This is a genomic window from Glutamicibacter protophormiae (assembly GCF_016894325.1).
GTDB classification, from domain to species: domain Bacteria; phylum Actinomycetota; class Actinomycetes; order Actinomycetales; family Micrococcaceae; genus Glutamicibacter; species Glutamicibacter protophormiae.
On sequence record NZ_CP069806.1, the window covers coordinates 2,343,230 to 2,458,572 of the forward strand.

The 115,343-nt window shown below is 65.7% G+C and carries 98 protein-coding genes and 3 tRNA genes (2 of these 101 running past the window's edge); 37 read left to right on the forward strand and 64 right to left on the reverse strand.

All coding sequences use genetic code 11. The features are described from left to right. Positions 1 to 417, forward strand: the 3' portion of a protein-coding gene (locus JQN66_RS10900) for a lytic transglycosylase domain-containing protein (RefSeq protein WP_204674930.1). Its footprint begins 1,320 nt before the window's first position; the window shows 417 of its 1,737 coding nt (coding positions 1,321-1,737); its start codon lies beyond the left edge, outside the window; the stop codon is at positions 415 to 417. A 99-nt stretch (positions 418 to 516) separates the two neighbouring features. Here the strand turns inward: JQN66_RS10900 and JQN66_RS10905 are convergent, their stop codons facing one another. The 5 genes from JQN66_RS10905 to JQN66_RS10925 form a co-directional block, all read right to left on the reverse strand. Next, entirely contained in the window at positions 517 to 2,007 is a 1,491-nt protein-coding gene (locus JQN66_RS10905) for a sensor histidine kinase (protein WP_204674932.1), read from the reverse strand. 9 nt (positions 2,008 to 2,016) lie between these two features. Then, positions 2,017 to 6,831, reverse strand: a complete 4,815-nt coding sequence (locus tag JQN66_RS10910) for an NAD-glutamate dehydrogenase (protein ID WP_239463988.1) — start codon at positions 6,829 to 6,831, stop codon at positions 2,017 to 2,019. 108 nt (positions 6,832 to 6,939) lie between these two features. Beyond that, positions 6,940 to 8,187 (reverse strand): P-loop NTPase family protein, encoded by a 1,248-nt coding sequence (locus tag JQN66_RS10915; protein WP_204674934.1) that lies wholly within the window; start codon positions 8,185 to 8,187, stop codon positions 6,940 to 6,942. Further along, positions 8,184 to 8,849, reverse strand: coding sequence for a hypothetical protein (locus JQN66_RS10920; protein ID WP_188946661.1), 666 nt, complete (start codon positions 8,847 to 8,849; stop codon positions 8,184 to 8,186). Before JQN66_RS10920 ends, JQN66_RS10915 begins: the two co-directional genes overlap by 4 nt. An 87-nt stretch (positions 8,850 to 8,936) precedes the next feature. Beyond that, on the reverse strand, positions 8,937 to 9,497 hold the full coding sequence (locus JQN66_RS10925; protein WP_204674936.1) for a hypothetical protein: 561 nt from the start codon (positions 9,495 to 9,497) through the stop codon (positions 8,937 to 8,939). A 121-nt stretch (positions 9,498 to 9,618) separates the two neighbouring features. On the opposite strand from JQN66_RS10925, the gene JQN66_RS10930 reads away from it, so the two are divergent. Together JQN66_RS10930 and JQN66_RS10935 are read left to right on the forward strand one after the other, a co-directional pair. Continuing rightward, a complete protein-coding gene (locus JQN66_RS10930; RefSeq protein WP_188946659.1) occupies positions 9,619 to 10,353 on the forward strand; it encodes a LysM peptidoglycan-binding domain-containing protein in 735 nt (244 codons plus the stop codon). Positions 10,354 to 10,401: 48 nt separating this feature from the next. Then, complete coding sequence (locus tag JQN66_RS10935; RefSeq protein WP_204674938.1) at positions 10,402 to 10,935, forward strand: Rv3235 family protein; 534 nt, start codon at positions 10,402 to 10,404, stop codon at positions 10,933 to 10,935. Here JQN66_RS10935 and secA read toward each other — a convergent pair. The 13 genes from secA to JQN66_RS11000 form a co-directional block, all read right to left on the reverse strand. Then, positions 10,932 to 13,601, reverse strand: coding sequence for a preprotein translocase subunit SecA (secA, locus tag JQN66_RS10940; RefSeq protein ID WP_204674940.1), 2,670 nt, complete (start codon positions 13,599 to 13,601; stop codon positions 10,932 to 10,934). The genes JQN66_RS10935 and secA overlap by 4 nt on opposite strands. A 138-nt stretch (positions 13,602 to 13,739) precedes the next feature. Further along, positions 13,740 to 14,843, reverse strand: coding sequence for a winged helix-turn-helix domain-containing protein (locus tag JQN66_RS10945; RefSeq protein WP_204674942.1), 1,104 nt, complete (start codon positions 14,841 to 14,843; stop codon positions 13,740 to 13,742). Between the two features lie 83 nt (positions 14,844 to 14,926). Continuing rightward, positions 14,927 to 15,625, reverse strand: a complete 699-nt coding sequence (hpf, locus tag JQN66_RS10950) for a ribosome hibernation-promoting factor, HPF/YfiA family (protein WP_204674944.1) — start codon at positions 15,623 to 15,625, stop codon at positions 14,927 to 14,929. Between the two features lie 160 nt (positions 15,626 to 15,785). Next, positions 15,786 to 16,586 carry a ComF family protein gene (locus JQN66_RS10955; protein ID WP_204674946.1) on the reverse strand — a complete coding sequence of 267 codons (801 nt, stop codon included), beginning with the start codon at positions 16,584 to 16,586 and terminating at the stop codon, positions 15,786 to 15,788. Between the two features lie 61 nt (positions 16,587 to 16,647). Then, positions 16,648 to 18,351: an LpqB family beta-propeller domain-containing protein gene (locus tag JQN66_RS10960; protein ID WP_204674948.1), complete on the reverse strand. Its 1,704-nt coding sequence runs from the start codon at positions 18,349 to 18,351 to the stop codon at positions 16,648 to 16,650. After that, positions 18,351 to 20,159: an MtrAB system histidine kinase MtrB gene (gene mtrB / locus JQN66_RS10965; RefSeq protein ID WP_204674950.1), complete on the reverse strand. Its 1,809-nt coding sequence runs from the start codon at positions 20,157 to 20,159 to the stop codon at positions 18,351 to 18,353. Before mtrB ends, JQN66_RS10960 begins: the two co-directional genes overlap by 1 nt. Continuing rightward, complete coding sequence (gene mtrA / locus JQN66_RS10970) at positions 20,156 to 20,836, reverse strand: MtrAB system response regulator MtrA (protein ID WP_204674952.1); 681 nt, start codon at positions 20,834 to 20,836, stop codon at positions 20,156 to 20,158. Before mtrA ends, mtrB begins: the two co-directional genes overlap by 4 nt. A 189-nt stretch (positions 20,837 to 21,025) precedes the next feature. Then, the gene (locus JQN66_RS10975; protein ID WP_204674954.1) at positions 21,026 to 22,099 is read right to left on the reverse strand and encodes a uroporphyrinogen decarboxylase/cobalamine-independent methonine synthase family protein; all 1,074 of its coding nucleotides are present in this window, start codon (positions 22,097 to 22,099) and stop codon (positions 21,026 to 21,028) included. After that, positions 22,092 to 22,475 (reverse strand): chorismate mutase, encoded by a 384-nt coding sequence (locus JQN66_RS10980; RefSeq protein ID WP_188946649.1) that lies wholly within the window; start codon positions 22,473 to 22,475, stop codon positions 22,092 to 22,094. The genes JQN66_RS10975 and JQN66_RS10980 overlap by 8 nt, the downstream gene beginning before the upstream one ends. A 144-nt stretch (positions 22,476 to 22,619) precedes the next feature. Beyond that, positions 22,620 to 24,308: a dipeptide ABC transporter ATP-binding protein gene (locus JQN66_RS10985; protein WP_188946648.1), complete on the reverse strand. Its 1,689-nt coding sequence runs from the start codon at positions 24,306 to 24,308 to the stop codon at positions 22,620 to 22,622. Further along, entirely contained in the window at positions 24,305 to 25,282 is a 978-nt protein-coding gene (locus JQN66_RS10990; RefSeq protein WP_204674956.1) for an ABC transporter permease, read from the reverse strand. The genes JQN66_RS10985 and JQN66_RS10990 overlap by 4 nt, the downstream gene beginning before the upstream one ends. Positions 25,283 to 25,284: 2 nt before the next feature. Beyond that, entirely contained in the window at positions 25,285 to 26,382 is a 1,098-nt protein-coding gene (locus tag JQN66_RS10995; protein WP_420870928.1) for an ABC transporter permease, read from the reverse strand. 136 nt (positions 26,383 to 26,518) lie between these two features. Continuing rightward, entirely contained in the window at positions 26,519 to 28,159 is a 1,641-nt protein-coding gene (locus JQN66_RS11000) for an ABC transporter substrate-binding protein (protein ID WP_188946645.1), read from the reverse strand. A 226-nt stretch (positions 28,160 to 28,385) separates the two neighbouring features. Here JQN66_RS11000 and JQN66_RS11005 point away from each other — a divergent pair, with 226 nt between their 5' ends. Further along, complete coding sequence (locus tag JQN66_RS11005; RefSeq protein WP_204674959.1) at positions 28,386 to 28,745, forward strand: hypothetical protein; 360 nt, start codon at positions 28,386 to 28,388, stop codon at positions 28,743 to 28,745. 140 nt (positions 28,746 to 28,885) lie between these two features. On the opposite strand, the gene JQN66_RS11010 is transcribed toward JQN66_RS11005, so the two are convergent. Together JQN66_RS11010 and JQN66_RS11015 are read right to left on the reverse strand one after the other, a co-directional pair. Further along, positions 28,886 to 29,533, reverse strand: coding sequence for a hypothetical protein (locus JQN66_RS11010; protein WP_204674961.1), 648 nt, complete (start codon positions 29,531 to 29,533; stop codon positions 28,886 to 28,888). A gap of 284 nt (positions 29,534 to 29,817) precedes the next feature. Further along, entirely contained in the window at positions 29,818 to 30,828 is a 1,011-nt protein-coding gene (locus JQN66_RS11015) for an LLM class flavin-dependent oxidoreductase (protein ID WP_204674963.1), read from the reverse strand. A 197-nt stretch (positions 30,829 to 31,025) separates the two neighbouring features. On the opposite strand from JQN66_RS11015, the gene JQN66_RS11020 reads away from it, so the two are divergent. Further along, the gene (locus JQN66_RS11020) at positions 31,026 to 31,535 is read left to right on the forward strand and encodes an SRPBCC domain-containing protein (protein ID WP_204674965.1); all 510 of its coding nucleotides are present in this window, start codon (positions 31,026 to 31,028) and stop codon (positions 31,533 to 31,535) included. Here the strand turns inward: JQN66_RS11020 and JQN66_RS11025 are convergent. Genes JQN66_RS11025 through JQN66_RS11035 form a run of 3 tightly spaced genes read right to left on the reverse strand, consistent with a single transcriptional unit; the run spans position 31,532 to position 36,029 of the window. After that, complete coding sequence (locus tag JQN66_RS11025) at positions 31,532 to 34,237, reverse strand: multicopper oxidase domain-containing protein (RefSeq protein ID WP_204674967.1); 2,706 nt, start codon at positions 34,235 to 34,237, stop codon at positions 31,532 to 31,534. The genes JQN66_RS11020 and JQN66_RS11025 overlap by 4 nt on opposite strands. Beyond that, entirely contained in the window at positions 34,234 to 35,367 is a 1,134-nt protein-coding gene (locus JQN66_RS11030) for a hypothetical protein (protein WP_204674969.1), read from the reverse strand. The genes JQN66_RS11025 and JQN66_RS11030 overlap by 4 nt, the downstream gene beginning before the upstream one ends. Beyond that, positions 35,364 to 36,029: a helix-turn-helix transcriptional regulator gene (locus JQN66_RS11035; RefSeq protein WP_204674971.1), complete on the reverse strand. Its 666-nt coding sequence runs from the start codon at positions 36,027 to 36,029 to the stop codon at positions 35,364 to 35,366. Before JQN66_RS11035 ends, JQN66_RS11030 begins: the two co-directional genes overlap by 4 nt. A 142-nt stretch (positions 36,030 to 36,171) precedes the next feature. Between JQN66_RS11035 and JQN66_RS11040 the strand changes: the two genes are divergently transcribed. Then, positions 36,172 to 36,486: a DUF2249 domain-containing protein gene (locus JQN66_RS11040; RefSeq protein ID WP_204674972.1), complete on the forward strand. Its 315-nt coding sequence runs from the start codon at positions 36,172 to 36,174 to the stop codon at positions 36,484 to 36,486. 96 nt (positions 36,487 to 36,582) lie between these two features. Here the strand turns inward: JQN66_RS11040 and mnmA are convergent, their stop codons facing one another. Genes mnmA through JQN66_RS11055 form a run of 3 tightly spaced genes read right to left on the reverse strand, consistent with a single transcriptional unit; the run spans position 36,583 to position 39,787 of the window. Then, complete coding sequence (gene mnmA, locus JQN66_RS11045) at positions 36,583 to 37,719, reverse strand: tRNA 2-thiouridine(34) synthase MnmA (RefSeq protein WP_204674975.1); 1,137 nt, start codon at positions 37,717 to 37,719, stop codon at positions 36,583 to 36,585. Continuing rightward, a complete protein-coding gene (locus tag JQN66_RS11050; protein ID WP_204674977.1) occupies positions 37,716 to 38,951 on the reverse strand; it encodes a cysteine desulfurase family protein in 1,236 nt (411 codons plus the stop codon). Before JQN66_RS11050 ends, mnmA begins: the two co-directional genes overlap by 4 nt. 29 nt (positions 38,952 to 38,980) lie before the next feature. Further along, positions 38,981 to 39,787 carry a hypothetical protein gene (locus tag JQN66_RS11055; protein WP_204674979.1) on the reverse strand — a complete coding sequence of 269 codons (807 nt, stop codon included), beginning with the start codon at positions 39,785 to 39,787 and terminating at the stop codon, positions 38,981 to 38,983. Between the two features lie 114 nt (positions 39,788 to 39,901). Here JQN66_RS11055 and folP point away from each other — a divergent pair, with 114 nt between their 5' ends. After that, positions 39,902 to 40,828 (forward strand): dihydropteroate synthase, encoded by a 927-nt coding sequence (gene folP, locus JQN66_RS11060; protein WP_204674980.1) that lies wholly within the window; start codon positions 39,902 to 39,904, stop codon positions 40,826 to 40,828. A 17-nt stretch (positions 40,829 to 40,845) separates the two neighbouring features. Beyond that, entirely contained in the window at positions 40,846 to 41,583 is a 738-nt protein-coding gene (locus JQN66_RS11065) for a dihydrofolate reductase family protein (RefSeq protein WP_204674982.1), read from the forward strand. Here the strand turns inward: JQN66_RS11065 and JQN66_RS11070 are convergent. Beyond that, on the reverse strand, positions 41,580 to 42,479 hold the full coding sequence (locus JQN66_RS11070; protein ID WP_204674984.1) for a diacylglycerol/lipid kinase family protein: 900 nt from the start codon (positions 42,477 to 42,479) through the stop codon (positions 41,580 to 41,582). The genes JQN66_RS11065 and JQN66_RS11070 overlap by 4 nt on opposite strands. A 115-nt stretch (positions 42,480 to 42,594) precedes the next feature. Between JQN66_RS11070 and JQN66_RS11075 the strand changes: the two genes are divergently transcribed. The 3 genes from JQN66_RS11075 to JQN66_RS11085 all read left to right on the forward strand — a co-directional run bounded on the left by JQN66_RS11075 (position 42,595) and on the right by JQN66_RS11085 (position 44,725). After that, on the forward strand, positions 42,595 to 43,494 hold the full coding sequence (locus JQN66_RS11075) for a J domain-containing protein (protein WP_204674986.1): 900 nt from the start codon (positions 42,595 to 42,597) through the stop codon (positions 43,492 to 43,494). A gap of 42 nt (positions 43,495 to 43,536) precedes the next feature. Then, positions 43,537 to 43,998 (forward strand): tRNA (cytidine(34)-2'-O)-methyltransferase, encoded by a 462-nt coding sequence (locus tag JQN66_RS11080; RefSeq protein ID WP_188946627.1) that lies wholly within the window; start codon positions 43,537 to 43,539, stop codon positions 43,996 to 43,998. A 121-nt stretch (positions 43,999 to 44,119) separates the two neighbouring features. Further along, positions 44,120 to 44,725: an anti-sigma factor gene (locus JQN66_RS11085; protein ID WP_188946626.1), complete on the forward strand. Its 606-nt coding sequence runs from the start codon at positions 44,120 to 44,122 to the stop codon at positions 44,723 to 44,725. 82 nt (positions 44,726 to 44,807) lie between these two features. Here JQN66_RS11085 and JQN66_RS11090 read toward each other — a convergent pair whose 3' ends face one another. The 4 genes from JQN66_RS11090 to JQN66_RS11105 all read right to left on the reverse strand — a co-directional run bounded on the left by JQN66_RS11090 (position 44,808) and on the right by JQN66_RS11105 (position 49,102). Further along, a complete protein-coding gene (locus tag JQN66_RS11090) occupies positions 44,808 to 45,569 on the reverse strand; it encodes a PIG-L deacetylase family protein (RefSeq protein WP_204674988.1) in 762 nt (253 codons plus the stop codon). Beyond that, the gene (locus tag JQN66_RS11095) at positions 45,566 to 46,510 is read right to left on the reverse strand and encodes an electron transfer flavoprotein subunit alpha/FixB family protein (RefSeq protein ID WP_204674990.1); all 945 of its coding nucleotides are present in this window, start codon (positions 46,508 to 46,510) and stop codon (positions 45,566 to 45,568) included. Before JQN66_RS11095 ends, JQN66_RS11090 begins: the two co-directional genes overlap by 4 nt. Before the next feature lie 14 nt (positions 46,511 to 46,524). Continuing rightward, positions 46,525 to 47,346, reverse strand: a complete 822-nt coding sequence (locus tag JQN66_RS11100) for an electron transfer flavoprotein subunit beta/FixA family protein (protein ID WP_204674992.1) — start codon at positions 47,344 to 47,346, stop codon at positions 46,525 to 46,527. A 199-nt stretch (positions 47,347 to 47,545) separates the two neighbouring features. Further along, complete coding sequence (locus JQN66_RS11105; protein ID WP_204674994.1) at positions 47,546 to 49,102, reverse strand: S1C family serine protease; 1,557 nt, start codon at positions 49,100 to 49,102, stop codon at positions 47,546 to 47,548. Positions 49,103 to 49,341: 239 nt separating this feature from the next. Here JQN66_RS11105 and JQN66_RS18610 point away from each other — a divergent pair, with 239 nt between their 5' ends. Together JQN66_RS18610 and JQN66_RS11115 are read left to right on the forward strand one after the other, a co-directional pair. Beyond that, on the forward strand, positions 49,342 to 51,390 hold the full coding sequence (locus JQN66_RS18610; RefSeq protein WP_204674996.1) for a TPM domain-containing protein: 2,049 nt from the start codon (positions 49,342 to 49,344) through the stop codon (positions 51,388 to 51,390). A 74-nt stretch (positions 51,391 to 51,464) separates the two neighbouring features. Further along, the gene (locus JQN66_RS11115; RefSeq protein ID WP_188946620.1) at positions 51,465 to 52,196 is read left to right on the forward strand and encodes a PspA/IM30 family protein; all 732 of its coding nucleotides are present in this window, start codon (positions 51,465 to 51,467) and stop codon (positions 52,194 to 52,196) included. A 187-nt stretch (positions 52,197 to 52,383) separates the two neighbouring features. Here JQN66_RS11115 and JQN66_RS11120 read toward each other — a convergent pair. From JQN66_RS11120 to JQN66_RS11140, 5 genes are all read right to left on the reverse strand, one after another. After that, positions 52,384 to 52,460: transfer RNA gene (locus tag JQN66_RS11120), tRNA-Met, on the reverse strand. Between the two features lie 791 nt (positions 52,461 to 53,251). After that, positions 53,252 to 53,328, reverse strand: a tRNA-Met gene (locus JQN66_RS11125). Positions 53,329 to 54,200: 872 nt separating this feature from the next. Continuing rightward, positions 54,201 to 54,274 (reverse strand) — tRNA-Met (locus tag JQN66_RS11130). 64 nt (positions 54,275 to 54,338) lie between these two features. Next, positions 54,339 to 57,299, reverse strand: coding sequence for a UPF0182 family membrane protein (locus tag JQN66_RS11135; protein ID WP_239463989.1), 2,961 nt, complete (start codon positions 57,297 to 57,299; stop codon positions 54,339 to 54,341). A gap of 213 nt (positions 57,300 to 57,512) precedes the next feature. Continuing rightward, positions 57,513 to 58,628: a YlbL family protein gene (locus tag JQN66_RS11140; protein ID WP_204675000.1), complete on the reverse strand. Its 1,116-nt coding sequence runs from the start codon at positions 58,626 to 58,628 to the stop codon at positions 57,513 to 57,515. 177 nt (positions 58,629 to 58,805) lie between these two features. On the opposite strand from JQN66_RS11140, the gene JQN66_RS11145 reads away from it, so the two are divergent. Beyond that, positions 58,806 to 60,242, forward strand: coding sequence for a zinc-dependent metalloprotease (locus tag JQN66_RS11145; RefSeq protein WP_204675002.1), 1,437 nt, complete (start codon positions 58,806 to 58,808; stop codon positions 60,240 to 60,242). Positions 60,243 to 60,351: 109 nt separating this feature from the next. Here the strand turns inward: JQN66_RS11145 and JQN66_RS11150 are convergent, their stop codons facing one another. From JQN66_RS11150 to nudC, 3 genes are all read right to left on the reverse strand, one after another. Continuing rightward, positions 60,352 to 60,963: a M48 metallopeptidase family protein gene (locus JQN66_RS11150; RefSeq protein ID WP_204675004.1), complete on the reverse strand. Its 612-nt coding sequence runs from the start codon at positions 60,961 to 60,963 to the stop codon at positions 60,352 to 60,354. A 121-nt stretch (positions 60,964 to 61,084) separates the two neighbouring features. After that, on the reverse strand, positions 61,085 to 63,208 hold the full coding sequence (locus tag JQN66_RS11155; protein ID WP_204675006.1) for an ATP-dependent DNA helicase UvrD2: 2,124 nt from the start codon (positions 63,206 to 63,208) through the stop codon (positions 61,085 to 61,087). Beyond that, the gene (gene nudC / locus JQN66_RS11160; protein ID WP_204675008.1) at positions 63,208 to 64,062 is read right to left on the reverse strand and encodes an NAD(+) diphosphatase; all 855 of its coding nucleotides are present in this window, start codon (positions 64,060 to 64,062) and stop codon (positions 63,208 to 63,210) included. The genes JQN66_RS11155 and nudC overlap by 1 nt, the downstream gene beginning before the upstream one ends. Before the next feature lie 228 nt (positions 64,063 to 64,290). Between nudC and JQN66_RS11165 the strand changes: the two genes are divergently transcribed. Beyond that, a complete protein-coding gene (locus JQN66_RS11165; protein ID WP_239463990.1) occupies positions 64,291 to 65,598 on the forward strand; it encodes a phosphotransferase in 1,308 nt (435 codons plus the stop codon). 3 nt (positions 65,599 to 65,601) lie between these two features. Here JQN66_RS11165 and JQN66_RS11170 read toward each other — a convergent pair whose 3' ends face one another. The 3 genes from JQN66_RS11170 to JQN66_RS11180 are packed head-to-tail and all read right to left on the reverse strand — an operon-like array spanning position 65,602 to position 72,526. Next, entirely contained in the window at positions 65,602 to 68,943 is a 3,342-nt protein-coding gene (locus tag JQN66_RS11170) for an ATP-dependent helicase (protein ID WP_204675010.1), read from the reverse strand. Continuing rightward, positions 68,940 to 72,134, reverse strand: a complete 3,195-nt coding sequence (locus JQN66_RS11175) for an ATP-dependent helicase (protein WP_239463991.1) — start codon at positions 72,132 to 72,134, stop codon at positions 68,940 to 68,942. The genes JQN66_RS11170 and JQN66_RS11175 overlap by 4 nt, the downstream gene beginning before the upstream one ends. 2 nt (positions 72,135 to 72,136) lie before the next feature. Next, a complete protein-coding gene (locus JQN66_RS11180; protein WP_204675014.1) occupies positions 72,137 to 72,526 on the reverse strand; it encodes an MGMT family protein in 390 nt (129 codons plus the stop codon). An 87-nt stretch (positions 72,527 to 72,613) separates the two neighbouring features. Here JQN66_RS11180 and JQN66_RS11185 point away from each other — a divergent pair, with 87 nt between their 5' ends. From JQN66_RS11185 to JQN66_RS11200, 4 genes are all read left to right on the forward strand, one after another. Then, complete coding sequence (locus tag JQN66_RS11185) at positions 72,614 to 73,297, forward strand: exonuclease domain-containing protein (RefSeq protein ID WP_204675016.1); 684 nt, start codon at positions 72,614 to 72,616, stop codon at positions 73,295 to 73,297. A 259-nt stretch (positions 73,298 to 73,556) separates the two neighbouring features. Further along, the gene (locus JQN66_RS11190) at positions 73,557 to 74,549 is read left to right on the forward strand and encodes a methionine ABC transporter ATP-binding protein (protein WP_204675017.1); all 993 of its coding nucleotides are present in this window, start codon (positions 73,557 to 73,559) and stop codon (positions 74,547 to 74,549) included. Between the two features lie 4 nt (positions 74,550 to 74,553). Next, positions 74,554 to 75,219, forward strand: coding sequence for a methionine ABC transporter permease (locus JQN66_RS11195; RefSeq protein WP_204675019.1), 666 nt, complete (start codon positions 74,554 to 74,556; stop codon positions 75,217 to 75,219). Positions 75,220 to 75,322: 103 nt separating this feature from the next. Beyond that, the gene (locus JQN66_RS11200) at positions 75,323 to 76,177 is read left to right on the forward strand and encodes a MetQ/NlpA family ABC transporter substrate-binding protein (RefSeq protein ID WP_204675021.1); all 855 of its coding nucleotides are present in this window, start codon (positions 75,323 to 75,325) and stop codon (positions 76,175 to 76,177) included. Between the two features lie 353 nt (positions 76,178 to 76,530). On the opposite strand, the gene JQN66_RS11205 is transcribed toward JQN66_RS11200, so the two are convergent. The 9 genes from JQN66_RS11205 to hemE all read right to left on the reverse strand — a co-directional run bounded on the left by JQN66_RS11205 (position 76,531) and on the right by hemE (position 87,337). Next, entirely contained in the window at positions 76,531 to 78,054 is a 1,524-nt protein-coding gene (locus JQN66_RS11205; RefSeq protein WP_204675023.1) for an amino acid permease, read from the reverse strand. 391 nt (positions 78,055 to 78,445) lie between these two features. Further along, positions 78,446 to 79,753, reverse strand: a complete 1,308-nt coding sequence (gene hemL / locus JQN66_RS11210; protein WP_188946605.1) for a glutamate-1-semialdehyde 2,1-aminomutase — start codon at positions 79,751 to 79,753, stop codon at positions 78,446 to 78,448. A gap of 5 nt (positions 79,754 to 79,758) precedes the next feature. After that, positions 79,759 to 80,742, reverse strand: coding sequence for a porphobilinogen synthase (gene hemB, locus JQN66_RS11215; protein ID WP_204675025.1), 984 nt, complete (start codon positions 80,740 to 80,742; stop codon positions 79,759 to 79,761). 18 nt (positions 80,743 to 80,760) lie between these two features. Further along, positions 80,761 to 81,600: a uroporphyrinogen-III synthase gene (locus JQN66_RS11220; protein WP_204675027.1), complete on the reverse strand. Its 840-nt coding sequence runs from the start codon at positions 81,598 to 81,600 to the stop codon at positions 80,761 to 80,763. 7 nt (positions 81,601 to 81,607) lie between these two features. Further along, positions 81,608 to 82,582 (reverse strand): hydroxymethylbilane synthase, encoded by a 975-nt coding sequence (gene hemC / locus JQN66_RS11225; protein WP_204675029.1) that lies wholly within the window; start codon positions 82,580 to 82,582, stop codon positions 81,608 to 81,610. Beyond that, positions 82,579 to 83,784, reverse strand: a complete 1,206-nt coding sequence (locus JQN66_RS11230; protein WP_239463992.1) for a ferrochelatase — start codon at positions 83,782 to 83,784, stop codon at positions 82,579 to 82,581. The genes hemC and JQN66_RS11230 overlap by 4 nt, the downstream gene beginning before the upstream one ends. Beyond that, a complete protein-coding gene (gene hemQ, locus JQN66_RS11235; RefSeq protein ID WP_204677568.1) occupies positions 83,781 to 84,467 on the reverse strand; it encodes a hydrogen peroxide-dependent heme synthase in 687 nt (228 codons plus the stop codon). The genes JQN66_RS11230 and hemQ overlap by 4 nt, the downstream gene beginning before the upstream one ends. Before the next feature lie 111 nt (positions 84,468 to 84,578). After that, complete coding sequence (hemG, locus tag JQN66_RS11240; RefSeq protein WP_204675031.1) at positions 84,579 to 86,165, reverse strand: protoporphyrinogen oxidase; 1,587 nt, start codon at positions 86,163 to 86,165, stop codon at positions 84,579 to 84,581. Positions 86,166 to 86,281: 116 nt separating this feature from the next. Further along, entirely contained in the window at positions 86,282 to 87,337 is a 1,056-nt protein-coding gene (gene hemE, locus JQN66_RS11245) for a uroporphyrinogen decarboxylase (RefSeq protein WP_188946601.1), read from the reverse strand. 145 nt (positions 87,338 to 87,482) lie between these two features. Between hemE and JQN66_RS11250 the strand changes: the two genes are divergently transcribed. The 6 genes from JQN66_RS11250 (at position 87,483) to JQN66_RS11275 (ending at position 94,395) form a co-directional block, all read left to right on the forward strand. Beyond that, entirely contained in the window at positions 87,483 to 88,796 is a 1,314-nt protein-coding gene (locus tag JQN66_RS11250) for a glutamyl-tRNA reductase (protein WP_204675032.1), read from the forward strand. A 138-nt stretch (positions 88,797 to 88,934) separates the two neighbouring features. Next, positions 88,935 to 89,558, forward strand: coding sequence for a TetR/AcrR family transcriptional regulator (locus JQN66_RS11255; protein WP_204675034.1), 624 nt, complete (start codon positions 88,935 to 88,937; stop codon positions 89,556 to 89,558). 65 nt (positions 89,559 to 89,623) lie between these two features. Next, positions 89,624 to 89,845, forward strand: coding sequence for a DUF3107 domain-containing protein (locus tag JQN66_RS11260; RefSeq protein WP_204675036.1), 222 nt, complete (start codon positions 89,624 to 89,626; stop codon positions 89,843 to 89,845). Between the two features lie 182 nt (positions 89,846 to 90,027). Further along, positions 90,028 to 91,494 carry an RNB domain-containing ribonuclease gene (locus tag JQN66_RS11265; RefSeq protein ID WP_204675038.1) on the forward strand — a complete coding sequence of 489 codons (1,467 nt, stop codon included), beginning with the start codon at positions 90,028 to 90,030 and terminating at the stop codon, positions 91,492 to 91,494. Positions 91,495 to 91,753: 259 nt separating this feature from the next. Continuing rightward, positions 91,754 to 93,400 (forward strand): DEAD/DEAH box helicase, encoded by a 1,647-nt coding sequence (locus tag JQN66_RS11270; protein ID WP_204675040.1) that lies wholly within the window; start codon positions 91,754 to 91,756, stop codon positions 93,398 to 93,400. Between the two features lie 152 nt (positions 93,401 to 93,552). After that, positions 93,553 to 94,395 carry a DNA-methyltransferase gene (locus tag JQN66_RS11275; protein ID WP_188946959.1) on the forward strand — a complete coding sequence of 281 codons (843 nt, stop codon included), beginning with the start codon at positions 93,553 to 93,555 and terminating at the stop codon, positions 94,393 to 94,395. Here JQN66_RS11275 and JQN66_RS11280 read toward each other — a convergent pair. Further along, entirely contained in the window at positions 94,392 to 95,243 is an 852-nt protein-coding gene (locus tag JQN66_RS11280) for a PHP domain-containing protein (protein ID WP_204675042.1), read from the reverse strand. The genes JQN66_RS11275 and JQN66_RS11280 overlap by 4 nt on opposite strands. Before the next feature lie 68 nt (positions 95,244 to 95,311). Between JQN66_RS11280 and JQN66_RS11285 the strand changes: the two genes are divergently transcribed. Further along, a complete protein-coding gene (locus JQN66_RS11285; RefSeq protein ID WP_204675044.1) occupies positions 95,312 to 96,859 on the forward strand; it encodes an aminopeptidase P family protein in 1,548 nt (515 codons plus the stop codon). Between the two features lie 83 nt (positions 96,860 to 96,942). On the opposite strand, the gene JQN66_RS11290 is transcribed toward JQN66_RS11285, so the two are convergent. Beyond that, on the reverse strand, positions 96,943 to 97,821 hold the full coding sequence (locus JQN66_RS11290) for a YflT domain-containing protein (protein ID WP_204675046.1): 879 nt from the start codon (positions 97,819 to 97,821) through the stop codon (positions 96,943 to 96,945). A gap of 131 nt (positions 97,822 to 97,952) precedes the next feature. Between JQN66_RS11290 and JQN66_RS11295 the strand changes: the two genes are divergently transcribed. The 3 genes from JQN66_RS11295 to JQN66_RS11305 all read left to right on the forward strand — a co-directional run bounded on the left by JQN66_RS11295 (position 97,953) and on the right by JQN66_RS11305 (position 101,002). Beyond that, complete coding sequence (locus tag JQN66_RS11295) at positions 97,953 to 99,203, forward strand: magnesium transporter MgtE N-terminal domain-containing protein (protein ID WP_188946591.1); 1,251 nt, start codon at positions 97,953 to 97,955, stop codon at positions 99,201 to 99,203. Between the two features lie 87 nt (positions 99,204 to 99,290). Then, positions 99,291 to 99,893, forward strand: a complete 603-nt coding sequence (locus JQN66_RS11300; protein WP_188946590.1) for a DUF1003 domain-containing protein — start codon at positions 99,291 to 99,293, stop codon at positions 99,891 to 99,893. A gap of 2 nt (positions 99,894 to 99,895) precedes the next feature. Continuing rightward, positions 99,896 to 101,002 (forward strand): Mrp/NBP35 family ATP-binding protein, encoded by a 1,107-nt coding sequence (locus tag JQN66_RS11305; protein WP_204675048.1) that lies wholly within the window; start codon positions 99,896 to 99,898, stop codon positions 101,000 to 101,002. 135 nt (positions 101,003 to 101,137) lie between these two features. Here the strand turns inward: JQN66_RS11305 and JQN66_RS11310 are convergent, their stop codons facing one another. Both JQN66_RS11310 and sigE read right to left on the reverse strand, forming a co-directional pair. Continuing rightward, complete coding sequence (locus tag JQN66_RS11310) at positions 101,138 to 101,539, reverse strand: sec-independent translocase (RefSeq protein ID WP_204675050.1); 402 nt, start codon at positions 101,537 to 101,539, stop codon at positions 101,138 to 101,140. Positions 101,540 to 101,604: 65 nt separating this feature from the next. Then, positions 101,605 to 102,228 (reverse strand): RNA polymerase sigma factor SigE, encoded by a 624-nt coding sequence (gene sigE, locus JQN66_RS11315; protein WP_204675051.1) that lies wholly within the window; start codon positions 102,226 to 102,228, stop codon positions 101,605 to 101,607. A gap of 139 nt (positions 102,229 to 102,367) precedes the next feature. On the opposite strand from sigE, the gene JQN66_RS11320 reads away from it, so the two are divergent. Beyond that, on the forward strand, positions 102,368 to 103,027 hold the full coding sequence (locus JQN66_RS11320) for an O-methyltransferase (RefSeq protein WP_204675053.1): 660 nt from the start codon (positions 102,368 to 102,370) through the stop codon (positions 103,025 to 103,027). An 80-nt stretch (positions 103,028 to 103,107) separates the two neighbouring features. Here JQN66_RS11320 and JQN66_RS11325 read toward each other — a convergent pair whose 3' ends face one another. From JQN66_RS11325 to JQN66_RS11335, 3 genes are all read right to left on the reverse strand, one after another. After that, entirely contained in the window at positions 103,108 to 103,275 is a 168-nt protein-coding gene (locus JQN66_RS11325) for a DUF3117 domain-containing protein (protein ID WP_188946585.1), read from the reverse strand. Positions 103,276 to 103,398: 123 nt separating this feature from the next. After that, a complete protein-coding gene (locus tag JQN66_RS11330) occupies positions 103,399 to 103,749 on the reverse strand; it encodes a DivIVA domain-containing protein (protein WP_204675055.1) in 351 nt (116 codons plus the stop codon). Between the two features lie 3 nt (positions 103,750 to 103,752). Further along, positions 103,753 to 104,487 (reverse strand): LOG family protein, encoded by a 735-nt coding sequence (locus JQN66_RS11335; protein WP_239463993.1) that lies wholly within the window; start codon positions 104,485 to 104,487, stop codon positions 103,753 to 103,755. A 183-nt stretch (positions 104,488 to 104,670) separates the two neighbouring features. Here JQN66_RS11335 and JQN66_RS11340 point away from each other — a divergent pair, with 183 nt between their 5' ends. The 4 genes from JQN66_RS11340 to JQN66_RS11355 all read left to right on the forward strand — a co-directional run bounded on the left by JQN66_RS11340 (position 104,671) and on the right by JQN66_RS11355 (position 107,911). After that, complete coding sequence (locus JQN66_RS11340) at positions 104,671 to 105,444, forward strand: amino acid ABC transporter ATP-binding protein (protein ID WP_338029206.1); 774 nt, start codon at positions 104,671 to 104,673, stop codon at positions 105,442 to 105,444. Positions 105,445 to 105,473: 29 nt separating this feature from the next. Beyond that, complete coding sequence (locus JQN66_RS11345; protein WP_204675059.1) at positions 105,474 to 106,304, forward strand: glutamate ABC transporter substrate-binding protein; 831 nt, start codon at positions 105,474 to 105,476, stop codon at positions 106,302 to 106,304. Positions 106,305 to 106,406: 102 nt separating this feature from the next. Further along, a complete protein-coding gene (locus tag JQN66_RS11350; RefSeq protein WP_188946581.1) occupies positions 106,407 to 107,087 on the forward strand; it encodes an amino acid ABC transporter permease in 681 nt (226 codons plus the stop codon). Then, positions 107,084 to 107,911, forward strand: coding sequence for an amino acid ABC transporter permease (locus JQN66_RS11355; protein ID WP_188946580.1), 828 nt, complete (start codon positions 107,084 to 107,086; stop codon positions 107,909 to 107,911). The genes JQN66_RS11350 and JQN66_RS11355 overlap by 4 nt, the downstream gene beginning before the upstream one ends. Before the next feature lie 76 nt (positions 107,912 to 107,987). On the opposite strand, the gene dapE is transcribed toward JQN66_RS11355, so the two are convergent. Then, positions 107,988 to 109,064, reverse strand: a complete 1,077-nt coding sequence (gene dapE / locus JQN66_RS11360) for a succinyl-diaminopimelate desuccinylase (protein ID WP_204675061.1) — start codon at positions 109,062 to 109,064, stop codon at positions 107,988 to 107,990. A gap of 82 nt (positions 109,065 to 109,146) precedes the next feature. On the opposite strand from dapE, the gene dapD reads away from it, so the two are divergent. Then, positions 109,147 to 110,103 (forward strand): 2,3,4,5-tetrahydropyridine-2,6-dicarboxylate N-succinyltransferase, encoded by a 957-nt coding sequence (gene dapD / locus JQN66_RS11365; RefSeq protein ID WP_204675063.1) that lies wholly within the window; start codon positions 109,147 to 109,149, stop codon positions 110,101 to 110,103. Between the two features lie 77 nt (positions 110,104 to 110,180). Here the strand turns inward: dapD and JQN66_RS11370 are convergent, their stop codons facing one another. From JQN66_RS11370 to fdxA, 4 genes are all read right to left on the reverse strand, one after another. Continuing rightward, entirely contained in the window at positions 110,181 to 110,792 is a 612-nt protein-coding gene (locus JQN66_RS11370) for a hypothetical protein (RefSeq protein ID WP_204675065.1), read from the reverse strand. Positions 110,793 to 110,937: 145 nt separating this feature from the next. Next, on the reverse strand, positions 110,938 to 112,218 hold the full coding sequence (locus tag JQN66_RS11375; protein ID WP_204675067.1) for a citrate synthase: 1,281 nt from the start codon (positions 112,216 to 112,218) through the stop codon (positions 110,938 to 110,940). 98 nt (positions 112,219 to 112,316) lie between these two features. Next, a complete protein-coding gene (gene dapC, locus JQN66_RS11380) occupies positions 112,317 to 113,432 on the reverse strand; it encodes a succinyldiaminopimelate transaminase (RefSeq protein WP_204675069.1) in 1,116 nt (371 codons plus the stop codon). 10 nt (positions 113,433 to 113,442) lie between these two features. Next, complete coding sequence (gene fdxA / locus JQN66_RS11385) at positions 113,443 to 113,766, reverse strand: ferredoxin (protein WP_047119573.1); 324 nt, start codon at positions 113,764 to 113,766, stop codon at positions 113,443 to 113,445. A gap of 211 nt (positions 113,767 to 113,977) precedes the next feature. Here fdxA and JQN66_RS11390 point away from each other — a divergent pair, with 211 nt between their 5' ends. Then, positions 113,978 to 114,226 carry a putative acetyltransferase gene (locus JQN66_RS11390; protein WP_204675071.1) on the forward strand — a complete coding sequence of 83 codons (249 nt, stop codon included), beginning with the start codon at positions 113,978 to 113,980 and terminating at the stop codon, positions 114,224 to 114,226. A 195-nt stretch (positions 114,227 to 114,421) separates the two neighbouring features. Next, a complete protein-coding gene (locus tag JQN66_RS11395) occupies positions 114,422 to 114,931 on the forward strand; it encodes a helix-turn-helix domain-containing protein (protein ID WP_204675073.1) in 510 nt (169 codons plus the stop codon). A 57-nt stretch (positions 114,932 to 114,988) separates the two neighbouring features. Here JQN66_RS11395 and JQN66_RS11400 read toward each other — a convergent pair whose 3' ends face one another. Further along, positions 114,989 to 115,343, reverse strand: the 3' portion of a protein-coding gene (locus tag JQN66_RS11400) for a hypothetical protein (RefSeq protein WP_204675075.1). The gene runs 92 nt beyond the window's last position; only the last 355 of its 447 coding nucleotides appear in the window; its start codon lies off the right edge, out of view; it ends in the stop codon at positions 114,989 to 114,991.

The following is a 115,343-nucleotide window of genomic DNA, read 5'->3' on the forward strand; positions in this document are numbered from 1 at the left end:
GACTACCTCGACTCGGTCTCCGTGCCAAGCCGCAGCGAAATGCAGAGCATCATCGTGTCCACCGCCAACCGCATGGGCGTGGACCCAGCGCTGGCGCTGGCGCACTCCATGCAGGAGTCGGGCTTCAACATGCGCGCGGTATCCCCCGCGAACGCCTTGGGCGCCATGCAGGTGATCCCGAGCACCGGCGAGTGGATGTCCTCGCGCGTTGGCAAGAAGCTGAATCTGCTGGACCCGCAGGATAACGTGACCGCTGGCATTGCAGTCATCCGCTACAACCTTGACAACACCAGCAATCTGGATGATGCCATCGCTGCGTACTATCAGGGCCTTGGCGGCGTGAGGAAGTACGGCATGTACGATGACACTAAGCGTTACGTAGCCAGCGTGAAATCGCTGATGAAGCAGTACCGCTAAGCACTGTGCGAAGGGCGGCCCGCAGAAGTTTCCACTTCTGCGGGCCGCCTTTCGTTTTTCCTACGGCGAACAACGGCTGGCCGCCAGTCCGGCGGACGTTCAGGCCTGGGCCCGGCGATCCAGGGTCAACGGCATTTCGATGACGACGCGCGTTCCACCCTCGTGGCCGGGCAGCCAATGGATTTCCCCTGACAACTCGCTGTTCACCAGAGTGCGTACGATCTGCAGGCCGAGCCCTTCGCGGCGCTCCCCCTCGGGCAGCCCGTGGCCGTCATCCTCGATGATCACCCTGAGCCAGTCCTTGGTATCGGCGCCGAGATAGCGTTCGGCAATCAGTGCCACCTGTCCGTCGCGGTTGGCCAGTCCGTGTTCTACGGCATTGGTCACCAGCTCGTTGATCACCAGCGACAACGGAGTGGCCAAGTCGGCATCGAGCATGCCGAACTCCCCTTCGCGGCGGGTGGAGACCTTCTGCCCAGGTGAGGCGATTTCGACAATCAGGCGGAACTGGCGGTCCATCAAGTCGTCGAACTTCACGGTTTCGTTCAGTCCCTTGGACAGGAATTCGTGGACAGAGGCAATCGTGGACACGCGCCGCATGGCTTGTTCCAGGCCCTGCTTGCCCTCATCCGAGCTCATGCGCCGCGACTGCATGCGCAGCAGGGCGGCCACGGTCTGGAGGTTGTTCTTCACACGGTGGTGGATCTCGCGGATGGTCGCATCCTTGGTTACCAGCTCCTTTTCACGCCGCCGCAGTTCCGAAACGTCGCGGCACAGAACCAATGCACCCCAGCGCTTGGATTCGTCACGCAACGGGATGGCGCGCAGCGAGAGGGTGACTCCGCGGTACTCGACTTCGGTGCGCCATGGCATCTTGCCCTGGAGGACCAGCGGAAGGGTTTCGTCGACCACTCGCCGGTCGCGGACCAGCGCCATGGTCAGGTCGGCCAGCGGCTGGCCCTGCAGCACGTCGGCGGCGCCGAGTCGGCGGAAAGCCGAGACGGCGTTGGGGCTGGCGAATTCCACGGTTCCCTCGACACTGAGTCGGATGAAGCCGTCGCCCACGCGGGGCGCGCCGCGGCGCGAACCGGTCGGGCTGGCGAAGTCCGGCCACAGGCCCTTGGTGCCCATTGCCAGCAGGTCGTCGGCGCTTTGCCGGTAGACGAGTTCCAGATTCGAGGGGGTACGCGACTGGCTGCGGTCGAAGTGCGACGTGAGCACCGCGACGGTCCGGTGCTGGCGAACCAGAGGGACTGCCTGCACCGTGGTCAGCCCTGGAATCAGGTCGGCGCCGGGATGCTCGGCCGAACGCTGGATGGTTCGGCTGTCCCAGGCGCGGTCCACCATGAGACGCAGATCCTTGCGGATCCGCTCGCCGACGAAGTCGGTGTGGAAGGTCGTGTGCGAGGTGGAGGGGCGCACATGAGCCAAAGCGACATAGGATCCGTCGCCGGTGGGGAACCAGAGCACCAGGTCTGCGAACGCGAGGTCCGAGACCAGCTGCCAGTCCCCCACCAGCAGGTGGAGCCAGTCCTCATCACCGGGACCGAGGTCGGCCTTGTGACGTAGATCTTCGGTGATGAGGGCCATTAGGGGTGATTACCTCCGGACGATTGAACGCAACAGGCGAAGGGCCACCGAGAGCGATGCCATGTCATCGCGTTCAAGTCTGTTCACTTCGGCGAACATTGCCTTCGCACGATCCAGATTAGCCGCGTTCGCCACTTCCCACGCCGCAACACGCTCTGCCACGTCCGTGATCTCTCCCGAGGATTCCAGCACGTCGTTGGTCAGGTCGATGATCGTGCTGTACAAGTCATCGCGCATGGCCGCACGGGCCAGCGCCTGCCAGCGGTCCGACCGCGGCAGGTTGGTGATGCGGTTCAGCAGCGTATCGACGCTGAACAGGTCGTAGAGCATGAAATAGGTCTGCGAGACCTTCTCCACGTCCTCCTGGGTGCGGTGCACCAGGTCGGCCACGTCCAGCAGCGCGAAGGACTCGAACTGCGAGGCCCACATGCTGGCACGGCGTTCGCCGATGCCGTTGGCCAAGGCGTCTGCGTGCCACTGCTGGAAGCGCTCCTGGTCGTTGCCGTGCAGCAGCTGCGGCAGCTCTTCGCGCAGCTGGGTGACGATCGACTCGTAGCGCTCCACCGCCTGGCCGACCAGCAGTTCCTGGTCGACGCTGTTGATGAACCAGCGGGTGGCGCGGTCCAGCAGGCGGCGCATGTCATGGTGCTGGCGGCCCCAGTAGTCCACGTCTGTGCCCGCCGGCTGGGAGTTGATCGCGTCGAACTGCGCATCGAAGTGGTAGACCTCGCGCAGGGCGCAGAACACCTTGGCGATGTGCACTTCGCTGGCGCTGGTTTCCTCCATGGCGCGGAATACGTAGGTGATGCCGCCGATGTTCACCATGTCGTTGGCGATCACCGTGGCGATGATTTCCTTGCGCAGCGGATGGGACTGCAGCTGGTCCCCGAAACGCTCCACCAAGCGCTCCGGGAAGTACCGGCGCATGGTCTCGGCAAAGTAGGGATCCTCGGCCAGATCGGATTCGGACAGCGCATGGGCCAGTTGGATCTTGGCGTAGGCGGCCAGGACCGACAGCTCCGGTGCGGTCATGACACCGCCGGCCGCGCGGCGCTCTTCCAGCTCCTCGGAGCCCGGCAGGAATTCCAGCGCGCGGTTCAGGTCGGCGTGCTCCTCCAGCCACTGCATCAGGCGCTCGTAGGCCGGGGCCCAGGTCTGCGCGGCGTGCTTCTCATTCAGCAGCAGCACGTTCTGGTTGAAGTTGGTCTGCAGCACCAGGTCACCCACGTTGTCGGTCATCGACAGCAGGAAGTCCTTGCGCTCGGCAGGATCGATGTTGCCGGCCTTGATTTGGCGGTCAACGAAGATCTTGATGTTCACCTCGCGGTCGGAGGTGTCCACGCCGGCCGAGTTGTCGATGGCGTCGGTGTTCAGGATCACCCCGTTCAGTGCGGCTTCGATGCGGCCCAGCTGGGTCATGCCCAGGTTGCCGCCTTCGCCGACGACCTTCACGCGCAGGTCCGCTCCGTCCACGCGGATCGAGTCGTTCGCGCGGTCGCCTACCTGGCCGTGCCGTTCGGCCGAGGACTTCACGTAGGTGCCGATCCCGCCGTTGTACAGCAGGTCGACCGGGGCCGAAAGGATGGCCTTGAGCAGCTCGTTCGGCGACATGGCGGTGACCGACGCGTCAAGCCCCAGGACCTCGCGGACCTCCGGGCTGACCGGCACGGACTTCAGGCTGCGCGGGTACACGCCGCCGCCGGCGGAGATCAGCTCGCGGTTGTAGTCGGCCCAGCTGGAACGCGGCAGGTGGTAGAGGCGCTCGCGCTCCTCGAAAGCCGCTTCCGGATCCGGGTTCGGGTCCAGGAAGATGTCGCGGTGGTCGAATGCGGCGACCAGCTTGATCGTCTTGGTACGGCGCAGGCCGTTGCCGAAGACGTCGCCGGACATGTCGCCCACACCCACCGCGGTGAACTCCTGGGTCTGGGTGTCGATGCCCAGCTCGAAGAAGTGGCGCTTGACCGATTCCCAGGCACCGCGGGCGGTGATGCCCATGCCCTTGTGGTCGTAGCCCACCGAGCCGCCCGAGGCGAAGGCGTCGCCAAGCCAGTGGCCCTTGTCCTCGGAGATCTCGTTCGCGGTGTCGGAGAAGCTCGCGGTGCCCTTGTCTGCGGCGACCACCAGGTAGGTGTCATCGCCGTCGCGGCGGACCACGTTGTCCGGAGCCACGACGTGCTCGCCGTTCTCGTCGGCGACCAGGTTGTCGGTCAGCTCCAGCAGGGTGCGGATGAAGACGCGGTAGGCGCCCTTGCCTTCGTCCATCCAGGCCCCGCGATCTACGGCCGGGTTAGGCAGCTGCTTGGCGTAGAAGCCGCCCTTCGCACCGGTTGGCACGATCACGGAGTTCTTCACCATCTGGGCCTTGACCAGGCCCAGGACTTCGGTGCGGAAGTCCTCTCGCCGGTCCGACCAGCGCAGGCCGCCGCGGGCGACGGCACCGAAGCGGAAGTGGGTGCCTTCCACGCGCGGCGAGTAGACCCACAGCTCGTGCTTCGGGCGCGGGAACGGCGCGAAGTCGATTTCCCCCGGAGCCAGTTTGAAGGCCAGCGCCTGCTGGTTCTCGGCATAGTAATTGGTCCGCTTGGTAGCCTCGATGACCTTCACGAAGCGGCGCAGCAGGGTGTCGGCGTCCAGCGTCGGCACGGCCTCCAGCGCGTCGGTGATCTTCTCGTGGGCGGCGGCGCGCAGCGCCTGCGACTGCTCTGCGCTCAGCTTCGGGTTGAAGGTGGCGTGGAACAGCTCGACGATGCCGTGGGTGACCGCGGCATTGCTCACCAGCGCGCCGGCGATGAAGCCGGTCGAATTCGGCACACCCAGCTGCAGCAGGTAGTGCGCATAGCCGCGCAGCATGGCGACTTCCTGCCAGTCCAGGCCTTCTCGCAGTACCAGTGCGTTGAGGCTGTCGGACTCGGCCTCGTTGCGGACCACTGCGGCATAGGCGGCCGCCAGCTTGTCCTGGACGGCGGCGAAGTCGATGGAGTCGTCGACCTTAAGGCCCATGTCGTAGATGAAGCGCTGGCCGATGCCCTCCGGGTTCAATTCGTACGGGCGCTCGTCCACGACGTCCAGGCCCAGGTCCTGCAGCACCGGAAGAATGCGCGAGAGCAGCAGCGGGCGATCGACGTAGATCTTCATGCGCTTGGTCACCAGCGCATCCTCGTCATCGGTTTTCGGATCGTAGAAGGAGACGACCGGGCCTGCGGAGGCCTCAGGCTCCTGCAGTTCGGCGAGCAGCTCGATGTCGTTCAGCGCGTCGTCGATCTCGAACTGGACCTTGTAGGAGGCGGGGAACGCCTCGGCCCAGGTGTTGGACAGCTGGTTGGCCACGCCGGCTTCCAGGCTGTCGCGGGCCGCGTCGACGATGGCGTCGGACCAGGAACGCACGGCCATGGCGATGCGGTTTTCCAGGGCCTTGCGGTCCACGACCGGGGCCAAGCCGTGGCGCTGCAGGCGCAGGCGGTAGAACAGGCGCACCAGTGCGCCGGAACCCAGCTGGGCCTCGTACTCCACCGAGTCCGCGTTGAAGGAGGTCTGCAGCTCCTGCTCCACGCGGTGGCGGACCATGGTGGAGAAGCGGTCACGCGGGATGTAGACCATGGCGGTGACGAAGCGACCGTAGTCGTCGGTGCGGATGAACACCGAGGTGCGGCGGCGCTCCTGCAGGCGCAGAATACCCAGGGCGGTGGAGGTCAGGTCCTCGACGGAAATCTGGAACATCTCGTCGCGCGGGTAGGTCTCAAGGATGGTGGTGATGTCCTTGCCGGAGTGCGAGTTGCGGGCGAAGCCGGTGTTCTTCAACACCGCCTTGACCTTTTCGCGCACGACCGGAACGGACTTCACGCTGGAGGTGTACATGCTCGATGAGAACAGGCCGATGAAGCGGCGTTCGCCGTTGACCTCACCGTTGGCGTCGAAGCTCTTGACACCCACGTAATCCAGGTAGACGCCGCGGTGCACGGTCGACCGGGCGTTGGCCTTGGTGACGATCAGCGCACGCTTGTCGCGCGCGGTAATGCGGCCGCGCTTGGTCAGATGCTGCGGACCCTGGTTTTCCAGCTCGCTCATCAGGCCCAGGCCGGTTCCCGGGCGGGCCACCAGGACGTCCTCGCCGTTCACGGTGTCCAGGTCGTACTCGCGATAGCCCAGGAAGGTGAACTTGTCGTCGGCCATCCAGTTCAGCAGCTCAACGGCCTGCTCCAGCTCGGCGATCTGGCCGGCGTTGGTGGTCTGCGGGAGGCTTTCTGCAATGGCCTTCGCCTGGTCCAGCATGGCCGGCCAGTCCTTCACGGCGACGCGCACATCGCCCAGGACCTGGTACAGGCCCGTGATGATGTCCTCGGCCTGTTCGTCGCTCAGTTCACGGGCGAGCTCAACAGAGATCCACGATTCGATCTTGGTCAGCGATTCGGAGGAGACCAAGGTGCTCAGATCCGACAGGGCGGCGGTATCGCCGCTGGCCATGTGCTGGGTGCCGGTGAGGCTCAGGTTCTGGATCTGGCCGCTGGTGCGATCGCGGGAAACCACGAAAGTCGGGTGGACCACCAGTTGGATGGGGGCTTCGCGCTTGACCAGCGCCGTGGTGACCGAGTCCACCAGAAACGGCATGTCGTCGGTGACGATGTTGACCACGGAAATGCCCGCATTGCGGGTGATGGCGACGTTGGCGTGATCAGCTTCGCGCTCAAAGCCGATTTCCAGATGGGCGGCGACACGCGATTCGAGTTCGTTCGGCCTGTAGGCCGCAACATCCTCCTTTGCGATCTGGCCGTAGTACTCGCTCACCAAGGTTGGGGTGAGAGTCTCCGCCATGAATGATTCAGTCATGCTGGAATTCGACGAGTTCAAGTGAACGCCTCCAAGAACGGTTCGATTGGTCCGCGCCGTTGCGGACCCATAGTTTTACCCACATTACATGTTTCCAGCGCTTCGGGCTCACAGGTTCTTTGCCAATCGACGAGTCTTTCCCTTTGCCGGGGAATCCGAAGATTTAATGCCGGCCAATGACCGTATTTCTGAACGTAATGAACTTTTGGGAGCTATTTCCACTAATGGGCTTCCAGCCAAGATTGCAGCATGGCAAATCGGGTTGTCATTGGGCAAAAAGCCAACGACGGGGTGCGTTGGTCCAAAACGCTGCCAGGCCTCGAGAACCCGGCGTTTGGGGCTGTGCCCGGAATTGCCCGAAGACACCTTGTTGAAGATGATCTGCGGTTCGATTCCCGGGACTTTATCCTCCAGTTCATCGATGGCACGAAGCGCCCGGGGAATACCCAGGCTGTCGGCGGCGACCACCATGAAAACGTCATCGGCGCACTGCAGCATTTCCACTGTGACCGCGTTGCGCTGCGGGGCCTGGGTGTCGAAGCTGAGCTGCTCGTCCAGCTCGATGTAGGGAGCCACATCGAGCACCACCAGATCGTGGTGGGAGCGCAGGGTCAGCGCGGCCCGGCGCAGGGCCGCCGCACGGACTTCGGGCCAACGGCTGGCCCGGGGGATGCCGGTGGCTACCATGAGCGTGGAATCCGCGACCTCGACGGCCAGGCAGGTCGCGCGGAGCCGGGCCGGGTCGCGGGAACCGGAGTCGACAACGCGGCACATCTGCGCGATCGAGGCCGATTCATCCATCAGGCCGAGCTGGATCGCGAGAGCCGCCGCATAGGTGTCGGCATCAACGAGTACTACCGAGAGCCCGGCCACGGCCGCCTCCACCGCATAGTTCAGCGCCACGGTGCTGCGTCCCGGAGATCCCGGAGCGCCCCAGAAGCAGACGATCCTCCCTTCCCGCCCGGCACCTTCCTCGGGTGCCGCCGAGGACCCGGCTCCGCGTCCCTCGGCAGCGCCGCCCAGGCTGCCCAGTGCCCGGGTGATGAGCGCTTCCAGTTCGACCATGCCGACGGTGTCCTGGATTTCAACCAGGCCCGGGACGATGGTGGTGCGCCCGGGCTTCGGATCCAGCAGGGCGACCACGGTACGCTGCCCGGTCAGCTGGTCGACCTGTTCCATGGGCGGCATGAGGCCCCGCTCGGAAACCAGCAGGACGTCGGCCGCACTGGCGGCGCAGGCCGCAATGGCCTCCGCCGCGTCGTCGCAGACCCTCACCACGATCAACTCTCCGCGGTACCCTTCGATCTGGCGCACCAGGTGTTCATCGCGGCCAAGGACCACCACCGAGACGCTCATTGCTGCCCGCCCGCCGGGTTGTAGATCACGGTGATGCGCGCGTCGTTGGCCAGCGCCTGCAGGAAGGCCTCAAGCTTGTCCGCTTCAACCAGCAGCTCCAGGTTGGTTCCGTTGTTCCCCACCAGCCCTCCGGCTTGGGCGACGCGCGCGGAGACCTCGACCATGGAGGCCAGCTGCTCCGGCACGCCGTAGCTGGCGCCGCCGGCTGCGCGCTGGGCGACCCAGACATCCACGAAACTGCCCGGGGTAATCGCCTCGCTCAGGTCTGCGGGCAGTTCAAGGTTCACCGGCCGGCGCGAGCCGAGCTCGCTGCTGGTGATCGAGGAGAGCGGGATGAGCTCCCCGGCGCCGATGAAGGTGTTCGCCCGGGCCTTGCCCAGATCCACGACGTCTTCTTCCAGGTACTTGCCCAGCGCATCGCCAAGCTGGACCTCTTGCAGCTTGAGATTGCGGCTGGTGAGCTGCTCCCCCAGGGTGATGTTTGCTCCGGCCACGTAGACGGTCGTCGTTTCGTTCATGCCGCGCACCAGATACACCGTGCCGATGACCGACGCGGTAACCAGCACCGCTCCGAGCGCCAGCCGAGGATCTTTCCAGCTGGGCCGCTTGACCCGCGCTGCGGCGGCGGGTCGGGACTCGTTCACACGTCGTTCTGCTGGCACGGCACGCACCTCCAACACATGGATATATGTGAGCCGAGCCTACGACAAGTTTGCGGTGCGCGAAAGGCTGTAGTTGAAAACTGTGGATTAGTATCCCCTAGGTATGGAGATCCACCCGATCGCGGCCAGCGGCACGATGGAGTGTTCGGTAATGCTGGATTCGCGGGGGAATTCGTCCCGCGGATGGGCGGCGATGATCAAGAAATCATGGCCGATCTGGGTCGGGGTGCCCTCGGCCAACAGTTTGCCCCACCCGTCGTGGATCCGCATCCGGCTCCGGTCGCGCAACAACCCGCGCAGCAGTGCCGGAAGCTTGACCGGCGACGGTTCGGGCCCCGGCAGCGCCGCAGACCGAGAGGGCGAGGCCATGGTGATCCGCTGGATGGCCTTCACGGTGACCAGCAGGCTGGAGGCCTCGGCATCCAGGCACACGTAGTCCTCCCCCATCGGTCCCACCGTCCCCACGGCTTCCACGGAGCCCGCCAGATGCAGGTGCACGGTGCACCCCGCGAGCGACGCGAGTTTTCCCGCCAGCTTTTCCGTAGCGCGTTCGATGCGAATGTTTTCCGCGACCTCGTCGCGGAATTGCGCCTCCAGCTGCGCCTGAAGCTGTGATTCGAGGTCCTCGAAAAGTGAATCCCAACGCATGCGCCAACTGTACGAGGGAAAACTCGCTGACGAAACCCTCTTCACAAAATCACATCAAGGTGTCATCATGTGAATCAAACTTCATCAAATCACATCAAACGATACGAAAAGAGTTTTAGTGATGGATGGATTACGACGAACGCTTCTGCCCCTCCTACTGGCGCTGGGAACCGGCATTATCCTGGCCGGAGTTGGGTTCTGGCTTTGGCGAGAACGCCCGGTCTTCGATTACGCGAACCCTGGATCTGGCACGATAATCGTCCCTGCACTCTATGCCGCAGCGCTATTCGCGGCGTTCTACATCCTGCGCACCGCCACGGCGCACGCCATCCGCTGGGCCGCCGCCCGGCGGCATCAGCGCACCCTGCGGCTGTTGCAGGCAGTGGCCCCGCACGTGGCACGCGGCGTTCTGGGGACCGCGCTGGGGGCATCGCTGACTTTATCTTCCGCGACGGTTGCCTCTGCTTGGGCCGGGCCGAGCGCTGCCCAGCAGAGCATCGCCGCCTCGCTTCCCGCAACGACGGATACGACCGCTTCAGAACCCGAGCCGGTTGCCGCCAGCGAGCAGCTTCCCTCGCCGCGATGGTCGGCCGAGGCGATCAACGTGCCTTTGGCCCGGATCGTCGGCGGGCAGAAGCAGCCGTCGGGACGCGCGCAGGGCGTACGGCAGGAGGTGGTGGTCGCAAAGGGACAGACACTGTGGAGCATTGCCTCGCAGATGCTCGGCAGGCAGGCGACCATCGCGGAAATCTCCGCCCTGTGGCCCCGCATCTACGAGCTGAACCGCGCAGCCATCGGAGCCGATCCGGACCTTCTTAAAATCGGCACCGTTCTTTCGCTTCCGCCCCTGAAGTGATCCGGGCAGCGCCGCCGCATACCAGTGAACAACCTTTGAGGAGTCCCCATGAGCACCGACACCGGCTTCCAGGACTTGGCCTATACGGTCAGGGAAATCGAAGCCCGCAGAGAAGTCCTGAACCAGCGCAAGAGCTCCCATAGTCGTTGCCAACAGCCTGTGACGGCCGCCGAGAACCGGACTCCTGCCGCTATCGCCGTGCCGATGGACCACATCTTCCATCGCGGCCCAGGCTGTCGTTCCGAACGGATCAACGTGGTCAGGCTGTCGCATGCGGTGTCCCGCGCGGTCTTCGAGATCATCGCTGGCTACCGGACCGTCGCACAGCTGAACTTCGTCATGAACCCGGACTGCATCCGCAAGCTCCGGGATCAGGCGCTGATCGAGACCGACGGATACAAGACCGCCCCGGAACCAGGCACAAGCCACGGGCAGGTGCAGTCCATGCGGCTGCGCAGTACCCTGGGCGGCGGATGGGAGTGCACGGTGATCCTTGGCTTTAAATACCGCGTCCGCGCCGTGGCTCTGCGGGTAGAGCCATGGCACGGACGGTGGCAGGTGACAAGCGTTGAAATGCTTTAGCGCTTGTTCTTGGCCTTCTTCTTGTTGGCCTTCTTCTCGGACTTGCCTTCCGACTTGGCGGCCTGGGCGCGGGTGGTGCTCGCGTGGCCTTCCTCATCCGGCCCGGTGAACTGCAGGTTCGTCGGCTGGCTCGCAGCAGCGGCCTGGGGCTCGCCCGATTCCTCGGAACCGCTCGGGATTTCCAGGTTGAACAAGGTGCCGATGCTTTCCTCGCGAATGGCTTCCATCATCGTCAGGAACATGGTGTAGCCCTCGCGCTGGTACTCAACCAGTGGATCTCGCTGCGCCATGGCCCGCAGGCCGATGCCTTCCTTGAGGTAGTCCATCTCGTAGAGGTGTTCCTGCCACTTGCGGCCGATCGTCGACAGGACCACGCGACGTTCGAGGTCGCGCATGACGCCGGAGCCCACGCGGTTCTCGCGCAGCTCGTACTGGTACTGCGCATCGGAGAGGATCTCGCGTTCCAGGAACTGCGCCGAAAGGTGGCCAAGTCCGCCGGCTTCGTCGATGACCTCGGTCATGGAGATGCCGATCGGATACAGCTGCTTGAGGTTGGTCCACAACTGCTTCAGATCCCAGTCATCCGGGTTGCCCACCTGGGTGGTTTCGGTGACCATGGCCTTGACGACGTCTTCCAGGAAGTGGCCGACCTTCTCTTCGAGGTCGTCGCCTTCCAGGATGGCACGGCGGTCGGTGTAGATCGCTTCACGCTGGCGGTTCATGACGTCGTCGTACTTCAGCACGTTCTTGCGCTGTTCGGCGTTGACGCCTTCAACCTGGGCCTGCGCGGATTCGATGGCTCGGGAAACGATCTTGGATTCCAGGGCCACGTCGTCGGGCATCGAGGGATTGTTCATGATGCGCTCGGCCATGCCGGAGTTGAAGCGGCGCATCAGGTCATCGGTCATCGACAGGTAGAAACGGGATTCGCCCGGATCGCCCTGGCGTCCGGCGCGACCGCGCAGCTGGTTGTCGATGCGGCGCGATTCGTGGCGCTCGGTGCCCAGCACGTACAACCCGCCGAGCTTGGTGACTTCCTCGGCTTCAGCGGCCACGGTTTTCTTGGCCGCCTCGAAGACGTCATCCCACTGCTTGTTGTATTCGTCGGCGTGGTTTTCCGGGTCCAGGCCGCGGCGTTCCATTTCCGCCACCGCGAGGAATTCGGCGTTGCCGCCTAGCATGATGTCGGTACCGCGGCCGGCCATGTTGGTCGACACGGTCACGCCGTTCTTGCGGCCGGCCATCGCGACCACGGCGGCTTCGCGTGCATGCTGCTTGGCGTTCAGGACTTCGTGGCGAATTCCCTTCTTGGCCAGGAGCCGGGACAGGTATTCGCTCTTCTCCACGCTGGTAGTGCCCACCAGGATCGGCTGGCCGGTCTTGTGGCGTTCTTCGATGTCCTCGACGACCGCATTGAATTTGGAGATCTCGTTCTTGTAGATGAGGTCCGACTGGTCCTGGCGGATCGCTGGCTTGTTGGTCGGGATCTCCACGACACCGAGCTTGTAGGTGCCGTAGAACTCGGCGGCCTCGGTCTGCGCGGTGCCGGTCATGCCCGAGATCTTCTCGTACATACGGAAGTAGTTCTGCAAGGTCACCGTGGCCAGGGTCTGGTTCTCGGCCTTGATCTCCACGTTTTCCTTGGCTTCGATCGCCTGGTGCATGCCCTCGGAGTAGCGTCGGCCCTGCAGCGCACGACCGGTGTGCTCGTCGACGATCATGACTTCGCCGTTGACCACGACGTAGTCCTTGTCCTTCTTGAACAGCTCCTTGGCCTTGATGGCATTGTTCAGGAAGCCGATCAGCGGGGTGTTGTTTGCCTCGTAGAGATTGTCGATGCCCAGATAGTCTTCGACCTTCTCGATGCCGCTCTCGAGCACGCCGATGGTGCGCTTCTTCTCGTCGACCTCGTAATCATCTTCACGGGTCAGGCGCGAGACGATCTTGGAAAACTCGACATACCAGCGGTTCACGTCGCCCGAGGCCTGGCCGGAGATGATCAGCGGGGTACGAGCCTCGTCAATGAGGATCGAGTCGACCTCATCGACGATGACGAAATGGTGGCCGCGCTGGACGAGCTCGTCCTTGCTCCAGGCCATGTTGTCGCGAAGGTAGTCGAAACCGAATTCGTTGTTCGTTCCGTAGGTGATATCCGCAGCGTACTGCTTGCGGCGCGCGGCGGGATCCATGTTGGCCAGGATGCAGCCGCAACTCAGGCCGAGGAAGCGGAAGACGCGGCCCATCAGGTCGGACTGGTACTGGGCGAGGAAGTCGTTGGTGGTCACCACGTGCACTCCCTTGCCGCTCAGGGCATTCAGGTAGGCAGGCGCGGTCGCGACCAGGGTCTTGCCTTCACCGGTGCGCATTTCGGCAATATTGCCCATGTGCAGCGCCGCGCCGCCCATCAGCTGGACGTCGAAGTGACGCATGCCCAGCACGCGGTCCGCGGCTTCGCGCACTACGGCGAACGCCTCGGGAAGCAGGGCATCGAGCGATTCACCATCGGCCAGGCGAGCCCGGAACTTTTCGGTCTCCCCCCGGAGTTCTTCATCCGAAAGTTCACGAATCTCGTCTTCCAACGTATTAATCGTGTCGGCGTACTTACGAAGAACCTTCAGGGTCTTCTTGTCGCCGGTACGCAAAATACGTTCTAGCAATGATGCCACGTGGTAGCTCCCAATATCTCAAGCACAGTAAATCTGGCGTAATCAGTCTACGTGAGGAAAACGTCGTCAAACGCTATTTCAACGGTCTCTGCGGTGTTCTTGTGGTGAACGGCAATGGACCGAACAGGCAGTTCACAGTCAACGTTCAACCCTGCCCAGCCCGAGCCACTGCGCCATCCGCCCCAGCTCGCGGTCCAGCGCGCCGGAAACTTCCGGGGAAACACCGGGCTCGAAATGCACCGCCTTGGCCTGCAGCACCCCGTTGCGCCGGTCGGCTTTCAGGTCCACCCGACCTACGAATTCCTCGCCGTGCAGCATCGGGAACACGTAGTACCCGTAGCGCCGCTTGGCCTGCGGGACGTAGATTTCCACCCGGTACTCGAACCCGAAGAACCGTTCCAGCCTGCGCCGGTTGAAAACCATGGAGTCGAAGGGCGAAAGCAGTCGAAGATCAGGCTCGATGCTGCGCGGGATCACTGCGCCGGGAAGCCGGTAGCAACTCCCTGCAAGGCCGGCGACCTCCACCTGCTCCACCAATCGCTCATCGACGAGTACGCGCAGCAAGGCGGCAACCTGGGTCGAGGGCAGTCGAAAATACTCGGCAATGCAGTGGGAGGTACCCACGCCCAGTGCGCGCAGCGCCCGCAGCACCAGCCGGCGCAGTGCGGGTTCCCTGTCCTGCGCGTCTTGCCTCGGCGGCATGTCGATCACGTCCTCGGCCAGTGCGAAGCGGCGTTCGAACTGGCTGCTGCGACCCAGCGCAAGGATCCTGCCCTGGGCGAATAGCGCCTCGGTGACGAACTTCGTGTCGTTCCAGTTCCAGCCCCAGTGCTGCTTCTCCCCGACCGGCTGCACGTCCAAGGCCGTGCTGAGTTCACGGGCGGTAGTCCCCGGATGCTCGGCCAGATATGACAATACACTCTCGGTCAGCTCATGGTGTTTTCCGGTGAACAGATCAGAACGGTCGACCCAACCGCGCCGCTGCCAGGTGATCAGGTCCGCGACGAGCTCGCTGCGGACGTAGCTGGCTTCGTGCGCCCAGTATTCGGTCATGGGCCCGCGCCGGCGGGCCACCAGCGCATCCAGGGCCCCGGTGTCATAGGCGCCAAGCCGCGCGAAGAGCGGCATGTAGTGGGCGCGCCGCACCACGTTGATCGAATCGATCTGCAGTTGCGCAATGGCTTCCAGCGTCGAGTTCATCCGCCGCAGGGTCACCGGCTTGTCCGGGCGGGCCCGGGACAAGCCTTGGGCGGCCAGCGCAACCCGTCGAGCCTGTGACAGGCTCAGGGTGCGCTGACCGCCCTTGATTGATGGATTGCTAATGACTAGCCCTCGGTTGCCATTGCCTTGTCGCGGTACCCGCGGGTCTCGACGGTCGACTCGGACTCGGCGCTGAGCGAAGCATCCAGGGTGATGACTCCGTATTGGTACTGGGTGCGTCCGTAGACCACGGCGTGCTCTCCGGTAGCTTCATCAATGAACAGGTAGAACGGGTGCCCCACCAGCTCCATACGGTCAACGGCGTCATCGACGCTCATGACTTCGGCCGGGAAGGACTTGCGACGGATCACGACCGGCGAGTATTCGGCGTTCTCTTCGGCCTCGGCCGCCTCGGCGGCGGCTTGGGCTGCAAGGGTTTCCTCGACCAGAGACTTGTCGGTAGGTACCACTGGCAGCGAGCTGGTGGCCTGGTGGACTGCCACCGGGGCGTGGTTTCCGCGATGCACCTTGCGCTTGTCGCGGGCCTTGCGCAGGCGCTCAAGCAGTTTGGCGAAGGCGACATCGAAGGCTGCGAACTTGTCAGCGCCACGGGCTTCTGCACGGATGGCCGGTCCTCGACCGACAACCGTCAGTTCCACGGAGAGTGCGGTGCTCTGGTTGCGGGCGTGAGTTTCCTTGACGACCTTGACGTCAATGCGCTGGACCTTGGTGGCCAGCTGGTCGACCTTGGTGATTTTCTCGTCAACGTACTCCCGGAAACGGTCCGAGACGGTGATGTTGCGTCCGCTGTAGTTCAGCTCCATGGTGTCCTCCAAAATAGAGTCGGGTGACACAACAGTTCGAAAGTTTCGTCGCTTCGAACTGAAGATGGGCTTCGCTGCATCTATGTGATGCAACCCATACTTCACCTTAGGCCACGACGCCCCAGATTCAAGTACCGAACGCACACATTTCCTATCGCGGTCAGCGTAATTGCCCCGGCCCTTCGTCGCCCGGCGGCCTGGTCAGCGCAAGAACCACCGCCCCGAGCACCTCAAATCCCGCGTTATTACAGGTAATCGCGGCATTTTGCAGGGTCGCGCCGGTGGTCATCACATCGTCGACAAGCAGGATCGGCTGTTGGCGAACACGCGGGATCTCGGCAATCAGCTGCACGCGCCGCCCGCGCCGGTCGGCTCCTGACTTGCTCTTCTGGGCGCCGCTGAACACCTGGCCCAGCCGGTAGTGCAGCACCGGGGAAAGCTCCAGCCCGGCGTCGAGCAGTCCGAGGCGCTCGGCCGACTGGAGCATGGATTCCACCGGCCGGTAGCCCCTGCGCGCCACCGCCTTCAGCGAGGTGGGCATGGGCACGATCAGCGTGCGCCGGGCGCTGGTCTGCGGGACCAGCGCGGCGTTCAGCGCGGCCGCAAGGTAGGGGGCGAACAGGTTCTTCAGGAAGTACCGCTGGTGGTCCTTGTAGGCAAGGATGGCCCGGGCCAGCTCATTGCCGTAGATCCCGCAGGCGGCCACGGGGATCTGCCCAGCCAGAGCCGGCAGTTCCAGGTAGCGGTTTAGGCTTGCGGGCAGCGGAGGCAGGCCGAGCTGGTGGCGCACCGCACTGCGGCAGGCGGCGCACAGCCGGTCATCGGCCCGGCCGCAGACCGCGCAGCTGGCCGGCAGCAGGAAGTTCACGGTCTCGCGCAGCGCGAAGCGCAGCCATTGCGGGGTCTTCTGTCCGTACAGCTGGTCCAGATCTCGCAGGAATTCCCGGTCGTTGGAGCCCATGCTCCATGGTGGCCGGCCGAAGGGCTCGGCGGCCGCAGCGGGGCGCCGGGTGTGGATACCGCTACCCCGGGTAGGAGATGTCCTTGGCGAAGTCGTCCAGCACGTGCCAGGAGTTGCCCACCAGGGTGAACAGCTGGTCCTGGGACTCGGCGTAGACTTCCCGCTTGTCTCCCGTGCCGGCGGCGATTCCAACCATGCCCAGCAGGACCTGCAGGTGCTTGTTTCCGCCCTGGAAGGTGATCTGCTCGGCCAGTACCGGCTCGGTGAGGCTCAGGTCGGCGACGATGATCGAGCGGTCCGACTCCCAGACCGCGGTGTTGACCGGAACATCCGGGTAGATCTTCATCGGCGTCTTGTTCAGGCCGCGCGGCACACCGTCGGAATCGCGGATCACCCCGGAGACGTACACGGTCGTGGTGGAGTCCTTCGTGGCAACGATCAACGCACGGGCCCCGTCGCGGGAAATGCGCAGCGAGCTGACCGTGGAACCTTCGAGCCACGGCACGTTGATGGTGCGGGCCTCCCCCTTGCCGGCGATGTCGTCCGGCACCGCGCGCAGCGGGTTCTTGTCGTGGTTGTCAGCGGTCCAGGTCCAGCCGGCAAGGTCCATGGACGGCTGGATCAGGGACTCGCCTTCCAAGCCGAGGTCCAGCGCACCGTCCTCGCCGATGGTCCATAGCTGCTTGCGCGAGCCGTTCAGGAAGGCGTAGCGGTTGCCGATGGGCGACATGGCCGGTTCGCGCGGGTTGTAGCGGGAGATCTCCGGCAGCCCTCCCACCGGGATGATCGAGCGGCCCTTGACGTACACCAGCGACTTGTCGGCAATGCCGATCAGCGTGTCCGGGGTGCTGGGGTTCACCAGCGCCGGCTCGATGGTGGTGCTCTGGTCCGCCAGGGTTATTTCGTTTTCATTCTGCAGCATCTTCACGTTGGTCACGTTGTTCAGCGGGATCAACGTGGCCTCCAGCTGCTGGTCCATGAGCAGCAGCATCTGGTCGGTGGCGTCCTGGAAGGTCGCCCTGCTCAGGTCGATGGTGGCGGTGCCGTCGCGCACCGGCACCGCGGAGCGCACCAGGGATCCGGCGGAGCTGAAGGCGGAGACCACCGCGTTCTCCAGGTACGGCGCGGGCCCGGCCAGCAGCGCCTGGACCATGGAGGTGGCGGTGCCGCTGCCAGTGGGGAACCAACGCACGTCGGGCACCAGGTAGCGGAAGGTGGCGTTGTAGAAGTACAGCGTCTGCGCGGAGAAGATCTTGTTGAAGGTGGAGGCTTCCAGCATCACGCCGTTGGGCGCGTCGGAGATCCGCCACTGGTCCTCGACCTTTGAGACCACCACGTCCACCGCGCGGGTGGAGTGGTCCGGGTAGACGGTGCGCACGCCCTGGGCATCCACCGCGCCGATGATCTCCAGCTGGATCGTGTACTGGTTGGTGTCGGCGCCGTTGACCACGTTGACCGCTTCGTAGATCAGCGTGCTGGTGTCGCCGCGCCACTGCTGGCTCAGCTCCGGGGTGAGGAATTCGCGGGCCACCGCATAGTCCTCGGCCACCGAGCGGCCGGCGGCCACGAAGCCGTCCACGATCGACCTGGCGTCCGCGCCGTCGGCGGGCCCGTCCGCGGCGTAGCTGTACGGCTCGGCGCCGGCGTCCACTGCGTCCACCTCGATCTGCTTGACCGGGGAGGAGCGCGGGATGGAGGCGCAGCCGGTGGCGGCGAGCACCAGCCCCAGCAGCATGGCCAGCAGCGGAATCAACGTGCGTCGCATTACTTCTCCTCCGGCGAGGCGGGCGGAATCGGCGCGCTCGGATCGGCGATATCGTCATCTCCCGGCTCGTCGTCCTCGGGCAGCACCAGCGGGGTGAAGCCGATCTTGGGCACCTCGCCGGTCAGCGGGAAGCTGTCCCCCTGCGGCTCGTCCAGGGTCTGCGCGGCGGCAGGTTCCAGCGGCAGCGGCGAGGAGTCGATGGTGTCGCTGGCGGTGCGCGGCAGGGTGATGCGGAAGACCGATCCGACCCCCAGCTCGCCCCAGGCCTCCAGCCGGCCATCGTGCAGCCTGATGTCCTCCATGGCGATGGACAGGCCCAGGCCGGAGCCGCCGGTGGTGCGGGCGCGGGCCGGGTCGGCGCGCCAGAACCGGTCGAAGACATGCTTGCAGGATTCCTCGGACATCCCGATGCCGTAGTCGCGCACGGTGACGGCCACGGCGGAGTCGTTGGCGCCGATGGTCACGTCGATCGGCTGCGCCTCCCCGTGTTCCACGGCGTTGAGCACCAGGTTGCGCATCACGCGCTCCAGGCGGCGCGGGTCGACTTCCGCCACGCAGCCTTCGGACGGGGAATTCAGCCGGATGATCGAGCCGTACTCGTCGGCCACCGGGGTGGCGGTGACGATGACCTTGCCCACGATCACGTTCAGGTCCGTGGATTCGCGGTCCAGCACGGCCACGCCGGCGTCGAATCGGGAGACTTCCAGCAGGTCGTTGAGCAGGTTTTGGAAGCGTTCGATCTGGTTGTACATCAGCTCGGCGGAGCGCGCGGTCAGCGGGTCGAAGTTCTCGCGGGCGTCGTGGATCAGCTCCGCGGCCATGCGCACCGTGGTCAGCGGGGTGCGCAGTTCATGCGACACGTCGGAGACGAAGCGCTGCTGCATGGCGGAGAGGTTGTTCAGGGCGGTGATCTGCTCCTGCAGCGAGGCGGCCATGTGGTTGAAGGCGGTGCCCAGCCGGGCGACTTCGTCGCGGCCGGAAACCTTCATGCGGCGGTCCAGGTCGCCGGCGGCGATGCGCTCGGAAACATAGGCGGCGTCGGCAACGGGGCGCACCACAGTGCGGGCCACGGACCAGGCGACGAAGCCGACCACGGCCAGCAGCACCAGGCCGGTGAAGGTCATGGCGCGGTTGATGAACGCCAGAGTGTCCTGCACGCTGGACAGGTCGTAGACCAGGTAGAGGCCGTATTCGCGGCCCGGCGGGATCAGCACCTTGGTGCCGATGATCAGCCCGGGGTACTGCTCGCCTTCGACGCCCAGCTCGATGGAGCGCCAGAAAATGCCCTGCTCCCCCGCCACGGACTCGGCCAGGTCCCCGGGCACCACCCGGGTGGTCAGCGAGCCGGAGGCCATGGGGCCGACGTAGAGGTTCTCGTCCCCGGCGATGGGCATCAGCACGAAGTCGCGGATGACGGTGGCGCCGTCGCCTTCCAGGGTGGCCAGGGTGGAGTTCACCAGGGCCTGGGTGGAGGCGCGGTCGGTGGTCGCGGCGGATTCGAGGATCGAGCGCGCCTGCGTGAGGCCGCGCTCGGATTCCTTCTCGATCTGGTTGAAGCGTTCCTGGAACAGCGTGGAGGCGATCTGGTTGGAGAGGAACGCCCCGGCCGCCAGCAGCGCCAGCGAGGTGAACAGCAGCGTGGAGATCACCGTGCGGTACAGCAGGTGGCGCTGCCAACGGTTGCGCACCGCCTCGACCGGGCGGCGGATCCAGTGCTTCAGCCGGTAGAAACGCGGGGCCTGGGGAATCTCATGGACACGCACATCGACCGGGACAAGTTCTTTTCCGGTCGGCGCGTGCGTGTTCAACTTGCCGATCCAGCCTTGTATCCGACACCGCGCACGGTCTGGATGATCTGCGGTTTCTCCGGGTCGACCTCGATCTTCGAGCGCAGCCGCTGCACGTGCACGTTCACCAGCCGGGTGTCGGCCGCGTGCCGGTAGCCCCAGACCGCTTCGAGCAGCTGCTCGCGGCTGAAGACCTGCCATGGTTTGCGCGCCATGGTGACCAGCAGGTCGAATTCCAGCGGGGTCAGCGACACCACGGTGCCGCTGCGGGTCACCCGGTGGCCGGCCACGTCGATGGTGACCTCGCCGACCTGCAGGGTCTCGGCCGCATGGGTCTCGTTCGGGCGCAGCCGGGCGCGCACGCGGGCCACCAGCTCGGCCGGCTTGAAGGGCTTCGGGACGTAGTCGTCGGCGCCGGATTCCAGGCCTCGGACCACGTCGGCGGTGTCCGACTTGGCGGTGAGCATGACCACCGGGACATCGGATTCGGCGCGGATCTGCTTGCAGACCTCGATCCCGTCGATGCCCGGGAGCATCAGGTCGAGCAGCACCAGGTCGGGATTGGACTCGCGGAAAGCTTCCAGCGCCCCGGAGCCGTCGTAGCAGAAGGAGGCCTCGAAGCCGTCGTTCTGCAGGACGATGCCGATCATTTCCGACAGCGCCTCGTCATCGTCGACGACAAGAATTCGAGCCTTCATCCAATTTCCCCCTGAAATGCTAGGACAGCCGCAGGCGGCCCGCCGGCAGAGGCAGGCCCGCAGGGCCTGCTCAATCGGCTGGTCGCCTGTGGGTAACTAAGCTACCGCCATTGTTTCTAAGATACATGACCAGCCCCCGATTTAGCCCGTTGACTGGCGCAAAGCCCTGCCTTTGGGGCAGATCACCGGCTAGGCGTCCACCCGGGTCTGTTCCAGGGCCTGGGCGTAGCCGGTCAGGCGCCCCAGGCACTCCACGACCTCGGCGGCGCTGCTGGAGGCGAAGGATCCGGCGGGCATGAGCGTCAGCGCCGAAAGGCGCGACAGCGGCAGGCCCAGCTGCCGCCAGGGTCTCAGGATGGTTTTCACACCCTGCACGATGCCCGGGGCGCGGCCTGCGGGTTGCAGCAGCTGCAGGAACAGCTGCGCTCCCGACTCGACCAGGCCCGCGGCGCGTTCCCACTGCCGGGGGCCCATCACCGCCGGATCCAGCAGCCATCCATCGATGCCCGCCTGATGCAGCAGGTCGACCCTTTCGATCCACGAGGCGTCCGCCGCGGGCAGGTTGACCGCCACGCGCAGTGCCGACGGCTCCTTCCCGTCGGACAGCACCGACAGGAAGTCGGCGTAGCTGGTGCGCACCTCACTGCGCGGAATGGAGCGCAGGGTGCGGTAGCCGCTGGCGGTGGGCAGGGCGCCGTCCAGCGCGGCGGGAAGCTGCGGCTCGTCGAGCTGCAGGGTGAACCCGGTGATGCCGGTGGCACGGGTGATCCGCGCCAGGTGCTCGCGCACCCCGTGCGCGTAGGCTTCGATGACATCGCGCCGGGCCCCGTGGTCGGAGAGCACCTTTTCGCCGCCGGTCAGGTGCAGACCGGCGGCCAGGCTCCAAGGGCCAAGCACCCCCAGCAGCAGCCTGGAAGGCTGTTTCTTTTCGGCCCCGGCCACGTCAGCCAGCAGGTTTTCGTCGCTGCGCAGCAGGCTGCGGGCCCGCCGGGCGTCCAGCCCGTCGGGCACCCCGATGCGCCAGCCGTGCGGCTGGAGGTCGAAGCCGAGGTCCGCGACCATGGTGGCGCTGCGGCCCAGGGCGTCGGCCCCGACCCCGCGGTCCGGCAGCTGCGGCAGCACGGCGAGGTTCGGTTCGCCCAGCTCCCCGCGGATGACGCGGTGGATTTCCAGCGGATCGGCGCCCGGGAACTGGCAGAAGGAGGTGACGTGCACATCCTCCCGGCGTGCCGGGACGGCCGAAAGGTCCTGCGTTTCAGGCATCGATGCCGGGTCCCCGATGGTTGTTCGAAATGTGCTGGTGGTGGCGGATGACCTCGGAAATGATGAAGTTCATGAACTTCTCGGCGAATTCCGGATCCAGGTGGGCCTCGTGGGCCAGCCGGCGCAGGCGTTCGATCTGGGCCTTCTCCCGATTGGGGTCGCTGGCGGGCAGCTGGTGCGTGGCCTTCAGGTGTCCCACGCGCTGGGTTGCCTTGAAGCGTTCGGCCAGCAGGTAGACCAGCTGGGCGTCGAAGTTGTCGATGCTCCCGCGGATCGCATACAGCTCATCGAGCACCTCCTGCTGGACTTCGCCCTGCAGGGAACTCGCGTGCGGGTCGAAGGCGTTCTTCTCTTCGGTCAGGTTCGGCTCGCTCATGGTTTGTAGTTTACGTGGTCACCGGGCGCTTCACCCAGAAGGTGACGCCGGACACCGGGGAACGCGAAACGTCCGCGCAGGGCACGCTCCCCGGCGGGGAGGTGCGCTGCGCGGACGGATGCGGCGGGCGGGGGGGGGCAGGGCTCAGCCCCTGGCGTTCAGCTCCTCGATGCGGGCGCGGCGCTGGGCCTGCTCGCGCGGGTCGGGAACCGGCAGCGAGGCAATCAGCCGCTGGGTGTAGTCGTTGCGCGGGTTGGCCAGCACCTGCGAGCCCAGCCCCTCCTCCAGCAGCGTCCCGCGGAACAGCACGCCGACCCAGGTGGCCAGCTGGTCCACGACCGCCAGGTCGTGGGAGACGAACAGGGCTGCGAAGCCCAGCTCGGTCTGCAGCTCGCGGAACAACTCCAGCACCTTGGCCTGCACCGACACGTCCAGCGCGCTGGTCGGCTCGTCGGCGATCAGCAGCTTGGGCTCCAGCGCCAGGGCGCGGGCCAGCGAGGCGCGCTGGCGCTGGCCGCCGGAGAGCTCATGCGGGTAGCGGTTGGCGAAGCCCGAGGGCAGCTGCACCGCTTCCAGCAGCTGGGCGACCTTGGCGCGGGTGGCCGAGGCGCCCAGTTCGCGGTGCACCGTCAGCGGTTCGGCGACGCATTCGCCGATGGTCAGGTGCGGGTTGAAGCTGGCGGCCGGGTCCTGGAACACGAAGCCGATCTGCTCGCGCAGCGGCTTGAAGCTGCGTTCCTTGAAGTCCGCCATTTCGTAGCCCAGCACCTTCAGCGATCCGGAGGTCATCCGGTTCAGGCCGGCGATGGTGCGCCCGATGGTGGTCTTGCCGGAGCCGGATTCGCCGACCAGGCCGTAGACTTCCCCGGCGTGGATCTTCAGATCGACCTTGTCCACGGCGGTGAAGCCGGGGGCGCCGAAGCGTCCCGGGAAGTGGACCACCAGGTCCTTGGCCTCGACCAGCACCTCGGCGCCGGCGACCGGGCGTTCGGTCATGCCCTCGGAAGCGCTTTCGCGGCCCAGGTGCGGCACGGCGGCCAGCAGCGCTCGGGTGTAGTCCTCCTGCGGGGTCTCGAAGAGGGTCAGCGCCGGCGCCTCCTCCACGATCTTTCCCTGGTTCATCACGATCACTCGGTCCGCGATGTCGGCGACCACCCCCATGTTGTGGGTGATGATCACGATCGCGGTGCCCAGCTCGTTGCGCAGCTCGCGCAGCAGGGCCAGGATTTCCGCCTGCACGGTGACGTCCAGCGCAGTGGTCGGCTCGTCGGCCACGATCAGCCCGGGCTTCAGCGCCAGCGCGGCGGCGATCACCACACGCTGCTTCTGGCCGCCGGAGAACTGGTGCGGGTAGTAGTCCACCCGCTGCTCGGGGTCCGGGATGCCGACCTGGCGCATGGCCTCGATGGCGCGCGCCTTGGCTTCCTTCTTGGAGATCTTGTTGTGGGCGCGGATGCCCTCCATGATCTGCCAGCCCACGGTGTAGACCGGGTTCAACGCGGTGGAGGGTTCCTGGAAGACCATGGCGACGTCCCGGCCGCGGGCGGCGCGCAGGTCCGCCCCGTGCAGGGTCAGCATGTCCTTGCCGTTGAGGTACACGGCTCCGCTGGCGGCTCCGTTCTCCGCCATGATGCCCAGCGCGGTGCGCGCTGTCACGGACTTGCCGGATCCGGATTCGCCGACGATGGCAAGGATTTCCCCGGCCTTGACCGTGAAGTCCACGCCGCGCACGGCGGGCACCGCACCTGCGTCGGTGACGAAGTCGATGTTCAAGCCCTCGACGCGCAGTACTGCGTCGCGGTCTTCGGTGATGGTTGGCGCTGCGTGGCTCATGCTCCGACTCCTGCCTCGGTGATGCGCTTGGCCTTCTTGCGGCTGAAGCGGCGCAGGCGCGGGTCGTTCAAATCATTCATGGATTCGCCGACCAGGGTCATGCCCAGCACGGTGACCACGATGGCCAGGCCCGGGAACAGGCCGGTCCACCAGATGCCGCTGGTGGCGTCCGACATCGCGCGGTTCAGGTCGTAACCCCATTCCGAGGCGCTGGTCGGCTCGATGCCGAAGCCCAGGAAGCCCAGGCCCGCCAGCGTCAGCAGCGCTTCGGTGGCGTTCAGCGTGAAAATCAGCGGCAGCGTGCGGGTGGCGTTGCGCAGCAGGTGGGTGAACATGACCCGCCACGGGCTGGCGCCGATGACCTGCGCGGATTCCACGAACGGCTCGGCCTTCAGGCGCATCACCTCGGCGCGCACCACGCGGAAGTACTGCGGGATGAACACCACGGTGATGGAGATGGCCGCGGCCATGACGCCGCCGAACACCTTCGACTGGCCCTGCGAGATCACGATGGACATCACGATGGCCAGCAGCAGCGACGGGAAGGCATAGATGGCGTCGGAGAGCATCACCGCGATGCGGTCGAACCAGCCGCCGAGGTAGCCGGAGACCAGGCCCAGCAGCACTCCGAGGAACAACGACATCACCACGGCGGCGATGATCACGAAGATCGCGGTCTGCGCGCCGAAGATGGTGCGGGAGAACACGTCGTAGCCGCCGGAGGTGGTGCCCCAGATGAAGTCCCCGCCCGGGGCGGCCTGGCGCGGGAAGTCGCCGTTGGCGTTGCCGGACTGGGCGAAGCCGAACGGGGCGATCAGCGGCGCAAAGATCGCTGCGATGAGGAACAGGCCGGTGAGGACCAGCCCGCTGATCAGCATGCCGCGCTGGAGCCCGGAGGACATCTTCAGGTGGGAGATGATCGGGAGCTTGTCCACCCAGGACTTGTTGGATGCGGGAAGAGTAGCGGTGCCCATGGTTAGTACCTGACTCTCGGGTCGATCAGTGCGGCCAAGATGTCCACGATGAAGTTGGTGAAGGCGACGATGATCGCCAGCAGCACCACGATGCCCTGGACGGCGACGAAGTCGCGGGCCGTGAGGTACTCGGCCAGCTTGAAGCCCAGGCCCTTCCATTCGAAGGTGGTCTCGGTGAGCACCGCGCCGCCGAGCAGCAGCGCAATCTGCATGCCCATCACGGTGATGATCGGGATCAGCGCCGGACGGTAGGCGTGCTTGGTGGTCAGCCGGAATTCGCTGACGCCGCGCGAACGCCCGGCCTCCACGTATTCGCGGCCCAGGGTGCCGATGGCGTTGGTGCGCACCAGGCGCAGGAACACGCCGCCGGTGAGCAGGCCTAAGGCGATGGCCGGCAGGATGGCGTGCTGGGTGACGTTCACGAACGCGTCCATGTTGCCGCTGCGCAGTGCGTCGAGCCAGTAGATGCCGGTCGGCGCCTGGAGCGTGGTCAGCTGCAGTTCGGTCTGCCAGTCGGCGCGCCCGGCGATCGGCAGCCAGTGCAGCCAGACGCCGAAGATCAGCTTGAGCAGCAGGCCGGCGAAGAAGACCGGGGTGGCGTAGGCCAGGATGGCCAGCACGCGCAGGATGGCGTCCGGGTAGCGGTCGCGGAACTTGGCGGCGACCAGGCCCAGCGGGATGCCCACGATCAGCGCCACGAGCACGGCGTTGATGGCCAGCTCCAGGGTGGCGGCGCCGTAGGTGGTAAGGATGTCGGTGACCGCGGTGTTGTCGGTCAGGGTGCGGCCCAGGTTGCCGGTGAAGATCTGCCCCAGGTACTCGAAGTACTGGATGAACAGCGGCCGGTCGTATCCGGCTTCATGGATGCGTTCGGCAAGCTGGTCCGGGGTCAGGCGCCCGCCCAGTGCGGCGGTGATCGGGTCGCCGGTCACGCGCATCAGGAAGAAGACCACCGTGATGAGGATGAAGACGGTGGGGATGATCAGCAGAAAGCGCGTGATCACGTAGCGGAGGAACCCCCCGCCCTTCTGCTTGGCTGGCTTGGGTGCCGCCAGCGGGCTGGGAACTTGTCCCGGTGGAGACGTGATGGTCATCGTCAATCCTTTGGAAATCGCAAAATACGTGCGTTGCGCCGGGAGATCCCCGGGCGCAGATTTAGGGGATCCGCCGCGCGGGATCCGGTGGATTCCGCGCGGCGAACCCCCTGGGGTTCAGGTCAAGCCAGTGCGCTGATGCTTACTTGCTCAGAACGCCCAAGCGGAACTTGAACGACGGGTCCAGGGTCTTCTCGACGCCCTGCACGTCCTTGCCCGCCACGGCGACCTGCGCGCCCTGCAGCAGCGGCAGGGTGGAGAGGTCCTTGGCGACCATGGTCTGCAGGTCCTCGATGGCCTTGGTGCGCTCGGCCGCGTCGGCCATGCCGCGCTGCTCCGAGATCAGCTTGTCGACCGCCGGGTTGTCGTAGTTGTTCGACAGGAAGTTGTCCTTGGCGAAGAACGGCGACAGGTAGTTGTCGGCGTCCGAGTAGTCAGGGAACCAGCCCAGCTGGTAGGCCGGGTAGTCGGTGACGCGCTGCTTCTGGTAGGTGACCCATTCGGTGGACTTCAGGTCGACCTTGAACAGGCCGTCGGCCTCCAGCTGCTTCTTCACCAGGGCGTACTCGTCGCCCGAGCTCGGGCCGTAGTGGTCCGGGTTGTACTGCAGCGGCAGGCTGACCGGGATGTCGACGCCGGCATCCTCCAAGACCTTCTTCGCCTTGGCGGCATCCGGCTTGCCGTCGGTGCCGTACAGCTCCTTCAACGGCTCGATGGCGCCGGTGAAGCCCTGCGGCACGTAGGAGTAGGCCGGGGTGTAGGTGCCCTTGTAGACCTCGCTGGCGATGGCCTCGCGGTCGATCAGGTTCGCGGCGGCCTGGCGCACGGCCAGCGACTTCGCGGCGTCCGCGTCCGCGGTCTTGGCGCCGTACGGCATGGTGTCGAAGTTGAACACGATGTAGCGCAGCTCGCCGCCCGGCCCCTTGTGGACCACGAGGTTGCTGTCCTTGCCCAAGTCCTCCACATCGGTCGGGGTCAGCGAACGATACGCGACATCGATGTTGCCCTGCTGGACATCCAGCTTCAGGTTGTTCGAATCCGCGTAGTACTTGATGGCGGCCGACTTGTTGGCCGGTGCGCCGAGCACGCCGGCGTAGGCGTCGTTGGCCGACATCGAGATCAGGCTGTTCTTGTTGTACGAGTCGATCACGTACTGGCCGCCGAAGGCCTTGCCTGCGACGATTTCCTCATCGGCCATCACCTTGTCGGCAGGGAAGACCTCGTCATCCACGATCGGGCCGACCGGCGAGGTGAGCACCTGCGGGAAGGTCTGGTCGTTGGCGACCTTGAGCTTGAAGACCACGGTAGTGGCATCCGGTGCGGTGATGGACTCGACGTTGCCCAGCAGCGAGGACGGACCGTTGGGGTCCGCGATCTTCAGCTGGCGGTCGAAGGTGAACTTCACGTCCTTCGAGTCCAGATCGTTGCCGTTGGCCCACTTCAACCCCGGCTTCAGCTTCACGGTGAATTCCTTGTCCGAGGTGAACTCGGCGGACTCGGCCAGGTCGTTCGACGGTTCAGGGCTGCCCGGCTCGGAGTTCAGCAGGAACGGGAAGATCTGGTTCATGACCATGAATGAACCGTTGTCATAGGAGCCGGCCGGGTCGAGCGAGGTGACCTTGTCCGTGGTTCCCAGGGTGATCGGCGCGCCTGATGCGTCGCCGCTTGGCGCACCTGATGCGTCGCCGTCGTTGGAGGCGGAAGAGGTGCAGCCGGTCAGTGCGAGGGCGGAAATTCCCAAAGCGGCCGCGGCGAGTCGCAGCCCGTTCTTCTTGCGAGTCATGAAGTGATCCTTAATCTGTGAGCATGCTTGCGGTGATTGAAAACACATGCTTCACATAGACTAAGTGATACAGCCCACCTATGACCAATAGCACACTGGGTCAAGTCGCAAAAATTTCACTTCCGGGCCTGATTTCGATGCTTTGGCTCACAGCTTCCGTGCCTGACGTCCAGTTTCCCACCCGGCTTGGATGCGCGGGCGCACCGGTAGATTAGGCTGGTAGGCGATGATGACACGTAGAGACGCCGCCATTGCGTTGGATATCCCCCTAGAAATGGCCAAGAAGCACGGCATCCCTTCGAAGATGAGCGAAGCCGAGTTCCGCGAGCTGAATTCAAATCCGCCGGCATGGCTGGCCCAGTCCCGCGCCAACCGGACCGGCAAGCGCCCGGTCTGGGTGCATCTGGTCTGCGAAGTATGCGGCTCCGAGGACTACGAACGACCAAAGAAATGGTGGCCGACCTTTGACTTCGTGCACTGCTCTCATCACTCCCCCGCCCAGCTGCCGAAACTGGAAGCCGGCCGGACACGGGTCGAGTACCCGGATATCTCCGCGCGCATGTACGGCATCGTCGACGAGGACTAGCAACCGCTTGCAGGGCCCGTGACCCTTGGCTGCTAATCCAACGTCGAGAAAACCCTGCGGTGCCTGCCGTCCCGAGGGACGGCAGGCACCGCAGGGTTCTTTTCGCTTCGCTCCTGGCTCCATCCGGTCAGCGCGTGCGATCAGGCCTGACGGCTTTCCATGTACTTGAGGATTTCCACCTGGACGTCCAGCAAATCCTGGTTCGTGAAGTCCAGAACCACGGCGTCTCCGGCCATGGCCCCCAAGCCGCCGGCTCCGATGCTCAGCTTCCCCTTGACCAGCAGCGGGCCGCTCAGGCTTGGCGGGCCGTCAAGGTCCAGGGATTCCTTCTTGTTGAGCAGGAAAGCCCCGACCTCCTCGGTCTGAGGGGTGCTGAACGCCATCCCCATCGAGGCGAAGGACTCATATTCGAGCGCTTCCTCCTCCCACTGGAATGTCAGCCCCACGGTCGCATGCTTCGTCAGATCAGACGACCCCCTCGCGGCAGCTTCCGTGACCCAAATGCAGCTCACGTCCGCTTCCCCGAGGGATCCCATATCAGTTGTCATCGCTTCGTCGGCAAACACCAAGCCCTTAAACAAGTCGCCGCTGAGTTCTGCAACTTCAGCACAACTGGGAAACGACACGTCGCCGCCGCCGGCGTCCGCGGGAGGACCTGCCGAAGGTGTCGTTTCGGTACCAGCCGCTGCTTCGGCCAGCGGTGGCGTCGGATCGGCGTTGCTGCAGGCGCTCAGGGATACCCCCAGCAGCAGGGCAGCCCAGACGGACAGCAATTTTCGTGCGCGCATAAAACCTTCCAATAGATAGTCGGTGCATCATGTGGCATCTGCCTGCATCGCCTAGGAGATCAGGCACCCACCTGAGGCGATACGGGCAACAAGCTATCATCAAGCGTTTGACGATGCGAGTATGTGCGGCAGATTTCCTCCACGGGGCATAAGATTTCATTTTTCCCCGCCGCCTGCGCTAGCTCCGGCGAATCGCCGCCCGAAATGCGCAACGGGCCCCTCGGCCTTCCGGATCATCCGCGGAAGGCCGAGGGGCCCAAATGCTCCGGAACCCGGAACGGCGGCTACTTCCAGCCGATGTCCTTGACGACCTTCGTAATGTTGGCCATCACATGCTCGTTGTATTCAACGCCCAGCTGGTTCGGCAGGGCGAAAAGCAGGTAGTCGGCTTCGGACATCGCCGCGTCGCGGGTGAACAGCTCGGCCAGCTCATCCAGGGATCCCCCATAGGTCGGACCCGAGCGTGCCCGCATGCCTTCGATCTGCCCGACGGAGTCCCCGCGTTCGCGGCGCCCGAAGTACAAGTCGTCGGTATCGGTGATCACCGGGAAGGCGCTGCGCGTTACCGCGGCCTGCCCGCCGGTGGTGTGCCCGCTGGCGTTGTAGGAATCCAGATAGCGGCGGATCTGGTCGCGCTGGGCGATGTGGAAGGGACGCCCGTCGTCCTCCAGCAGCAGGGTCGAGGACAGCAGGTTCATGCCTTCTCGACCGGCCCACTCAGCGGTCTCGAATCCCGCCGCGCCCCACCAGATGCGGTTTTCCAACCCCGGGGAAACCGGGGTGATCGGCAGCAGCTGGCCGCCGTGTTGCTCGGGATGCACCGGGCGGGCAATCGGCGTGCCGGCAATGGCTTCGCGGAAGGTGGCTGCGCGTTCGCGGGTCACGCTGGACCAGCTCTCCCCCTCGCCCAGCGTGTAGCCGAACAGCTCCTGGCCGTTGGCTGCGGGCTCGGGTGAACCACGGCTGATGCCAAGCTGCATGCGGCCGCGGGCGACGGCGTCGGTCACCGCGGCTTCCTCCGCCATGTACAGGGGGTTCTCGTAGCGCATGTCGATCACTCCGGTGCCGACCTCAAGTGTGGTCGTCGAGGCGGCCATGGCCGCCAGCAGGGGGAACGGGGCGGACAGCGAACAGTCGAAGTGGTGCACCCGCAGCCAGGCTCCGTCGAAGCCGCTGCGCTCAGCGGCCTGCGCCAGCTCCACCATCTGCCGCACCGCGGCGGCACCCGTGGGAACCGCGGAGTTTGCAGTGCCCGACCAGTGGCCGAAGGTCAGGAAACCAATTTTCTTTGGCATGTCATCTCCGTTTGAACAAAGTCGGTGGTCTTTTCACCTACCAGTCACAATAGTAATTGACGCGTCAATATTCCTGTTATGAGTACGCTCACAACATGCCCCTGCCCGCAGGCCGATCCCCCTGAGAGGCCCTTGCATTCGCCCGTCGCAGTGCCAATAATTGCGAGCAACTAGCCGAACCGAGGAAAAGCGGCGCAATGAATGCACTTGTCCATGAGACCATCACGCTGAGCAGGCGCATCCCCTTTCCCCGCGCCGAGGTCTGGAATGCCTATGCCGACCCCGCGCGCCGCTGCGTGTGGGGCGTACCGGCAGGGGAAGGCATCGAGTACGCCGCCGAGGACTTCCGCGAAGGCGGACGCGAGAGCTACCGCTGCGGTCCGCTGGGTTCCCTGGATTTCCTCGTCGAGGCGCAGTACCTCCGCGTGGTCGAGCAGCAGCTGATCGTCTATGCGGAAACCGTGTGGACCAACGAGACACCGCTGTCCTCCGCACTGGTCTCCTGGACCTTGGAGCCGTTGGGCGGCGCGACGCAGGTGGCTGTTACCAGCCAGGTGACCTCTTTCGTCGGAGCGGGCACGATCGAGGGCAGCCGTTCCGGTCACCGCATCGTGCTGGCGCAGCTCGGCAGGTTCCTTGCCGACGCTGCCGCTGACGCTCCGGACCCGGGCGGCATGGAAGGACCCGGGGGCTACGGCGAGCGCTAGTTCGGATCAGAAACCCTGATCATGCCGTGCGCCCCCTTCTCGCCGTCCGACATGTAGTGCGTGACGAACGGGTAGTTCCCGGCCTCGGGCAGCGCCAGCTCCACGAATCCTCCCTGCGCGGGGGCCAAGGCCAGGGATTGGGAACCCCCGCCGGTTCGATCGCGGGCGTCCAGCTGGTAGGCGCCTTCGAAGTACACGGTGTCGAACTGGCCGCCGATCACGTGGAAGCTGCTGGGCCTGTTGGGGCCCGCGGCGAGTACCCAGATGCGGATGCGTTCACCGGTGGCAACCTGCAGCGGGTCGAAGGAGTATTGATTTGCATAGCCGTTGAACACCACCAGGTCGGGGTTCCCTCCTGCGATCTTGTCCACGTCCACCGGTTGCCCTTCCGCGCCGAGGTAGTACTCGGACTGCACCATCACATACGACTTGTCCACCGCGGGCAGGTCCTCGGGTTCGATGATGACCGCTCCGTACATGCCGTTGGCGATGTGCGCGCTCATGGGTGCGGTGGCGCAGTGGTACATCCAGATCCCGGACTTGGTGGCGGTGAACGTGTAGGTCAGTTCCTCGCCAGGGGCGATGGTTCGCATCGGTTTGTCCGGGGCCAGGGACCCGGCGTGGAAGTCGATGGAGTGGCCCATGGTGCCGTCGTTGTAGAGCGTGATTTCGAATTTGTCGCCGATCCGTCCATGCAGGACCGGACCCGGGGCGGTGCCGTTGAAGGTCCACAGGTTCTGCGTGAACCCCGGCGACACTTCGGCCTGAAGCTCGCTGGCCGTGAAGCGTTGCTTGTGCAGCGCCGGCTTGCCGGTGTCCGCAGGCAGTGGATCCAGCACCGGGTTGCGGGCGGTGAATCCGTCCGCGGGCTGGGCCTGCAGGTCGGGTCCCGCGGCCGCGGGCGGCTGGCCAGCATCCTGCAGGTGTCCGTGGGACGTCTCGGGTGCCGTGTCGCCGGGTGCGGCGGCGGCGCCGGTCACCACGATCCGCATCACCATGCCCATCTGCTTGTGCCCGACGATGGAGCACCAGCCCTCCATGTCCGCGGTGATGACCCCGGCGTCCACGGTGGCGCTCTGGCCCGGCGCCAGGCGCCCGGAGTCGCTCCCGTTGGCCAGCACCAGGTCGTGGACCTGCGTGGCATCGGTGTTGGCCAATTCGATGACCAGCCGTGTTCCTGCTTCCACCTCGATGGTGGAAGGTGTGAACCGCATGTCCTTGGCGGTCATCTGCACGGTCTTGACCGGTGCGTTGGCAGGGTCGACCGGCTGCTGCGCGGTGGAAGCGGCCGGCGGGCGGATCCCGGCGGCCGCGGGATCCAGCGCTACGCCGACGGCGATCACCAGCACAACCGACATCAGACCTGCGGCCGCCTGGCCCAGGCGTTGGCCGGGCGGGCGGGCGCCTTCGGGTTCCACCGGGCCGCGCTCGCGGGCCCTCGGCTGGCCTGCGGATTCCGCGGCTTCTTTCTTGGCCAAGCGATGGGCCTTCAAGGCGGTGAAGAGCAAGGGGATGAAGCTGCCCATGGCGCCGAGGTAAAGCACCGAGCACAGCACACGCACCAGCGAGGAGACCGGCAGGGCGCAGGCCAGCAAGGCCGCGTTGGCCATGCTCACCCGCCAGGCGGCTCCACGGTCGAAGGCCGTGGCCGCCGCGCGGACCGGGCGCGGCCCGCCGCCCAGCGCCACGGGCACCAGATAGGACAGCGCGCCCAGCAGGATCTGCGCGGCGAAGCCTGCGGCCAGGTACGGCACGATGGTGTCGAAGTGCCGGCCCATCTGCGTCCAGTCGCCGCTGGCAGCCAGGGCGTAGAGCGTCCACACCAGGGTGCCCGTCCACCAGCAGACCGCGGACAGGACCGACAAGGTGGCGAAGCTGCGCGGCGGCTTGGCCCTGGCGGCATGGATGAACGGCGAGGCCGTCATTCCCAGCCCTGCCAGATAGCCGAGCACACCCAGGGCTGCCACCAGCAGCAGTCCCGCGGCCGCCCCGCCCGCGGCCACCAGCACCGAGGCTGCGAGTACCGGCAGCGCCCGGCGCAGGCGCACCGCGGCATTGGGGGCGATGCGGGTGCGCAGCATCGTGGGCCACAGCGTGATCAGGGTTCCGGCGACGGTCAGCCCGACCCAGCCCAGCAGGTTCACCAGTGCATGGGCCAAGGTCAGCCGCTCATGCAGCGGAGAAGCGAGCCCGGCGGAAATCCAGGTTCCCAGCCCGGCGCCGATCGGCAGGAAGCAGGCGGCGGCGATGTAGTAGCGCACGCTCGCGGCATAGGGCGAGGGCAGCGCGCCGCGCAGGCTGCGGTACAGCCAGGCTCCGTGCCAGGCCGCGGCCGCGGCGACCAGCAGCGCACCGGCCAGCGTCAACGGCCACGGTTCGGCAAGCACCCCGGCAACCACCACGGCGGCGCCGCCGTTCATCAGCCCCAGGCGCAGCGACTGCCAGCGGCGTTCCTGGACGGTCACCACGCGTTTGAGCAGCGCGGTGGCGAAGTACTGCGACCAGACCAGAATGGCGTGGGACAGCGCGCCGAGCAGCAGCAGGTGGATCAGCAGCCAGCGGGGCGCCGGCAGCTGGCGGTGGACCAGCGCGACGACAACCACCAGGATCAGCCACAGCGCCGTGGGCAGGTCGCGCAGCGGCCAGAAACCCCGGCCGGGGACCTTCGCCGCGGCGGGCCCGGTGCTCAACGGCAGGTTCATTTAACGGATTCCTTCCCGGAGGCGGGTGCGGACGCGAGCGCCAGCAACGCGCTGGCGAGGGCCACGAACACGAAAAGCAGCAGCGCGACGACGTTGAGAACACCACCGACCTGCCATGCCAGCTGCCCGCCCAACCCGTTGCCGAGCCACAGGCGGATCACCAAGCCGGCATGCATGAGGATCACCGGCAGCCACATGGCCTGGCGGTAGGGAAGGTCGATGGCCAGTACGGCCGGCAGGATCGTGGGCGCATGGGCCATGATCATGGACATCACGAAGCCCAGGAAAACCGCGTGCACCGCAGTATCATAGGCGCCGGAGCCGGCCGGGTACCCCAGCATCCAGACGACGCCGGCAACCAGCAGCCAGAAGTAGCCGGCCAGCAGGCAGGCCGCCATGTAGCGCGGCGCGCCCGTCAACTTGACGGTGCGCCGCGCGACGTCGTTGACCGCCAGCCAGAGCACCAGTGCGCACAGCACCAGGCCGAAGAGCACGGTCCCGGCTTGGACGAACAGCGTGGACGCCGCGGCGGACATGAGCAGCGCAACGTTGAGGACCACCGCCAGGGCTTGCGAGCGCGAGGTCAACTGGATGCGGGCCAGCTCAACCCGTTCCCCGGCGATGGTCGTCACCAGGAACGCGGCCAGCCACTGCAGCAGCAAGGAGATCTCCACTCCGCCGGCGTACAGCACGGTGGCGCCCAGCCCGGCGCAGGCGCCGAGCATCTGGATCAGCACCGCGTCGGCACGCTGCCTGCGCCACAACGGGTAGTAGGTGGCCAGCAGGGCGGCCATGCCCAGGATCAGCAGCGTTCCGGTCAGCGCCCGGGGCGCGGCGAACAGCTGGCTGCCACCGCCAAGCGCCAGCAGGACGGGCGCCGCGTAGCCCGCGGCCCGCCCCCAGGCCACCGCTCGCTCCAAGGCAATCAGCGCTCCGACAAACCCGAAGACCATGGCCAGCGAATGCGCCGGCCCCCACGCGGCAATCTGCACCGGGGCGGGTACATCCAGCAGGATCAGCGCCGCATCCAGCCCGGCCAGCAGGCACAGGCCGGCCGGGAGCATCAGGGCCAGGCGCCACCGTCCCCGGCGTTTGGGCCTGGACGGCGCAGCATAGGAGGCCGGGCTCATCGTTGCCCCTCGCGCTGTGGCGATAGATCAAGGCGGCAGCCGTGCTCCAGCGCGAAGGGCAGGATCCGGCTTCCTGCAGGATCCCGTCCGTGGGACTGCAGGATCCCCCGCACGATCCCCAGATGCACGTTGCAGATGACCTGCGGGTTCTCCCGGGCCGCGCTGAGCAGCGGGCAGGAGAGCAGCGACACGCTGTGGTCGGCTTCGAGGCGGGGCGCAAAACCGAGCGCAGCCAGCGAGTCGATAACGGCGCCATGGGCATCGCCTTCCCGGGCGGCTTCTGGCAGCGTTGCGCCCCAGCGCTGGCCGGCCTCGATGCCGGCCCGGGCCGGGTTGTCGCTGAGCAGCGCCACCTGGTCGGCCAGTACGTTGGCCAGCGCGGCGAACGGCGAGGGGGTTGGCGCCGCGGCCCGCCAGATCCACGCTGGCCGCCCGCGGCCGGCGGCGGGCGCGGACTCCCGCTGCACGTATCCGTCGGCGAGCAGCGCGTCCAGATGGCTCCGGACGGTGTTCTCATGCAGGCCCATGAACTCGGCCACCTGAGGCAGGCTCAGGCCCTCGCTCCGCATTTCGACCAGCGATAGTATCCGCTCGCGGGTCGACGAGTGAACGCGCCCGCCTCCGCTGCGCCGGGGCGCTCCGCCATCCGGTCCTTTGCCCATGATTCCGCGCCTCCTTGGAGCCAGCTCTTTCCCGCCCCGCTATTTTCCACTAAGTTAAGTGTAATAAAATAAATCGAACCGCACCACGCGGACCGGCATGCGCCCCACGCGGCGACGCCGGACCAGGGCAAGGGAGCAGATCATGGCAGAACGCATCGAGATTTCCGGCAGCAGGGAAGAAGCCCTGAAGCAGCAGGCACCGGGCGGCTGCGCCTGCGGCGGGCATGACGAGGACCTCCCCCAGCTCGATGTCCAGGCGATCCCCCATGCGGTCCGCCACGCGGCCATCTTCGGCGCGCTGGATTCATTGCGGCCCGGCGCAGGCCTGGTGCTGTCGGCCACGCATAATCCGCTGCCGCTGCTGGCCCAGCTGCGGCAGCGCGATGCGACGGCCTTCGAGGTCAGCTACCTCGAAGAAGGCCCGCAGCGGTGGAAGCTCAAGTTCGTGCGCAGCTAGCCGGTCGAAACAGCAATGGCCCCGGCCTGCGCGAAACCTCAACGGGTTTCGCGCAGGCCGGGGCCATCGCTCGTGAAGCGCAATCCTTGGGGCGCGTTATCCGACCTTCGCCGGATCCCAGGCGCTGGAGCGGGCGGAATCGATGGTCGCCTGGCCCAGCACTCGGCTGCCCTGGTAGACGACCATGGTCTGGCCCGGGGCGACGCCGCGCATTCCTTCGGGCAGGTTGACCACCAGTTCGTCGCGGTCCTCGGCCGAGCGTTCCATGTGGGCCACCGCGGCGACCGGGTCGCCGTGGGCGCGCACCTGCACCATGCAGTCGAATTCGGCGCCGCTGGCCACTTCCCCGATGGGCACTCCGGCCCAGGAAATGCGGATGCCGCGCAGCTGGTCCACGGCCAGCAGGGCCTCCGGGCCGACGATGACCTTGTTTTCCTTCGGGCGGATCTCCAGCACGAAGCGCGGCTTGCCGTCCGCAGCCGGGCGGCCCAGGCGCAGCCCCTTGCGCTGCCCGACGGTGAAGGCCTGGGCTCCGGCGTGCTCGCCGAGCTCGTTGCCCTCGTGGTCGACGATCGCGCCGGGCTTCATCTCGATGCGTTCGGCCAGCCAGCCGCGGGTGTCGCCGTCGGGAATGAAGCAGATGTCGTAGCTGTCCGGCTTGTTCGCCACGGTCAGGCCGCGGGCGGCCGCCTCGGCGCGCACCTCGGCCTTGGACGGGGTCTCGGCCAGCGGGAACATGCAGTGCTCCAGCTGCTCGTGGGTCAGCACACCCAGCACATAGGACTGGTCCTTGGCCCAGTCGGCGGCGCGGTGCAGTTCCGGATTGCCCTGCTCGTCGCGCAGCACCTTGGCGTAGTGGCCGGTGCAGACCGCGTCGAAGCCCAGGGCCAGCGCCTTTTCCAGCAGGGCGGCGAACTTGATCTTCTCATTGCAGCGCATGCACGGGTTCGGGGTGCGGCCTGCCTCGTACTCCGAAACGAAGTCGTCCACCACGTCCTCCGCGAAACGGTCGGAGAAATCCCACACGTAGAACGGGATGCCCAGCTTGTCGCAGGCGCGCCAGGCGTCGTTGGAGTCCTCCACCGTGCAGCAGCCGCGCGAGCCGGTGCGCAGGGTTCCGGGCATGCGCGAGAGGGCCAGATGCACGCCGACCACGTCGTGGCCGGCCTCGACCGCACGGGCCGCGGCGACCGCCGAGTCCACGCCGCCGGACATTGCTGCTAGTACCTTCATCGCGTAAAACCCGTTCCTGCCGTGTGGATGCTGCTTTCATCGGCTGCCATTCCAGCCTTCCTTGCCCGCTCATAGGCCTGCGGCAAGGCTTCCAATAATGCGTCAACGTCTGCCCGGGTGGATCTATGCCCCAGTGTGAAACGTTGCACACTGCGCGCCGACCGGGCATCCCGGCCCATGGCCAGCAGCACATGGGAGGGCTGCGGGACCCCGGCGGTGCACGCCGATCCGGTGGAGGAGGCGATCCCCAGCATGTCCAGCACGAACAGCAGCGAATCCCCCTCGCATTCGGGGAAGGTGAAGTGCAGGTTCCCCGGCAGCCGGGCGCCCCGGTTCTCCGCGTCGCGCGGGCCGTTGAGCACCGCCTCGGGGACCAGCTGCGAAATCCGCTGCACCGCGTATTCGCGCAACCCGCTCAGCCGCGCGGCTTCCTCGGCGAGGTGCTCCGCGACTTCCGTGGCGGCCGCGGCGAAGCCTGCCGCCGCCGCCGCGTTCAGCGTTCCCGAGCGCATTTTGCGTTCATGTCCTCCGCCGTGCTGCACCGGCATCAGGGCCACGTCGCGGCGCACCAGCAGTCCGCCGATGCCCACGGGGCCGCCGATCTTGTGGGCGCTGATGGACATCGCCGCCAGCTTCGAGTCCGCGAAGTTCGTCGGCACGGCGCCGAAGGCCTGCACCGCGTCGCTGTGCGCAGGAATCCCGTAACCGGCCAGCAGCGCCGCGAATTCCGGAACCGGCTGCACGGTGCCGACCTCGTTGTTGGCCCACATGATGGTGCCCAGGGCGATGTGTTCGTGGTGTTCTTCCAGCAGGGCGCGCACGGCCTGCAGGTCCAGCACGCCGTCGGCGTCCACCGGCATCCAGCACAGTTCGGCCTGCTCGTGCTCGGCCAGCCAGGTGACGGTATCCAGCACCGCGTGGTGCTCTATCCCGGAAACCAGGATCATCCGCGCCGCCGGGTTGGCGTTCACGCGGTTCCAGAACAGGCCCTTGAGCGCCAGGTTGTCCGATTCGGTGCCGCCGGAGGTGAAGATCAGCTCGCTGGAATGCGCGCCGGCGGCGGCCGCGATCGCGATGCGGGCGTCATCGACCACGCGGTTGGCGCGGCGGCCCGCCGTGTGCAGCGACGAGGGGTTGCCGGTGGCGGCGAACTGCGCGGTGATGGCGGCCAGCGCCGCCGGGGTCATGTCCGTGGTTGCCGCGTGGTCCAGGTATACGGCGGAAGTATTCATATCCCTTCCATGGTACGAGCTTCGCGCTCCTAGTTTGAATGCCCGATCCGTGTGAATTGCCCGACCTCGATGGCTTCGAGGCCCGGATCCTTCAAGATCGCCTCGATCAGCGCGGACGGCCCGCCGACCAACGTGCAGTCGTCATAGGGTTCGGTGGACAGCATCCAGGAGCGGTCCTCCGGGAAGACCAGCGAGGGGCGCTGGCGCTGCTCCCCCGCCGCGGTTTTCGCCCACAGCGGGTCGCTCAAGAACGCCGCATCGGCGCGGAACAGGTGGTAGTTGCGGTAGCCGCCGCCCAGCTCCAGCGGGCCTCCGGCCAGGTCTTCGTCCGCGAAGGCGGGCTTCTGCGCCTCGGCGAGCGCGGCGGCATGGGCCGCGGCATTCTGCTCGTCGTTCAGCGCAGGATCCGGCTCCAGCTCGATCTGGATGCGCTCGCCGCCTTCAATGAAGGCATAGCCCGCCCAGAGGCCCAGCACGAACTCCTGCTTGCCACTGGCCTGGATCAGCTGCAGGGCCAGGTCCTTCCACTGGTTGGCCGGCAGCTCGTCCAGCGGCAGGTCGGTATCCACCCAGGCGTCCTCGGCCACCGGGTTGCCCTGGGCATCCAGTCCGGCAACAGTTTCAAACGAATCGGCGGCGGTCAGCACGTGGCCGCGGCTGGCGGCCACGGTGGACCAGCCCACCTGGCGGTCGTCCTCATCCAGCGCCGGATGGAGGATGCGGGCGTAGCGTTCATAGCCGACCGGCACCTGGGCGGTGACCGTCAGCGGGTCTGCATCGGCGCAGGCGTCGATGATCCATTGGCCGTATTCTGCGGAGACATGGGAAAACTGCATGTCCTAAGACTACCGAGCCATTCCCCTGCCACCGCGGGTTTCGGCTGCCGCAGTGATATGAATGATGAAGTAGGTCCACACCGTCAGCCAGCCACCTCAAGGGAGCCGCCACCGATGTACATGCCAGATCTGTTGGTCCCGATTCATCAGTTCGCCCGCAAGAGCATCGATTTCTCGCGTCGCATCGCGGTCATGGCGGTGATTAACCGCACGCCGGATTCCTTCTACGACGCCGGGTCGACGTTCGGATTGGATGAGGCCGTTTCGGCGGCGCTGCGCGCGGTGGACGCCGGGGCGGACTGGGTGGATATCGGCGGGGTGCCGTTCTCCCCGGGCCCGGAGCTGCCCTGGCGCGAGGAAGCAGAGCGCGTGGTGCCGGTGATCCGCGAGGTGCGCCGGCGCAGCGACGTGGTGATTTCGGCGGACACCTTCCATCCGCTGGTGGCGCAGGCGGCCATCGACGCCGGGGCGGATGTCATCAACGACACCACCGGCCTGGCCTATCCCGAGCTGGCGAAGGTTGTGGCCGCCAACGACGTGCATCTGGTGCTGACCCATTCGCTGGCCAAACCGCGCACCATCTACCCCCGCCCGCACTACGACGACGTGCTCGCCGAGGTGCGCCGCTACCTGCACGAGAAGGTGCAGCTGGCCAAGGGCTTCGGCATCAAGGATTCGAAGCTCATCATCGATCCCGGGCACGACCTGAACAAGAACACCCGGCATACCCTCGACTTGACCGCCGGGTTCCAGGCCATTGCCGAACTGGGCTATCCGGCGCTGGCGGCGGTGTCCAACAAGGACTTCATCGGGGAGACGCTGGACCTGCCGAAGTCCGAACGCATGCTGGGCTCCATGGTCGCGGCCACCATGTGCGCCATGGGCGGGGCGCGGATCCTGCGGATGCACAACATCCCGGAATCCATGCAAACCGTGCGCCTGATCGAAGCCGCCCAGGGCTGGCGCCAGCCGGTGAGGCAGATCCACAATATGGGGGACGTCAATCCCCCGGCGCATCCCGAACGCGAAGCCAGCGCCTAGAGCATCCAAGGAGATCCATGCGAGCCCTTCTGCCCCAGCCGATTGAGCAGGTCGACGACGACTACCTGCTCTCCCGCTACGCCGGCGCCGCCCTGCCGTTCGTCCGGTTCAACTTCGTGTCCAGCGCCGACGGCAGCGCCCAGCTCGGCGGGCTGTCCGGGGCGCTCGGCTCAAACGGGGACCACAGGATCTTCAGCCTGCTGCGCCGGCTGGCCCATGTGGTGCTGGTTGGTTCAGGCACGGTCCGCGCCGAGGGCTATGCCGGCCCGCTAGTCTCCGACGCGGACCAGGCCTGGCGCACCGCCCACGGGCTGGACGCCCACCCCGTCTTCGCCATCGTCTCCCACAACCTGTCCATCGCCCCGGACGCCGAGGTACTGACGGCCTCGCCCGGGCCGGTGCTGCTGTACACCTGCGCACAGGTCACCGAGCCGCTGCGCGAGAGCTATCCGGAGCATGTCCAGCTGGTCCAGGTCGCGGACAACGGCGAGGGCCCCGACCCGGTGCAGATCGTCGCCGACCTCGATGCGCGGGGCCTGCAGTTCATCCACGCCGAGGGAGGACCGCACATCTTCGGGCAGTTCATCTCCGCCGGGCAGGTCGACTCCCTGTGCGTGAGCTACTCCCCCGTCCTCGCGGCGGGAGCCGGGTCGCGTATCGCCCGCTCGGCCCGCGAACAACAGCGCAGCCTCAGGCTGCATACCCTGTTGGAGGAAAATTCGATGCTCTTCGCCGAGTACCGCGTCGACCGCTAACGCATCAGCGGCAGGGCTCCGGGGACGACCCGCACGGTCAACGCCCCTCGACCCAGCCGTTCCCCGTCGGCATAGCAGTCCCCTGCGGCCCCCACCCTGAATTCCTTCGCCCTGGCCGAAACCCGGAAGGGATGCTCCCGCCCGGCCAGAATCCGCGGCACATGCCTGAGCACCGGGGCGATCCGGCCGCCGCGCACCAGCGACAGGTCCGCCAGCCCGTCGTCGAACTCGGCCGAGGCGAACAGCGTGATGCCGCCGCCCAGCGAACGGATATTGGCGATGCTGGCGGCCAGCGCCGGTCCGCGGTAGTCCAGCCCCTTGGCGGCGACCCGGGTGTCGAAGGCCCTGAGCCTCGGCAGACACAGCAGCAGCGCCACGATGTAGCGCAAAGATCCCAGGCTGCGCGGCAGCCGGTTGGCCCTGGCGTTGACCGTAGCCTCGAATCCCCAGGAGATCGCCCCGACCACGAGCCGGGTGCGGTGCGGTGTTTCGTCGAACTCGACCTCCAGCAGATCGACCGGGTGCGCGGCAGTCCCCCCGCCGAGGAACGAGGCAACCCGGTCCATGGACTGTGCGGGATTCGCGTCGCGGAGCATACGCCAGGTGTCGTTGCCGCTGCCCGCCGGGATGATCCCGAGCGGAATCCCGGTCCCGGCCAGCACCTGCACCACGTGGTGCATCAGCCCGTCCCCGCCGACCACCACCACCGCGTCCGCTTCCGCAAGCTGTGCGGCGATCCGCGCCGAAGGCAGCGACGAGACGTCGAGCAGGTTCGCTTGGATGCCCGCGCCAGCCAGCCGTTGGGCCAGCTGCGTTGCGCGGCGGCTTCCCCGGCCCCTGCCCGAGGCGGGGTGGAAGACGATCTTGATGCGCTGGAAACGGTGCTGGACGGACATGCCTATAGACAATACCCAGCTAACGTACAGATTCGGAAAGCATTGGCCACAGGTCTTTCGCTACGATAGTAAGGGTCGGCGATAGTGCGCCGCATCGAAAGGAACTTGCCTGACTATGAGCTCGCCGAGCCCCCACGAAATCCTTGGCGTATCCCGCACGGCAAGCATGGAAGAAATCAAGGTCGCCTACCGCAGGGCCGCGCGCGCCACGCATCCGGACCTGGGCGGAAGCGAAGACGCCTTCAAGGAAGTCCAACGCGCATTCCAGCAGCTCAGCGACCAGCAGTCCGATGATTCCTTCGAACGCAGCTTCCAGTCCCCGGGCCAGGCGCCGCGGGCAGGCTTCAGCGCCCGCCAGTACGATGAACGGCTGCGCACCACGCCGCAGCAGCCCAAGGCCCAGCTGCCCACCGAGTACGTTCCGCCGCTGAACGATGCCCAGTTCACCGCCCTGGACTCCAAGCGGTCCGCGCAGCGGGTGCACGGGGAACCGCGCAAACGCGGCATGTTCAGCTCCCGGTCGCGCCTGCAGCGCGAGGCCACGACCATCAACCTGCTCAGCAAGAACGTGCTCAACGTGCTGCCGGCGGCACGCTTGGTCAACGGGCTGCGCTCCCCCAACGGGGGCCACTACGACCACGTGCTGACCGCCGGATACCGGATGGCGGTGATCAACACGATGACGCTGCCCGAGGGCTACTATGCCTTCGACGGCTCGGTGCTCCGCCACGGCAACAAGATGACGCAGCCCCCGGAAATCCAGATCTCCGGCATGCAGCGGGCCTTCATGCAGATGAATGTCGCCGCCTACACGCTGGTCCTGGCCTCCAACGGGAACCACCACGAACCGGTGATCGATTACCATCGCAACGCCCAGCCCTCGCTGGCGAGCTCCGCGAACGTGCTCAATGCAGCGGGTCTGGTGCGCGAGCTCAAGCTGTTCCTCGGCTCCGGACCCTCGCCGAATATCGTGGACCGCGAAGTCCTCGCCCGGCTGATCGGCGGCATGTACTAGGCCGATGACTCGATCTGCGTTCGCACCCCTTAAACTGGAAGTGTGTTTCGTATCGTTTTCAATGCCCCAGAAATTCCCGGCAACTCGGGCAATGCCATCCGACTATCAGCCATCACCGGTGCAGAACTGCATCTGGTCAAACCCCTGGGCTTCAACTTCGAGGACGCCAACCTCCGTCGTGCCGGCCTGGACTACCACGACCTGGCATTCGTGACCGTGCATGAAAATCTCGATGCCGCCTTCGAGGCTCTCGGTGAAGGGCGGGTCTTCGCCTACACTTCCGAGGGCGAGACCATCTACAGCGATATCAGCTATGAGCCGAGCGACATCCTGCTGTTCGGCAAGGAATCGGTGGGATTGAGTGCCGAGGACAAGCAGCATCCCCGCGTCACCGACCTGGTCAAGCTGCCCATGCTCCCGGGCCGCCGCTCGCTGAATCTGGCCAACGCTGCGTCGATTGTTGCCTTCGAAGCGTGGCGCCAGCACGGCTTTGCCGGAGCATAAAGTACCAGCGAAGTACGGCCACGTATACAGGTTTACCCAATCTTTATAAAGTAGGCTCGATATGTGCCCGCTGATCCGCAGGTATTGAACTTTGACCACAACCCCGGGAGAAACCAAGACAATGAACGGTAGCCATTCCCAGCACCGCGACGAGCCTCAGGACGAAGACCTGGGTCTAGACCTGGTTGACCAAGTGGCCAGCAGTTCACGCGCCGAGAGGAACTCCAGGCCGAAGCGCTGGATCCTCGGTGTTGTCGGCGTCGTGATCGTTGCGGTTCTCGCTCTCGTGGTCTTCTCGCTGCTCAACGGCGGCCCCAAGGCTTCCAAAGCCGCCAAAGCCGACGACGCGGTGATCCAGACCATCCAGCTCAAGAACGGCGGACAGGCCGTCCTCAGCTCCTCCGCATCGGAAGACGCCATCGGCGTGGACCTGACCAGCCTGCCGGGCCTCGCCGACGGCCAGCAGTATGTCGTGTGGGCTGTCCATGAGGAAACCGGAGTGTCCGTTGTCGCCTCGTCCACCGGCGACGATGTCGATGCGGGCTTGACCCCGGCCGGCGACGTCCTGGCCATCCATATCACCGTCGAGGGATCCACGATCCCTTCGGCCCCGTCGGAGGACACCGAAGCATCGGTGGACCTGCCGCTGGACCCTGGGGCATCCGAAGTTCCCGACGCCCAGGACAGCGGTGCCAGCGACACCAGCACCCCGGGTGCGGACGACTAGCAGCCGTCCAAGCCGCAAAACATGAGGCGCGTTCCCCCAAAGGGAACGCGCCTCATGTTTTGTCCTGTTCTGGCTTGCGGTCCTAGAAGCCGGAAATCGTGTCGTCCGCATTCACGGCGACTAGATGGAAGGACTCGGCCAACGCGGCGGCAGGCAGTCCCCCGCGTTCGGCATTCGTCCGGCACTGGTGCTCCACGAAACGCTCCATGGAGGCAACGTCGGGGTGCTGGGTGAAATGCGCCCGCAGCGCCTCCATCTTCTGCCCGAAGAACTGCGTGATGTCCACGAAACCGTTCTCGCGCTCGCGCGGAGCGCCGTACAGCCACAGCCACGGCACCTTGTAGGCGTCCAGGCCTTCCTCGGCCACCAGTTCCGGGTAGGCGAACGGATTCTCCACCGCCGGGTAGATCGCCCGGGTGACCGCTTCGCCGCAGGCCAGATGGTCCGGGTGCGAGCGCTGGATGCGGTCCCAGTTCCGCTCGGGATGCATGGCCATCACAATGCTTGGACGCACCTGGCGGATCAGGCGCACCACCTTGCGGATGACCTCATGGGTGGGTTCCAGGTACCCGTCGCGCTCGCCGAGGAAGTGCACCGTGCTCACGCCGACCTTGGAAGCTGCAACGGTCTGCTCCTGGTGGCGCAGGCGCGCGGTTTCCTGCGGGTCGCGTTCGTCGAAGCCCCCGGCATCCCCGTCGGTCATGATGCAATACTGCACCTCGACACCGGCTGCGGTCAGCGCGGCGATGGTTCCGGCGGCGCCGAAGTCCAGATCGTCGGGGTGGGCGGCGAAGGCCAGCACCCGCTCGGTCTGGGCCGTGATGAATTGGGTTGTGTCGATCATGCTCGGCGGCGCCTGATCTCGGCGGCGGCCTGCGGCAGCACCTTGGCCAGGTCCCCGACAATGCCCAGGTCCGCGATCTCGAAGACCGGCGCGTCGACGTCCTTGTTCACCGCGATGATGTACTTGCTGGTCTGCATCCCGGCCTTCTGCTGGATCGCCCCGGAGATTCCGGCGGAGATGTACAGCTGCGGCGACACGGTGATGCCGGTCTGGCCCACCTGCGCGTCATGTGAAATCCATCCGGCGTCGGTCGCGGCGCGCGAGGCGCCAATGGCGGCGCCCAGCGCGTCGGCAAGGTCCTCCAGCGGTCCGAAGTCGCCGTCGACGCCGCGGCCGCCGGCGACCACCACGCGGGCTTCGCCCAGCGACGGGCGCTCGGAAACAGCCTTCTCCTCCACCGCGACAACACTGACCTTCGGCGCCTGCTCGGCGCCGAGGTCCAGCTCCTTGACCTGCACGGTTCCCGCGGAACCAGCCGGCGAATCCTGGATGCTGTTCGGCTTGACGGCGGCGATCAGCACGCCGGTGGTGGACTTGGCGCTCGCGCTGTAGCTTCCAGCCAGTTCGTCCTTGGTGGCAATCAGGTTGGCGGACACGTCGACGACGTCGGTGACGATCGCCGCCTTGCGGCGCACCGCGATGCGCGCGCCGAGCTCGCGGCTGAAGCTGTCGTTGCCCAGCAGCACCAGGTCGGCATCGGTCTGCAGCAGCGCCGCATCCAGCACTGCCAGTTCATGCTCGCCAAACCCCTGCCCGGGGTTGGCGGCCTGCAAGGCGGTGCCGATGCCGTAGCCGGCGATCACGTCGCGGGCCTCGGCGGAAATCTCGGTGGCGGCGGCCACCACCGCGGTCTGGAAGCGCGAGGCCAGGGTCAGCAGCTCACGCTGTGCCTTGCCCGGGGCGGCGCTGAGGTCGGAGAAAAATACAAGTGCAGAAGGCATGTTCGAATAGGTCCTTAGATCAGCTTCTGTTGGGCAAGGAAGTCGACGAGGGCAATGCCCGCTTCACCGCTGTCATTGATGATGGTGCCGGCCGGCCGGGCAGGTCGTTGTTCGGCGGCCAGCACGGAAGTGGTGGAACCTTCGGCCCCGACGTCCTGCGCAGCCAGGCCGATCGCGGCCAGATCGACTTCCACGATCTTCTTCTTCTTCGCGGCCATGATGCCCTTGAAGTTCGGATAGCGGGGATCGTTGGCCTGGTCGGTGACCGACAGCACGGCGGGAAGCCCTGCCTTGAGCGTCACACGTTGGTTGAGGTGGTCTCGTTCGACGGTCAGCTCACGGACCGAGGCATCGAAAGCCACCGATGCCGCATGGGTCAGCTGGGCGAAGCCGAGCAGCTCGGCGAGCTGCGCCGGAACGACCGAGGTTTCAGCATCGGTGGAAGCCATGCCGGTGATCACCAGATCCGCATCGGGTACGTGGCGCACCAGGGCAGCCAAGGCCCTGGAAGTGGCCACGGCGTCCGATCCGGCGAGCGCAGCATCATTCAGGTGCAGCCCCGAGGAGGCACCCATCTGCAGTGCCTTCTTCACCGAGTTCACCGAACTGCCGGAACCCATGGTCGCCGCGATGACCTGGTGGCCGGCCGCGAATCCCCCGTTGTCCTCAACGATGGCGAGGGCCGCCTCGACGGCGTACTCGTCAAGTTCCGAAAGAACCGACTCGGTACGGTCCAGCCGCAGGGAATCCTGGTCGATGTGCCGGTCAAACTGGACATCTGGAACATGTTTGACCAGGACCACGATGGTCAGTGGCGTAGTGCTCGCGTCGCTCATTCGCGCCTTCCTCGAAGTTTGGGTAATCCGGCCGCACTGTGCGCCAGGCGCCGGAAGATCTCATCTGCATCTATCGTATCCACCAACGGCGATGCGATTGCCGTTTATCGCTCAGAGAACAACACGTGACGCGGTTGGTTAATCACCAGACCGCGTCACGTGTCTCACAATGACGATATGACGACTCTCGGAGTCATATTTACTTGCTGCTCAACGATCCCACGGTGGCCGTTGCGGTATTCTCCTGCCCGTTGCGCAGGTAGGTGATCTTCGCCTCGCCGCCAGCTGGCACCTCGCGGATTGCAGCTGTAACGGTCTGTGAATCGCGGACCGCGCGGCCGTTGACCGACGTGATAACGTCCCCGGACTTCAGGCCTGCCTTTTCCGCAGCAGACCCCTTGGTCACATCCACGATGGTGGCGCCCACCGAGAAGGACGTTGTGGCGGTGCCGGAAGAATCCTTGGCTCCGGCCGTGGCCTGGACGGTGGCGCCCAGCAGGCCATGGGTGGCGGTGCCGTTGGCGATCAGGTCGTTTGCGATCCGCTTGGCGTAGTCGATCGGGATGGCGAAGCCGACCCCGATGGAACCCGAGTCCTCGGTGCCGCCCGCCGAGGCGATCGCGACATTGACGCCGATGATTTCGCCCTTCGCGTTGACCAGCGCGCCGCCCGAGTTGCCGTGGTTGATGGCCGCGTCGGTCTGGATGACGTTGACGAAGATGGTGCCAGCCGAACTCTGCTGTTGATCTTCTCCCGGGAACTGGAAGTTGAACTGGCTTCCGTTGTCGCCGTTGCTTTCCGGCGCGGTATTCTCAGGCACGGCGGAGGACGCGATGGAGATCGTGCGATTCAGTGTCGAGATGATGCCGTCGGTCACCGTACCGCTCAGTCCCAGGGGTGCACCGATGGCTACCGATGTATCGCCAACGTTCAGGTCAGCAGAGCTGCCGAGGGTTGCCGGCACAAGGTTGCTCGCCTCGATCTTGATCACGGCCAGATCCGACATCGGGTCGGTGCCGACGACCTTGGCGTTATAGACCTGTCCGTCGTTGGTTTGCACCGAAATGTCCGGGTTGGCGACCTTGCCGCCAAGCGTCACCACATGGGTGTTCGTCAGAATATGTCCGTCCTTGTCCAAGATGATGCCCGAACCGGATCCGCTGGATCCACTGCCGGAGACCTCTATGGTCACCACGCTGGGGCTGGCCTTGGCCGCCGCCGCAGTGACTTCGGTGACGGAGTCGGGATTGTTGATGACAACCCCTGCCTGCGGGGCGGGGGTGGTGGTGCCGCCGGTGCTTCCCGTATCCGACAGGAAGTAGCTCGTTCCCGCCGCGGTCAGGCCGCCAACCAAGGCGGCCGCGACCATGCCGGAGATCAAGGTGGTTCCGGTGAAGGTCTTCTTGTCCGATGGCTTGCGTTCAGGCGGCACCGGGTAGTTCACGTGCTGCGACTGCGGCGCGGAGTATCCCGAACCGTAGGCGGCGTTCGACGTGTTGTCCGAGGCATTCGAGTAGTTGTATGAGGCTCCTGGCCCGGCATGCTGGGCTGGCTGGTATTCCGAGGTAGCGTCCTCGCCGCGATTGGCATGCGGGTAGGCGGCGGTTGGCTGATCGTTGCCCTGCGGGGTCTGGCCGACCCGGGGAAGGTTGACTGTCGGCTCAGACGAAGCCGGCACGTTGGCATCGGGATTGTTTCCCGACTGTGCAGAGCCGCCTGCGTTGTTGTCGCGTGGCTCGTTCGGGTTCTGGCTCATTGTTCGTCTCTTTCAGCTCTAGGATCTCTTGACTTCAATTATTCCGTTGCGTTCTGTGGCATGAAACTGCGCAAACTTAGCGCCCCCTGTGAGTTAACTATTCTGGAAGCTGAATGTCATAGACGTGCTTCACTGGGGCAAATAGAATCAATTCGAAGTGTGAATACGGCTTCCTGTATTTACCAAATCGGGGTATCGCCCTTGGTTTTAGTACGACGTAGCAGTTCAGGTGGGAAAGCATGAGTAGCAAAGCTCGGCGAATATTGGCCGGAGCCCTATTGGCCTCGGTGGCTGCGGTGGGTTTGACCTCGCCGGCCATGGCGGAATCTCCGGTCACGATACCTCCCGGGGACTTCGTTGTCGACAATTCAAACGTACTTGGTTCAGATGTGCCACAGCTGGAAAACCAGATTGCGCAGCTGCGCAAGGCTACTGGGTACAGCCTGTTCGCCATCTACGTCGATGAGTTCACCAGCCCAGAGAATCCCCAGAAGTGGGCCGAAGCAGTTTTCAACAAGAAGAACATGGGCACGAATGATGCCATTTTGGTTGTCGGAACCGAAAGCCGCCAGGCATTCTTGGGTACTTCCGACAAAAGCCCCCTCGATGATTACCGCCAAGAGATCTTTTCGAATGAAGTACTACCGGCCTTGGGCGATGACGATTGGTTGGGGGCGGCAGAGGGTGCTATCTCAGGCATTGAGGCTTTCGACAACGGAACCTTGGCCGGCAGCGGTTCGTCCAGTTCCTCGTCGGGTTTCAGCTTCTTCTGGGTCATGATCATCATCGCCGGTGGCGCTGTCGTCGCGTTCATGGTGTTGAGCCGCCGCGGAAAGTCGAAGTCTGCGCAGTTGCCAACGGGACAGGGCCCCGGCTTCCCTGGCATGCCGCAGCAACAGCTCGTTCCGTTGGACCAGCTGCGCCGCCAAGCCGACCAGCTGCTTGTCGCAGCAGATGACTCGATTCGTTCCTCCGAGCAGGAGCTGGGATTCGCCGAAGCCCAATACGGCAAAGAACCCATCGAGGTATTCACCCAGGACCTGGTCCAGGCCAAGCAGCACCTGTCCGAATCATTCCGGCTGCAGCAGCAATTGGATGATGACATCCCGGACACGGAACAGGAGCAGCGCTCCTGGCTCGGCGAAATCATCAATCGTTGCGGACAGGTCAATGAGACGTTGCAGAAGCACGCCGACGACTTCAGGAAACTGCGCCAGTTGGAGCAGAACGCAGAAACCCGGATCACCGAAGTAGCCGCCGAGCAGGAACCCCTGAATCAGCAGCTCTCCGCACGGGTTGCCATCCTTGAACAGCTCACCGACAGGTACGACCAGTCCGCGGTATCGCAAATCCTGGACAACGCAAAGCAGGCCTCTGATCGCCTGAGTTTCGCCGCTTCGGCGCTGAAGCAGGCCTCCGAGCAGCTGGGCAGCGACCGGGCAAACGCCGCACTGCTGATCCAGAACGCGGAGGAAGCCCAGGACCAGGCGGAAGTCCTGCTGGAAGCCATCAACAAGTCCGCAACGGCACTGAGCCAGGCAGAATCCGATCTGGAATCCGCGGTTGCGCTCGCCTCGCGAGATGTAGCCCAGGCCCAAGCACTGGTGAATAATGGCTCCCAGCCCAACTTGGCCGGCCCCGTTGCCGGTGTGCTCAGCGCCTTGAACAACATCAAGCAGTCACTAGGCAGCAAGCACAACCCGCTAGCCCTGATTTCGCAGCTTAATGAAGCCAGCAAGCCGCTGGCGACGTCGCTGGCCAATTTGCGCAACCAGGCAGAGCAGGAGCAGGCCGCTCGCGAGCAGCTGCAGAGCCTGCTGCATACGGCCGAATCGCGGATCAACGGCACCGAAGACTACATCCGCGCCCGTCGCGGTGGCGTACGTTCATCGGCGCGAACCCGACTATCCGAAGCACAGCGCGCCTACGACGACGCCCGTTCGCAGTCCAGCCGCAACCCTTCCGCCGCAGTGGCATCCGCCCAGCGCGCGATCCAGCTGGCCGATCAGGCTGCAAGCATGGCTGAACAGGACGTCAACGGCTTCGGCGGCGGAGACGATTTCGGTGGAGGCTATGGAGGTCGAGGACGCGGACGCGGCGGCATGTTCGACGGTATCGGCGGCGCGGTGCTGGGCGGCATTCTCATCGATTCCATCCTCCATGGCGGCCACGGCGGCAACAACGGCGACGGCGGCGGGATGTTCGGCGGCGGCGGCTTCGGCGGCTTCGGTGGAGGCTTCGGAGGAGGGGGCGGCGGCGGCTTCGGTGGAAGCGGCGGCAGCTTCTAGCCGGACGGCCAAGAGATTTTGACAGTGTGCACGACCCGATTTCATAATCATCAATCAGACAGGACGAGCCAACCATGACCAAACAGTCAATTTTCGGACGTATCTCCCAGCTGGCGAAAGCCAACATCAACGCACTGCTTGATTCCGCAGAAGATCCCCAGAAGATGATGGATCAGATGGTTCGGGACTACAACGACAACATCGCCGAAGCCGAGCAGGCCATTGCCCAGACCATCGGCAACTTGCGAATGATCGAAGACGATTACAAGGAAGACCAGCAGGCCGCTGCGGATTGGGGCACCAAGGCCTTGGCCGCCTCCAACAAGGCGGATGAGTTCCGCAGCGCAGGAAACGCCGCTGACGCGGCCAAGTTCGACAACTTGGCCAAGGTGGCCATCCAGCGCCAGATGCAGTCGGAATCGGAGATGAAGACTGCCGAGCCGACGATCGCTTCACAGCGAGAAATCGTCGAGAAGCTGAAGACCGGCCTGAACCAGATGAAGGAGAAGCGCACCGAGCTGTCCAGCAAGCGCGATGAGCTGATCGCCCGTTCCAAGGCGGCCCACGCCCAGAACCAGGTCAATGAGGCGGTCAAGGCCGTCAACATCATGGATCCGTCCAGCGAAATCGGCCGCTTCGAGGAAAAGGTCCGTCGCGAAGAGGCTCGTGTCCGCGGCGCCGCAGAGCTCGCATCCTCCAGCTTGGATGCACAGTTCGAATCGCTGGAAGATCTCGGGGAGCAGACCGAGGTAGAGGCCCGATTGGCCGCGTTGAAGGCCAAGCAAACGGGCCAGCTGGAAGGCTAAGCGCCGGCCGGGGTCATCACCGGGAAAAGGGGGCTCCCCCTTGGCAAGACCGTTCGAGGTCAGCCAAGCGGGAGCCCCTTTTTTTCAGTTCCCGGCAAGTGGTGAAGCGCATTCCCGCGCACTGGTCCCGGAAGGAAGATTCACGGGGAAAAGCAAAATGGAGACCCTTTCGGATCTCCATTCACCTTGGTGGCGGGGAGAGGATTTGAACCTCTGACCTCCGGGTTATGAGCCCGGCGAGCTACCGAACTGCTCCACCCCGCGTCGGTAAATACAACATTACCAACGCGTAACCATGAACGCGAATCCGGGGCACGTGTCGTTCATCACCACTGCATTCCGGCTTGGCTCTTTCTCGGGCTAACTGCGATAAAGGAGGCTTGAAAACCCGCTCCCGCCCCCGAAAGCCGGGAAAGGACCAAGTCGCCCATGGATCCCACCCCCGCACAGCAACCCCAGACGGAAAACCTCCAGCCAAGCAGTCCGTCAATCCCCGAAAGAAAACGGCAACGCGCAATGGCCAACAATGAGCGCGGCGCATCAACTGCAACACTTCAACCACCTACCGCCGCCCGGCCCGAGTCAAACATGGTCAATGGGCCACCCCGGACCACCGGTTGGCGAATAGGAAAACCCCAACAGATCACGGAGGCGGCAAGCCGCGTGGCTCTTCCGCTACTGAACCGCCTGCTGGCGGACGGTGCCCCCTCCCCCATGCCGCGTCGACGAGGTCTTCGACGGGGTCGGAATTGATGGCATCTGGATCCACCAGGGGATGGCGCCTGCCACGCGTCAATCGATGACGAGCCTGCGAACGATTCCGCCAGACCCGCAATAAGGAGGGCGAGCGAGCGGTGCCACCAGCTGAGGCCGCCGCCCCGTCGTACGCGCTGCAGTTCCTGGAGGCCTTGGAGGCAGCGTCCGGCCCGAAGCCTCGTGGGGCGGTTGCGATGGCCGTGGAGGATCCATGCGTCAGCGCTGATTGGATCCGAGGGGTGGGTGCATACGCTTCGGAAATAAAAAAAGACGGAAGCTTTCGCTTCCGTCTTTCGCCTTGGTGGCGGGGAGAGGATTTGAACCTCTGACCTCCGGGTTATGAGCCCGGCGAGCTACCGAACTGCTCCACCCCGCGTCGGTAAATACAACATTACCAACAAGGAAACTGAATCGCGAATCGAGCGCCCGTGGCCTTCGTCACCCCGGTCGCCTTCGGAGTTCGTCGAAGCGGCAACCAGCCTCAAGGTAGCGGTAAAAACGGATGCTCAATGCTTCTCTTGGTCCAGCAGCAGGACACGACCGAGAGTTCCCCAGGCCGTGCGCCGAGCGGGAATTCCGAGCACAGGCGCCGAGGCCGAGTCGCACTTGTTATCGTGCGCGACGCTGGAGGCCGGCTGCGAGCCCTGGCTTCCTGGCCTTCAGGCTGTCGACGGTGCCATTCTTTGCCGGTTTGCGGCCGCTAGCAACGTCCATGCCCGCCGGGAGGACACTTCCCCGGCCGGCACGGCTGGGCAAGGCCCTCAAGCGCGTTACGGGCGGCGGTGGCATCGCAGCGGGCCGGATCAGCGCTCGATCACGGAACGCAACCTGGACGGACAAGGTTTCTGCCGTCAGACCGGCCGCAGGAAATTCACTGCGGGCTTCGCTGGCAAAGTTCATTGCGGATGAATGCTTCATCTGCACCCGCCCTGGAATCCACTCTCGGCTCGGATGCGATTCTGCATTCGTCACGGGACCTTGAGACCAAACTTGCGTTCGGACCGCGACGCTAACTTGAACCCGAGGAGACGCTGCCAGTGACGGTCATTTGAACTTCGCAGGGAATGATGATGGAAAACCGCCGGCCAGCTGCAATGGGCGGCTGCGAACGGCTCGAAGGACAGCGTCCGAGACGTCCATAACAAATGAGGGGAAGCTGTCCTGCCAGATTCACGATCTTGACGTCAGGTTCAGGTGCCTGGGAATGCAAAAAGACGGAAGCTTTCGCTTCCGTCTTTTTGGCCTTCGTGGCGGGGAGAGGATTTGAACCTCTGACCTCCGGGTTATGAGCCCGGCGAGCTACCGAACTGCTCCACCCCGCGATGACTAGTCAATTATTGCATCATCGCGGAGTGAAACGCAAATCGGGCGTTCGTGCCAGTTGAACTATCCGTTGTTCCCGTCGGTTGGGGCAGGCGATTCAGTTCCCTGTTCGCTGCCCTGGTCCTGGGCTGGATTCTCGGGTTCCTTTGGAGTGCCATTAATCGCGGCATCGGCCTCGATGGCCTTCTGCAGCGCGGCTTCCAGGTCCTTCTGCGACTTGCCATAGGCGGCGAAGTCGTTCTTGGCCAAGGCTTCTTGACCGGCCTTGATCGCCGCATTGGCGGCGTTCAGTGCGTCAGAAAGCTTCTGGGAGTCGGTCTGCGTCGGCTTCGAACCGTTGTCGCCCTCACTCGGCTTCTCGCCAGCGTTGGCGCCGCTTTCACCGGTCACCGCACCCGAGTCGCCGCCAAAGACCTGGTCAAGGGCTTCGGTGAGCGTATCGGCAAATCCAACCTGGTCGCCGAAGGCCACCAGCACCTTGCGCAATGTCGGGTAGCTTGTAGCACCCGAGGACTGGACATAGACAGGCTGGACATAGAGGATACCGCCACCAACAGGCAGCGACAGCAGGTTGCCGTTCTTCACTTCCGAAGCACCCTGGCGAAGCAGGTTAAGCTCCTGGGTCACCCGTGTATTCGTATCGAAGTTCTGCTGTGCCTGGCCGGGGCCCGGCACGGCGGTGTCGGTCGGCAGCTCCAAGAGTCTGAGCTTGCCGTAGTCCTCGGATTTGGTTCCCGCTGCGGTTCCCGCATCCGCGTTCGCCGAGAGGAATCCGAACAGCACGTTGCGCTGCTGGCCGCTGGCCGAGCTTGCAGGGATGAAGGTCGAGGTCAACGAGAACGCAGCTTCATCCTGCGTCGGCATCTTCAGCGACATGTAGTACGGAGGCTGCTTGACCTTTGCGTTGGCGGTGGTCGGGTCATCCGGGACTGCCCATGCGTCATTCGCCTCGTAGAACGTACCTGGATCATCCACGTGGTACGTCGACAAGACTTCGCGCTGCACCTTGAACATGTCCTCGGGGTAGCGCACATGCTCCATCAGTTGTGCCGACATGTCCGTCATCGGCTGGATGGTGTTCGGGAAGATGCTCTGCCAGGACTTCAGCAGCGGATCTTCGTCATCCCAGGCGTACAGCTTGACCGAGCCATCGTAGGCATCGACGGTAGCCTTGACCGAGTTGCGCAGGTAGTTCACGCGTCCGTTGAGCGCGTCGATGTCCTGGGCGTTGGTCAGGGAATCCGTGACCGCGGAGGACAGCTGCTGCTGCTGCGAGTACGGGAAGTTGTTCGACGTGGTGTAGCCGTCGATGATCCACTGCACGCGGCCGTCGACGATCGCCGGGTAGGCGTTCGAATCCAGGGTCAGGTACGGGGCAACCTTGCTGACGCGCTCGCGTGGATCGCGGTCGTAGAGGATCTGCGAATCGGCGTTTACGTCCTGCGAAAGCAGCAGGTCGGTCGAGGCGAATTTCAGCGAGTAGACGATGCGGTTGAACATGTTGCCCACGTTCGGGCCGCCGTTGCCGGTGAAGGTGTAGCGGGTGTCCTGGGCGTCGCCGCTGGCGCTCGGGCGGTCCAGCTCGCGGTCGTCCCAGCCCTCCTCCGGGCCGCCGACGATCGAGTACTGCGGCGAATTCTCGCCGAAGTAGATGCGCGGCTCGTAGTCCTTGTCGCTGGCCAAATCGCCGTTGGTAGGGATGCCGCCGAGCATGAAGTCCGGACGGCCGCCGGCGGCAACGCGGTTGCCGTAGGCGGCAACCAGGCCGTAGCCGTGGGTGTAGGAGATGTGCTGGTTCACCCAGGTGTCGGTCGGCGAAACGTTGACTTCGCGGGCCGCGATCACGGTGTCCTCGACCTTGCCGTTGACCTTGTAGCGGTCCACGTTGAGGGTTTCGGCGAAGGTGTAGTAACCGCGGAACTGCTGCAGCTGCGCGAAGGCGGCCGAGACCAGGTTGGGATCAAGCAGGCGGATGTTCGCGGTCGTCGAGGTTTCCTTGGCCAACGCGTTCTTCTCGGTGGTCACGGTCGCGTCGTACTGGGTGACCTCGATGTCGTCCAGACCGTAGGCCTGTCGTGTCATCTCGATGTTGCGTTCGATGTACGGGCTTTCCAGCGCACGCTGGGAAGGCACAACCTGGAACTGCTGCACCATGTACGGGTACACGCCGCTGGCCACGATCATGGTGATCACCAGCATTGCGGTACCGATCAGCGGCAGGCGCCAGCGGCCGGTGATTGCGGCGATCACGAAGGTGATGGCAATCAGCACGGCGACGATCGCCAGGATCATCTGCGCAGGGATGACTGCATGCACGTCGCGGTACAGCGCACCGGCCACGCGGCCGGACTGGTCGGTCAGGGTCTCGTACTGGCCAATCCAGAAGTTCACTGCTTGAAGCAGCAGGAAGACTGCCACCACAATGGCGGTGTGCACGCGGGCTGCCTTGCCAATGGTGATGCCGCCGCGCTCTTCAACACGGATGCCGCCGTAGAGGTAGTGGGTCAGCAAGCCGGCCACACCGCTGAGCAGCACTACCGAGATCAGGAATCCGGTGACCAGTGCGATGAATGGCAGCGAGAACATGAAGAAGGACAGATCCATGTTGAACTGCGGATCGGTGCTCCCCCACGGGGTGCGGTTGAGGAACAGCAGGATGGTCTTCCACTGTCCGGCTACCGCCACGGCGGCGAAGATGCCGACCACCAGCGGAATGCCGATCATCAGGAAGCGGCGAACCGGCTCCAGCTGGGTCTGGTAGCGCGACATCGAGTCCGCACGGCCGCCGTCGGGTGCGTAGACCGGACGGTGCTTGTAGGCGCTGCGCATGGAGAACCACATCGGAACAGCCATGAGAACCAGGGCGATCAGGAAGATCACCAGCTTGGCAATGCGCTCGGTCCAATAGACCTCGGAGAAGCCCAGCTGGTTGAACCACAGGATATCTGCGTAGAAATTGGACAGGAAAACGAACACCGCGACCAAGATGACCACCGCGAAGATGGTCAGGGTCAGCGGAGACACCTTCTTGCCCGAGGGCCTGGACGGTTGCTGCGGTTGGCGGGGCCGCGGTGGGCCCCCGGACGGTGTATCCGATCCGTATGACACTATTTATTCCTTACCTTGTGTCCCCGACGCTGGTTTCGCGTCAGAACTCATGTACCTAATTCACGTGCGAGCGATTACGCACCAGTCTTGCTGTCTGCACCACATTCTTCCCGTGTTGCGCAGCTAAATCTATTCGCAGGTCGTCATGCTGGCCGGGTCCGCGCCGCTGGCCACCTTTTCAAGGACTTCGCGTGCTTCGTGCAGCGTCGATACCTTGACAACGTTTAATCCGTCGGGGACTCTCCCGACGACTTCCGGACAGTTCTCCGCCGGAGCCAGGAACTCCGTTGCCCCTTCCTTCTTGGCGGAGACCATTTTCTGGGCGATGCCGCCGATGGGCCCGACGTTTCCGGCCTGGTCGATGCTGCCCGTTCCGGACACGTGGTGGTCCCCTGCCAGAGAACCCTCGGTGAGGCGGTCGATGATCGCCAGTGCGAACATCATGCCGGCGCTCGGCCCGCCGATGTTCTCGACGCCGAACTTCACGTCGATCGGGAAATCGTGGGTGGTGTTCAGCAGCACGCCCAATTGCCGGTTTCCGGTCTCGCCGAGCGTGGTGGAAACTTCCACGTCCAGCTGCTTGGCTGCTGCCTTGCCGCCGGGCCGCTGGATAGTCATCGTCGCCGGCGCATCACCATGCTCGTCGAGATCCGCCTTCAGCTGTTCGAGCGACGTGATCTCCTTGCCCTCGTACTTCAGCAACCGGTCGCCTTCCTTGAGGACTGCCTTGTTTGCATCGGTGGCGAACCCTGCGACATCCAGCCACGTCTTGAAGTCGTAGCCCAGCTCGGTTAGCGCCGCGGCCACCGACTGGTCCTGCGAGGAAACCATCTGCATGTCGTTCTGCTCCGACTGCTCATCGGTGCTCACGCCGCGCGGGATGACGGTTTCCTCCGGGGCGATGTCTTTTGTCGGGTTGAACAGCGCTTCCAGCACCACCGGGATGGTCACGCGATTGGATCCGCCGCCCTGGACGAACACGGTCAGCATGTCCAGCGTGCTCTCGGATTCGTAGGACTTGGCGCCCTCGATGGTGATCAGTTCGGTGCCATCGACTTCGCCGAGCGTATTGAGCACCGGGCCTGGCGAACGGATCACGAAGTTCGTGGGCAGGAACATCATCACGCCGATGAGCAGCAGGGCGATCATTCCGGCGCTGGTGCGCTGCACTCGCGAGAAACCCCTGCCAGGCGCACCGGTAGGAGCCGGGTCGCTGGCTGAAATGACTGGTTCCTGTTCGTACACGTACCCTGCTCCTGACGGAAAATTGGTGCAGCAATGCCGAGAGTGGCAAGGCTACTGTTAACCCTACTGAAGGCATGCTGTGAAATTCATGAGGAAGCGTTCATAATCTATGTGCCGAAAGCGAACTGGGACTATTCCGACTGCGAACTCCCAGCCGCAGGCGGTAGTTTTAACTACATGGCACAGAACCCCCCGAATAACCGCCCCGACGGTAACGACGACGAGAACAACCCGCAGGATCCGTTCTCTGCGATGTTTGGTCAGCTCTTCGGCAGCGGATTCGACCCAAATAATCTTCCACCGCAGCTGCGAGACGCCCTGGGGGCCCAGGGCGACCCGGCGGCGATGCAGAAAATGATGCAGCAGGCGCAGGCCATGATGTCAGCAATGATGAGCAGCAATGCGTCATCCGGTCCGGTGAACTGGAAGCTCGCCTCCGACACCGCCCTGCAGGCCTACGCCAGCGAAGACCCCGAGGTTTCGGTTGCACGCCAAAGCGCGATCACCGACGCGTCCTACCTGGCGGACCTGTGGCTGAACAACTCCACCGTTTTCGAAGCAGGTTCCGCCCCCATCGAGGCGTGGACCCGCAAGCGCTGGTACGACAAGACGCTGGGCACCTGGAAGAAGATCACCGAGCCGGTGGCTGAATCCGTGGCCCAGGCGATTACCAGTGCCATGAAGGACCAGATTCCCGAGGAGATGAAGGGCATGCTCGGCAACGCCGACGGCATGTTCCGCAACCTCGGCGCCAGCATGTTCGGCATGCAGCTCGGCTCCGCGCTGGGAGAACTGGCCAAGGACGTGCTTGGCGGTACCGATATCGGGTTGCCGCTGGCCGGCACGACCCCGGGCATCGTGGCAACCAACGTTTCCGCGTTCGGCGACGGCCTGGAAATTCCGGAGCAGGAAGTGCTGCTCTATGCGGTGCTGCGCGAAAGCGCCCACGCCCGCCTGTTCAACCGCGTACCCTGGCTGAGCGCCAAGCTCATCGGCGCCGTGGAGTCCTACGCCCGCGGCATCCACATCGACATGTCGCGCATCGAGGAAGCAGTTCGCGGGATCGACCCGTCGAATCCCGAAGCGCTGCAGTCCATGCTCGGCGAGGGGCTGTTCACCCCGCAGCGCACCCAGACCCAGGACAAGGCCTTGGAAAATCTGGAGCTCACCTTGGCTCTGATCGAAGGTTGGGTCGACCATGTCGTCTCCGAAGCGGCCCAGAACCTGCCGTTCGCAGGCCACCTGCGCGAGACCATGCGCCGCCGCCGCGCATCAGGCGGACCGGCGGAGTCGACGTTTGCCGCCTTGGTCGGCTTGGAACTGCGCCCGCGCAAGCTGCGTGAAGCGGCGGCCCTGTGGGAGCACCTGTTCAACGAGCGGGGAATCGACGGCCGCGACGCCGTCTGGGACCATCCAGACCTGATGCCGACCCAAGCGGACCTGAGCGATCCCGCCGGCTTCACCAAGCGCCGTGAAGAGGCCGCCGAAGAATTCGACGAATTCGACGTGGCCCTGGGCAAGTTGCTCAACGGCGAATTCGACGGCATCGACCCCGTCGCCGAAGCGCCGAAGGATGAGAACAACGACGAGGATCCGCAGGATCCCAAGGCCTAGCCTGTTCTCCGGGACCGGTAACGTGGTGCGGGCGCCGAATCTTCTCGATTCGGCGCCCGCACCATTGCTGTCCCGGCTGAAAAGCGTCGGTGCCCCGTGAAGGAACAGACTATTCGTCCTCGTCGCCGTCGAACCCGCCCGCCTCGGCCGCATCCTGTCCGGTGTCCGCTGCGTGGGCCCGGTAACCTGCGCTGAAACCGGCCAGGTACTGGTCGGCCTCGGCGCGGCGTTCAAACCTGTCCAGCAGTGCCTGGAACGTAGCGCCGTGGCCGTCCCTGGGCGCCACCAGATGCGCAAGCTCGTGCACCAGCACGAAGTCCTGCACCCACTGAGGGGTGTGCAGCAGCTTCGAGGAAAGCCGGATCGTCTTTTGAAACACGCTGGCCGACCCCCAGCGCTTGTTCTGGTTGTTGACCCAGCGCACGGAGACCGGCTGCGCCAGGCCTCCGAAATAGCGACGGTCCAACTGCTCGGCCCGGGCCGCGAGGCCCGCGTCGCTGGTCGCCTCGGCACGCTGGACACGATTGCGGCGGTACTTCTTGACCATCTCGTCGACCAGCATCCGTTCCGAGCGTTCATCCAGCGCCGCAGGCACCTGGACGACAAGCCGGTCTTCCCTCCACTGGGAGGAAATCGTCTTCCGCCGTTTGGCCGACCGCACGACGCGCACCGGAATGTCGTCCAAGGCCACGAAGTCTATGGTCTTCGGCAAGGCAGGCATGGGCGCGTTCCCTTCAGGACTGGGGCAGGCATCCGGGGACCGGATACGAGCCGCGTGGCTACGGTTCACCATAGGCCGGGGCCTCGCGGTTGTTGTGCCGCGGGCACCGGTTGTGCAAAACCTAGCCGAGGTGGTCGGAGAGCACTTCCAGCACGGCCTGGCCGTAGCGTTCCAGTTTGCTGCGGCCCACCCCGGAGATCTTGCCCAGCGCCTGCTCAGAGGTCGGCCGATGCTCCGAGATGGCCATCAGCGTCGCATCGGTGAAGATCACGAAGGCCGGAACCGAGTTCGAGCTGGCTACCTGCGAGCGCCAAGCACGCAACGCTTCGAAGAGGGCTTCGTCGTAGGTCGCCGGACAGGAGGAGCAGCGCTTGAGTTTGCGTTCCTTGGCGCTGGTGAGGAAGGAGCCGCAGGTGCTGCACACCGCCGGAGTCACCTTCTGCTCGCGGCGTTTGGCCGGGGCCTGCTGCCTGCTGCTGGCCTGGCGCACCGATTTAATGCCGTCCAGGAACCTCGAAGGGTAGCGGTGGGCACGACCGCCCGGGGTCCGGGCGAGCGACCAGGACAGGTACAAGCGGATGCGGGCACGGGTGATGCCCACGTAGAGCAGGCGGCGTTCTTCGTCGTATCCGGCCTGGTCCTTGGCATAGGTGATCGGGACCAGTCCGTCGCTCAGGCCGGCCAGGAACACCACGTCCCATTCCAGGCCCTTGGCGGCGTGGAAGGATGCCAGTGTCACGCCGTCCAGGGTCGGTGCGTGCTGGATCGCGGCGCGCTCTTCGAGCTCGCGGACCACATCATGCAGCGTCGCCTTCTCCCCCTGCGTCTTGCGGCCCTCGACGAGTTCGTCGGCCAGGCGCACCAGTGCCGAAAGCGATTCCCAGCGCTGCCTCACGGCGCCGGTGCCGCCGCTGGGCGCAGCGGCGGAATACCCGTGGGAGGAAAGCACGTCGCGGACGAGCTGCGCCACGTTCTCGTCTTGCGAAACGTTCAGCGCCGCACGCAGGGCGAGCATTCCTTCCTTGACTTCTCGTCGCGAGAAGAAGCGTTCGGCGCCGCGCATGACATACGGGATCGAATGGGCGGTCAGTGCCTGCTCGAAGGCCTGCGACTGCCCGTTGGTGCGATACAGCACCGCAACCTCTGAGATGTCCTGGCCCTGCTTGACCAGCATCTTGATCCGCTGGGCGACCTCGTCGGCTTCGTTCTCGTCATCGGTCGCCTCGAAGAATTCGGGGGCGGGCCCGTGGTCCCGCTGGGCCACGAGCTCCAGCGGCTCCGGCCAGGTGACGGTGCGGTCGGGCACCGCGGTTTCGATACGGCGGGTGGCAAGCACTTTGTTCGCCAGGGAAACGATTTCCGGGGTCGAACGGTAGTCGCGCACGAGCTTGACGATCTTCGCTTCCGGGAAGCGGGTTCCGAAGTTCAGCAGGTAGTCCGGGCGCGCCCCGGTGAAGGAATAGATGGTCTGCGATGCATCGCCGACCACGCACAGTTCGTCCCGGGCTCCAAGCCACAAGTCCAGCAACCGCTGCTGCAGCGGCGAAACGTCCTGATACTCGTCGACCACGAAATGCCGGTACTGCAGGCGCACGCTGGCCGCCACCTTTTCGTCCTCTTCCAGGATCGCGCTGGTCAGCAGCAGCACATCCTCGAAGTCGATGACGCTGCGGTCGTCCTTGAGCTCCTCGTAGGTCTGGAAGATCCGGGCCATGCTCACCGGGGCCAGGCCATTGGGCATTTCGCGGCTTTCAACGATCTTGGCGTAGCTTTCCGGGGAATGCATGGAGACCTTGGCCCATTCGACCTCGGCCGCAAGATCCCGCACCATGGCACGGTCGCTGGAAATGCGCAGCCTGCGGGCGGCCTCGGCAATCAGCGGCGCCTTGTGCTCCACCAGATTCGGCAGGGTTCCGCCGATGGACTGGGGCCAGAAATACTGCAGCTGGCGCAACGCGGCGGCATGGAAGGTGCGCGTCTGCACCCCGGCGGCGCCGAGCTGGCGCAGCCGGGTGCGCATTTCCGAGGCGGCGCGGGTGGTGAAGGTCAGGGCCAGCACACTGGTCGGATTGTAGATGCCCGAATGGACGCCGTGGGCTATGCGGTGCGTGATGGCCCGGGTTTTACCGGTGCCGGCACCGGCAAGGATGCACAGTGGTCCGCGCAGGGTTTCAGCGGCTTCCCGTTGCTCGGCATCGAGGCCGGCCAGCAGGTCGTGGATTGGAGGGTTGTCGTACGCGCTCACTATTTGGATGCCTCCGGAAGGTCCTCGCCGTACCAGGACTTGATCAATGCATGCGCGATGGATGCACCGCGGGGAATCTGCAGGCTGCCGGCGCGCAATTCCGCGCCGAGCTGTTCACGGGTGAACCAGCGCAGGTCCTGGATTTCGGCGCCATCCGGGACCAGCTCGGTGCTCAACGCTTCCCCGGTGAAGCCGAGCATGAGCGAACGGGGCAGCGGCCACGGCTGGGAGCCGCGGTAGGCGACATCCCCCACATGGACGCCGGATTCCTCGAAGATCTCGCGGCGCACCGCGGACTCCAAGGACTCGCCGGCTTCCACGAAGCCTGCCAGGACCGAATACATGTGCGTTCGGAATGTCGCATTGGCTCCGAGCAGGATGCGATCCTCGGCGTCGATGATCGCGGCGATGACCGCTGGATCGGTGCGCGGGAACAGTTCGTGGCCATTCGCCACGCAACGCTGGCCCCAGCCGAAGGTGGCGGACCGGGTTGCCGATCCGCACCGCGGGCAGAACTTTTCCGTTCGGATCCAGTTCGCGATGGCCTGGGCTTCGACAAAAAGCTCCGCTTCGATGCTGCCCAGGACGGTGAATGCCTCGCGCAGGCTGATCCACTGCTCGGGGGCGATCTGCGGGTAATGCTCGGAACTGACGATGGCCAGCACGAAGCTCTGCGCCCCATGGGATCCGAGGAACACCTGGCGGTCATCGGCCTGCGGCACGTAGGCAGGACCGTCGAGAAACAGCAGTTGGCCGCCGGTGACGGCGGCACCGGCCTCGGAGAGCAGCAGAACCCGGGTGGACGCTTCGGAGAGGGCTCGCGGCAGCTTTTCCGGATCGTCGCGTTCCGTCAAAGGTCGGTGAATCTGTGACCGGGAAAAGCTCAAACCACTAATCGGTGAACGGTAAATGTCTGCCAACGCCATACTTCTAACCTAGTGCACTTCGAGGAGACGGGAACGCGCCAGCAAGACGCTGTGGAAATAATTGACAATGATCTTCATCGCAACACCGGTATTTCGCTGGAAAACGGCGCATCTTCCGTGCGTCATTCAACGATGCCGAAAGGAATCTCGCATACGGTGGACATTGTGAAACGCACTGCCATGGAACTCGCCGCAATTGCCACCGCCGCTGTACCCGGATTGTCACCGGTGGGCTTTGCCGCGCTATCCGATGATGCAGAAGACTTCGATTCAGCCCTGATCGTCGACGCGCAGAAGCACCGCTGGCGCGTACGTTCGCCGCGCCATGACGAAGCCAGCATGAGGCTGGAAGCGGAGTTGTCGGCATTGCGCGCTTTCTCCGCGAAGGTCCGCGCTTCCCTGCCCTTCGCCCTGCCCAGCGTGGCCGGCACGGTGCGCCAGGGTTCGCTGCGCACCTTCGTCTACAAGGATCTTCCGGGCCGGGTTCCGAACTTGGACGAACTGGTGGACGAGGGCAGCCGCTTGGCGGCCGCCTTGGGACAGTGCATGGCGGCCATCCACCAGATTCCCGATGAGTCCGTGGAGATCGCCGGGCTTCCGACCTACACCGCCGACGAGGTGCGCCAGCGCAAGCTCAACGAGCTGGATACCGCAGCCGCCACCGGCAAGGTTCCCAGCCGGCTGCTGCGCCGCTGGGAGCATGCAATGGAAGACGTCTCCCTGTGGCGCTTCAACGCAGCCGTGGTGCACGGCGACTTCGACGAAGAGCAGATCCAGATTTCCCAGTCGAGCATTACCGCCGTCAAGGGCTGGACCGACCTGCATGTCGGGGACCCGGCGGACGATTTTGCGTGGCTGTCGGCCATCGAGGACCAGAACTTCAGCGAGCGCGTGTTCGCCGCCTACGTCGAGGCCCGCGGAAAATCCGCCGACCCGCACATCATGCGCCGGGCGGCGCTCGCCGCCGAGTTCGCCTTGGCCCAATGGCTGGTCAAGTCGCTGGACAGCAAGGATGCCGAACGCATCGCCGAAGCCGAGGAGATGCTCCAGGAACTGGACCGGAATATCGCCGAGTACGGCGGCCAGCCGCTGTCCGTCGTCGAAGCGCCGCGCCCGCTGGGCACCCCGGCGGCACCTGCCGCAAGCCCGGCACCGCCGGCGCCGGCAAGCGAACGCCCCGTAATGGTGCCCAAGTCTTCGGCCCCGACCGTCAATTCTTCCAAGGTCACCGCGCTGGGAGGCAACGCTTCAGCTGCTGCACCGGCGGAAGCCCCGAACGGAGCCGCCTCGAATGGCGCCGAGCCGGACCCCCAGCCCAAGGCCGGGAATCCAGCCAACGCCGCGGCCCCCGGGACCGCCGCGAAGGCCGGAGAACGCCAGGCAGGTCCCGGCGCCTCCGATCCGGCGGCGCCGGAGGAGGAATCCGCCCCCTCGGCAGAGGACGGACCCGACTCCTCCAGGTGAGCCCTACCGGGTGCCGGCCGGTTCCCCGTCGGTCAATTGCTCAAAGGCAGCGGTGATCATTTCCTCGAGCTCTTCCTCGCCGGAAAGATGCTCTGCATGGATCGTCACACCCGCGGCAACGTAGTAGAAGGCAGCCTTGATCTGCTCCAAGGGAATTCCGTGGAGCCTGGACCAGCCCAGCCGGTAGACGGCCAGCTGCACCAGCTTGCTCTTCAAATCCTTGCCTGAGGGCACCCGCCCGGTCTTCCAGTCCAGCATCAACCAGGTGCCGTCCTCCAGGCGGAACACCGCGTCGATGCGACCGCGCACCGCGACCGGGCCGACCCGCGTTTCCAGCGGCACCTCCACATAGGCTGGCGACAGCTGCGCCCATTCGCTGGCGAGGAACGCCTCCTTCATGGATGCCAAATCCAGCGCGTCGTCCAGGTAGCTGTCGGCCGGCTCCATGAAGTCGCCCAAATCCAGCATCGCGGTCTTCTCGTAGTACTCCTCGATCCAGGCGTGGAACGCGGTGCCGCGGCGGGCGGCAAGCCCCGGGCGGCGGGGCACCGGCCTGCGCAGATTCTCCAGCACCTCGACGGGATCTTCCGCCAGCTCCACGAACAGCGAGGCGCGCACATGTTCGGGCGCTTCGATGCCGCGTTCCCTGTTCGCCAGGAATTCCCGCTGGGCGACCAGTCGCTGCGCTTCTTCGGCCCAGGCCCGCCCGACATCGGTGCTGATCTCGCGGTGCTGGTCAGCAGACACAACATCCTGCGCCAGCTGTTGCAGCACGCTGCGCCGCGAATACGGATGCGGGCTCTTGGCCACGCCGCCGCGGATCTCGGGTCCGGCCAGCGGGTCATAGGGCCAGTCGGCTTCCAGCGGCGTCATGCGGCTGGGGTTCTGCTCGGGCGCGTCTTCGTCCTTGACCCACACGCCGATCTGGGCCCGGGGATGCTCCCCTTCTGCCAGCGGCATCAACGCAGTGAAGAACAACGACGGTTCGGTCGGCTTGGTGCGGCTGTTCGTCCAGATGCTGCTGCTGCAGACCAGCAGGGTCTTGGCGCGGGTCACCGCCACATAGGCCAGGCGCCGTTCCTCCGCGATGTGGTGGTCCTCCACATCGGAGGTGAACACGGATTCGGCTTCGAGCAGCTCCTTGAGCGAACTCTGGTCGGTGTCCCACTGGGGCAAATCCCGCGCATCCCCGCGCAAGGGCCACGGCACGGCCTTGTCGCCGCTGGTCCAGCGGTCTGACTTGGAGCCGGGGAACACCCCGTCATTCATCGACATGACCGCCACGGTGTCCCATTCCAGGCCCTTGGAGGCATGCACCGTCAGCAGCTGCACGGCCCTCGGATCCGCGTCCTCACCCGGCAGCGGCAGCCCCTTTTCCTTTTCGGCGGCCTGTTCCAGCCACATCAGGAATCCGGCCAGTTCCACACGCGGCGCATTGCGGCAGTACTCGCGGACCACGTCAGCGAAGGCGTCGAGGTTCGCCCGGGACTTGTCGCGGTCCACCCAGGGACGGACGGCAACCTCGATATCCAGGTTCATGGATCGTTCGACCTCGCGGATCAGCGTATCCAGGTCGTCATTGGCCAGCAGCCGCAGCCCGGCCAGCTCCTCGCGCAGCTGCACCAGCCGGGAACGGCCTTCGGCGCTCAGCCGGCGTCCGTCCCCGCTGGTCCAGTGCTCCGGAGGGAGGTAGTCCAGCGCTTCGACCAGGCTGGCCCCGTCATTCAGCTCCGCACGGGCCGCCTCCAACGCCGGCTCGGATTCCTCCCCGGTCCCGTTCTGGATTTCCTGCGGGTTCAGCCCGCGGGCGCGGCGGCGTTCGAGCTGGCGCGACCAGTCGGCGAAAGCCGTCAGGTCCGCGGCGCCCAGCCGCCAGCGCGCGCCGGCCAGCAGCCGCATGAGCTTGTCCGAGCGCAGCGGATCCACCAGCACGTGCAGGCAGGCGACCAGGTCGGTCAGCTCGGGGGTGCTCAGCAGCCCGGACAGGCCCACGAACTGGTAGGCGATGCCCCGTTCGTCGAGCACCTCGGCCATGGAGGATAGCTGCCCGCGGTTGCGCGAGAGCACGGCACTGGTGCGCACGGTGCCATCGGCGGCGACGAAGCCCTCGGCCTGGATCAAATCGGCGATGGCTTCGGCTTCCTGGCGCACCGTGGCGCAGCGGTTGAGCACCACGCGACCGGGCATGGCGAAGGCCGAGGGCTCCAGCGGCTTCACGGCCACCGGCCCGGTGGACTGCGCGGAGCCGGCGGTAATGGCGTTGGCGGCTTCCAGCACGTTGACCGTGTTGCGCCAGGCGATGGTCAGGTGGTTGACGTGCGCCAGCTCGCGGCCGTTGGGGCGGTGGATCGGGAACTTCTCCGGGAAGCGGAACAGCTGGCCGGCGCTGGCTCCGCGGAAGCCGTAGATCGACTGGTTGGGGTCGCCCACCGCGGTCACCGGGTGGCCCTGGCCGTAGAGTTCGGAGAACAGCACCATCTGGGCGTGCGAGGTGTCCTGGAACTCGTCCAGCAGCACGACCTTGTGCGCGGTGCGTTCGGCGAGCGCGGCGGCGGGAACCTGCTGGGCGATGGTGGCCGCGTGGGCAACCAGGTCGCCGTAGTCCATGACGCCGAGCTTCTTCTTTTGCGCCGCGTAGTCCTCGGCCAGCTGCGCAATGGTGGCGCGGGAGGCCAGCTTGTCGATGAGCTTGAGCGCGGCCTGCGTCGGCGCCTTGTTCTTCTCCGGATCCATCGGCAGGGTGCGCAGCCGGGCTACCAGGTCGTCGATCCAGCTGTGGGCCTCGGGCGCGGTGAGCAGGTGTTCGGCCGCTTCGGAGCTGAAGGACACGATGGCGTCGATCAGCGTGCTGGTGGCGCTGTTCAGGTGGTGGTAGTCCCCCGTATAGCCTTCCAGCACCGAATGGGCCAGCTGCCAGGACTGCGCGGCACCCAGCAGCACGGTGTCCTCTTCCAGCCCCAGGCGCAGCCCGTGGTCCTGCACCAGGGTGTTGGCGTAGGAGTGGTAGGTGGACACCGCCGGGTCCAGGAAGTCCCGGGTGGTTTCCTCGCTGAGCAGGCCGGTGGCCACCAGCTGGGCGATCTTGGCGCGGATGCGCACCGACAGCTCACCGGCGGCCTTGCGGGTGAAGGTCACGCCGAGGATTTCCTCCGGCCGCACCAGCTGGTTGGCGACCAGCCAGACCACCTTGTCCGCCATGGTCTTGGTTTTTCCGGATCCGGCGCCGGCGATGACCAGCATGGGTTCCAGCGGGGCGCTGATGATCTGCGCCTGCTGGTCGGTGGGCGGGAACGTCTCCCCCAGCGCTTCGGAGAGCTCCTGCGGGGTGTACATGATAGTGCTCATGGCTCGGTCACCTGACGTCCTTCGTTGCACAGCGGACAGATTTCGGGAAGGGTGCAGCTGCCCAGCAGGCCTGCGGATCCGGCCACGTGCCGGGTGGTGAATTCGGTGTGGCCCATCAGTTCGGCGGCTTCCAGGATCAGCGTGCGGGCCCAGTCGTCCTCGCCCAGGGCCGGCTGGTCGCGCAGCGCCGGGCTCTTGGCGGAGGTTCCCACATAGACCAGCGACGCGCCGGCGGGGTCGTCCGACAGCCCTGCGGTGTCGGGGTGCTCTTGCAGGGCCCCGAGCTGGATGGCCGTCTGGTAGACGCCCAGCTGGGCGTGTTCCAGCACGTCGTTCTTGCTCGGCGCCGAGGCGCCGGTCTTCAGGTCCACCACGGTCACCCTGCCGTTGGCGTCGGCTTCGACGCGGTCGATGACGCCGCGGATCTGCACCGGGTCGCCCTCGGTGGGGACCTCCACGTTGAAGGGCAGCTCGCGGGCCACGAGCGTGCGCCCTTCCTGGCGCGCGGCCACGCAGTACTGGGCGAATTTCTTCAGCATCGAGTTGGCCCGGTCGAAGTCCCGCTGGCCTTCCCAGTTCTCCAGCTTCTCCAGTTCCGGCCAGCGCTCCTCGAGGATGCGCTCGTATTCGGAGCCGCTGGCCTCCGGGTGCTCCTCGGCGATGGAGTGGATCAGCGTTCCCAGCGAGGCGGCGAAGTCGTGGGCTGCGGTGCCCCCGGCGCTCTGCACGAACCAGTTCAGCGGAGACTTGACCAGCGTCTCGACCTTGGAGGGCGAGATCCTGCGCGGCTGGCCTTCCGGGATGACCGGGCCTTGGCTGCTCAACGGCAGCATGCCCCACCATGAGGAAGGGTGCGCCCCGCGGACGGTGCGCGGCTGGGCGGCCAGCCCGGCCAGCACCTGGGCGGCGTCCTGGTACAAGTCCTCGGCGCTGACCTGCGGAGGCGGGGCGATCGCGCCGAGCTGCGCGGCCTTGGCGCGTTCGGCGGTATTGCGCAGCTCCGCCACCAGGGCGGGCAGCGCGCGGATGCGCGGCACCGGGGTGGGCGCGCGGCCCTCGTCTCCGGGCGGTTCCACCAGGTCCATGAAGGAGGAGGGCTGGGAGTCCTCGTTGTCCACGGCGGTGCAGATCAGCTGCGAGCCGGCGCGGGAGACCGCGTTGCTGAAGCTGCGCAGCTCGTCGCTGCGGATCTGGCGGACCAGGTGGGTGGGGGTCCGGCTCGACAGGAAGCCGATGCCGTGCTCCACCACGTCGGCCAGCGCGTTGGAACCCAGCAGCTCGCCGCGCAGCCGCAGGTTCGGCCAGGAGCCTTCCTGCAGCCCCGGGATGAAGACAATCGGCCACTGCTTGCCCGCGGCGGCCGCGGTGGTCAGCACCGTGACGTGCTGGCCCCCGGCGCCGCGGCTGGCCAGCGAGTCCATGGGCAGTTCCTGGTGCAGGATGTGCTCGATGAACTGCTCCACGCTCGCGCCGGGCAGCTGGTCCACGAATCGCTCGGCGGCCTGGAACAGGGACAGGACCGCGTCCAGGTCGTGGTCGGCCCGGCGCGCGCTGGTTCCGGCGCCCAGGGCTTCCTCCCGCCAGGACTTGGCACGCCCGGAGGCCTCCCACATGACCCACAATGCGGTTTCCGGGGTGGCGGTGCCGGTGGCCAGTTCCTCGCGCAGCGCGGTGAACATCTTCAGCAGGCGCTGCAGGCCGAAGGCCGGTTTGCCCAGGTCTGCGGCGAGCTCCGGCTCGCTCAGGCAGGCTTCGAGCAGCTCCTGGCTGGAACGCCGGCCGCCGCGGGCCGATTCCTGCTGGCGCAGCAGCTGGCGCAGCCGGCGGATCTCCAGCGCGGTGCTCATGCCGTAGCGCGAAAGCAGCAGGTTCTGCATCAGCAGCGGGTCCTCGGCCGCGCCGTCGGCGAAGGCCAGGTCCAGCAGGTCCAGCAGCGGGCGGACGGCCGCCTCGTCCTTGAGCGGGATCTCCGCCGGCGGCACCTGCACCGCGATGCCCTGGCCTTCCAGGAAGCGGCTGAGCGAGCGCACCTGCGAGCCGTTGCGCACCACGATGGCGATGTCCGAGAGGTCCTTGCCCTCGAACAGGTTCAGCTGCACGATGCGCTGGGCGATGAAGCGCTCCTCCAGGGTGGAGTTCTCGAAGGTCAGCGCCCGGGCGGCACCCTTGCCGGCGGCGGCGACCGGTTCCACGGCGCGGCCCCTGGTTCCCGTGGCCACCGGGATGCGCTTGACGATGCGGCGCCAGGCCTCGGTGATCTCCGGGCCCATGCGGTAGCCGGTGGACAGCTCCAGGATCCGCGCGTCCGCTGCGCTGGTGTAGCGCTCGGAGAAACGGTGCAGCTGGTCGGCGCGGGCACCGCGGAACCCCTGGACCACGCTGTCCGGCGCGGCGAAGGCCAGCAGCGGGCGGTCGCGGCCCAGCAGCGCCAGCAGCCGGTGCTGGGACAGCGTGGCTTCCTGCAGGTCATCCACGAGGATCAATTGCAGGCGGTCCTGCTCGGCGTGCAGGAAGTCTTGGTTTTCTTCCAGGAGCTGCGCGGCCCGGGTGATCAGGCCCGCGGGGTCGAAGGCCTCGGCGTTGCCCAGGTCCAGCAGGTCGCGGTATTCCTGGTAGAACAGGGCCGCGGCAATCCATTCCTGCCGTCCCACCGCCTGGCCGTAGTCCGCGATGTCGGCCGGGTCCAAGCCAAGCTCAGAGACGCGGTCGAAGAATTCGCGCAGCTCCTTGCGGAAACCGCGGGTCGGAACCGCCAGGTCGAGGTCCGCCGGCCAGCCCGGGCCCGGGGTCAGCCCCTGGGCATGGCCTTCGAGCAGGCTGCCGATGAGGGTGTCCTGCTCGGGGCCCGACAGCAGGCGCGGGGAGCGCTCGATGAAGGGAAGCAGCCCTTCGACCCTGGCCCGGCGGATCAGGTCGAACGCGTAGGCGGACCAGGTGCGAACCACCGGTTCGGTGAAGGTGCGCTGGGCGCGGCGGCTGAGCTCGTCGCGGATGGAGGCGGCGCTCAGGCGGGTGGGCGCGATGACCAGCAGCGACAGCGGGTCCAGCCCGGCGTCCAGGCGGGCCACGGCGGTGTCGATGAGCGCGGTGGTCTTGCCGGTGCCGGGGGCTCCGGTGACCAGCAGGGGTGTTCGGGCGCTGGCCAGGGTGTCCAGCAGCGGGGCCGATTCCTCGGCGGGTACGTCGTGCATATTCATAGTTGATCATCCGCCTCGGACATTTTCGGGTTGCCCAATGCCGCACGCAATTTGTCGATGCGTTCCCACTGCTCGGGGCCGGGCTTCCAGCGTTTGATGTTCATGTCGATCCGCCGGCCCGGCGCCGCGAGCCCCTCGGCGGCCCAGTGCGGGCTGGCTTCCGCCAAGAGCGCACCGGTGATCGTTCCATCGGCCCGCAGGATCCGCCACCATGGTGTGCCAAGCGGGGCGGAACCCATGGCCTTGCCCGACTGCCGGGCCGAGCCTGCGCCCAGCAGTTCGGCCACGTCGCCGTAGCTCAGGACCGCGCCGCGCGGGACCAGCCGGGCCAGCTCGTGGACGGCGTCGGGATAGGCCAGTGAATCATCGCGCGGGGCTCGGGTCATGAATCCATTGTGCCAAGCCGGCCGCCGTGTTCCACATCCGGTGCGTCCAAGACCCGACATGTCTGCGCAGGGCTGTAGCGTTGAACCATGACTGAATGGCAGAACGGCCTCGCCGTAGGCTTTGACTTGGAAACTACCGGCGTTGACACCGCCACCGCGCGCATCGTCACCGCTTCGGTGGTGCTGCTCGATGCGCAGGAGAACATCGTCAACCAACGCGAGTGGCTGGTTGATCCGGGGATCGAGATTCCCGAAGCGGCCACGGCCGTGCACGGGGTCTCCACCGAGAAGGCCCGCGCCGAGGGCATTCCGGCCCCGCAGGCGGTGCGGGAGATCCTGGGCCTGCTCGCCTTCGCCTCCCAGCAGGCTCCGCTGATCGCCTTCAACGCCTCCTACGATTTCTCGGTGCTGCATTCCGAGGCGCTGCGCTACGACATGCCTCCGTTCATCCCGGGCAACGTGATCGATCCGTTCATCATCGACAAGCAGGTCGACAAGTGGCGCAAGGGCAAGCGGACCCTGGGCGCCGCCTGCGAGCACTACGGAGTGGTGCTGGAGAATGCGCACACTTCCTTCGCCGACGCCGTGGCCTGCGTGGCGGTGGCCCGGGCGATCGCGGAGAAGTACCCCCAGCTGCAGGTCGACCCGCAGGTGCTGCACGGCTGGCAGATCGGCTGGGCGCGCGAGCAGGCCGAGAGTTTCCAGGCCTACCTGCGCAAGACCAAGCCGGAGGCGGTCGTCGACGGCGCGTGGCCCATCAAGGACGACTAGGACCAGGCTCCCCGGCCGGAGCACCGGGGGTGGGTAATGCACTTCACAGCCCGTCCTGGCAGCCCTAGCACGCCGCGAAACAGGTCATTCGTTCATATATCACCGCCGTCGCGCGAAGTATATTCGACATCCACCCTGCCAATACCCGATATTAAGGACGATGACCAAGCACAAGGGGTCATTCGGGCGATTTTGTTCGATAGTGATTGAATGGGGGGTACTCTCTAACACCCTCTGAGAACCTGAAGGAACACGCCTAGTGATCACAGTTAGTGACCTGCGCAAGGTCTACCGCCAGGGAAGCAATGACGTTGTCGCCCTCGGCGGGGTCAGCCTTGAAGTCCCTACCGGGAAAATTCATGGCATCGTCGGACATTCCGGAGCTGGCAAATCCACCCTCGTCCGCTGCCTGACCTTGCTCGACCAGCCCACATCCGGGACCGTCGCGGTTAACGGCAAGGAGCTGACCAACGTCAGCGCGGACGAGCTGCGCGACGCGCGCCGCCGGATCGGCATGGTTTTCCAGCACGCTAACCTCTTCGATTCACGCACCACCGAGCAGAACGTCGGCTACCCGCTAGAGCTCACCGGCACCCCGAAGAAGCAGATCGCCGCCAAGGTCGCCGAGCTGCTGGAGCTCGTGGGCCTGACCAAGTTCGCCAAGGCCTACCCTTCCCAGCTTTCCGGCGGCCAGCGCCAGCGTGTGGGCATCGCCCGCGCCCTGGCCACCGATCCGGATGTCCTGCTGTGCGACGAGCCCACCAGCGCCCTGGATCCCAAGACCACCGACGAGATCCTGGACCTGGTCAAGAAGCTGCGCGACCGCCTGAACATCACGGTGCTGATCATCACCCATGAGATGCACGTGGTGAAGCAGGCCTGCGATTCGGTATCGCTGCTTGAGGGCGGGTTCATCGTCGAGCACGGCGATATCGCCTCGGTGATCACCAATGCCCAGGGCCGCTTGGCCCACACCCTGCTGCCGCTGCCCGGGGACGCTCCGCGTTCGGCCGGGGTCGGCACGATCCTGGACCTGCTGTACACCGGCGACCAGGCCACCGAGCCGGTGATTTCAGCGGTCTCCCGCACCTTCAACATCGACGTCAACGTCCTGGCCGGTTCGGTGGAACAGCTGGGCGACCAGCAGTACGCGCACCTGCGCATCCAACTGCCCCTCGATGCGGATGTCGAGACGATCACCAATTACCTGTTGTCGAACGGCATTGCCGTGACCGTGAAGGGAACCAAGTAAACCCATGGATTTCCTCACTCCCACCGTCCAGAAAGCCATGCTGACCGCCACCTGGGAAACCGTGGAGATGGTGCTCATCTCCGGTGTCGTCACGGTCGTCGTCGGCCTGCTGCTGGGCATCCTGCTCCACGTCACCGGCAAGGGCGGCTTGGCCCCCGTGCGCTGGCTGAACGCGATCCTCTCCGGGATCATCGTGAACATCACCCGCTCGATCCCCTTCGCCATCCTGATGGTGGCGCTGATTCCGCTCGCGGTCATCATCGTGGGAACCTCGCTGGGCCCGGTCGCCGCCTCGGTCTCGCTGACCATCGGCACCGTCCCGTTCTTCGCCCGCCTGGTGGAGACCGCCCTGCGCGACGTCGCCTCCGGCAAGGTCGACGCCGCGCTGGTCATGGGCTCCACCAAGATGCAGGTCATCCGCAAGGTCTTGGTGCCCGAAGCGATGCCAGGCATCGTCTCTGCCATCACCACGACCGTGGTCACGCTGATCGGCTACTCGGCCATGGCCGGCCTGGTCGGTGGCGGCGGTCTGGGCCGCATGGCCTACACCTACGGCTACACCCGCTACAACCCGGGCATCATGATCCTGACGATCATCATCATCGTCATCATGGTGCAGATCGTCCAGATCATCGGCGATCTGATCGCCCGCAAGGTCGACCACCGCTAGAAACGTCCGCCGGTCCATCCGGCGGTCGCCCGCAACGCTTCGGCTTCCGGGCAGAAAACACTCGCACACGCCGTTTACGGCACATCAAACTAAGGAATACGCAATGCGCAAAAAGCTCGCTCTTGCACTGACCGGTGTCGCAGCAATCTTCGCCCTCTCCGCCTGCGGCGGCAGCGATGCACCTGCCGCCGACGCCTCGGCCCAGCCGCTGGATCCGGCAAACCCGGTGGTCCTCAAGGTCGGCGCCAGCCCGGTTCCGCAGGCCCAGATCCTGACCTACATCGACGAGAACCTCGCCAAGGACGCAGGCATCGACCTGGACGTCGTGGAAATCGACGACTACGTCACCCCGAACACTTCCCTGGCCGACAAGTCGCTGGACGCCAACTACTTCCAGACCGAGAAGTACCTGGCTACCGAAGTTGCCGAGAAGGGCTACAAGTTCGCCCACGGCGCCGGCATCCACGTCGAGCCGATGACCGTCTTCTCGAAGAAGTTCGACAAGGCAGCAGACGTCACCGACGGCGCCACCGTGGTGCTGAACAACGACCCGGTCAACCAGCTGCGCGGCATGCGCGTGCTGGAATCCGCAGGCCTGCTGGCCGGTCTGGAAGACACCGACTCGGTGCTCACCGTTCAGGACGACAAGGCCAAGAACCCCAAGGGCCTGGAACTCAAGGATGTCAACGCCGAGCAGGTCCCGCAGTACTACACCAAGGACAATTCGATCGACATTGCCGTCATCAACGGCAACTTCATCGTCCAGGCCAAGCTGAACAAGGACGAGATCCTGGCTCAGGAATCCGGCGAGAACAACCCGAACGCCAACTTCCTGACCTGGCGTGAAGGCGAAGAGACCCCGGCCATCGCGAAGCTCGAAGAGCTGCTGCACTCGGACGAGGTCCGCACCTACATCAAGGACACCTGGACCGACGGAAGCGTCATCCCGGCCTTCTAGCCACCACGGCACCGCATGAATTGCTCGGCCGCTCATCCTCTTTGACCAGTGTCATTGGCCAGGATGGGCGGCCGTGTTTTTTTGCATCCGGTGATCCCCAGTCCGCCAGGCAAGCCCCGCGAGGCCGGCGGCGGCACCGCGGCCGCGCTCCCCCGGGCATCTCAGTGACCCGGCCACGATCAAGTCATCTAACGGCACAGGTCCCCAGGGTACTCCTCCCGGATGCCAGCGCACCAACACAAAACACCGATGTATTCCGCCTCGTCTGGATCACAGGGAAGGCGGATGCATCGGTGTTTTCAGAAACCCGGCGGGTCGGGCCACTTCAGCGGCAGGGCCAGCGGGTTATGCGGCTACCGGGCTGATGCCGCCGAGCTGTCTTCGAGTTCTGCGCCGCCCTCAGCGGCGTCGTCATCGTTCAGCCGTGAATGGCGACGGCCGTAGGCGAAGTAGATGAGTACGCCGGCTGCGAGCCATACAACGAAGTAGAGCCAGGTTTCGATGGCCAGGTTAAACATCAGGTAGGTGCACAGCAGGGCCGAAACGATCGGGATCACCGGGCCGAAGGGAACACGGAACGCGGGCTTCAGGTCCGGACGCTTGCGACGCAGCACCAGGATACCCAGGCTGACCATCACGAAGGCGGACAGCGTACCGATGTTGATCATCTCTTCGAGCACATCCACGCGAGTGAACCCGGCGGCCAACGCCACCAAGGTGCCGCAGATGACCGTGATGCGCACCGGGGTGCCGCGCTTGGCGCTGACCTTGGACAGCGAATGCGGCAGCAGCCCGTCGCGGCTGATGGCAAGCACCACACGCGTCAAACCCATCAGCAGCACCATCACCACGGTGGTCAACCCGATGAGCGAGCCGACGGCGATGATGGAGGCCGCGCCTTCGTTTCCTACCGCGGCGAAGGCGGTGGCCAGCGTCGGATTCTCCACGGCTGCCAAATCCTTGTAGGAAACCATGCCGGTCAGCGCGAAGGACACGCCGATGTAGAGCAGCGTGGTGAGCGCCAGGCCTGCGAAGATGCCACGAGGCAGCGTCTTGCTGGGGTTCTTGACCTCTTCGGCGCTGGTGGCCACCACGTCGAAGCCGACGAAGGCGAAGAACACCAAGGCGGCGCCCGCCAGCACTCCCGCCATGCCGTACTGGGCCGGTGTGGCTCCCGTGGCAAAGGAGAAGAGCGACTGCTGGAGCACGCCGGCAGTGCCGTTCCCGGCGGCCGGAACCGCCTCGGGGACGAACGGGGTCAAGTTCTCCGCGTTGAAGTAGAACAGGCCGGCGACAACCACGAAGAGCACCACGGCGATCTTGATGATGGTGAACACGTTCCCGACAGTTGCCGACAACTTGGTCCCCAAGACGAGCAGCACCGTGAACAGTGCAACAATCAGCAACGGCCCCCAGCTCATGGTCACGGGACCCAGGCCAACGGTCGGAGAGAGATGGATCCCGGCAAACTGGAATACTTCGGTGAGGTAGATACCCCAATATTTGGCGATCACCGCCGCCGCGGTGAACAGTTCGAGGATCAGGTTCCATCCAATGATCCAGGCGATGAACTCGCCCATGATGGCGTAGGAGAACACATACGCGGAACCCGCCACGGGGATCGCGGTCGCGAACTCGGCATAACACATGATCGCCATCGCACAGGTCAGTGCGGCGATGACGAAGGACACCGTGACGGCGGGGCCGGCGAAATTGGCGGCCGCCCGCGCGCCCACGGAGAAGATGCCCGCACCCACCGACACCGCGACACCCATGATCATCAGATCCCAGGTGTTCAGGGTCCTTTTGAGCTGACGTCCGGGCCCTGCGGCGTCCGCCAGGAAACTCTCAACTGGCTTGGTACGAAATAGGCTCACTTTGATCCCTTTGGGAGATGAAATGAGAAAAACTTACCGCACAAGCCTAGCCGTACAACATGGGAGCGGTTTTCCGCATTTTCCCAGATCAGAAGGTAGCAGGGCACTGGTTTCGACAGATTGGAGGGATACCGGCCACCGAATATTGTTCAACAATAATCCGGTTGACGTGGGTTGATGCCACGACCCGAACCGCCCGGAGCAGGCAACGCCGGCAGGCAGAGCTCCACGAAGCCCCAGCGACTTGGAGCATCGTCCTGTGACTCATGACTCGTGGAGCGGTAGCGCGCAGTGCCATTAAACGCAGGAGGCTCCCCGCCCATCCGCGCGACACGTGGTGTGTCGGGCGGATGGGCGGGGAGCCGATGATGCCCGTGGCCGGGGCGGAATCCTAGGCCGTGGCGGCCGCCGCGGCCTTGGCCGCTGCCGGCAGGGCGGAGATGATCCGGTCAAGCGCCGCGTCGTCGTGGGCGGCCGAAACGAACCATGCCTCGAACACGCTTGGCGGCAGGTAGACGCCGGAGTCCAGCATGGAGTGGAAGAACGGCGCGTAGCGGAATGCTTCCTGCTTCTGGGCGTCGGCGTAGTTGTGCACGCCGTTGGCGGAGGTGCCGAAGGCCACGGAGAACAGGGTGCCGGCACGCTGGATCGAGTGGTCCAGGCCCTCGGCGTTGAAAGCCGAGGTGATGGCATCCTGCAGGGCCGCTGACTGCTTGGCCAGGAAGGAGTAGACCTCGTCGGTGGCATTCTCCAGCTGGGCGATGCCGGCGGCCATGGCCACCGGGTTGCCCGACAGGGTTCCGGCCTGGTAGACCGGGCCCAGCGGTGCCAGGTAGTCCATGACCTCGGCGCGGCCGCCCAGGGCGGCGGTCGGCAGGCCGCCGCCGATGACCTTGCCGAAGGTGTACAGGTCGGCGTTCCAGCCTTCCACCCGCCCGGTCAGGCCCCAATAGCCGGCATCCGAGGCGCGGAAGCCGGTGAGCACCTCGTCCAGGATCAGCAGGGCGCCGTGCTGGGCGGTGGTGTCCTTGAGGAACTTGTTGAAGCCCTCCTCCGGGGTCACCACACCCATGTTGCACGGTGCGGATTCGGTGATCACCGCGGCGATGTTGCTTCCGTGCTCGGCGAAGGCCGCTTGAACGGCGGCGCGGTCGTTGTACGGCAGCACCAGGGTTTCAGCGGCGGTGGCGGCGGTGACGCCGGCGGAGCCCGGCAGGGCCAGGGTGGCGACGCCCGAACCGGCATCGGCCAGCAGGCCGTCCAGGTGGCCGTGGTAGCAGCCGGAGAACTTGATGATCAGTTCGCGGCCGGTGAAGCCGCGGGCCAGGCGCACGGCGGTCATGGTGGCCTCGGTGCCGGTGGAGACCATGCGCAGGCGCTCCACCCCGCCCATGCGGTTCTTGATCAGCTGGCCGAGCTTCGCCTCGTCCGGGGTGGAAGCGCCGAAGGACAGCCCGCGGTCCACTGCTGCATGCACGGCGGCCTGGATGGCGGGGTGCGAGTGGCCCAGCAGCGCAGGACCCCACGAGCAGACCAGGTCCACGTATTCCTTGCCGTCCGCGTCGGTCAGGTACGCGCCCTTGGCGCCGACCATGAACGGCGGGATGCCGCCGACCGAGCCGAAGGCGCGCACCGGGGAGTTCACGCCGCCGGGCATGACCTCGCGGGCCTCGGCAAAGAGCTTTTCAGAGTTCGACATGCGTATTACTTGCCTTCCTTGAGCCAGCCGGCAACTTCGGCTGCGTAGTATGTGAGGATCTGTTCGGCGCCTGCCCGCTTGATGGACAGCAGGGATTCGAGCACCGAGGCCCTGCGGTCGATCCAGCCGTTGGCGCTGGCGGCCTCGATCATCGAGTACTCGCCGGAAATCTGGTAGGCGGAGACCGGCACCGGGGAAATCTCCGCCACGTCGCGCACGATGTCCAGGTAGCTCATGGCCGGCTTGACCATGATCATGTCGGCGCCCTCGGCGATGTCCAGCTCGGCTTCCAGGATGGCTTCGCGGCGGTTGGCGGCGTCCATCTGGTAGGTGCGGCGGTCGCCCTTGAGCTGGGAATCCACTGCTTCGCGGAAGGGTCCGTAGAAGGCGCTGGCGTACTTGGCGCTGTAGGCGAGGATTGCGGTGTCCAGGTGGCCTTCGGCATCCAGGGCCTCGCGGATCGCGCCGACCTGGCCGTCCATCATGCCCGACGGGCCGAGCATGTGCGCCCCGGCCTGGGCCTGGGCCACGGCCATCTGGCCGTAGATCGCCAAGGTGGCGTCGTTGTCCACGGCGCCGTCGGCATCCAGCACGCCGCAGTGGCCGTGCGAGGTGAACTCGTCCAGGCACACGTCGGACATGACCACCAGGTCATCACCCACCTCGGCGCGCACCGCGGCGATGCCGCGGTTCAGGATGCCCTGCGGGTCGATGCCCGCCGAGCCGTTCTCATCGCGTTCGGCCGGGATGCCGAAGAGCATGATGCCGCCCAGGCCCAGCGTGACCGCTTGCGCTGCGGCGGCCTTCAGGCTGTCCATGGTGTGCTGGTAGACGCCGGGCATCGAGGTGATCTCGTTGGGCTCGGCCAGGCCCTCGCGCACGAATGCCGGCAGGATCAGCTGGCGTGCGGACAGTTCGTTCTGCGCAACCAGCGCTCGGACGGCCGGATTCTGCCGCAGGCGGCGTGGTCGATGCTGAGGGAAACCCATGGCTTCGTATCTCCAGTTCTAGTCTTGCTTCTTCGAAAGTCTTGGTGCGGCCGTGCGCTGCGCGGCCTGGTCGATGCCCAGCACACCGCGTGCGGCCTGCGCCAGGCCGACCGGCCCGGGGTCCTGCGCGGTGCCGTGCACCGGGAGTCCCGCGGCTTCCAGCGCGCGGGCGGTGGGCTGGCCAATGGCCAGCGTGTGAACGCGCTCGGGCAGCCGGCCGCCGGCCAGCTGCACGAAGCGCCGCACGATGCTCGGGGCGCTGAACACCACCAGATCCAGTTCTTCCAGTTTCGCACCGATCTGCGCCGGATCAAGGCGTGTGACGTGTTCCGGCGCAGCTGGCCCGGGCACGGGGCGGCCCGGGGTGCCGGCGTCCACGGTGCGGTAGGCGATGACCTCGTCCACCTGCACCGGCAGGCCGGCCAGGAAATCGCCCAGCGTGCCGCTGGCCAGGTCCCCGTGCGGGTAGCAGATGCGCGCCCCGACCGGCGGGGCCCACTGCGCGGCCATGCCCGCCGCGGACTGCACCTCGGGCTGGAAATCGGTCTCCAGGCCCAGCAGCTCGCGGGCCGATTGGGCGGTTTTGGCGCCGACGACCGCGAGCTCCAGGGACTGCGGCAGCGGCCGGCCGTCCAGCAGCTCGTGCAGCACCGCCACGGTGGTGGCGCTGGTGAGCACCAGCCAGTCGTAGGATCCGGCCCGCAGCGCCGCCGCCATGGACGACAGCGCCGCGGTGTCCTGCGGCCAGATGGCGTCGATCAGCCGGGCGCACCAGGAGGTGATGCCCAGCTTCTCGAATTCCTGCACGGTGGCCGCGGCGCGGGCCGCATCGCGCAGGATCAGTGCCTGGTATGCCATGGGCCTGCTAGGCCAGCCCGGCGATGACCGCCGCGCCGTCGGCCAGCATGCCGTTGGCCAGCTCGCGGCCCAGCGCCTGCGCTGCGGCCACATCGGCCAGCGGGGCGGCCGCGCTGCGGCGCATGACCTCGGAGCCGTCGGGGTTGCAGGCCACGGCGTCCAGCACCAGCTGGTTCTCCTGGACGCGGGCCAGCGCGCCGATCGGCGCGGCGCAGCCTGCCTCCAGGGCGTTGAGCAGCGCGCGTTCGGCTTCCACCTGCAGGCGGGTGTGCAGGTCGTCGAAGCGGGCCAGCGCCTGGTCGAGTTCCGCATGGTCGGTGCCGGCCGTGCGGGTCTCCAGCGCCAGCGCGCCCTGGCCGGGAGCCGGGAGCATGATCGACGGGTCCAGGTACTGGGTGATGTGCTTTTCCAGTCCCAGCCGGCGCATGCCGGCCGCGGCCAGGATCACCGCATCCAAGTCGCCCTGGGTGGCCCGTCCCACGCTGCCGTCGTCCAGGGTGTCCCCCACGCCCTTGACCCGGCCCAGCCGGGTGGGCACGTTGCCGCGGATGTCCACGATCACAAGGTCCTGGCGGTAGGCGCGCAGCTGGGCGGCGCGGCGCGGGGAGCCCGTGCCGATCTTCGCGCCTTCCGGCAGCTCGTCAAGGGTCATCCCGTCGCGGCCGCACAGCGCGTCGCGCACGTCCTCGCGCGGCGGGATGGCGGCGAGCACCAGGCCCTCGGGCTGCACGGTGGGCAGGTCCTTGAGCGAGTGCACCGCCAGGTCGCAGCCGCCGTCCAGCAGGTGCTGGCGCAGCGCGGCGGCGAACACGCCGGTGCCGCCCAGGTTGGCCAGCGAACCGGTCACCACATCGCCCTCGGTCTTCACCAGCACGGTGTCGACTTCAAGGCCGGACAGCTGCGCCAGCTGGTCGGCAGCCCATCCGGTCTGCGTGGTGGCCAGCGCGCTGCCCCGGGTTCCTACTCGGAAGGACTGGGTCATGGCTGCGGCACTCCTACCTCTGAGTCCACCGCGCCGATGGTCGGGCGCAGGGTGCCGTCCATGGCAAGCTTTTCGCAGCAGCCAGGGCGGCAGACGTCGAACCAGGGGCCCAGCGCGGTTTCGGACAGGCGCCCTTCGCGCAGCGGCTTGCCGTCGGGGCCGGCCAGCCGCTCCTCGACCAGGTCCACCAGGCCCGAGACGAATGCGCGGTGCGTCCCCGGGGTGGGCACGCGGGCGAAAGCCAGCCCCAGCCGCGCGCAGGTGTCCTTGGCCTCGGTGTCCAGGTCCCAGAGCACCTCCATGTGGTCGGAGATGAAGCCGATCGGCACCACCACCACGCCCGCCACGCCGGCTGCGGCGTCCTCTTCCAGCGCGTCGTTGATATCCGGTTCAAGCCACGGGGTGTGCGGGGATCCGGAGCGGGACTGGTAGACCAGGGAATGCTCCAGACCGGCGGCCTGCGGCACGTTGGCCAGGATGTGCTCGGCCACTGCGCGGTGCTGGGCGGTGTACAGGTTCTCGTCCAGCGTGCTCCGGATGGCCTCCGGGCCTGCCGCGTCGGCATCGCTGGTGGGGATCGAGTGCGTGACGAACACGATCTTGATCTTCCCCTCCGGCGTTCCGGCGGCGTCCAGCTGTTCGCGGACCGAGGCCAGCGAGGCCGGCAGCTGGTCGATGAAGGGCTGAACGAAGGCCGGGGTGTCGAAGAACTGGCGCAGCTTGTCGACCTCCACCACGCCTTCCAGGCCGGTGGCGCGCAGGCCCAGGCCAAGGTCCTCGCGGTACTGGCGGCAGGCCGAGTAGCCCGAGTAGGCGCCGGTGCCCATGAGCAGCACGGTGCGGTGCCCGTCCGCGGCGATCTGCTCCAGCGTATCGTTCACGAACGGGTGCCAGTTGCGGTTGCCCCAGTAGATCGGCACGTTGATGCCGCGGGCGGCGAACTCGGCTTCCAGCGCGGCCTTCAGCGCGCGGTTCTGCGCGTTGATCGGCGAGACGCCGCCGTTGGTGCGGTAGTGCACCGCGACCTCTTCCAGGCGCTCGTCCGGGATGCCGCGGCCTCCGGTGACGTTGCGCAGGAACGGGATGACGTCATCCTGCCCCTCGGGGCCGCCGAAGGAGGCGAGCAGGATCGCGTCATAGGCTTTCGGAATCATGCGCCCGTTCTCGTCGTAGCCGGTGCGCGGATCGAAGGACTGGCTCACAGAAGCACCTCAAGCGCCTCGGCGGCGCTGATGCGGCGGCCGGTGTAGAACGGGGTTTCCTCGCGCACGTGGTGGCGGGCCTCGGTGTAGCGCAGGTGGCGCATCATGTCGACCAGGTCGATCATGTCATCGGCTTCCAGGCAGATCTGCCACTCGTAGTCGCTGAAGGAGAAGGCGGCCACGGTGTTGGCCAGCACCTCGGGGAACTCGCGGCCCAGGACTCCGTGGTCGCGCAGCATCTTTCCGCGTTCGGCCGGATCCATGGTGTACCAGTCGGTGGAACGCACGAACGGGTAGACCGTCATCCAGCCCTTGGCGTCGACGCCGCGGGCGAAGGCCGGCGAGTGGTCCTTGGCGAACTCGGCCTCGCGGTGCACACCCATGGTGGAGTAGACGATCTGCGTGCCGGCCAGCAGCGCGGAGCGGCGGATCTTGCGCATGGAGGCCTGCAGCAGTTCAGCGGCCGGGCCGTGGATCCAGATCATGATGTCCGCGTCCTCGCGCATCGCCGACACGTCGTAGATGCCGCGCACGACGGCGCCCTCGGCGGCCAGCTGCTCAATCAGCGCGTCGAACTCGGCGGCCGCGGCGTCGGTACGCGGGACGGCGTCCGAGCGCTTGAAGATGGTCCACAGGGTGTAGAAGAAGGTCGGGTTCTCGCCGGCGTTTTCGCGTTCGCGGATGACTGGCGAATTGTGCTCCGGTGCGTTGCTCACTGGTGTTTCTCCTTGGATCTGCTGATCTGGGTTGGATCTGCCGTTCTGGCTTGGGTCTGTTGGTGTCGGCGGGGGCGGCTAGCGGGCGCTGATGGCCACCGCGCGGCGGGCCTGGGCGATGACGCGGGCCAGGCCGGTGCCGGCCAGCCACGCGCCCACCACGTCCACGCCGTCCAGGTCCGCCAGGGCCTGCTGGACCTTGGCGCGGCGCTGCGCGGCGGCGCCGCCCTGCAGCGGCACCATGTCGTTGAAGCGGGAGACCGCGCTGCCGAGCACGTCTTCCTGCTGCAATTGAACACCGAGAATCTTTGAGGCGTCTTTGACCGCCTGCTGGAGGAGCCACTCGTCATCGCCAGATTCGACGATCGGTTCGTGCTCCCCGATGCGGCCGAAGGACAGCCGCACCACGTGGGTGCCCGGCCCTGCCTGCTCGGCCAGCCACGGCCACTTGGCGGTGGCATGGGTCAGCGCCTTGGCCACCAGCGGGGCGCCGCGCGAGACCAGCACGCCTGATCCGCGCGGGGACTCGTCCAGCTCCGGCTTGTCCACCACGAGGGTGACCAGCGCGATGGCGTTGGCCTCGGAGTGGCCCGCGATCTGCGCGTCGGCCGGCAGCAGCGGATTGAGCAGGCCCAGGGCCGGTTCGGCCGGGGTCGCGATGACCACGCGGTCGGCCTTCAGCTCCTGGCCCAGGGTGTGCACGGTGTAGGGCTGCGCGGCCTGCGGCTGGCGGCTGACCGCGGTGACCGGTGAATTGCGCACCAGCGACACCCCGGAGGCCTGCAGCTGGCCGGTCAGCGCCTGGACCATGGTGAACATGCCGCCGTCCAGCCCCGCCACCCGGGATCCGGCCGGGGCGGCGGACTGCAGCTGGGTCACGGCGCAGGCCAGCGAGCCGGTGGACTGCAGCGCGGCGCGCAGGCCCGGGGCGGCCGCGTCGATGTCGATCTGCGCCGGATCGGTGGAGTACACGCCGTTGACCACGGGGGCCACCAGCTCGTCGAGCACGCCCTGGCCCATGCGCGAGCGCACCACCTCGGCCAGCGACAGCGGCTCGGTGGCCCACTTCTTGCTCATCGGGGTGATCAAATCCGCCGCGGCGCGCACGGTGGCGGCGCGGCCGATGATGTGGCGCACCTCGTCGGTGCGCACGTGGCCGGGGATGCCCATCAGCGAGGTCGCGGGCAGCGGGTTGGCCAGGATCTTCTCCCCATCGCCCTGGATCAGCCAGGCGCTGGCCCCGGAGGTGGCGGCGATGGAGCCGGAGAGGTCCAGCTCGTCGAGGTAGGAGCCGACGATTCCGCCGCGCACGGCGAAGGATTCGGCCCCCGCGTCCAGCTGCAGGCCGGCGACCTCGGCGCGGCGCACGCACCCGCCGAAGCTGTCCGCGGCTTCCAGCACCGTGACGCGGTGCCCGGTCTGGCGCAGGTCGCGCGCGGCCACCAGGCCGGCGACGCCGCCGCCGATCACTACAGCATGCGGGGCCGGGTCGGGCGCATCCTTGGCGGCGCGCTTGTGGGCTTGGGCATCGGTGGCGCTGCGCACCTTTTCCAGCAGGCGCAGCGCGTGGGCGGCGGCGTCGGAGGCGATGACTCGTCGCGCCTTGGGAGCGGGAGTCCGGGTCGAGGCTTCCGCCGCGTTCTCGCTGCGCTGGTCCTTGCTCACGTACCGATGCACCTTCTGTCTTTGAATCGTTTGCTGCGGTGCGCACGCCCGGGGTCGGCCCCCGAGGCGTCCGCCACCGCGATGACGCCTGTAAAACCTAGCTTAGTCCTGCCGGGCTACAGGGAGTGGATGAGCTCCACCACGCGGGTGAGCACGGTCGGATCCGTGGTCGGCGGAACGCCGTGCCCCAGGTTCACCACGTGCCCGCGCGCGGCCTTGCCGCTGGCGACGACCTCGCGCACATGCGCCTCGAGGACCTCCCACGGGGCTGAAAGCAGTGCCGGGTCGATGTTGCCCTGCACCGAGACGCCCTGGCCCAGGCGCTCGATCGCGGTGCCCAGCGGGATGCGGTAGTCCACACCCACGGTGTCCACGTTCACGTCGCGCATGGCGGTGAGCAGCTCTCCGGTGCCGGTGCCGAAGTGGATCAGCGGCACCCCCAGGTCGCGCACGAAGTCCAGCGAGCGGGCGGAGTACGGGGCGGCGAACTTCTGGTAGTCCGGCAGCGACAGCGAGCCGGCCCAGGAGTCGAACAGCTGGGCGGCGGAGGCCCCGGCCTCCACCTGGGCGCGCAGGAACTTGCCCGAGGCGTCGGCGGCCCACTGCATCAGCGCGTCCCAGACCTCCGGCTCGGCGTGCATCATGGTGCGCGGGCCCAGGTGGTCGCGGCTCGGCTTGCCCTCGACCATGTAGGCGGCCACGGTGAACGGAGCGCCGGCGAAGCCGATCAGCGGGGTGCTGCCCAGTTCGGCAACGGTCAGGGCCACTGCCTGGCGGATGGGTTCCAGGGCTTCGTCGGTCAGCTCCGGCAGAGCCGCGACCTGCTCGGCGGTGCGGATCGGTGTGTCCAGCACCGGGCCGACGCCCGGGACGATGTCCACGCCGATGCCGGCCAGGCGCAGCGGGATGACGATGTCGGAGAAGAAGATGCCCGCGTCCACCTTGTGGCGGCGTACCGGCTGGAGAGTTATCTCACTTGCCATGGCCGGGTCGAGGCACGAGTCGAGCATGCTCACGCCTTCGCGCAGCTTCAGGTACTCGGGCAGCGAACGCCCCGCCTGGCGCATGAACCACACCGGATGGTGCGACGGCTCGCGACCGGTCAGGGCCTGAATCAATGCGGAATCTTGGGTACGTCCATCGATCATCGGATGGTTCTGCGACAGAGTCATGATTCAATTCTGCCAACTCTTGCCTTTAAAGCCCATTTGGAGGGACACATGCTCACTCTCCGCTGAAATTAAGCGTCTGACGGGGATTGACCTTAGGCACACCTGCGTTGTTTATCCGGGGCGTTGAGCTTAACCTAGGGACATTGTGGTTTTCTTATCTCTTGTCGCATCGCATTCGCAGCTCGACCTTGAGACCGTGGCACAAATCAGCGCCTCGGCCAGCGGGCTCGCAGCTGCCTCCGTTAACGGTTCGGCAGCTATCAATGGCGCCGTCGTGCTGGCCACCTGCAACCGCTTCGAGGTCTACGCGGACGTGGAGCACGTCGAAGACGCCACCGAGCACCTCGTGTCCCATCTGGCGGCCACCACCGCGCTCAGCGCCGATTTCCTGGCCCGCCAGCTGACGACCCTGGAGGGCGACCCGGTCATCGAGCACCTCTTCTCAGTGGGCGCCGGACTGGACTCAGCCGTCGTGGGCGAACGCGAAATCGCCGGCCAGGTCCGCCGCGCGCTGGCCCAGGCGCAACAGGAGAAAACCACCACCAGCAACCTCACCCGGCTGTTCCAGAACGCCACCCGGGCGGCCAAGGACGTCGGCAGCAACACCAATCTGGGTACCCAGGGCAAGTCCGTGGTAGCGGTCGCCCTGGACCTGGCCGAGGAGCTCACCAACGAGGCGACCTCCTGGGCCGACCAGAACGTGGTGCTCTTCGGCACCGGATCCTACGCCGGCGCCACCATGGCGCTGCTGAAAGAACGCGGCGTCGAGCGCATCAGCGTGTACTCCAGCTCCGGACGCGCCGCCGAATTCACCGGCAAGCGCGGCGGCTTCCCGTTGAGCGACGAGCTGCTCCCCCAGGCCCTGCGTGAAGCCGACATCATCGTCGGCTGCTCCGGCGGCGGACAGCGCCTCGACCGCGAAGCCCTGGAGGCAGTTCGCGTGAAGAACCACCCATTGATCGCCATCGACATGGCGCTCACCCACGACTTCGATCCGGCACTGGTCGAGATGGCCGACGTCGAGCTGATCACCCTGGAGTCGGTGCGCATGGCCGCCCCGACCGACCAGGCCCTGGCCGTGCACGCCGCCAGCCGCATCGTGAAGAGCGCAGCCAAGGAATTCTCCGCCGCCCAGCGCGAACGCGAAGCGGACTTCGCCATCGTGGCCCTGCGCCAGCACACCAAGGCGGTGCTCGACGCCGAGGTCGCCCGCGTCCGCGCCCAGCACGGCTGCACCGCCGCCGCGGACGAGGTCGAACTGGCTATGCGCCGCATGATGCGCCAGCTGCTGCACATTCCCACCGTCCGGGCCCGCGAGCTGGCCTCCGAGGGGCGCACCGCTGACTATGTCACCGCGCTGGAGACCCTCTACGGCCTGGAACTGCGTGAACCGGAGTCACCGGCCAGCGCCACGGCGCCGGCCGCCTGCCCGGTGGACACCACCGCGCGCACCGCGTAGCGGCACCCGTAATTCTCCCGCATAGTTACCGTTCCACCGCGATGCGTGGAATACTACTTGCAAGTAGGCTCCCGGAAGATTTTCAAAATCCACAATGACGTGGGCGGAGCCTTGCACAGGGGGAAGGTCGAGGTCGACATGGCTGAAGCAGAAGCGCTCAAGGGACATCGAACGCAGCGAATGCCGCGGGAAGCGCGGCGCCGCCAGCTCCTCCAGGCCGCGCACGAGGTCTTCGTCGGCAACGGATACCACGGAGCCTCCATGGACGACATCGCCGACGTGGCCAAGGTTTCCAAACCCGTTTTGTACCAGCACTTCCCCGGCAAGCGCGAACTCTACCTGGCGTTGCTGGACTCTCATCTGGCGGATTTCAGCCGCCGGCTCGACGAAGCCATCCAGTCCACGGACGACAACCGGCAGCGCGTTTTCGCCACGATCAACACCTATTACCAGTACATCAAGAGCGAGTCGCAGGCCTACCGCCTGATTTTCGAATCCGATGTGCTCTCCGATCCGCTGATCGCCGCGCGCATCGAGGAATTCAACAACAACCTGGCCACTTCCATTTCCAAGGTCGTGGTCAAGGACACCGAACTAAGCGAGGCCGAAGGCCTGCTGGCCGGACGCGCGCTGGCCGGCCTGTCCCAGGTTTCGGCGCGCTACTGGGCCACGGGCGACGACTCGGTGGATCAGCAGACCGCAGTTGACCTGGTCTCGCGTTTAGCTTGGCGCGGAATTTCCCAGTTCCCCAAGGAAAAGTAGCTAGATTAGTGGCTGAGGGTCCCTTCTTTTAGGGCACACATTTTTCGAGAGGATCAACGACAATCATGGAAATCCGGATTGGCATTCAGAACGTAGCCCGCGAAGTCGTACTCGAGTCGGAACTGAGCAATGCAGAAGTCAACGAGAAGCTTGCTGCGGCAATTGCCGACGGTTCGGTGCTGTCCCTGACCGACCCCAAGGGCCGCGAGGTTCTCGTGCCGGCCGCTGGCATCGCCTACATCGAGGTCGGCCCGGAGGAAATCCGCCGCGTCGGCTTCGCCCACTAATTGGCTTTCGGCAACGCGCCGCGTTGCCCGCGCTTCGGCCGGCTCCCGCTTCCCGCGGAGCCGGCCGCGGCGTTTTAATGCGGGTTGCCGCGGGATCCTAGTTTGCACCCGGCTGCGGCGTGTAGGTTGAGGTAGTACCACCCCGGCAGAGGGTTCAACTTGGAACAGGCAGGCGGCGTACCGTGACCGAACAACGTATCCACGCACCGCGGCAGGTGGCCGCGAGCGACCTCGGCGAACTGCTTCTCGCGCTGGAAACAGAGTTCGAGGTCCCCGGCGAGTTCGATGCGGCAACGCTGCAGGCCGCGCAGCAGGCAGTCGACGCCCTGCCGGAGCCCGAAGCGGACGACACCGACCTACCGTTCTTCACCATCGATCCCCCGGGCGCGACCGACCTCGACCAGGCGATGTACCTGGAACGCGCCAGCGCCGGCTACCTGGTGCACTACGCCATCGCCGACGTCCCCGCGTTCGTCCAGCTCGGCGGCGTGCTGGACGCGGTCTCCCGCGAGCGCGGGCAGACCTTCTACCTGCCGCAGCGAAAGATCACCCTGTACCCGCCGCTGATTTCCGAGGACCGCGGCTCGCTGCTGCCCGACGTCACCCGGCCGGCCTTCCATTGGCACATCGCGCTGGATGCCGACGGGGCCCTGGGCCAGGTGCGGCTGACCCGCTCGCAGATCCGTTCCCGCAGGCAGCTGGACTACGACACCGCCCAGCGGCGTATCGACGCCGGCGAGGACGACGAGCAGCTGGCACTGCTGGCGGAGATCGGCCGGGCCCGGCTGGTGCAGGAACGGCTGCGCGGAGGCGCCTCGCTGAACCTGCCCGACCAGGAAATCGTGCCGGAGTCCGACGGGTACAAGCTGGTCAGCCGCACCCCGCTGCCGCTGGAGGAATTCAACGCGCAGATCTCGCTGCTCACCGGCATCGCCGCGGCCCGCTTGATGCTCACGGCGGGCACCGGGATCCTGCGCACCATGCCGCCGCCGGACCCGCGGGACCTGAAGGCCTTCAGGCAGCAGACCCGGCTGCTGGGCCGTCCGTGGCCCGAGGACACCAGCTACGGCGAATACCTGCATGCCCTGGACCTGGGCGACCCGCGCCAGCTGGTCATCATGCACCGCGCCGCCTCGCTCTTCCGCGGCGCCGACTACCAGGTGATCGCCGGCCAGCCCGAATCCGAGCTGGTCCAGGCCGCACTGGCCGCGCCCTATGCGCACACCACTGCCCCGCTGCGCCGCCTGGTGGACCGCTTCGTGCTGCTGACCTGCCACCTGCTCTCCACCGGACAGCCGATGCCCGGAGAGCTGGAACAGGCCCTGCCCGGGCTTCCGGAACTCATGCGCGCCAGCTCCGCGGCGGCCAACAAGGTCGCCCGGGCCGCGGTGGACCTGCTGGAGGCCTACACCCTGCAGCACCGGCTCGGCGAGCGGTTCCAGGCCATCGTGCTCACCGCCGCGCAGGGCGGGGCCGTGGCGGAGAACGGCAGCGGCCGGCCGCGGCCCGGGCTGCTGCAATTGGTCGACGAGCCGGTCACCGGCAGCTTCACCGGCCGTGCCGACGCCGGCACGCTGGTGACCGCCGAGCTCGTGGAAGCCGACCCGCGCACCCGCCGAATCCACTTCGAAATAGTCTCCCGCGGCTGACGAACCGCTGGATTCCGGCCAAACAAGTTATGCTGGTCAGTATTACTACTGAGGATGCCCGATCGCACAGCGCTGAAAGTAAGACCAGTTACCTGATGACTTCCCAGCGGTCATCATTCCGCAGGACCCCGCCGTGGGCTTCCCGCGTGCATCGAGCGATCGGCTCCGCTGGACCCGCCTCCCTTCGGGCGCACCCCCTGGATTTGCAGGGCAGGTCGACCCCGCCGGGAAGCCAACATGAAATGAGACAAGAGACATCGTGAGCGACACGACGCTAACGGCACCAGCTGCCGACACCCCGGAAGAGAACACCCCCGTCGAAGCCCCGAAGCAGAGCTTCGCGGAACTGAAGGTACGCGAGGACATCGTCGCCTCGCTGCTCGAGGCGGGCATCGAATTCCCCTTCCCCATCCAGGCGCTGACCCTTCCGGTGGCCCTGGGCGGCAATGACATCATCGGCCAGGCCAAGACCGGCACCGGCAAGACCCTTGGCTTCGGCATCCCGGCCCTGCAGCGCGTCATCCGCGAGGGCGACGCCGGCTACGAGGACCTCGAATTCCCCGGCGCCCCGCAGGCGCTGATCGTGGCCCCGACCCGCGAACTGGCCATCCAGGTCGGCGCCGACCTGGCGCAGGCCTCCAAGCATTCGAACATCTCGATCACCACCATCTACGGCGGCCGCCCCTACGAGGAGCAGATCGCCGCGCTGAAGGCCGGCACCGACGTCATCGTCGGCACCCCGGGCCGCCTGATCGACCTGAACCGCCAGCGCGTGCTGAACCTCAAGCAGATCAAGACAGTGGTGCTGGACGAGGCCGACGAAATGCTGGACCTGGGCTTCCTGCCCGACGTGGAGCGCATCCTCGCGGCCCTGCCCCCGGTCCGCCAGGCCATGCTCTTCTCCGCCACCATGCCCGGCGCCGTGATCACCATGGCCCGCCGCTACATGTCCCGCCCGACCCACATCCGCGCCCAGGATCCGGACGACGACGGCTCGCTGACCAAGCGCAACATCCGCCAGCTGGTCTACCGGGCGCACAACCTGGACAAGGATGAGATGGTGGCCCGCCTGCTGCAGGCCGAAGGCCGCGGCAAGACCATCATCTTCACCCAGACCAAGCGCTCGGCGGCCAAGATGGCCGACGAACTGATCGACCGCGGCTTCAACGCCGGCTCGCTGCACGGCGACCTGGGCCAGGGCGCCCGCGAACAGGCGCTGAAGGCGTTCCGCTCCGGCAAGGTGGAAATCCTGGTCGCCACCGACGTGGCCGCCCGCGGCATCGACGTGGACGACGTCACCCACGTGGTGAACCTGCAGTGCCCGGACGACGAGAACACCTACCTGCACCGCGTGGGCCGCACCGGCCGCGCCGGCAACAACGGCACCGCGGTGACCTTCGTGGACTGGGATTCGGTGCCGCGCTGGTCGCTGATCAACAAGGCCCTGGGCCTGAGCGTCCCGGAACCGGTGGAAACCTACTCTTCCTCGCCGCACTTCTTCACCGATCTGGACATCCCCAAGGGCACCAAGGGCCGCCTGCCGCGCGCCAAGAAGTCCGCTGCCGCCGAGGGCGACGGCTCGCCGCGCGAGTCCTCCTCCCGGGAACCGCGTGAGAACCGCGAACGCACCCCACGCCGCCGCAGCGGGTCACGCACCCGCACCCGCACCGTGAACGGCCAGAGCCAGGAGCGCGGCGGGCAGCAGGACTCCGGAGCCGAGGAGCAGGCCGGGGCGCGCCACGGGCATTCCAAGGGCCGCCAGGACCGGCCGTCCCGCGAGGCCGAGCGCCACCGCGAATCCCGCGTCTCCGGCGAGGACGGTGCAGCGCAGGACACCTCCAAGCCGCGCCGGCGCCGTCCGCGCCGCCGCACCGGTGGAAGCGGCGAGGCCGGCTCGCAGGACTAGTCCCGTGATCCGCAGCCCTCAGCACTCCGAAAGGATTCAGTACCCAGGTGCTCGCACAACCTGAAGATTCAACCCTGTCCGCGGCCGCGGCGCTCTCCGGTTCCCCGGTGAGCGCCCCGGCCGCGGGCAACACCGTGTTCCACGGCGACAACATGACGGTGCTTGCAACCCTGCCCGACGAAAGCTTCACGCTGATCTACGTGGATCCGCCGTTCAACACCGGACGCAAGCAGACCCGTGCCGAACGCACCATGGTCCGCGCCGAAGAGGGCGAAGGCACCCACGTGGGGTTCAAGGGCCGCAGCTATACGGCGGAGATCGGCCAGTCGCGCTCCTACCACGACAGCTTCGACGACTACCTGAGCTTCATCGAGCCGCGCCTGCTTCAGGCCTACCGGCTGCTGGCCGAGGACGGCACCCTCTACGTCCATCTGGACTACCGGGAAGTGCACTACGTCAAGGTGCTGCTGGATTCGATCTTCGGCCGCGAGTGCTTCCTGAACGAACTGATCTGGGCCTACGACTACGGGGCGCGGGCCAAGAGCCGCTGGCCGGCCAAGCACGACACCATCCTGGTCTACGTGAAGAACCCGAAGAAGTACCACTTCGATTCGACGGAAGTCGACCGCGAGCCCTACATGGCCCCCGGCCTGGTGACCCCGGAAAAGCGGGAGAAGGGCAAGCTGCCCACCGACGTGTGGTGGCATACCATCGTCTCCCCCACCGGCAAGGAGAAGACCGGCTACCCCACGCAGAAGCCCGAGGGCATCCTGCGGCGCATCGTCGCGGCCTCCTCGCGCCCCGGCGACTGGGTGCTGGATTTCTTCGCGGGCTCCGGCACCACCGGCGCGGTGGCCGCCAAGATGGAGCGGCGCTTCGTGCTGATCGACCAGAACACGCAGGCCATCGAGGTCATGCACGCCAGGCTGCCCGAGGGCACGGCGTTCGCCACACTGGACGGCTCGCCCGCCCCGGAGCCGCGGACCGGCGGCTAGCGCAGCAGCTGGGCGCTGATCCCGGTGCCCTGCGCCAGGATGCGCTCCAACATGTCCGGCTCGGTGAGATTCTCGCCGAGCCGGTTCAGTTTTCCGGTGCCGTGGTAGTCCGAGGACCCGGTGACGATCAGGTCGTGCTCCTTGGCCAGCGCCAGCAGCTGCTCCTTGCCCTGCGCGGAGTTGTCGCGGTGGTAGACTTCCACCCCGGCCAGCCCTGCCTCGATCATCTCGTGGATCGTGGAATCGGGCACCACCCGGCCGCGCAGCGAGGCCTTCGGGTGGGCGAACACCGGCACGCCGCCGGCCTCGCGCACCAGGCGCACCGCCGCGGCGGGGTTGATGGCAGGATGCGACACGTAGTAGCGCGAGCGCGAGGACAGGATGTTGGCGAACGCCTCGTTGCGGTGCGCCACCACCCCGGCGGCCACCAGCGCGTCCGCGATATGCGGGCGGCCCACCGTGGAACCCGGCTGGCAGTGCTCGGCGACCAGCTCCCAGCTGATCGGGTAGTCCTCCGCCAGCCGCTCCACGATGCGCTGGGCGCGCACGATCCGCGAATTCAGCGCCACCGCCAGCTCGTCGAGCAGCGGCTGATAGGCCGGGTCGTGCAGGTAGGACAGCAGGTGCACGCTGATCCCGTGCGAATCCTGGCAGGTGATCTCCATGCCGGGAACGAAGCCGATCCCCAGTTCCGCGGCCTTGGCGCGCGCCGCGGCCCAGCCGGTGGTCTGGTCGTGGTCGGTCAGCGCCACCACATCCAGCCCCGCCGCGGCCGCCGCGGCGATCAGCTCGGCCGGAGTTTCCGTGCCGTCGGAAACGTTGGAATGGGTGTGCAGGTCGATTCGCATACTCTCTAGAATATCGAAGTGCGCACGTTCTTTGGCGGCGCAGAGCTGATGGTGACACACTGGAATGTATGACCAATCAAGTTTCATCGCCTTCGGGCAGCGACCAGCCATTGGAAGACCGCGTGAACAACCGTTCGCAGCGTCCGACTTCCGAATCATTCAAGCAGTTCATGGCCTCGAACTGGGCCGCCGACACCTCGCAGCTGCCGGACGCCGATCCGTCCGCCGGCTACGCCGCCGCCCGCCGCGCCAAGCTCTCCGCCGCCTACCCGGGCGAGCGGCTGGTCATCCCCGCGGGCCCGCTGAAGGTCCGCACGAATGACACCGACTACCGCTTCCGCCCGCACTCGGCCTTCGCCCACCTCACCGGCCTGGGCGTCGACCATGAGCCGGATGCCGTGCTGATCATGGAGCCGACCGACGACGGCGCCGGAGACAACGGCAGCAACCACGCGGCCACCTTGTACTTCGCCCCGATGGCCGGCCGCGATTCCTCGGACTTCTACCTGGATTCGCGCTCCGGCGAGTTCTGGGTGGGCCCGCGCCCGACGCTGAGCACCATGTCCGCCCGCACCGGCATGCCCACCGACTCGCTGGAGCAGCTGGAACTGGCGATCACCAAGAACTCCGGCCCGCAGGCCATGGGCGGCATCCGCATCCGTCTGGTGCGCCAGGTGGACCTGAACGTCGAGGCGCTGGTGGACACCAGCCGCATCAACACCTCCCAGGATCTGGAGGCCTCCGACGCGCTGGACAACGAGCTGGCCGAGTTCCTCTCCGAGCTGCGCCTGGTCAAGGACGAGTACGAGATCGCCGAGCTGCGCAAGTCCGTGGCCGCCACCATCAACGGCTTCGAAGACGTGGTGCGCAGCCTGGATGCGGCCATCGCCCACGACCGCGGCGAACGCATCGTCGAAGGCTCGTTCTTCGCCCGCGCCCGCCTGGAAGGCAACGATCTGGGCTACGACACCATCGCGGCCTGCGGCAACAACGCCACCATCCTGCACTGGATCCGCAACAACGGGGCCGTGAACGAGGGCGAAGTGCTGCTGCTGGACGCCGGCGTGGAAGCCGACTCGCTGTACACCGCGGACATCACCCGCTCCCTTCCGGTGTCCGGGAAGTACACCGAGGTGCAGCGCCGCGTCTACGAGGCCGTGCTGGACGCCGCCGACGCCGCCTTCGCCGCGGTCAAGCCGGGCCTGAAGTTCCGCGACCTGCACCAGATCGCCACCCGCGTGCTGGCCGAACGCCTGTCCGAGTGGGGCATCCTGCCGGTTTCCGTCGAGGAGGCCATGAGCCCCGAGGGACAGCAGCACCGGCGCTGGATGCCGCACGGCACCAGCCACCATCTGGGCTTGGACGTGCACGACTGCGCCCAGGCCCGCGCCGAGCTGTACCTGGACGCCGAGCTGGAAGAGGGCATGGTCTTCACCATCGAGCCGGGCCTGTACTTCAAGAACGAGGACCTGGCGATCCCCCAGGAATACCGCGGCATCGGCGTGCGCATCGAGGACGACATCCTGGTCACCGCCACCGGCGGCGAGTCGCTGAGCGCGGCGCTGCCGCGCACCGCCGACAACGTCGAAGCCTGGATGGCCAAGCTGCGCAGCTAGCCGTACCGGTTTTAAAAACCGCTGGCCTTCATCGCCCCGAGGGGTTGGATGAAGGCCAGCGGTTTTTGCGCTGCCGGCGGCGGCTAGGAGTTCTTGTCCTGGCCGGCGTCTTCCGGAGCGCTCGAAGCTGGCTTCTGCGGCTGGTCGGCGGCGGGCTGCTCGTCCTCGGGCTGTTCGCGGACCTGGCTGCGGCCGATCTCAACCGTCGGCTCGACCTCGGACAGGTCCCGGGCCGGTGGGGCCGCCGCCTGCTGCTCGGTGCCGGCTGGCTGTTCGGCCGGCGCCGTTGGCGCGGCCTGCACGCGCACGCCGTAGCGCGGGCGTCCGTCCGGAAGGTCCGTGAACTGGCTGCTCGGGGCCTCGGTCGACGCCGGGGCTGGCTGCAGCGCGGCCCCCGGAGCCTGTGCCGGGGCCGCAGGCTGGGTCGGGACGGAGGCCGGAGGCTGCTGCATCGGGACATTCGGTGCCGAGGCGTGCGGACGCATCGGCAGCTTGGACGCGAGCTGGCGGGCGGCCTGCGCATTCTCGAAGTCAACCACCACGTCGAAGCTGGTGGCCACGAACTGGCTGGAGGAAGCGAAGTCGCGCTTTCCGCGACGGGTCGAGTAGCTGATCACGCCGGCGATCATCCAGATGGCCATGCCCAGGCCGATGGCGGAGAGGATCTGGTAGACGCCGTTGCCGCCGCCGAACAGCGAGAGCAGCAAACCGACGAACAGGCCCATCATGGCGCCCTGCGCGGCCCCGGCCAATGCGACCTTCGGGTAGGACAGCTTGGCGGTCACGCGTTCCACGGTGCGCACGTCGTTGCCCACGATGGTCACGGAGGCCACCGGGAAGTTGTTGTCGGCCAGGTAGTCCACGAGCTTCTGGGCGTCGAGGTAGCTGGTGTAGCGCCCCAGCAGCTCGCCGCGCGGCAAGCCGTTGGTGCTGATCGAATTTACTCCTTGTGGCGAGGTCATATCTATATTGTGCACGGTCATGCTGTGTTTGCACCCAGTTGTGAAGCCCGGATCACTGAGGGCGAAAGAATCCATCCCCGGATGTGTCACCGCGCACCGCGCGAACGCACCGGGCACGATAATCTAGAAGGGTGAACTCACAAGTGTCTAAAATCTTCGTCGCCCGGCTGCTCGGGCTGGACGTCTTCGACCCCTTGGGCGACCGTCTGGGACGCTTGCGAGACGTCGTCGTGGTCTCCCGCGGGCCCAAGAAGCCGCCGGCCTGCGTCGGCGTCGTGGTCGAGGTCCCCGGAAAGCGCCGCGTCTTCGTGCCCATGACCCGCATCCAGTCCATGGAATCCACGCAGATCATCTGCTCGGGCCTGGTCAACATGCGCCGCTTCCAGCAGCGCGGCCAGGAGCTGCTGGTCGTGGCCGAGCTCTTCGACCGCACCATCACCTTCACCGACGGCTCCGGCCGCGGCGTCATCGAGGATGTCGGCCTGGCCCAGACCCGCCGTGGCGACTGGGAGATCAACCAGTACTACGTGCAGCGCGGGGTCGCCACCCCGGGGTTGCTCGGGTTGCGCAGCCGCAAGCGCGACAAGGTGCTGGTTTCCTGGGAGGACGTCAGCCACGGCAACCAGAGCGAACCGCAGTCCGCGGACAACTTCGTGGCTACGCACGACGACATGAAGGCCGCCGACTTCGCCGACGCGTTGCACGAGATGAATGAGAAGCGCCGCCTGGAAATCGCAGCGCATCTGCAGGACGAGCGCCTGGCCGACGTGCTGCAGGAGCTGCCGGACCGCGAACAGGTGGAGATTCTCTCCGCCCTGGGCCTGGAGCGCGCCGCCGACGTGCTGGAGGAAATGGACCCGGACGACGCCGCCGACCTGCTTTCCGAGGTCTCCGAGGAAACCAAGCACCAGCTGCTGGAGCTCATGAACGAAGAGGAGGCCAAGGACGTGCGCCGCCTGCTGGCCTACCCGGAGGGCACCGCCGGCTCGGTGATGACCCCGGTCCCGGTGATCCTCACCCCCGAATCCACCGTCGCCGAGGCGCTGGCCTCGGTGCGCATGGAGGAGCTCTCCCCCGCCCTGGCCTCCACCGTCTACGTGGTGCGCCCGCCGCTGGAGACCCCCACCGGGCGCTACCTGGGCCAGGTGCATATCCAGGCGCTGCTGCGCGCCGCGCCGCCCGAGCCGCTGGGCGACATCCTGGACACCGAGCTGGAGCCCATGTCCGACCTTGCGAACATTTCCGAGGTCGTGCGCCACCTGGCCACCTACAACCTGACCAGCGTCGGGGTGACCAACAAGGAAGGCCGCCTGGTCGGGGCGATCACCGTGGACGACGTGCTCGACCACATCCTGCCCGACGATTGGCGTTCGCAGGACTAAGAACTTTGGAACCGGTCCGCCGGTTCGCCCGGCCCCGGCGCAGCCCGGGCCGCACCGCATCGATCAGTAGCAAAGGAGTTCGCCACCATGGCTGAACAGCGCAAGACCAGTGGCCTGGATACTCCCCTTGCAGCACGCCAACGCTTCTGGCCTAAGTTCTCCCCCGACCCGGACGCGTTCGGTTCCACCACCGAGAAGTTCGCCCGTTTCATGGGCACCCCGCAGTTCCTGGTCTACATGACGATCTTCTGCGCGTTCTGGCTGATCTGGAATTCCATCGCCCCGGTGGCCTGGCGCTTCGACGACGCCTCCATCGGCTTCACCGCGCTGACCCTGATGCTCTCGCTGCAGGCCTCCTACGCCGCGCCGCTGCTGCTGCTGGCGCAGAACCGCCAGGACGACCGCGACCGCGTGTCGCTGTCCGAGGACCGCGCCCGTGCCGAACGCAACCTCTACGACACCGAATACCTCACCCGCGAGCTGGCCAGCCTGCGCCTGGCGCTGCGCGACGTCGCCACGCGCGACTATGTGCGCTCGGAGCTGCGCAACGTGCTGGAGGAGCTGCTGGAGACCACCGACGGCGAAGAGCTGAACCTGCGCGCCAAGCGCAAGTCCAAGGGCGGCAATCCGCAGACCGGACTCATCGAGACGGTGCAGCCGGGCCAGAATTCCAACCGAAAGAACAACTAGTCGTGAGTTCGAACGAAGCACTGCTCAGGGCGCTGGACTCGGTCATCGACCCGGAACTGCGCCGTCCCATCACCGAGCTGGGCATGGTCGGCGACGCCAGGCTCGACGGCACCCGTGCCGAGGTCACCATCCTGCTGAGCATCGCCGGGTGCCCGCTGCGCTCCACCATCGAAGCGGACGTGCGCGCGGCTTTGCTGACGCTGCACGGGGTGGAACAGGTCGAGGTGGCCCTGGACGTGATGGATCCGCAGCAGCGTGCGGCCCTGCGCGAACAGCTGGCCAGCCGACGCACCCCGTTCTCCGACCCGGCCTCGCTGACCCGCGTCATCGCGGTGGCCAGCGGCAAGGGCGGGGTGGGTAAGTCCTCCATCACCGCCAACCTGTCCGTCGCGCTGGCCGCCCGCGGCTTCAAGGTGGGGTTGATCGACGCGGACGTGCACGGCTTTTCCATCCCCTCGCTGATGGGAATCAAGCAGAACCCCACGCGCGTGGACGACATGATCCTGCCGCCGGTGGCGCACGGCGTGAAGGTCATCTCCATCGGCATGTTCCTGGATTCCAACCAGCCGGTGATCTGGCGCGGGCCCATGCTGCACCGCGCGTTGGAGCAGTTCCTGTCCGACGTGTACTTCGGGGACCTGGACTTCCTGTTCCTGGATTTGCCGCCCGGCACCGGGGACATCGCGATCTCCGTGTCCCAGCTGCTGCCCAACAGCGAACTGCTGGTCATCACCACCCCGCAGTCCACCGCCACCGAGGTGGCCGAGCGCGCCGGAACGATTGCGCTGCAGACCAAGCAGAAGGTCATCGGCGTGGTGGAGAACATGAGCCACCTGCGGACGCCCGACGGCAGCAAGATGGAGATCTTCGGCTCCGGCGGCGGCGCCAAGCTCAGTCAGTCGCTGGGCACGCAGCTGGGCTACCCGGTGCCGCTGATGGCTCAGCTGCCGCTGGAGGAAGCACTGCGCGAAGGATCGGACAAGGGAATCCCAGTAGTGCTCTCCGCCCCGGGCTCCCGGGCTGCCATCGAGTTGAGCGCACTGGCCGATTCGCTGGGCCAGCGCCCCCGCGGCTTGGCCGGACGCAACCTGCCCATGTCCCTCCAATAGCAGCCGGGCGCCGTCCCCCGGACCATCCGGCCCGGCCACTCCGCGGCCCCGGCTGGTGCAAAACAGATCCCCGGCTCTGCAGTTCTCTGGAACTGCGGGCCGGGGATCTTCTGCTGTCTTAGGTGGCTTTGCGGCCTAGGTGGCTTCGTCGTCGAACGGGGCGCTCTCGTTCAGGCCCAGCGGAGCCTGGGTGGCGGTGTGGGTGGCCACGGAGGTGTGAACCGGAGCCGCCGCGGCCGAGGACGGCTTGCCCTTGGCCACATTGACCGCGTCGTCGAATTCGTCGATAAGCGCTTCCTTAATGATGCGCCGCGGGTCGTATTGGCGCGGATCCAGCTTGCGCCAATCCATGTCGGCGACCTCGTCGCCAACCTCTTCGCGCAGCTGCTCCTTGGCCCCGTTGGCCATGCGGCGAATTTCCTTGACGAGGTTTGCCAGTTTTTTGGCATAATCAGGAAGCTTCTCGGGGCCGAGCACGACGACCGCGATAATGGCAAGAATAATGAACTCGCCGCCATTGATACCTAGAAAATCCACAACACCAAGATTACCCTGTCCGACTCGAACTAACTAAGCCACCGGCGTTGCGGCCAGCTTGCGCCCTATCCCTGGACCGCGGTGCGGCGGCCCAGCGGGATCAACGGCAGCGACATGGTCTTTGCCTGCTTGTTGGACGGGTTGCGGTGCGCCAGGGCATCACGCAGCATTGCTCGTCCACGGTGGATGCGCGAACGCACGGTTCCCAGTTTCACGTCTAGGACCTGGGATACCTCTTCGTACGAGAACCCTTCCATGTCACACAGGACGATTGCTGCCCTGAATTCCGGGCTCAAGGCCTTCAGCGCCGCTTGAACATCCACATCGAGATTGTGGAATTCAAAGTAGCGCTCCGGGGAGATCACCTCTCCTGGAAGCCGGTCCTCGGAGCCTTCGGCAAACCGGTCAAAGCGAATCTTGCTCTTCCGGCGCGCCTGGTCGAGGAACAGGTTGGTGGTAATGCGGTGAAGCCAGCCGCCCATGGTGCCCGGGGTGTACTTGTCCAGGGCCTTGAACGCACGGACGAATGCCTCCTGCGAAAGGTCCTCGGCATCCTGGCGGTTTCCGGTGAGCCGGTAGGCCAGCCGGAAGACGCGCTCACCATGCTCGTGAACCATCTGATCCCACGACGGAACCACAGTCTCGGGGACTGCCAGGGTGGCTGTTGAGTCATTTTGTGCATCATTCACACTTAAAGTATGTGCGCCGAAGCTGAGCTACAGCTAAGAATCGCCTGCGCGGAGGGTATCAAGTTCACCGAAGCGGTGTCGGTTGTGTGGGTAACATTGGTGATGTCCCGATTCGCTCGATCCCTAGGACTTGTCTCCCATGCCTTCCATGAATCCAGAACTTCTTGCGAGCTGGAGCTATGCCCAGACCCAGGTCCACGAGAAGGACCACGTGGCGCAGGTTCGCGAGCGCTCTGCCGATCTGGGGGTGCGCTGCATCGATCCTGCCGGTCGCTCGATGCTGCAGGTGATCTGTTCCCTGCGCCAGCCGCGCAACCTCGTTGAAATCGGCCCCGGTGTCGGTGTGGCGTCGCTGGCGATGCTCGAGGTCCTCGGACCGGAGAGCACCCTGACTGCGATCGAGTCCAACCTTGAGCACGCCAATGCGATGCGCCAGTCGCTGCGCGAGGCGGGGGTGCCTTCGGCCCACGCCCGCATCATCAACGAACGGGCCGAGAACGTGCTCTCCCGTCTGGCGGACCACGCCTATGACCTGGTGCTGATTGATGCCGGCGCGGAACTGCTGCTGGAATACGTGGCCGAGGCCAAACGCCTGGTCGGCCCGCGCGGGGTCATCATCATCAACAACGCCTTCGACGAGCACCGCCTGTCCAAGCCGGCGGTGCGCCGCACGTCCACGGTGGCCACCCGCGATGCGCTGCGCCTGCTGCGCGAGGATCCGAAGATGCAGACCCACCTGATGCCCAGCGAGCAGGGGCTGTTCGTCGCCTCGGTGCTCCCGGCGACACGGATGCGCTAGGAAACTTCCGCAACCACAAAAAGGACCGACATGATGTCGGTCCTTACTTGTTGCGGCCGGCCCGCGAGCCGGCGGCCTAGCTATTCGGTGACTTCAACCAGGCAGTTGCGCAGCTCGGTTGCTTCATCCTTATTCAGCTCGACAACGAGGCGTCCGCCGCCGTCGATAGGCAACCGCAGGATCAGGCTTCGCCCCTCCTTGGTGACTTCCATCGGACCGTCACCGGTGCGTGGCTTCATCGCAGCCATGTAAGCAATTCCCTTCGTCCGTGGCTGGTACGGCGCGGCGAGTTCCTTCGCCGCCCGCGCAACCGCATACCTGGCCCATCCTCAGGTGTAATCCATCGCTGATTAGGGGCCACTTATCTCTTATTATTGCGAATTTTCTGCCGTGTCGCTAATCACACGCCGAGACTCGAAGTCACGAATCACATTTTCTAGCCGGGTGATTTCCGCCGCGAGGACATCCAGGGTGTCGTCGACCTGGTCGCAGCGGTAGCCGCGAAAACCCAGCGAGAAACGCACTTTGTCAATGTCGCCGGCTCGCGGATGCTCCGGGAGCAGCACCGGAGGCAACGAGGCAAGAGGCTCCGCCAAACCGACGATGGGCTCGGGAACCGTCTCGAAATGCCGCCCCGCATCGGCCGCGCGGCGGCGCCCGGACAGCAGCAACGCGGTCCCGCCGACAACGAGCAGCGCAAGGAAAACCAAGGCAAACGGCATCAGCTAGCTCCTGCCCGTCGGCGCCCGGCCGGAGGCGGAGCGCCGTGCGTTCAACACGATTTGCACCGCCTCGTCCGGGTCATCGGTCACGGTGAACAAATCAAGGTCGCTTTCCGAAATGCAGCGCTCCTTGGCCACCGTGTCCTTCAGCCACTGCACCAGCCCGCCCCAGTACTCCGTGCCCAGAAGGACAATCGGGAAACTGGTGATTTTCTGGGTCTGGACCAGCGTGAGCGCCTCGAACAATTCGTCCAGGGTGCCGAATCCTCCGGGCAGGACGATGAAGCCCTGCGAGTACTTGACGAACATGGTTTTGCGCACGAAGAAGTAACGGAAGTTGATGCCCTTGTTGACCCAGGCGTTCAGCCCGGTCTCGAATGGAAGCTCGATTCCCAGTCCGACCGAAATGCCTTCAGCGTGGGCAGAGCCCATATTCGCGGCTTCCATGGTTCCGGGTCCGCCGCCGGTAATGGTGGTGACGCCGGCCTTGGCCAGCAGTTCCCCAACACGGTAGGCCTGTTTGTAGTACGGGCTGTCTGGATCGGTGCGCGCCGAACCGAACACCGCCACTGCGGGGCCGGTGCTGGACAGGGTGCCGAAACCGCTGACGAACTCGGACTGGATGCGCAGCACACGCCAAACATCTGTATGCGTTACATCCGGCTGCGGGCTCTCAAGCAGGTAGCGGTCAAGCTGCTCCTCGGACTTCTTTCCGGGCCAGCTCGCCTCGACATGCATCCGTCCTCCAGCACGAGCACTTTCTTCACTCTTACGCTTATGGACCATGCCTTCACTCTATCCGCTGCACGCCGCGCTCCGCGTCAACCTTGGGGACGGTATTTAAGAACAGTTTGATAACAACTTGGTGTGACCTGACCGAAGAGTCGCGTAGCGCGCGTCACATCGAGTAATGTCAAGATCATGAAAAGCGATCATCAGGCTCAAGCTTCTTCTGATGGCCCCATTGTCCGTCTGGCTGGGGTCAACAAGCACTACGGTGCACTGCACGTCTTGAATGACATCAATTTGGATGTCGTCAAGGGCGAGGTCGTTGTGATCCTGGGTCCCTCGGGCTCCGGCAAGTCGACCCTGTGCCGCGCCATCAATCGTCTGGAGACGATCGATGACGGCACCATCGCCATCGACGGGAAGAAACTCCCCGAAGAAGGCAAGGCGCTGGCCCGACTCCGGGCCGATGTCGGCATGGTGTTCCAGTCCTTCAACCTCTTCGCGCACAAGACCATTCTTGAGAACGTGACCCTCGGACCCATCAAGGTCAAGGGCATGAAGAAGTCCGAAGCGGACAAGCTGGCCATGCAGCTGCTCGAGCGCGTCGGCGTCGCCAACCAGGCAGCCAAGCTGCCCGCGCAGCTCTCCGGCGGCCAGCAGCAGCGTGTAGCCATCGCGCGCGCCTTGGCCATGCGGCCCAAGGTGATGCTGTTCGACGAACCGACCAGTGCGCTGGACCCGGAAATGATCAACGAGGTCCTGGACACCATGATCTCGCTGGCCCGCGAAGGAATGACCATGCTCGTGGTGACCCACGAGATGGGCTTCGCCCGCAAGGCCGCGGACCGCGTGATTTTCATGGCCGACGGGCAGATCGTCGAGCAGGCCACCCCGGAAGAATTCTTCACCAATCCCAAGAGTGCGCGGGCCAAGGATTTCCTCGGCAAGCTCATCACGAATCACTAGCTCTCATCACCCACTCACCAGGAGGAACAATGCGGAAAAATCGTTTTGGCGCAATTGCTGCAATGGCGGCTGTCGCGGCTCTGACCCTGACCGCCTGCGGCGGCTCTGACAACGCCGGCGACGGAGAAGGCGACAAGGTTCGCATCGGCATCAAGTTCGACCAGCCGGGCCTCGGCTTCCAGGACGGCAGCACCTACACCGGCTTCGACGTCGATGTCGCCAAGTACGTGGCCAACGAACTGGGCTACACCGAGGACAAGATCGAATTCGTCTCGGCTCCGTCGGCCAACCGCGAAACCCTGCTGGAGACCAACCAGGTCGACATGATCTTCGCGACCTACACCATCAACGACAAGCGCAAGGAACGCGTCGGGTTCGCCGGCCCGTACTTCATCGCCGGACAGGACCTGCTGGTCCGCGCCGACGACAGCTCGATCACCGGCAAGGAATCCCTGGACGGCAAGAAGCTGTGCTCGGTCACCGGCTCGACCTCGGCCGAAAACGTCAAGAAGGACGTACCCGGGGTGAGCTTGGTTGAACAGCAGGGCTACGCCGACTGCCTTGGCCTGCTGGAGACCGGCAGCATCGACGCCATCACCACCGATGACATCATCCTCGCCGGCTTGGCCGCGACCTCTGCCAACAAGGGCAAGTTCAAGGTTGTCGGCAAGCCATTCTCCGAAGAACCGTACGGCGTGGGTCTGAACAAGACCAACGACAAGTGCGAAAAGATCAACACCGCAATCAAGAAGATGATCGATTCCGGTGAATGGCAGAAGGCCCTGGATAAGAACACCGAAGGCACCGGCTACAAGCCATCGGCGCTGAATCCTCCGACCAAGTTCGAAGCCTGCAGCTAGCACCTAGCTCGTTCCACGACTGGCGGTGCTGCACCTGGACCTAGACGTTCGCGTGCGGCACCGCCAGTTACCAGCTCATCCATCTACCAAGGAGAACAAGCCGTGCAAGGCTATTTAAGTCTTTGGGATGAATACGGTGCGCGCATCATGGAGTCCTTCTGGACCAACCTGCAGCTCACCTTCTGGGCGTTTATAGCCTGCGCAATCCTGGGCACGATTCTCGCGATCATGCGAATTTCGCCAATCCCCAGCCTGAGAGCATTCGGCACCGCCTACGTAAACATCTTCCGAAATACCCCGCTGACCATCATCATGACCTTCGGCGTCCTGGTTCTGTTCGGCGTTTTCCAGCTCCAGCTGTCCAGTGATTTCAATTTCAACTTCTTCCAGATCGCCATCATCGGCCTGACCATCTACCACGCTGCGTTCTTCTGCGAAGCTATCCGCTCCGGAGTGAACACCGTCCCGCTGGGCCAGGCCGAAGCCGCCCGAGCCATCGGCTTGGGCTTCCTGCCGGCAGCGCGGCTGGTCATCCTCCCGCAGGCATTCCGCGGGGCCATCGTCCCCATGGGCAACGTGCTTATCGCGCTGATCAAGAACACCACGGTGGCCTTGGCCGGCTCCGTAGCCGAGATCTCGGGCCTCATGAAGACCATGATCGAGTACCGGGCCGATCTGGGAGTGCTGATCTTCCTGACCGTCGCCCTCATGTTCGTGGTCATCGTGGTGCCGATCGGCATGCTGGTCACCTGGCTGTCCAAGAAGCTGGCGGTGGCACGATGAGCGCGCCAAAGCAGTCAGTCCTCTTCGACGCCCCGGGGCCCAAGGCCAAGCGCCGCATCCTGCTGCTCAACATCCTCGGTGTGCTCGCCCTCCTGGGCCTGCTCGCTTACTTGGCCATTGGCCTGAACTCCGCAGGCCAGCTGGCACCGGAGAAGTGGAATGTCTTCCTCAAGGGCGGCGTCTGGAGCAACTTCATCCTGCCGGGTCTGCTCAAGACCCTGCAGGCGGCCGCGATCTCCATCGTGACCTCGTTGCTCTTCGGCTTCATCTTCGGCATGGGGCGCCTGTCCCATAACAAGGTGATCGACTGGGTCAGCACGATCATCGTCGAGTTCTTCCGTGCGGTTCCGGTGCTGCTCATGATGCTGTTCCTGTGGATCATGCTCGCCCGCTCCGGCTGGGTGCAACCGCAGGATTCGCCGTTCTACGCGGTGGTCATCGGCCTGACCCTGTACAACGGCTCGGTCATCGCCGAGCTGATCCGCTCGGGTGTGCACGGCCTGCCCCGCGGCCAGCGCGAGGCCGGCATCGCCATCGGCCTGACCCGCGGCCAGAGCCTGCGGCTGATCGAGATCCCGCAGGCGTTGACCGCGATGCTGCCGGCCTTGATCAGCCAGTTCATCGTGATCCTGAAGGACTCCGCACTGGGCTACATCATCAACTTCAACGAGCTGCTGTTCAACGGCAAGCTGGTGGGTACCGGCAACTCGAACATGTTCCAGTCGCTGGTCATCGTTGCGGCGATCTTCATCATCCTGAACTTCGCCCTGTCCAAGCTCGCCTCGGTGGTCTCCTCGCGGCTCAGCTCGCGCGGCCAGATCTAGCAGGCAGCAACCAAAAGACCTCGGGTCCCGTTCCACCATGGAACGGGACCCGAGGTCTTTTGGCGCCGTGCAGGGACTAGCTGAGCCAGGAGCGCAGCGAAGCCAGGCAGTCGCGGATCGCCTGCTGCGGGACGTGCTCGTCATCCGAGTGCGCCAGCAGTGCATCGCCGGGGCCGAAGTTCACGGCCGGGATGCCGAGCGCCGAGAAGCGGGCCACATCGGTCCATCCGTACTTCGGCTTGGGCTCCTGTCCCAGGATCGAAATCAGCTCGGCGGCGATCTCCTGGTCAAGCCCCGGGCGGGCTCCGTTGGAACCGTCGGTGCGTTCGATGTCGAAGCCCTCGAACAGCTCGAGCACCACGGCTTCGGCCTGCTCCAGGGTCTTGTCCGGGGCGAAGCGGTAGTTCACCTCGACCTCGCAGTAATCAGGGATGACATTGCCTGCCACTCCCCCGGTGATGCGCACCGCATTCATGCCTTCGCGGAATTCCAGGCCTTCCACGTTAATGGTCTGCGGCTGGTACTCGGCCAAGCGGCGCAGCACTTCGGAGGCGTCGTGGATCGCGTTGTGGCCCATCCAGGCGCGGGCCGAATGCGCGGCGGTGCCGTGGGTGCGGATCACGAAGCGGCTGGTGCCGTTGCAGCCGCCCTCCACGGTGCCGTTGGTGGGTTCGAGCAGGATCGCGAAGTCGGCGGCCAGCAGCTCAGGGCTGTTGCGGGCCAACCGTCCCAGACCGGACTTGGATGCGGCGACTTCCTCGTGGTCGTAGAAGATGTAGGTGACATCGTGCTTCGGATCGGTGAGCTCGGCGGCCAGAGCGAGCTGCACGGCGACTCCGCCCTTCATGTCGGTGGCGCCGCGACCGTAGAGCACCCCGTCGATGACCTGGCCGGGCACGGTGCCCTTGGCGCCCGCGGTGCGGGGCAAGGGCACGGTGTCCAGGTGCCCGGCCAGCACGACCCGGCGGTCGCGGCCCAGGGCGGTGCGGGCGACGATTGAGTCCCCGTCGCGATGCACCTGGAGGTGGTCGAGTTCCAGCAGGGCAGCGTGCACCTTGTCGGCCAGTTCTTGCTCGTTGCCGGAGACCGAATTGATGTTCATGAGCTCTTCGGTCAGCACTGCGACGTCCTGCCGCAGGTCTAGGTCGTTCATGGTATTCATGGTCCTACAATCATCGCTTCACTAGCTTGTCATCTAACAACGTTACCTTTAGCATCAGCGTTACGATCAGTGTATGACTTCAGAACCTGTGACCTCATCCAGCGAATCTTCCGTACGATTGGCATCCGGCCACGGCCTTGCCACCATTGCCGCCGACGGCACCGTCCTGGACGTGTGGTACCCGGCACCTACGCTCGGTGAACTCGCAGCAGCAGAACAGCTGGCCGGCGAACTGGCCGCCGCCGCGGCCGACGACTCCGCCCGCGGCACCACCCAGGAAGTCGTGTCCTTGACCATCAACCTGGACGTCGCCCCGGCGGACACTGCCGATGTGTGGCTGCGCCTGCACCTGCTTTCGCACCGTCTGGTACAGCCGAACACCATCAACCTGGACGGCATCTTCGGCCATCTGGCCAACGTCGTGTGGACCAACTTCGGCCCGTGCCAGGTCGAGAACTTCGAGATGACCCGGCTGAAGCTGCGCAGCCGCGGCAACGTCGATGTCTACGGCGTGGACAAGTTCCCGCGCATGGTCGACTACGTCATGCCTTCCGGGGTGCGCATCGCCGACGCTGACCGCGTCCGCCTCGGCGCCCATCTGGCCGCCGGCACCACCGTGATGCACGAGGGCTTCGTGAACTTCAACGCCGGCACCCTGGGCGCTTCCATGGTCGAGGGCCGCATTTCCGCGTCAGTGGTGGTCGGCGACGGCTCGGACGTGGGCGGCGGCGCTTCGATCATGGGCACCCTCTCCGGCGGAGGCAAGGAACGCATCGTGATCGGCGAACGGGTCCTGCTGGGCGCCAACGCGGGCGTGGGCATTTCGATCGGCGACGACTCGGTGGTGGAAGCCGGCTTGTACGTCACCGCAGGCACCCGTGTCGCACTGGGCGAAAAGACCGTCAAGGCCTTGGAACTGTCCGGTGTGCCGAACCTGCTCTTCCGCCGCAACTCGATTTCCGGCGCCGTCGAGGCATTGCCGCGCGCAGGCCAGACGGTGGAACTGAACGACGCGCTGCACGCCAACTAGGCCGAAGCGGCACCAAATGTCGAGGCCGGAGAACCCCTATGGGTTCTCCGGCCTCTTTTCCCCTGCAGCGCACTCCGCTAGATCGGAAAGATAATGGTGAGCATGGGCTGGATGAACCCCCGGAAGGCCTTGGAGTCGCGCAGGAGCACCGAACTTGCCAGGATCGTGGATCCGCCGGTCAGCCAGGCCCGCGGTTCCTTCAATGGCACCTCGATCACGCTGATCTGTTTTTCCACCGCATCCGCCGCGTGCTCTATTCCGCGTTCGATCAGCAGCTGCTCAATCTCGTCCATGCGGTCCGGGATGTAATCCCGGCTTCTCCGTTCGAAGTCCTCGGTATGCTGGTGGGCGAAAAGCGTTGCCTGTCCGTAATGCGGCCGAGCCAGCCGGGCCAATTCGGGATATCCGTTGTCCTCAAGCCACTCCAAAAGGTTTGCGGGAACCGGGACCGCAACTTCCGGCGCCGTGTCATGGGTGGTCAGCGAGTCCCACCACGAACCCCATTCCTGCTTGATCTGCCCGTGCACTGAATGCGGGCCGGTACGTTCCTTGACATCCGGTTCGAGCCGGCAATTCGGGCCGACTTCCGCGGGATTCACGCCTGCCAGCTCCCGCAGATACAGCGCCATCAGCAGATGGGGATCCGTATATATGGTCAGCGACCAATTGTTTCCGCGACGAAAATACATCCAAACCACCTGACATGCCGACGTGTTGAAAGCATCCCCTTCACCCCACAATACGCCTGAACTCGGGGTTAAAACAGCGTTGGGCCGGGACTCCGCAATCTGCGGAGTCCCGGCCCAACGGCTGGGTACAAGCTACCTGGCGATCTTAGACACCCGGGTAGTTGCGGGCGGTCTCGCCCATGTACAGCTGGCGCGGGCGCCCGATCTTGGTTTCTGGATCGCTGATCATTTCGCGCCACTGGGCAATCCAGCCCGGCAGGCGGCCGATGGCGAACAGCACGGTGAACATCTTCTCAGGGAAGCCCATCGCGGTGTAGATCAGACCCGTGTAGAAGTCCACGTTCGGGTAGAGCTTGCGCGAGATGAAGTAGTCGTCGTTCAACGCCTTCTCTTCAAGGCTCATCGCGATGTCCAGCAGCTCGTTGTTGCCCTGCTTGGCCAGCAGGTCGTGAGCGGTCTTCTTGATGATCTTGGCGCGCGGATCGTAGTTCTTGTATACGCGGTGGCCGAAGCCCATCAGGCGGACGCCGTCTTCCTTGTTCTTGACCTTCTCCATGAAGGTCTCAGGAGCGATGCCCTGGGCCTTGATGTCGCGCAGCATGCGCAGCACTGCCTCGTTGGCGCCGCCGTGGGCAGGGCCGGACAGGGCGTGGATGCCTGCGGAGACCGAAGCGAACAGGTTGGCGTCCGAGGAGCCGACCAGGCGAACGGTGGAGGTCGAGCAGTTCTGCTCGTGGTCTGCGTGCAGGATCAGCAGCAGGTCAAGTGCCTTGACCATTTCCGGATCCAGCTCGTAGGGCTCGGCGGCGGTGCCGAAGCACAGGCGCAGGAAGTTCTCGACCATGTTCATCGAGTTGTCCGGGTACAGCAGTGCCTGTCCGATGGACTTCTTGTGGGCGTAAGCCGCCAGCACCGGCAGCTTGGCCAGCAGGCGCAGGGTCGAACGCTCAACCTGCTCGTTGTCCGACGGATCCAGCGAGTCCTGGTACCAGGTCGACAGAGCCGAAACGGCGGAGGACAGCACCGGCATCGGGTGTGCATCGCGCGGGAAGCCGCCGAAGAAGCCCTTGAGCTCCTCGTGCAGCAAGGTGTGGCGGCGCAGGCTGCCGTCGAACTTGGCCAGCTGCTCAGGGGTCGGCAGTTCGCCATTGATCAGCAGGTAGGAGACCTCGGTGAAGCTTGAGTGCTCGGCCAGCTGCTCGATCGGGTATCCGCGGTAGCGCAGAATGCCGGCATCGCCGTCGATGTAAGTAATTGCCGACTTGGTAGCCGCGGTGTTCATGAAGCCAGGATCGTAAGTGACGTTACCAGTGGTCTTCAAAAGTGGTGCTACGTTGAATCCGTTGTTTCCCTCGGATGCCGGGATAACCGGCAGTTCGAGGTTGGATCCGTTGAATTGTAGCTGTGCAGACGTCGTGTCTGTCATTGCATCTCCTAACCGGAAAGCGTGTAGTTCCGAAAGGTCAGTCGTCATCCTAGAACATACCGTGATATGTCCCCATAGCGCTAATCAGAGTGTCATCTTCAGCGGTTGACGGAAGAATTCAAGCGCTCAACGGCTGCGGCGATCCTCTCGTCGCTGGCCGTCAAGGCAACGCGCACGTGCTTCTCGCCGGCCGTGCCGTAGAAAACCCCGGGGCCGGCGACAATTCCCAGCTCTGCAAGGCGATTAATGGTCTCGAAGCTCGGGCGTCCCTCGGTGCACCACAGGTACAAACCTGCCACCGAATCCTCGATCTGCAGCCCGAAGTTCCGCAGTGCCGGGGCCAGTGCTTCGCGGCGCGCCCGATAGACGTCGTATTGCACCCTGACATGCTCTTCATCGTTCAGGGCCACGACCATGGCGTGCTGGATCGGTCCCGGGACGATCATCCCGGCATGCTTGCGGCCATTGACCAGCGCAGGCATGAGGTTCGGCGCACCGGCGATGAAGGCAGCGCGGTAGCCGGCGAGATTCGACTGCTTGGACAGCGAATACAGGGCGAATAAATCGTCGAGGTTGCCGCCGTTAACGCGCGGGTCCAGGATGCTCGGCACCTGGTCCCTGACCTCGCCCCACCCCAGTTCGGCGTAGCACTCGTCCGAGGCGACCACGGCGCCCAGCTCGCGGGCCTGCCGGACGATTTCCGCCAGGGACTGCACGTCCCGGACCTTGCCGGTCGGGTTGCCCGGGGAGTTCACCCAAATGAGCTTGACCTTGGCTCGCTGCTCATCGGTGAGCTGCGACAGTTCGTCAGCCGCGATAGGCGTGGCGCCCACCAGCTGAGCTCCGATGTCATAGGTCGGGTAGGCGATCTGCGGGCGCACCACGATGTCACCGGCGCCGAGGCCGAGGAACAACGGCAGCCAGGCCACCATTTCCTTGGAACCCACGGTCGGCATGACGTCGTCCACACCGAGCCCAGTCACATTGCGGCGACGGGCGAACCAGTCGACGATGGCCTGGCGGACCTCGGCGGTTCCGTGGGTCGTCGGATAGCCGTGGGAATTCGAGGCGGCGGCCAGCGCGTCCTGGATGTTCTGCGGAGTGTCGTCGATCGGCGTACCGATGGACAGGTCCACGACCCCGCCTGGGTGTTGTGCCGCCAGTTCGCGGTACGGTGCGAGCTGGTTCCAGGGGTAATCGGGGAGCTGAAGCATGAAGAAAAACCTAGCCTTGGTTCTGTGGTGGCAGTGCGCCGATCAGCGGGTGGTCGGTGCCCGTATTTCCAATCTTAGCGGCGCCGCCCGGCGAGCCAAGCTCGTCGAAAAATTCGACATTGGCCTTGTAATAGTCGGCCCACTCGTCCGGCACGTCGTCTTCGTAGTAGATGGCTTCCACCGGGCACACCGGTTCGCAAGCACCGCAGTCGACGCACTCGTCCGGGTGGATGTAAAGCGAACGGTCGCCTTCGTAAATGCAATCAACCGGGCATTCTTCGACGCACGCCTTGTCTTTAACGTCGACGCACGGCTGAGCGATGATGTAAGTCACGGGAGCTGCGACCTTTCCTTGCGCAAAGTGGTTTCAACATGAGCCTGCAGGATCACAAACTGCTGATTGATTCCCAGACAAGCTCAAACTACAGTCTAGTCCTGTTGCCAAGACAACCAAGACCCCCTCGTTCACCTGTGACGTAACCGACGATTCACATTTCGGCTAGCATCGCGGTAGATGAATTATTTTTACGGACAGTGACCTCAAAATGCTGAATTTCGCCGAGTTGACCACCGAAGACCGTATTGTGCTGCGCTACCGGCTCGATGCCCAGACCGGCGCCGGACAGTCCCTGACCGACGTCTTGGGCACCGTGCAGCAGGTCACTGATTCCGCGGTCGTGCTGCAGACCCGCACCGGGCCGGTGACGGTGCAGCGGTCCGCCATTACCCATGCCAAACGCGTCCCGCCGGCCCCCGTTCGCCGCGGCCGCGCACCCCGGAATCCGGAGGCCTGATTCCTACTCTCAGTGCTGCCGCGGGCGCCCCGCGCAGCGGCAAGGCGCATGCTGCACGGCTGAGCGGCCCCCTTTCCAGACGGCGGGGCGACGAATAACCACCGCCGTCGCGGCGCGGCGCGCCGGCAGCACACGATGCGCGACATGTGATTTGAAACTGCCAATCACTGAACGATTTTCGCGTATGCTGGCATCATGCCAACCGATGAACTTGTCCAGGCCCGTGCCCGTGCCCTCAGCTCCCCGCTGAGGCTGCGAATCCTGCGCTTGTGCCTGCATGAGTCGCGGACCAACAAGGAAATCGCGGACATCCTCGAACTGAACCCCGCAACCTCGCTGCACCATGTGCGCACGCTGGTCAGCAACGGCTTCCTGGAAGCCGAAGAGCCGCGCAAAGGCAACCGCGGGGCCAAGGAAGTCCCCTACCGCAGCACCAAGCTGTCCTGGGGCACCCGGATCCCGGATGCCGCACCTTTGCTGGTGGACACGTTTCTGCAGGAAATCAATGGGCTCTCGCCCCAGGAGATGCAGGTTGTCCGTGTGGGGCTGAAGCTCGGCGAAGACTCCCAGAAGGAAATGATGGCCCGGCTGCGCGCGGTCATCGAGGACTACGCGATGCGCGAGCCGGAAGAAGACGGCGTGCCGACCTCGCTGTTCCTTGCCCACCACCTCGACCTGACGGGCAACGGCCGCTCAGAAGACTAGGCAGGCATTGCCGCCCAAAGAAAAAAGGTGTTCCCCCCGAAGGAGGAACACCATTTTTTATGCCGTGCGGTCGGCTGTGCGGTTGGTCTTGCGCAGCACCCGCAGCGCGCTCATCAGGGCGATGACCGCCGGGATGACCATGCCGTACATCCACAGCAGCGACGCGAGCGTCGGGCCCGGCAGGAACTTGAAGTATCCCGCGCTGAGCAACAGCTGGTCGTTGCCGACGTAGGAGATCACGCCCACGGTCACGTAGCAGCCGATGAAGGCCACAGCGCCGGACCATAGCTTGCCGGAGGCCACCGTGGCCCAATAGACCAGGAGCCCCAGCAGCAGCCAGGCCACGGCGACACCCCAGATGATCGGAGTGTCGCCCGCGTAGAACAGCGACGCGTGGATGCCGGTGCCGAAC

Excerpts from the sequence above, each read along its gene's own strand:
- JQN66_RS11030 (WP_204674969.1), bottom strand. The coding sequence starts at position 35,367 with ATGAGCCCGGCCTCCTATGCTGCGCCGTCCAGGCCCAAACGCCGGGGA.
- JQN66_RS10990 (WP_204674956.1), bottom strand. The coding sequence starts at position 25,282 with ATGGGCACCGCTACTCTTCCCGCATCCAACAAGTCCTGGGTGGACAAG.
- JQN66_RS10985 (WP_188946648.1), bottom strand. The coding sequence starts at position 24,308 with ATGAGCCACGCAGCGCCAACCATCACCGAAGACCGCGACGCAGTACTG.
- hemC (WP_204675029.1), bottom strand. The coding sequence starts at position 82,582 with ATGACCCAGTCCTTCCGAGTAGGAACCCGGGGCAGCGCGCTGGCCACC.
- hemB (WP_204675025.1), bottom strand. The coding sequence starts at position 80,742 with ATGGGTTTCCCTCAGCATCGACCACGCCGCCTGCGGCAGAATCCGGCC.
- JQN66_RS11335 (WP_239463993.1), bottom strand. The coding sequence starts at position 104,487 with ATGCATGTCGAGGCGAGCTGGCCCGGAAAGAAGTCCGAGGAGCAGCTT.
- JQN66_RS11220 (WP_204675027.1), bottom strand. The coding sequence starts at position 81,600 with ATGGCATACCAGGCACTGATCCTGCGCGATGCGGCCCGCGCCGCGGCC.
- JQN66_RS11340 (WP_338029206.1), top strand. The coding sequence starts at position 104,671 with ATGAAAAGCGATCATCAGGCTCAAGCTTCTTCTGATGGCCCCATTGTC.
- JQN66_RS11390 (WP_204675071.1), top strand. The coding sequence starts at position 113,978 with ATGCTGAATTTCGCCGAGTTGACCACCGAAGACCGTATTGTGCTGCGC.
- dapD (WP_204675063.1), top strand. The coding sequence starts at position 109,147 with ATGACTTCAGAACCTGTGACCTCATCCAGCGAATCTTCCGTACGATTG.
- JQN66_RS11145 (WP_204675002.1), top strand. The coding sequence starts at position 58,806 with ATGGCACAGAACCCCCCGAATAACCGCCCCGACGGTAACGACGACGAG.
- JQN66_RS18610 (WP_204674996.1), top strand. The coding sequence starts at position 49,342 with ATGAGTAGCAAAGCTCGGCGAATATTGGCCGGAGCCCTATTGGCCTCG.
- JQN66_RS11015 (WP_204674963.1), bottom strand. The coding sequence starts at position 30,828 with ATGCCAAAGAAAATTGGTTTCCTGACCTTCGGCCACTGGTCGGGCACT.
- JQN66_RS10910 (WP_239463988.1), bottom strand. The coding sequence starts at position 6,831 with ATGACTGAATCATTCATGGCGGAGACTCTCACCCCAACCTTGGTGAGC.
- JQN66_RS11100 (WP_204674992.1), bottom strand. The coding sequence starts at position 47,346 with ATGAGCGACGCGAGCACTACGCCACTGACCATCGTGGTCCTGGTCAAA.
- JQN66_RS10980 (WP_188946649.1), bottom strand. The coding sequence starts at position 22,475 with ATGAGCGAGCCGAACCTGACCGAAGAGAAGAACGCCTTCGACCCGCAC.
- mtrA (WP_204674952.1), bottom strand. The coding sequence starts at position 20,836 with ATGAAGGCTCGAATTCTTGTCGTCGACGATGACGAGGCGCTGTCGGAA.
- JQN66_RS10975 (WP_204674954.1), bottom strand. The coding sequence starts at position 22,099 with ATGCCTGAAACGCAGGACCTTTCGGCCGTCCCGGCACGCCGGGAGGAT.
- JQN66_RS11050 (WP_204674977.1), bottom strand. The coding sequence starts at position 38,951 with ATGAATACTTCCGCCGTATACCTGGACCACGCGGCAACCACGGACATG.
- JQN66_RS11065 (WP_204674982.1), top strand. The coding sequence starts at position 40,846 with ATGCGAGCCCTTCTGCCCCAGCCGATTGAGCAGGTCGACGACGACTAC.
- JQN66_RS11105 (WP_204674994.1), bottom strand. The coding sequence starts at position 49,102 with ATGAGCCAGAACCCGAACGAGCCACGCGACAACAACGCAGGCGGCTCT.
- JQN66_RS10930 (WP_188946659.1), top strand. The coding sequence starts at position 9,619 with ATGGATGGATTACGACGAACGCTTCTGCCCCTCCTACTGGCGCTGGGA.
- JQN66_RS11035 (WP_204674971.1), bottom strand. The coding sequence starts at position 36,029 with ATGGGCAAAGGACCGGATGGCGGAGCGCCCCGGCGCAGCGGAGGCGGG.
- JQN66_RS11185 (WP_204675016.1), top strand. The coding sequence starts at position 72,614 with ATGACTGAATGGCAGAACGGCCTCGCCGTAGGCTTTGACTTGGAAACT.
- JQN66_RS11275 (WP_188946959.1), top strand. The coding sequence starts at position 93,553 with ATGACGGTGCTTGCAACCCTGCCCGACGAAAGCTTCACGCTGATCTAC.
- JQN66_RS11345 (WP_204675059.1), top strand. The coding sequence starts at position 105,474 with ATGCGGAAAAATCGTTTTGGCGCAATTGCTGCAATGGCGGCTGTCGCG.
- JQN66_RS11355 (WP_188946580.1), top strand. The coding sequence starts at position 107,084 with ATGAGCGCGCCAAAGCAGTCAGTCCTCTTCGACGCCCCGGGGCCCAAG.
- JQN66_RS11260 (WP_204675036.1), top strand. The coding sequence starts at position 89,624 with ATGGAAATCCGGATTGGCATTCAGAACGTAGCCCGCGAAGTCGTACTC.
- JQN66_RS11395 (WP_204675073.1), top strand. The coding sequence starts at position 114,422 with ATGCCAACCGATGAACTTGTCCAGGCCCGTGCCCGTGCCCTCAGCTCC.
- hemE (WP_188946601.1), bottom strand. The coding sequence starts at position 87,337 with ATGACTCTGTCGCAGAACCATCCGATGATCGATGGACGTACCCAAGAT.
- JQN66_RS11005 (WP_204674959.1), top strand. The coding sequence starts at position 28,386 with ATGATGACACGTAGAGACGCCGCCATTGCGTTGGATATCCCCCTAGAA.
- hpf (WP_204674944.1), bottom strand. The coding sequence starts at position 15,625 with ATGGAGCTGAACTACAGCGGACGCAACATCACCGTCTCGGACCGTTTC.
- JQN66_RS11025 (WP_204674967.1), bottom strand. The coding sequence starts at position 34,237 with ATGAACCTGCCGTTGAGCACCGGGCCCGCCGCGGCGAAGGTCCCCGGC.
- JQN66_RS10935 (WP_204674938.1), top strand. The coding sequence starts at position 10,402 with ATGAGCACCGACACCGGCTTCCAGGACTTGGCCTATACGGTCAGGGAA.
- dapE (WP_204675061.1), bottom strand. The coding sequence starts at position 109,064 with ATGAACGACCTAGACCTGCGGCAGGACGTCGCAGTGCTGACCGAAGAG.
- hemL (WP_188946605.1), bottom strand. The coding sequence starts at position 79,753 with ATGTCGAACTCTGAAAAGCTCTTTGCCGAGGCCCGCGAGGTCATGCCC.
- JQN66_RS10905 (WP_204674932.1), bottom strand. The coding sequence starts at position 2,007 with ATGGCCCTCATCACCGAAGATCTACGTCACAAGGCCGACCTCGGTCCC.
- JQN66_RS11020 (WP_204674965.1), top strand. The coding sequence starts at position 31,026 with ATGAATGCACTTGTCCATGAGACCATCACGCTGAGCAGGCGCATCCCC.
- JQN66_RS11195 (WP_204675019.1), top strand. The coding sequence starts at position 74,554 with ATGGATTTCCTCACTCCCACCGTCCAGAAAGCCATGCTGACCGCCACC.
- JQN66_RS11175 (WP_239463991.1), bottom strand. The coding sequence starts at position 72,134 with ATGCACGACGTACCCGCCGAGGAATCGGCCCCGCTGCTGGACACCCTG.
- JQN66_RS11040 (WP_204674972.1), top strand. The coding sequence starts at position 36,172 with ATGGCAGAACGCATCGAGATTTCCGGCAGCAGGGAAGAAGCCCTGAAG.
- JQN66_RS10915 (WP_204674934.1), bottom strand. The coding sequence starts at position 8,187 with ATGAGCGTCTCGGTGGTGGTCCTTGGCCGCGATGAACACCTGGTGCGC.
- JQN66_RS11170 (WP_204675010.1), bottom strand. The coding sequence starts at position 68,943 with ATGAGCACTATCATGTACACCCCGCAGGAGCTCTCCGAAGCGCTGGGG.
- JQN66_RS11325 (WP_188946585.1), bottom strand. The coding sequence starts at position 103,275 with ATGGCTGCGATGAAGCCACGCACCGGTGACGGTCCGATGGAAGTCACC.
- JQN66_RS11375 (WP_204675067.1), bottom strand. The coding sequence starts at position 112,218 with ATGACAGACACGACGTCTGCACAGCTACAATTCAACGGATCCAACCTC.
- JQN66_RS11330 (WP_204675055.1), bottom strand. The coding sequence starts at position 103,749 with ATGCCGTTTGCCTTGGTTTTCCTTGCGCTGCTCGTTGTCGGCGGGACC.
- JQN66_RS11200 (WP_204675021.1), top strand. The coding sequence starts at position 75,323 with ATGCGCAAAAAGCTCGCTCTTGCACTGACCGGTGTCGCAGCAATCTTC.
- JQN66_RS11280 (WP_204675042.1), bottom strand. The coding sequence starts at position 95,243 with ATGCGAATCGACCTGCACACCCATTCCAACGTTTCCGACGGCACGGAA.
- JQN66_RS11000 (WP_188946645.1), bottom strand. The coding sequence starts at position 28,159 with ATGACTCGCAAGAAGAACGGGCTGCGACTCGCCGCGGCCGCTTTGGGA.
- JQN66_RS11290 (WP_204675046.1), bottom strand. The coding sequence starts at position 97,821 with ATGACCTCGCCACAAGGAGTAAATTCGATCAGCACCAACGGCTTGCCG.
- JQN66_RS11090 (WP_204674988.1), bottom strand. The coding sequence starts at position 45,569 with ATGATCGACACAACCCAATTCATCACGGCCCAGACCGAGCGGGTGCTG.
- JQN66_RS11180 (WP_204675014.1), bottom strand. The coding sequence starts at position 72,526 with ATGACCCGAGCCCCGCGCGATGATTCACTGGCCTATCCCGACGCCGTC.
- dapC (WP_204675069.1), bottom strand. The coding sequence starts at position 113,432 with ATGCTTCAGCTCCCCGATTACCCCTGGAACCAGCTCGCACCGTACCGC.
- JQN66_RS11255 (WP_204675034.1), top strand. The coding sequence starts at position 88,935 with ATGGCTGAAGCAGAAGCGCTCAAGGGACATCGAACGCAGCGAATGCCG.
- JQN66_RS10960 (WP_204674948.1), bottom strand. The coding sequence starts at position 18,351 with ATGCGACGCACGTTGATTCCGCTGCTGGCCATGCTGCTGGGGCTGGTG.
- JQN66_RS11115 (WP_188946620.1), top strand. The coding sequence starts at position 51,465 with ATGACCAAACAGTCAATTTTCGGACGTATCTCCCAGCTGGCGAAAGCC.
- JQN66_RS11370 (WP_204675065.1), bottom strand. The coding sequence starts at position 110,792 with ATGTATTTTCGTCGCGGAAACAATTGGTCGCTGACCATATATACGGAT.
- mnmA (WP_204674975.1), bottom strand. The coding sequence starts at position 37,719 with ATGAAGGTACTAGCAGCAATGTCCGGCGGCGTGGACTCGGCGGTCGCC.
- JQN66_RS11055 (WP_204674979.1), bottom strand. The coding sequence starts at position 39,787 with ATGCAGTTTTCCCATGTCTCCGCAGAATACGGCCAATGGATCATCGAC.
- JQN66_RS11300 (WP_188946590.1), top strand. The coding sequence starts at position 99,291 with ATGGCTGAACAGCGCAAGACCAGTGGCCTGGATACTCCCCTTGCAGCA.
- JQN66_RS11010 (WP_204674961.1), bottom strand. The coding sequence starts at position 29,533 with ATGCGCGCACGAAAATTGCTGTCCGTCTGGGCTGCCCTGCTGCTGGGG.
- JQN66_RS11320 (WP_204675053.1), top strand. The coding sequence starts at position 102,368 with ATGCCTTCCATGAATCCAGAACTTCTTGCGAGCTGGAGCTATGCCCAG.
- JQN66_RS11285 (WP_204675044.1), top strand. The coding sequence starts at position 95,312 with ATGACCAATCAAGTTTCATCGCCTTCGGGCAGCGACCAGCCATTGGAA.
- JQN66_RS11095 (WP_204674990.1), bottom strand. The coding sequence starts at position 46,510 with ATGCCTTCTGCACTTGTATTTTTCTCCGACCTCAGCGCCGCCCCGGGC.
- JQN66_RS10925 (WP_204674936.1), bottom strand. The coding sequence starts at position 9,497 with ATGCGTTGGGATTCACTTTTCGAGGACCTCGAATCACAGCTTCAGGCG.
- JQN66_RS11150 (WP_204675004.1), bottom strand. The coding sequence starts at position 60,963 with ATGCCTGCCTTGCCGAAGACCATAGACTTCGTGGCCTTGGACGACATT.
- folP (WP_204674980.1), top strand. The coding sequence starts at position 39,902 with ATGTACATGCCAGATCTGTTGGTCCCGATTCATCAGTTCGCCCGCAAG.
- JQN66_RS10955 (WP_204674946.1), bottom strand. The coding sequence starts at position 16,586 with ATGGGCTCCAACGACCGGGAATTCCTGCGAGATCTGGACCAGCTGTAC.
- JQN66_RS11075 (WP_204674986.1), top strand. The coding sequence starts at position 42,595 with ATGAGCTCGCCGAGCCCCCACGAAATCCTTGGCGTATCCCGCACGGCA.
- JQN66_RS11085 (WP_188946626.1), top strand. The coding sequence starts at position 44,120 with ATGAACGGTAGCCATTCCCAGCACCGCGACGAGCCTCAGGACGAAGAC.
- JQN66_RS11070 (WP_204674984.1), bottom strand. The coding sequence starts at position 42,479 with ATGTCCGTCCAGCACCGTTTCCAGCGCATCAAGATCGTCTTCCACCCC.